At 71.4% G+C, this 112744-nt stretch carries 107 protein-coding genes (1 of these 107 cut by a window edge); 51 read left to right on the forward strand and 56 right to left on the reverse strand.

What is annotated here, in order from left to right:
* Positions 1-290: 290 nt before the first annotated feature.
* Together ACIBD9_RS13025 and ACIBD9_RS13030 are read left to right on the forward strand one after the other, a co-directional pair.
* Entirely contained in the window at positions 291-1403 is a 1113-nt protein-coding gene (locus tag ACIBD9_RS13025) for a TOMM precursor leader peptide-binding protein (protein ID WP_396717201.1), read from the forward strand.
* Positions 1400-2746: an ABC1 kinase family protein gene (locus ACIBD9_RS13030; protein WP_396717203.1), complete on the forward strand. Its 1347-nt coding sequence runs from the start codon at positions 1400-1402 to the stop codon at positions 2744-2746. The genes ACIBD9_RS13025 and ACIBD9_RS13030 overlap by 4 nt, the downstream gene beginning before the upstream one ends.
* A 341-nt stretch (positions 2747-3087) precedes the next feature.
* On the opposite strand, the gene ACIBD9_RS13035 is transcribed toward ACIBD9_RS13030, so the two are convergent.
* The 3 genes from ACIBD9_RS13035 to ACIBD9_RS13045 all read right to left on the reverse strand — a co-directional run bounded on the left by ACIBD9_RS13035 (position 3088) and on the right by ACIBD9_RS13045 (position 6119).
* Positions 3088-3453 carry a WhiB family transcriptional regulator gene (locus ACIBD9_RS13035; protein ID WP_030490434.1) on the reverse strand — a complete coding sequence of 122 codons (366 nt, stop codon included), beginning with the start codon at positions 3451-3453 and terminating at the stop codon, positions 3088-3090.
* 130 nt (positions 3454-3583) lie between these two features.
* Positions 3584-3799: a hypothetical protein gene (locus ACIBD9_RS13040; RefSeq protein ID WP_387169522.1), complete on the reverse strand. Its 216-nt coding sequence runs from the start codon at positions 3797-3799 to the stop codon at positions 3584-3586.
* 154 nt (positions 3800-3953) lie between these two features.
* A complete protein-coding gene (locus ACIBD9_RS13045; RefSeq protein WP_396717205.1) occupies positions 3954-6119 on the reverse strand; it encodes an ATP-dependent DNA helicase UvrD2 in 2166 nt (721 codons plus the stop codon).
* 92 nt (positions 6120-6211) lie between these two features.
* Here ACIBD9_RS13045 and ACIBD9_RS13050 point away from each other — a divergent pair, with 92 nt between their 5' ends.
* The gene (locus ACIBD9_RS13050) at positions 6212-6454 is read left to right on the forward strand and encodes a mycoredoxin (RefSeq protein ID WP_112681335.1); all 243 of its coding nucleotides are present in this window, start codon (positions 6212-6214) and stop codon (positions 6452-6454) included.
* Positions 6455-6463: 9 nt separating this feature from the next.
* On the opposite strand, the gene ACIBD9_RS13055 is transcribed toward ACIBD9_RS13050, so the two are convergent.
* Complete coding sequence (locus ACIBD9_RS13055) at positions 6464-7816, reverse strand: MFS transporter (protein ID WP_396717208.1); 1353 nt, start codon at positions 7814-7816, stop codon at positions 6464-6466.
* Between the two features lie 213 nt (positions 7817-8029).
* On the opposite strand from ACIBD9_RS13055, the gene ACIBD9_RS13060 reads away from it, so the two are divergent.
* From ACIBD9_RS13060 to ACIBD9_RS13070, 3 genes are all read left to right on the forward strand, one after another.
* Positions 8030-9010, forward strand: coding sequence for a helix-turn-helix domain-containing protein (locus ACIBD9_RS13060; RefSeq protein ID WP_396717210.1), 981 nt, complete (start codon positions 8030-8032; stop codon positions 9008-9010).
* 74 nt (positions 9011-9084) lie between these two features.
* Positions 9085-9324 carry a DUF397 domain-containing protein gene (locus ACIBD9_RS13065; protein WP_030337575.1) on the forward strand — a complete coding sequence of 80 codons (240 nt, stop codon included), beginning with the start codon at positions 9085-9087 and terminating at the stop codon, positions 9322-9324.
* A 228-nt stretch (positions 9325-9552) separates the two neighbouring features.
* A complete protein-coding gene (locus ACIBD9_RS13070; RefSeq protein WP_396717212.1) occupies positions 9553-9828 on the forward strand; it encodes a hypothetical protein in 276 nt (91 codons plus the stop codon).
* Between the two features lie 127 nt (positions 9829-9955).
* Here ACIBD9_RS13070 and nudC read toward each other — a convergent pair whose 3' ends face one another.
* Genes nudC through ACIBD9_RS13090 form a run of 4 tightly spaced genes read right to left on the reverse strand, consistent with a single transcriptional unit; the run spans position 9956 to position 14747 of the window.
* A complete protein-coding gene (nudC, locus tag ACIBD9_RS13075) occupies positions 9956-10915 on the reverse strand; it encodes an NAD(+) diphosphatase (RefSeq protein WP_396717214.1) in 960 nt (319 codons plus the stop codon).
* Positions 10912-12255, reverse strand: a complete 1344-nt coding sequence (locus ACIBD9_RS13080) for a M16 family metallopeptidase (RefSeq protein WP_396717216.1) — start codon at positions 12253-12255, stop codon at positions 10912-10914. Before ACIBD9_RS13080 ends, nudC begins: the two co-directional genes overlap by 4 nt.
* 55 nt (positions 12256-12310) lie before the next feature.
* Positions 12311-13621, reverse strand: coding sequence for a M16 family metallopeptidase (locus ACIBD9_RS13085; protein WP_396717218.1), 1311 nt, complete (start codon positions 13619-13621; stop codon positions 12311-12313).
* 10 nt (positions 13622-13631) lie between these two features.
* A complete protein-coding gene (locus ACIBD9_RS13090; RefSeq protein ID WP_396717220.1) occupies positions 13632-14747 on the reverse strand; it encodes an LLM class flavin-dependent oxidoreductase in 1116 nt (371 codons plus the stop codon).
* Between the two features lie 173 nt (positions 14748-14920).
* Here ACIBD9_RS13090 and ACIBD9_RS13095 point away from each other — a divergent pair, with 173 nt between their 5' ends.
* Genes ACIBD9_RS13095 through ACIBD9_RS13110 form a run of 4 tightly spaced genes read left to right on the forward strand, consistent with a single transcriptional unit; the run spans position 14921 to position 18095 of the window.
* Positions 14921-15985, forward strand: coding sequence for an ABC transporter substrate-binding protein (locus ACIBD9_RS13095; RefSeq protein ID WP_387168990.1), 1065 nt, complete (start codon positions 14921-14923; stop codon positions 15983-15985).
* Entirely contained in the window at positions 15982-16761 is a 780-nt protein-coding gene (locus tag ACIBD9_RS13100) for an ABC transporter ATP-binding protein (RefSeq protein WP_030490447.1), read from the forward strand. The genes ACIBD9_RS13095 and ACIBD9_RS13100 overlap by 4 nt, the downstream gene beginning before the upstream one ends.
* A complete protein-coding gene (locus tag ACIBD9_RS13105; RefSeq protein WP_396717223.1) occupies positions 16751-17635 on the forward strand; it encodes an ABC transporter permease in 885 nt (294 codons plus the stop codon). The genes ACIBD9_RS13100 and ACIBD9_RS13105 overlap by 11 nt, the downstream gene beginning before the upstream one ends.
* A gap of 1 nt (position 17636) precedes the next feature.
* Positions 17637-18095, forward strand: a complete 459-nt coding sequence (locus tag ACIBD9_RS13110) for an RrF2 family transcriptional regulator (protein WP_396717225.1) — start codon at positions 17637-17639, stop codon at positions 18093-18095.
* A gap of 356 nt (positions 18096-18451) precedes the next feature.
* On the opposite strand, the gene ACIBD9_RS13115 is transcribed toward ACIBD9_RS13110, so the two are convergent.
* The 7 genes from ACIBD9_RS13115 to ACIBD9_RS13145 form a co-directional block, all read right to left on the reverse strand.
* Positions 18452-18652, reverse strand: coding sequence for a hypothetical protein (locus tag ACIBD9_RS13115; protein WP_091406170.1), 201 nt, complete (start codon positions 18650-18652; stop codon positions 18452-18454).
* A 343-nt stretch (positions 18653-18995) separates the two neighbouring features.
* Complete coding sequence (locus ACIBD9_RS13120) at positions 18996-20309, reverse strand: DEAD/DEAH box helicase (RefSeq protein WP_396717227.1); 1314 nt, start codon at positions 20307-20309, stop codon at positions 18996-18998.
* 223 nt (positions 20310-20532) lie between these two features.
* Entirely contained in the window at positions 20533-20736 is a 204-nt protein-coding gene (locus ACIBD9_RS13125; protein WP_007464836.1) for a cold-shock protein, read from the reverse strand.
* Between the two features lie 226 nt (positions 20737-20962).
* The gene (locus tag ACIBD9_RS13130; RefSeq protein ID WP_396717229.1) at positions 20963-24460 is read right to left on the reverse strand and encodes an ATP-dependent helicase; all 3498 of its coding nucleotides are present in this window, start codon (positions 24458-24460) and stop codon (positions 20963-20965) included.
* 79 nt (positions 24461-24539) lie between these two features.
* Positions 24540-28199 (reverse strand): ATP-dependent helicase, encoded by a 3660-nt coding sequence (locus ACIBD9_RS13135; protein WP_396717231.1) that lies wholly within the window; start codon positions 28197-28199, stop codon positions 24540-24542.
* A gap of 169 nt (positions 28200-28368) precedes the next feature.
* On the reverse strand, positions 28369-28914 hold the full coding sequence (locus tag ACIBD9_RS13140) for a TIGR00730 family Rossman fold protein (RefSeq protein ID WP_387169012.1): 546 nt from the start codon (positions 28912-28914) through the stop codon (positions 28369-28371).
* Positions 28914-29768: a TIGR00730 family Rossman fold protein gene (locus tag ACIBD9_RS13145; protein WP_396717233.1), complete on the reverse strand. Its 855-nt coding sequence runs from the start codon at positions 29766-29768 to the stop codon at positions 28914-28916. The genes ACIBD9_RS13140 and ACIBD9_RS13145 overlap by 1 nt, the downstream gene beginning before the upstream one ends.
* A 154-nt stretch (positions 29769-29922) precedes the next feature.
* Here ACIBD9_RS13145 and ACIBD9_RS13150 point away from each other — a divergent pair, with 154 nt between their 5' ends.
* Positions 29923-30090: a hypothetical protein gene (locus ACIBD9_RS13150; RefSeq protein WP_396717235.1), complete on the forward strand. Its 168-nt coding sequence runs from the start codon at positions 29923-29925 to the stop codon at positions 30088-30090.
* A gap of 50 nt (positions 30091-30140) precedes the next feature.
* On the opposite strand, the gene dapE is transcribed toward ACIBD9_RS13150, so the two are convergent.
* Entirely contained in the window at positions 30141-31214 is a 1074-nt protein-coding gene (gene dapE / locus ACIBD9_RS13155) for a succinyl-diaminopimelate desuccinylase (RefSeq protein ID WP_387169021.1), read from the reverse strand.
* A 78-nt stretch (positions 31215-31292) separates the two neighbouring features.
* Here dapE and dapD point away from each other — a divergent pair, with 78 nt between their 5' ends.
* The gene (gene dapD / locus ACIBD9_RS13160) at positions 31293-32252 is read left to right on the forward strand and encodes a 2,3,4,5-tetrahydropyridine-2,6-dicarboxylate N-succinyltransferase (protein ID WP_112675716.1); all 960 of its coding nucleotides are present in this window, start codon (positions 31293-31295) and stop codon (positions 32250-32252) included.
* A gap of 51 nt (positions 32253-32303) precedes the next feature.
* Here the strand turns inward: dapD and ACIBD9_RS13165 are convergent, their stop codons facing one another.
* Entirely contained in the window at positions 32304-35723 is a 3420-nt protein-coding gene (locus tag ACIBD9_RS13165) for a S8 family serine peptidase (protein WP_396717238.1), read from the reverse strand.
* 76 nt (positions 35724-35799) lie between these two features.
* Here ACIBD9_RS13165 and ACIBD9_RS13170 point away from each other — a divergent pair, with 76 nt between their 5' ends.
* Positions 35800-36357: a sugar O-acetyltransferase gene (locus tag ACIBD9_RS13170; protein WP_396717240.1), complete on the forward strand. Its 558-nt coding sequence runs from the start codon at positions 35800-35802 to the stop codon at positions 36355-36357.
* A gap of 45 nt (positions 36358-36402) precedes the next feature.
* Complete coding sequence (locus tag ACIBD9_RS13175; protein WP_396717242.1) at positions 36403-37041, forward strand: dihydrofolate reductase family protein; 639 nt, start codon at positions 36403-36405, stop codon at positions 37039-37041.
* 34 nt (positions 37042-37075) lie between these two features.
* Here the strand turns inward: ACIBD9_RS13175 and ACIBD9_RS13180 are convergent, their stop codons facing one another.
* Genes ACIBD9_RS13180 through fdxA form a run of 5 tightly spaced genes read right to left on the reverse strand, consistent with a single transcriptional unit; the run spans position 37076 to position 40859 of the window.
* Positions 37076-37723 (reverse strand): nucleoside/nucleotide kinase family protein, encoded by a 648-nt coding sequence (locus ACIBD9_RS13180; protein ID WP_396717244.1) that lies wholly within the window; start codon positions 37721-37723, stop codon positions 37076-37078.
* Positions 37723-38373 carry an SIMPL domain-containing protein gene (locus ACIBD9_RS13185; protein WP_396717246.1) on the reverse strand — a complete coding sequence of 217 codons (651 nt, stop codon included), beginning with the start codon at positions 38371-38373 and terminating at the stop codon, positions 37723-37725. The genes ACIBD9_RS13180 and ACIBD9_RS13185 overlap by 1 nt, the downstream gene beginning before the upstream one ends.
* A 10-nt stretch (positions 38374-38383) precedes the next feature.
* Positions 38384-39412 (reverse strand): prephenate dehydrogenase, encoded by a 1029-nt coding sequence (locus ACIBD9_RS13190; protein WP_396717248.1) that lies wholly within the window; start codon positions 39410-39412, stop codon positions 38384-38386.
* Positions 39413-39429: 17 nt separating this feature from the next.
* The gene (dapC, locus tag ACIBD9_RS13195; RefSeq protein WP_396717553.1) at positions 39430-40536 is read right to left on the reverse strand and encodes a succinyldiaminopimelate transaminase; all 1107 of its coding nucleotides are present in this window, start codon (positions 40534-40536) and stop codon (positions 39430-39432) included.
* Complete coding sequence (fdxA, locus tag ACIBD9_RS13200) at positions 40533-40859, reverse strand: ferredoxin (RefSeq protein WP_030490464.1); 327 nt, start codon at positions 40857-40859, stop codon at positions 40533-40535. The genes dapC and fdxA overlap by 4 nt, the downstream gene beginning before the upstream one ends.
* A 79-nt stretch (positions 40860-40938) precedes the next feature.
* Here fdxA and ACIBD9_RS13205 point away from each other — a divergent pair, with 79 nt between their 5' ends.
* Positions 40939-41898 (forward strand): GNAT family N-acetyltransferase, encoded by a 960-nt coding sequence (locus ACIBD9_RS13205; RefSeq protein WP_396717250.1) that lies wholly within the window; start codon positions 40939-40941, stop codon positions 41896-41898.
* A gap of 53 nt (positions 41899-41951) precedes the next feature.
* Here ACIBD9_RS13205 and ACIBD9_RS13210 read toward each other — a convergent pair whose 3' ends face one another.
* The 3 genes from ACIBD9_RS13210 to mshB form a co-directional block, all read right to left on the reverse strand.
* On the reverse strand, positions 41952-42416 hold the full coding sequence (locus tag ACIBD9_RS13210; RefSeq protein WP_091406199.1) for a hypothetical protein: 465 nt from the start codon (positions 42414-42416) through the stop codon (positions 41952-41954).
* 125 nt (positions 42417-42541) lie between these two features.
* Complete coding sequence (locus ACIBD9_RS13215) at positions 42542-42979, reverse strand: hypothetical protein (protein WP_396717252.1); 438 nt, start codon at positions 42977-42979, stop codon at positions 42542-42544.
* A gap of 17 nt (positions 42980-42996) precedes the next feature.
* A complete protein-coding gene (mshB, locus tag ACIBD9_RS13220) occupies positions 42997-43923 on the reverse strand; it encodes an N-acetyl-1-D-myo-inositol-2-amino-2-deoxy-alpha-D-glucopyranoside deacetylase (protein WP_396717253.1) in 927 nt (308 codons plus the stop codon).
* Between the two features lie 86 nt (positions 43924-44009).
* Between mshB and ACIBD9_RS13225 the strand changes: the two genes are divergently transcribed.
* Positions 44010-46154 (forward strand): prolyl oligopeptidase family serine peptidase, encoded by a 2145-nt coding sequence (locus tag ACIBD9_RS13225; RefSeq protein WP_396717255.1) that lies wholly within the window; start codon positions 44010-44012, stop codon positions 46152-46154.
* A 35-nt stretch (positions 46155-46189) separates the two neighbouring features.
* Here the strand turns inward: ACIBD9_RS13225 and ACIBD9_RS13230 are convergent, their stop codons facing one another.
* The 3 genes from ACIBD9_RS13230 to ACIBD9_RS13240 form a co-directional block, all read right to left on the reverse strand.
* Positions 46190-46972, reverse strand: coding sequence for a hypothetical protein (locus ACIBD9_RS13230; RefSeq protein WP_396717257.1), 783 nt, complete (start codon positions 46970-46972; stop codon positions 46190-46192).
* A 199-nt stretch (positions 46973-47171) separates the two neighbouring features.
* Positions 47172-47834 (reverse strand): dihydrofolate reductase family protein, encoded by a 663-nt coding sequence (locus ACIBD9_RS13235; protein ID WP_396717259.1) that lies wholly within the window; start codon positions 47832-47834, stop codon positions 47172-47174.
* 57 nt (positions 47835-47891) lie between these two features.
* Positions 47892-48614, reverse strand: coding sequence for a helix-turn-helix domain-containing protein (locus ACIBD9_RS13240; RefSeq protein ID WP_396717261.1), 723 nt, complete (start codon positions 48612-48614; stop codon positions 47892-47894).
* 31 nt (positions 48615-48645) lie between these two features.
* On the opposite strand from ACIBD9_RS13240, the gene ACIBD9_RS13245 reads away from it, so the two are divergent.
* Positions 48646-48921 (forward strand): DUF1737 domain-containing protein, encoded by a 276-nt coding sequence (locus ACIBD9_RS13245; RefSeq protein WP_396717263.1) that lies wholly within the window; start codon positions 48646-48648, stop codon positions 48919-48921.
* A gap of 4 nt (positions 48922-48925) precedes the next feature.
* Here the strand turns inward: ACIBD9_RS13245 and ACIBD9_RS13250 are convergent, their stop codons facing one another.
* Positions 48926-49324 (reverse strand): winged helix-turn-helix transcriptional regulator, encoded by a 399-nt coding sequence (locus ACIBD9_RS13250; RefSeq protein ID WP_396717265.1) that lies wholly within the window; start codon positions 49322-49324, stop codon positions 48926-48928.
* Positions 49325-49429: 105 nt separating this feature from the next.
* Between ACIBD9_RS13250 and ACIBD9_RS13255 the strand changes: the two genes are divergently transcribed.
* Complete coding sequence (locus ACIBD9_RS13255) at positions 49430-50332, forward strand: NADP-dependent oxidoreductase (RefSeq protein WP_396717267.1); 903 nt, start codon at positions 49430-49432, stop codon at positions 50330-50332.
* Positions 50333-50522: 190 nt separating this feature from the next.
* Here ACIBD9_RS13255 and pip read toward each other — a convergent pair whose 3' ends face one another.
* The 9 genes from pip to ACIBD9_RS13300 all read right to left on the reverse strand — a co-directional run bounded on the left by pip (position 50523) and on the right by ACIBD9_RS13300 (position 59164).
* Positions 50523-51512 carry a prolyl aminopeptidase gene (gene pip, locus ACIBD9_RS13260; protein WP_396717269.1) on the reverse strand — a complete coding sequence of 330 codons (990 nt, stop codon included), beginning with the start codon at positions 51510-51512 and terminating at the stop codon, positions 50523-50525.
* Between the two features lie 194 nt (positions 51513-51706).
* Positions 51707-52087, reverse strand: coding sequence for a VOC family protein (locus tag ACIBD9_RS13265; protein WP_396717271.1), 381 nt, complete (start codon positions 52085-52087; stop codon positions 51707-51709).
* Positions 52084-52611 carry an SRPBCC domain-containing protein gene (locus ACIBD9_RS13270; RefSeq protein ID WP_396717273.1) on the reverse strand — a complete coding sequence of 176 codons (528 nt, stop codon included), beginning with the start codon at positions 52609-52611 and terminating at the stop codon, positions 52084-52086. Before ACIBD9_RS13270 ends, ACIBD9_RS13265 begins: the two co-directional genes overlap by 4 nt.
* The gene (locus tag ACIBD9_RS13275; protein ID WP_396717275.1) at positions 52608-52925 is read right to left on the reverse strand and encodes an ArsR/SmtB family transcription factor; all 318 of its coding nucleotides are present in this window, start codon (positions 52923-52925) and stop codon (positions 52608-52610) included. The genes ACIBD9_RS13270 and ACIBD9_RS13275 overlap by 4 nt, the downstream gene beginning before the upstream one ends.
* A 143-nt stretch (positions 52926-53068) precedes the next feature.
* On the reverse strand, positions 53069-54811 hold the full coding sequence (locus ACIBD9_RS13280; protein ID WP_396717277.1) for an ABC transporter substrate-binding protein: 1743 nt from the start codon (positions 54809-54811) through the stop codon (positions 53069-53071).
* 157 nt (positions 54812-54968) lie between these two features.
* The gene (locus ACIBD9_RS13285) at positions 54969-55955 is read right to left on the reverse strand and encodes an ABC transporter permease (protein WP_396717279.1); all 987 of its coding nucleotides are present in this window, start codon (positions 55953-55955) and stop codon (positions 54969-54971) included.
* A gap of 11 nt (positions 55956-55966) precedes the next feature.
* A complete protein-coding gene (locus tag ACIBD9_RS13290; protein ID WP_396717281.1) occupies positions 55967-56974 on the reverse strand; it encodes an ABC transporter permease in 1008 nt (335 codons plus the stop codon).
* The gene (locus tag ACIBD9_RS13295) at positions 56971-58053 is read right to left on the reverse strand and encodes an ABC transporter ATP-binding protein (protein WP_396717283.1); all 1083 of its coding nucleotides are present in this window, start codon (positions 58051-58053) and stop codon (positions 56971-56973) included. Before ACIBD9_RS13295 ends, ACIBD9_RS13290 begins: the two co-directional genes overlap by 4 nt.
* A 55-nt stretch (positions 58054-58108) precedes the next feature.
* Positions 58109-59164 (reverse strand): ABC transporter ATP-binding protein, encoded by a 1056-nt coding sequence (locus ACIBD9_RS13300; protein WP_396717555.1) that lies wholly within the window; start codon positions 59162-59164, stop codon positions 58109-58111.
* Between the two features lie 277 nt (positions 59165-59441).
* Here ACIBD9_RS13300 and ACIBD9_RS13305 point away from each other — a divergent pair, with 277 nt between their 5' ends.
* The 6 genes from ACIBD9_RS13305 to ACIBD9_RS13330 all read left to right on the forward strand — a co-directional run bounded on the left by ACIBD9_RS13305 (position 59442) and on the right by ACIBD9_RS13330 (position 66916).
* Positions 59442-59990, forward strand: coding sequence for a Uma2 family endonuclease (locus ACIBD9_RS13305; RefSeq protein WP_396717285.1), 549 nt, complete (start codon positions 59442-59444; stop codon positions 59988-59990).
* Positions 59991-60022: 32 nt separating this feature from the next.
* A complete protein-coding gene (locus ACIBD9_RS13310) occupies positions 60023-61459 on the forward strand; it encodes a TldD/PmbA family protein (RefSeq protein ID WP_396717287.1) in 1437 nt (478 codons plus the stop codon).
* A complete protein-coding gene (locus ACIBD9_RS13315) occupies positions 61456-62862 on the forward strand; it encodes a TldD/PmbA family protein (protein ID WP_396717289.1) in 1407 nt (468 codons plus the stop codon). Before ACIBD9_RS13310 ends, ACIBD9_RS13315 begins: the two co-directional genes overlap by 4 nt.
* 245 nt (positions 62863-63107) lie before the next feature.
* Positions 63108-63914 (forward strand): hypothetical protein, encoded by an 807-nt coding sequence (locus tag ACIBD9_RS13320; RefSeq protein ID WP_396717290.1) that lies wholly within the window; start codon positions 63108-63110, stop codon positions 63912-63914.
* A gap of 12 nt (positions 63915-63926) precedes the next feature.
* Positions 63927-65855, forward strand: a complete 1929-nt coding sequence (locus tag ACIBD9_RS13325; RefSeq protein WP_396717292.1) for a fumarate reductase/succinate dehydrogenase flavoprotein subunit — start codon at positions 63927-63929, stop codon at positions 65853-65855.
* A complete protein-coding gene (locus tag ACIBD9_RS13330) occupies positions 65852-66916 on the forward strand; it encodes a succinate dehydrogenase/fumarate reductase iron-sulfur subunit (protein ID WP_387169129.1) in 1065 nt (354 codons plus the stop codon). Before ACIBD9_RS13325 ends, ACIBD9_RS13330 begins: the two co-directional genes overlap by 4 nt.
* A gap of 130 nt (positions 66917-67046) precedes the next feature.
* Here ACIBD9_RS13330 and ACIBD9_RS13335 read toward each other — a convergent pair whose 3' ends face one another.
* A complete protein-coding gene (locus ACIBD9_RS13335) occupies positions 67047-67490 on the reverse strand; it encodes a (deoxy)nucleoside triphosphate pyrophosphohydrolase (RefSeq protein ID WP_396717294.1) in 444 nt (147 codons plus the stop codon).
* A gap of 183 nt (positions 67491-67673) precedes the next feature.
* Between ACIBD9_RS13335 and ACIBD9_RS13340 the strand changes: the two genes are divergently transcribed.
* Entirely contained in the window at positions 67674-67982 is a 309-nt protein-coding gene (locus ACIBD9_RS13340; RefSeq protein ID WP_334503650.1) for a 4a-hydroxytetrahydrobiopterin dehydratase, read from the forward strand.
* Here the strand turns inward: ACIBD9_RS13340 and ACIBD9_RS13345 are convergent.
* Positions 67969-68391, reverse strand: a complete 423-nt coding sequence (locus ACIBD9_RS13345; RefSeq protein ID WP_396717297.1) for a VOC family protein — start codon at positions 68389-68391, stop codon at positions 67969-67971. The genes ACIBD9_RS13340 and ACIBD9_RS13345 overlap by 14 nt on opposite strands.
* Entirely contained in the window at positions 68388-68741 is a 354-nt protein-coding gene (locus ACIBD9_RS13350) for a DUF1801 domain-containing protein (RefSeq protein ID WP_396717299.1), read from the reverse strand. The genes ACIBD9_RS13345 and ACIBD9_RS13350 overlap by 4 nt, the downstream gene beginning before the upstream one ends.
* A gap of 114 nt (positions 68742-68855) precedes the next feature.
* Here ACIBD9_RS13350 and ACIBD9_RS13355 point away from each other — a divergent pair, with 114 nt between their 5' ends.
* From ACIBD9_RS13355 to ACIBD9_RS13375, 5 genes are all read left to right on the forward strand, one after another.
* Entirely contained in the window at positions 68856-69740 is an 885-nt protein-coding gene (locus ACIBD9_RS13355; protein WP_396717301.1) for a LysR family transcriptional regulator, read from the forward strand.
* 70 nt (positions 69741-69810) lie between these two features.
* Positions 69811-70173 (forward strand): PH domain-containing protein, encoded by a 363-nt coding sequence (locus ACIBD9_RS13360; RefSeq protein ID WP_030337500.1) that lies wholly within the window; start codon positions 69811-69813, stop codon positions 70171-70173.
* Positions 70174-70393: 220 nt separating this feature from the next.
* A complete protein-coding gene (locus tag ACIBD9_RS13365) occupies positions 70394-71128 on the forward strand; it encodes a class I SAM-dependent methyltransferase (protein ID WP_396717303.1) in 735 nt (244 codons plus the stop codon).
* Positions 71129-71237: 109 nt separating this feature from the next.
* Complete coding sequence (locus ACIBD9_RS13370) at positions 71238-71438, forward strand: hypothetical protein (protein ID WP_396717305.1); 201 nt, start codon at positions 71238-71240, stop codon at positions 71436-71438.
* 81 nt (positions 71439-71519) lie between these two features.
* Positions 71520-72854 (forward strand): MFS transporter, encoded by a 1335-nt coding sequence (locus tag ACIBD9_RS13375; protein WP_396717307.1) that lies wholly within the window; start codon positions 71520-71522, stop codon positions 72852-72854.
* Here ACIBD9_RS13375 and ACIBD9_RS13380 read toward each other — a convergent pair.
* The 3 genes from ACIBD9_RS13380 to ACIBD9_RS13390 are packed head-to-tail and all read right to left on the reverse strand — an operon-like array spanning position 72784 to position 74035.
* Positions 72784-73227, reverse strand: coding sequence for an SRPBCC domain-containing protein (locus ACIBD9_RS13380; RefSeq protein WP_396717309.1), 444 nt, complete (start codon positions 73225-73227; stop codon positions 72784-72786). The genes ACIBD9_RS13375 and ACIBD9_RS13380 overlap by 71 nt on opposite strands.
* Positions 73228-73229: 2 nt before the next feature.
* Positions 73230-73580 (reverse strand): ArsR/SmtB family transcription factor, encoded by a 351-nt coding sequence (locus ACIBD9_RS13385; RefSeq protein WP_387169147.1) that lies wholly within the window; start codon positions 73578-73580, stop codon positions 73230-73232.
* The gene (locus ACIBD9_RS13390) at positions 73577-74035 is read right to left on the reverse strand and encodes an SRPBCC family protein (protein ID WP_396717311.1); all 459 of its coding nucleotides are present in this window, start codon (positions 74033-74035) and stop codon (positions 73577-73579) included. Before ACIBD9_RS13390 ends, ACIBD9_RS13385 begins: the two co-directional genes overlap by 4 nt.
* Before the next feature lie 114 nt (positions 74036-74149).
* On the opposite strand from ACIBD9_RS13390, the gene ACIBD9_RS13395 reads away from it, so the two are divergent.
* Positions 74150-74524: a VOC family protein gene (locus ACIBD9_RS13395; RefSeq protein ID WP_396717312.1), complete on the forward strand. Its 375-nt coding sequence runs from the start codon at positions 74150-74152 to the stop codon at positions 74522-74524.
* Between the two features lie 16 nt (positions 74525-74540).
* Here the strand turns inward: ACIBD9_RS13395 and ACIBD9_RS13400 are convergent, their stop codons facing one another.
* Positions 74541-75308, reverse strand: coding sequence for a class I SAM-dependent methyltransferase (locus ACIBD9_RS13400; RefSeq protein WP_396717314.1), 768 nt, complete (start codon positions 75306-75308; stop codon positions 74541-74543).
* Positions 75309-75533: 225 nt separating this feature from the next.
* On the opposite strand from ACIBD9_RS13400, the gene ACIBD9_RS13405 reads away from it, so the two are divergent.
* Entirely contained in the window at positions 75534-77189 is a 1656-nt protein-coding gene (locus ACIBD9_RS13405) for a YncE family protein (RefSeq protein WP_396717316.1), read from the forward strand.
* 138 nt (positions 77190-77327) lie between these two features.
* On the opposite strand, the gene ychF is transcribed toward ACIBD9_RS13405, so the two are convergent.
* Complete coding sequence (gene ychF, locus ACIBD9_RS13410) at positions 77328-78413, reverse strand: redox-regulated ATPase YchF (RefSeq protein ID WP_238657491.1); 1086 nt, start codon at positions 78411-78413, stop codon at positions 77328-77330.
* A gap of 143 nt (positions 78414-78556) precedes the next feature.
* Here ychF and ACIBD9_RS13415 point away from each other — a divergent pair, with 143 nt between their 5' ends.
* The gene (locus ACIBD9_RS13415) at positions 78557-79126 is read left to right on the forward strand and encodes an exonuclease (protein ID WP_396717318.1); all 570 of its coding nucleotides are present in this window, start codon (positions 78557-78559) and stop codon (positions 79124-79126) included.
* Between the two features lie 3 nt (positions 79127-79129).
* On the opposite strand, the gene ACIBD9_RS13420 is transcribed toward ACIBD9_RS13415, so the two are convergent.
* Positions 79130-79864 (reverse strand): Type 1 glutamine amidotransferase-like domain-containing protein, encoded by a 735-nt coding sequence (locus tag ACIBD9_RS13420; RefSeq protein ID WP_396717320.1) that lies wholly within the window; start codon positions 79862-79864, stop codon positions 79130-79132.
* 123 nt (positions 79865-79987) lie between these two features.
* A complete protein-coding gene (locus ACIBD9_RS13425) occupies positions 79988-80491 on the reverse strand; it encodes a hypothetical protein (RefSeq protein ID WP_387169167.1) in 504 nt (167 codons plus the stop codon).
* A gap of 139 nt (positions 80492-80630) precedes the next feature.
* Here ACIBD9_RS13425 and ACIBD9_RS13430 point away from each other — a divergent pair, with 139 nt between their 5' ends.
* From ACIBD9_RS13430 to valS, 8 genes are all read left to right on the forward strand, one after another.
* On the forward strand, positions 80631-81140 hold the full coding sequence (locus ACIBD9_RS13430; protein ID WP_396717322.1) for a SigE family RNA polymerase sigma factor: 510 nt from the start codon (positions 80631-80633) through the stop codon (positions 81138-81140).
* On the forward strand, positions 81137-81646 hold the full coding sequence (locus tag ACIBD9_RS13435; RefSeq protein ID WP_396717324.1) for a hypothetical protein: 510 nt from the start codon (positions 81137-81139) through the stop codon (positions 81644-81646). Before ACIBD9_RS13430 ends, ACIBD9_RS13435 begins: the two co-directional genes overlap by 4 nt.
* A gap of 273 nt (positions 81647-81919) precedes the next feature.
* Positions 81920-83353: an FAD-binding oxidoreductase gene (locus tag ACIBD9_RS13440; protein WP_396717326.1), complete on the forward strand. Its 1434-nt coding sequence runs from the start codon at positions 81920-81922 to the stop codon at positions 83351-83353.
* Between the two features lie 87 nt (positions 83354-83440).
* Positions 83441-84925, forward strand: a complete 1485-nt coding sequence (locus tag ACIBD9_RS13445) for a DNA-3-methyladenine glycosylase 2 family protein (RefSeq protein WP_396717328.1) — start codon at positions 83441-83443, stop codon at positions 84923-84925.
* Positions 84922-85431, forward strand: coding sequence for a methylated-DNA--[protein]-cysteine S-methyltransferase (locus ACIBD9_RS13450; protein WP_396717330.1), 510 nt, complete (start codon positions 84922-84924; stop codon positions 85429-85431). Before ACIBD9_RS13445 ends, ACIBD9_RS13450 begins: the two co-directional genes overlap by 4 nt.
* A gap of 38 nt (positions 85432-85469) precedes the next feature.
* Positions 85470-87326, forward strand: a complete 1857-nt coding sequence (locus ACIBD9_RS13455) for an ABC transporter ATP-binding protein (protein ID WP_396717332.1) — start codon at positions 85470-85472, stop codon at positions 87324-87326.
* On the forward strand, positions 87323-89203 hold the full coding sequence (locus ACIBD9_RS13460) for an ABC transporter ATP-binding protein (protein WP_396717334.1): 1881 nt from the start codon (positions 87323-87325) through the stop codon (positions 89201-89203). The genes ACIBD9_RS13455 and ACIBD9_RS13460 overlap by 4 nt, the downstream gene beginning before the upstream one ends.
* A 93-nt stretch (positions 89204-89296) precedes the next feature.
* The gene (valS, locus tag ACIBD9_RS13465; protein ID WP_396717336.1) at positions 89297-91861 is read left to right on the forward strand and encodes a valine--tRNA ligase; all 2565 of its coding nucleotides are present in this window, start codon (positions 89297-89299) and stop codon (positions 91859-91861) included.
* Between the two features lie 43 nt (positions 91862-91904).
* Here the strand turns inward: valS and ACIBD9_RS13470 are convergent, their stop codons facing one another.
* The 5 genes from ACIBD9_RS13470 to ACIBD9_RS13490 form a co-directional block, all read right to left on the reverse strand.
* On the reverse strand, positions 91905-92549 hold the full coding sequence (locus ACIBD9_RS13470) for a hypothetical protein (protein ID WP_238662754.1): 645 nt from the start codon (positions 92547-92549) through the stop codon (positions 91905-91907).
* A gap of 93 nt (positions 92550-92642) precedes the next feature.
* On the reverse strand, positions 92643-93353 hold the full coding sequence (locus ACIBD9_RS13475) for an ABC transporter permease (protein WP_387169193.1): 711 nt from the start codon (positions 93351-93353) through the stop codon (positions 92643-92645).
* A 1-nt stretch (position 93354) separates the two neighbouring features.
* Positions 93355-94266, reverse strand: a complete 912-nt coding sequence (locus tag ACIBD9_RS13480) for an ABC transporter ATP-binding protein (protein ID WP_091406310.1) — start codon at positions 94264-94266, stop codon at positions 93355-93357.
* Entirely contained in the window at positions 94266-95171 is a 906-nt protein-coding gene (locus ACIBD9_RS13485) for an ABC transporter permease (RefSeq protein ID WP_238662751.1), read from the reverse strand. The genes ACIBD9_RS13480 and ACIBD9_RS13485 overlap by 1 nt, the downstream gene beginning before the upstream one ends.
* Positions 95164-96078 carry an ABC transporter ATP-binding protein gene (locus tag ACIBD9_RS13490; RefSeq protein WP_091406315.1) on the reverse strand — a complete coding sequence of 305 codons (915 nt, stop codon included), beginning with the start codon at positions 96076-96078 and terminating at the stop codon, positions 95164-95166. The genes ACIBD9_RS13485 and ACIBD9_RS13490 overlap by 8 nt, the downstream gene beginning before the upstream one ends.
* Before the next feature lie 239 nt (positions 96079-96317).
* Here ACIBD9_RS13490 and ACIBD9_RS13495 point away from each other — a divergent pair, with 239 nt between their 5' ends.
* The 4 genes from ACIBD9_RS13495 (at position 96318) to galT (ending at position 101458) form a co-directional block, all read left to right on the forward strand.
* Positions 96318-97832 carry a glycosyltransferase family 2 protein gene (locus ACIBD9_RS13495; RefSeq protein ID WP_396717339.1) on the forward strand — a complete coding sequence of 505 codons (1515 nt, stop codon included), beginning with the start codon at positions 96318-96320 and terminating at the stop codon, positions 97830-97832.
* Positions 97833-97920: 88 nt separating this feature from the next.
* Positions 97921-99450 (forward strand): adenylyl-sulfate kinase, encoded by a 1530-nt coding sequence (gene cysC, locus ACIBD9_RS13500; protein ID WP_396717341.1) that lies wholly within the window; start codon positions 97921-97923, stop codon positions 99448-99450.
* A gap of 110 nt (positions 99451-99560) precedes the next feature.
* Positions 99561-100385 carry a DeoR/GlpR family DNA-binding transcription regulator gene (locus tag ACIBD9_RS13505; protein ID WP_396717343.1) on the forward strand — a complete coding sequence of 275 codons (825 nt, stop codon included), beginning with the start codon at positions 99561-99563 and terminating at the stop codon, positions 100383-100385.
* Complete coding sequence (galT, locus tag ACIBD9_RS13510; protein WP_396717345.1) at positions 100382-101458, forward strand: galactose-1-phosphate uridylyltransferase; 1077 nt, start codon at positions 100382-100384, stop codon at positions 101456-101458. Before ACIBD9_RS13505 ends, galT begins: the two co-directional genes overlap by 4 nt.
* 384 nt (positions 101459-101842) lie before the next feature.
* On the opposite strand, the gene ACIBD9_RS13515 is transcribed toward galT, so the two are convergent.
* Complete coding sequence (locus tag ACIBD9_RS13515; RefSeq protein ID WP_355428202.1) at positions 101843-103060, reverse strand: NADP-dependent isocitrate dehydrogenase; 1218 nt, start codon at positions 103058-103060, stop codon at positions 101843-101845.
* Between the two features lie 137 nt (positions 103061-103197).
* On the opposite strand from ACIBD9_RS13515, the gene ACIBD9_RS13520 reads away from it, so the two are divergent.
* Complete coding sequence (locus ACIBD9_RS13520) at positions 103198-104004, forward strand: MBL fold metallo-hydrolase (protein WP_396717347.1); 807 nt, start codon at positions 103198-103200, stop codon at positions 104002-104004.
* A 613-nt stretch (positions 104005-104617) separates the two neighbouring features.
* Here ACIBD9_RS13520 and ACIBD9_RS13525 read toward each other — a convergent pair.
* Together ACIBD9_RS13525 and ACIBD9_RS13530 are read right to left on the reverse strand one after the other, a co-directional pair.
* The gene (locus tag ACIBD9_RS13525; RefSeq protein WP_112583765.1) at positions 104618-105568 is read right to left on the reverse strand and encodes a malate dehydrogenase; all 951 of its coding nucleotides are present in this window, start codon (positions 105566-105568) and stop codon (positions 104618-104620) included.
* A 139-nt stretch (positions 105569-105707) separates the two neighbouring features.
* A complete protein-coding gene (locus ACIBD9_RS13530) occupies positions 105708-106568 on the reverse strand; it encodes a bifunctional methylenetetrahydrofolate dehydrogenase/methenyltetrahydrofolate cyclohydrolase (protein ID WP_396717349.1) in 861 nt (286 codons plus the stop codon).
* A 476-nt stretch (positions 106569-107044) separates the two neighbouring features.
* Between ACIBD9_RS13530 and ACIBD9_RS13535 the strand changes: the two genes are divergently transcribed.
* The 5 genes from ACIBD9_RS13535 to ACIBD9_RS13555 form a co-directional block, all read left to right on the forward strand.
* Positions 107045-108646 carry an ABC transporter substrate-binding protein gene (locus tag ACIBD9_RS13535; RefSeq protein WP_396717351.1) on the forward strand — a complete coding sequence of 534 codons (1602 nt, stop codon included), beginning with the start codon at positions 107045-107047 and terminating at the stop codon, positions 108644-108646.
* A 197-nt stretch (positions 108647-108843) separates the two neighbouring features.
* Positions 108844-109782, forward strand: a complete 939-nt coding sequence (locus ACIBD9_RS13540; protein WP_396717354.1) for an ABC transporter permease — start codon at positions 108844-108846, stop codon at positions 109780-109782.
* 18 nt (positions 109783-109800) lie between these two features.
* Positions 109801-110757 (forward strand): ABC transporter permease, encoded by a 957-nt coding sequence (locus ACIBD9_RS13545; RefSeq protein WP_387169218.1) that lies wholly within the window; start codon positions 109801-109803, stop codon positions 110755-110757.
* A 70-nt stretch (positions 110758-110827) separates the two neighbouring features.
* Positions 110828-111859: an ABC transporter ATP-binding protein gene (locus tag ACIBD9_RS13550; RefSeq protein ID WP_396717356.1), complete on the forward strand. Its 1032-nt coding sequence runs from the start codon at positions 110828-110830 to the stop codon at positions 111857-111859.
* Positions 111840-112744 carry the 5' portion of an ABC transporter ATP-binding protein gene (locus ACIBD9_RS13555; RefSeq protein ID WP_396717358.1) on the forward strand. It continues 133 nt past the right edge of the window, so the window shows 905 of its 1038 coding nt (coding positions 1-905); its start codon is at positions 111840-111842; its stop codon lies beyond the right edge, outside the window. The genes ACIBD9_RS13550 and ACIBD9_RS13555 overlap by 20 nt, the downstream gene beginning before the upstream one ends.

The raw sequence follows: 112744 nt of genomic DNA on the forward strand, positions 1-112744 counted from the left end.
CCCCTCCCCCCTAAACCCCCCCGCCCCGGGCCCGCGCGGCTAAAGTACCAACACCCCCCCGCGCCCCCCCGGCCGCCGCCCCCGCCGGCGCCTTGGGGGGGGGGGGGGGGGGGGGCCCCCCCCCCCCCCCCACCCCCGTTGCCGCCGTCGGTACCCCTGTCGGGTGACCGACACCACTGACGGCGGGCTGTGGAAAACCCGTCAAACCCTGTGGATAGCGCTGGACAGCGGCGTGACCACCTGTGGACAACGATCGACTTAACGCGAAGACGCGGTCACGATTCGTGACCATGAGCCGCACCGTACTGCCCCGCCCGACCCTGCTGCCCGGCCTCAACCGGCTCTGGCGGGACCGGCACACCCTCCAGCTCGGCGTCGGCCCCGGGCCGGCTGTCCTGCTGGAATTGGCCAACCCGCGCGCCGCCCACCTGCTCGACCTACTCGACGGCACCCGCAGCGAGCGCGTCGTGCTGGCCCACGCGGCGACCGCCCAGGTCAGCGCCGAGGACGCGCGTACCCTGCTCGACACCCTGCGGACCGCCGGCCTGTTGGTGCCCGCGCACAGCCTGCTGCCCCGCGACCTGACCGGCCCGGTCCGTGCCCGGCTCGCGGCGGAGGCCGGCGCGCTGGCCCTGGCCGCCGCCCGACTGCCCGGCACGCCCGCGCAGGTCCTGCGCCGGCGGCGGGCGGCCCGAGTCCTGCTCACCGGCGCCGGGGCGCTCGGCGCGCCGCTGACGGTGGCGTTGGCCCAGTCCGGCGTGGGGCAGGTGGTGCCGCAGCTCACCGGCCCGGTACGCCCCGTCGACCTGATCGGCACGGGCATCCCCGCCACCGAACTGGGTCGCCCGCTGGCACCGGCGGTGCGGGCCGCGGTCGACCGCGTCGCACCGGGCACCGGCACCCACCCGAGCCGCACCGGGCAGATCGACCTGGTGATCCAGCTCGGCACGGACCGGCCTCCCGCGCTGCTCGCCGCCGGTCTCGCCCAGCGTCGGCAGCCGCACCTGCTGGTCACGCTCCGCGAGGGCGTACCGGTGATCGGGCCGTTGGTCCGTCCACCCGCCGGGCCCTGCCTGCACTGCGTCGAGCTGCACCGGGCCGACCGCGACCCGGACTGGCCGCGGCTCGCCGCGCAGCTCGCCGCCGCCGACCCGGTGGCCGCCGGAACGACCGGTACGCTGCTCGTCGCCTGCGGGTACGCGCTGGCCGAGGCGCTGACGCAGCTGGACGGCGGTCAGCCGGAGACGCTGGGCAGCGCCATGGAGATCACCGGTGCCGGCCGTTTCCGTCGTCGGGGATGGCCGCCACACCCGGCGTGTGGGTGCTCGCGAGGCCGAGTGTCCGCACCAGCCCGGCCGCAGAGCAGCAGCGGGGCCCTCCGGTCGGTAACAATGACCGGGTGACCGACATCCCGCGCCGCGCCGTGTCCCGCACCGCCAAGCTCGCCGCCCTGCCGCTCGGCTTCGCCGGCCGGACCGTTCTCGGGATGGGTAAGCGCGTCACCGGGCTGGCCTCCGACGTGATCTCCGCGGAGATTCAGCAGCGCACCGCCGAGCAGCTGTTCAGCGTGTTGGGCCAGCTCAAGGGCGGGGCGATGAAGTTCGGCCAAGCGCTGTCGGTCTTCGAGGCGGCGTTGCCGGAGGAGATCGCCGCGCCCTACCGGCAGGCGCTGACGAAGCTGCAGGAGGCGGCGCCACCGCTGCCGGTCGCCAGCGTGCACAAGGTGCTGGCCGAGCAGCTCGGCCCCGACTGGCGGGACCTGTTCGTCGAGTTCAACGACGTCCCGGCCGCCGCCGCGAGCATCGGCCAGGTGCACCGGGCGCGCTGGCGCGAGCCAGGCTTCGACGAGTCGGGCGCTCCGCACAGCCGCGACGTGGCGGTCAAGATCCAGTATCCGGGGGCCGGCGACGCCCTGCTCGCCGACCTCAAGCAGCTCTCCCGACTGGGCGGAATGTTCCGGGCCATCCAACCCGGCCTGGACGTCAAGCCGCTCCTGGCCGAGCTGCGCGAACGGATCACCGAGGAGTTGGACTACGAGTTGGAGGCCGAGTCGCAGCGCACCTTCGCGGCCGCGTACGCCGACGACCCCGAGATCTACATCCCGGAGGTGGTCAACGCCTCGCCCCGGGTACTGGTCACCGAATGGGTGACGGGCACCCCGCTGGCCGACATCATCCGCGAGGGCACCGAGGAGGAGCGGGACGAGGCGGGCCGGTTGATGGCCACCCTGCACCTCTCCGCGCCGCAGCGGGCCGGGCTGCTGCACGCCGACCCGCACCCGGGAAACTTCCGGCTGCTGCCCGACGGCCGGCTCGGGGTGATCGACTTCGGTGCGGTGGCCCGGATGCCGGAGGGCACCCCGGAGCCGATCGGCCGTATCGCCGCCATGGCCCTGCGCGGCGACGCCGACGAGGTCGTGGCGGGGCTGCGGTCGGAGGGGTTTATCGGCTCGACCGAGGAGATCGACGCCGAGGGGGTGCTCGACTTCATCCGCCCCATGCTGGAGCCCATCGCGGCGGACGGCTTCCGGTTCACCCGGGCCTGGCTACGGGGCGAGGCGGGGCGACTGGCCAGCCCCCGCTCCCCCACGTACCAGCTGAGCAAGCGGCTCAACCTGCCACCGTCGTACCTGCTGATCCACCGGGTGACGCTCGGTTCGATCGGGGTGCTCTGCCAGTTGGAGGCGAAGGCCCCCTACCGCAGCATCCTGGAGCGCTGGCTGCCCGGCTTCGCCCCGGTCGCCTGACGACGTCGAGGCCAGGTCGCCGCACGACGTCGAGGCCCGGGTGCCTGACCACATGGGGAAGGGCGGGTGCCGGTCGGCACCCGCCCTTCTGCGTGGGGTGGTACTAGAGAACGCCCAGGTCGCGAGCCGCCTGGTTGCGGCCGGTCATGGCGACGGTACGGGCGGATCGGGTTGCCTCAGTGCTCGTGGTGGTACGACCGGCCTGAGGCCGGCGCATTCGAGCCCGGGTCAACGCTTCGTGGAGTAGTTGCATCTCGAAGGCTCCACTCGGAACGTTCAACATCGTTTTCTCACTCACTGCCGGTGTGCCACCGGCGTAGTTGGTACGGGTCGGGAACATGTCAGGCTGCCAGCCGGACCGCGCCGCGCACCTCGGACAGCCCACTGGCTGCCAGGCGCGCCTCGGCCTCGACCCGAAGCTCGGCGTCACGGGCGACGTCCTCCTTACGCGGACGGCCACGGGGCCGCTTACGCGGGACAACCGCGCCACGCTCGAAGATCTCGCCGCCCCAGACGCCCCACGGCTCCGCTCGCTCAACGGCTCCGGCCAGGCACTCGACGCGCAGCGGGCAGTCCCCGCAGAGCGACTTGGCCAGCTCGAGCTCGGTGGGCGAGTCGGAGAACCACAGGTCGGGGTCGAACTTCCGGCAGGGCAGGTTCGCCTCCATCTCGACGCTCATGTCGAGGGGGGCCAACGCCAGACTCATCTCCCGGTCACCTCTCTCTCACTTCGATCTCGTGGATCGCATTCCGACGTACTTACGGCGGGCAAAAAACTGAGGCCGCGGATCCCGGTAAGCGGGTTCCGCGGCCTCGAGGTGAGCCGGAGTCTGAGAGTCAGACCGGTTTACCTCGAGGTGGAACGCCGCGGACATCCATGCGCTTCTTGGCGACCTGGATGCCATTGCCCGTGAAGCCACTGGTCCCCTCGACTCCAGCGGGCGCGACGGTCAGGATCAGCTCGGCCTGAACCTGGTGCACCTGTGGAACCGACGGTCGTGCAGCCGCGAGGGCCACCCGGACAGCCGACAGCGGAGCGTGGACAGACGGCATCGCCGTCAGACGCTCATAGGTGAAGATCTTCACGGGTGCCACCTCCCTCACGTTCCTCGAATCGACTGGACCGACCCCGTGAGCAGCCGGAATGGCGCCGCTCGCGTGGTGTGTTCTGAGGCTATTCCTCGCCCCGGGGCGAGGGCAAACGAATTTACGACGAGATTTCGAAAGTTTTCTCCGGGCAGACATCGTCCACCCCGGCACCCGCCACGAGGGCGAGCACCGACTCCCCGTAGAGGCCCAGCTTCCGAGGGCCGATACCGGCGATGGCGATCAGTTCCTCCGACCGGCCCGGCCGCCGCTCGGCCAACGCGACAAGCGTCGCGTCGGTGAAGACCACGTACGCCGGGACCTTCTGCGCACCGGCCACCCGCTGCCGCCACTCGCGCAGCCGTTCGTGCAGCTCATCGTCGATGTCGGACGGGCAGGTGGGGCAGCGGCCGAGCTTGCGGTCCGGGCCGGCGAGCAGGGTGGCGCCGCAGATCCGGCAGGACACGATCTGGGTTCGCCGCCGCTCGGGACGCCGGGCCGGACCGGCGCTGCCGGTCGCCCGTTCGGTGCCACCGGAGCGGTCCAGTTGGGGCAGGAACCGCGACGGCCGCCGGGCCCGTCCGCCCGGCGAGCGCGCGGCGGCGTACGACAGCCAGAGCCACTCGCGGGCGCGGGTGATCCCGACGTAGAGCAGCCGGCGCTCCTCCTCGACCTGCTCGACGGTCTTGGCGTACGTGGTGGGCAGGGTGCCCTCGGCGAGGCCGACCAGGAAGACCGCGTCCCACTCCAACCCCTTGGCCGAGTGCAGGGACGCCAGCGTCACACCGTCCACCGTCGGCACGTGCTGTTGGGCGGCCCGGCGCGCCAACTCCTCGGTGAAATCGGTGAGGGTGACTGGGCGCTCCACCGAGGCGGCCTCGCCGATCGGCACGACCTCGGGGGTGGCCGCGTACTCCTCGGAGAGCTGGACCAGCGCGGACAGCGCCTCCCACCGCTCACGGGCCGCGCCGCCGGCCGGGGGCGCGTCAGGGGCCCAGCCGACGGCGGTGAGCGCCTCGACGACGGCGGCCGGCAGCGGTGTCTCCCCCGGGATCGAGCGGGTGGCGGCCCGCAGCGCGACCATCGCCTGGCGCACCTCGGTCCGTTCGAAGAACCGCTCCGCGCCCTGCACGACGTACGGCACCGCGGCCTCAGTGAGCGCCTTCTCGTACGCCTCGGACTGCGCGTTGACGCGGAACAGCACGGCGATCTCCTTCGCCGGTGTGCCCGCGTCGATCAGCGAACGGCAGCGCGCGGCCACCGCGTTCGCCTCCGCCGGCTCGTCGGTGAAGATCCGTAGGTCCGGCTCAGGGCCGGGCGGGCGCTGCCCGCTCAACTCCAGCCGCAGGCGCGCCTCGGTGCCCCGCGCCTGGGAGATCACCGCGTTGGCCAGCCCGACCACCTGCGGAGTGGAGCGGTAGTCGCGGACCAGCCGGACCACGGTGGCGTTGCGGTGTCGGCGGGGGAAGTCGACCAGGTACGCGGAGGTCGCCCCGGTGAACGAGTAGATCGTCTGGCTGGCGTCCCCGACCACGGTCAGGTCGTCGCGGCCGGCCAACCAGGCCTCCAGCAGCCGCTGCTGGAGCGGGTTGACGTCCTGGTACTCGTCGACCACGAAGTGCCGGTACTGGGTGCGGATCTGCTCGCCGACGTCCGGGTGCTCCTCGATGCCCCACACCGCGGCCCGCAGCATGTCCTCGAAGTCGATCACGCCGTTCGAGCGCTTGAGCTGCTCGTACGCGGTGAACACGTCGGCCACCTTGGCCGGCTCGTGCGGTGTGTCGCGCAGCGCTCGGGCCGCGGCCACCACGTAGTCAGTGGGCTCGACCAGTGACGACTTCGCCCACTCGATCTCGCCGGCCAGGTCGCGGGCGGCGGCCCGGTCGGTACGCAGGCCGACCCGGGCGGCGGCGAGGGTGACCAGTCGTACCTTGCTGTCCAGCAGTTCGGGCATGGCGCGGCCGGCCAGCAGCCGGGGCGCGAAGTACCGCACCTGACGCAGCGCGGCCGCGTGAAATGTCCGCGCCTGCACCCCGCCCACCCCGAGGACGGTGAGCCGGCTTCGCATCTCGGCGGCGGCGCGGGCGGTGAAGGTGACCGCGAGCACGTGCCGGGGGGAGATCTCGCCGGAAAGCGCCCGGTGGGCGATCCGGGACGTGATCGCCCGGGTCTTGCCGGTGCCGGCGCCGGCCAGGATGCAGACCGGGCCGGCGGGTGCGGTCACGGCGGAGCGTTGCTCCGGGTCCAGCCCGGCGAGCACCTGTTCCGACGCTGAGTGAACCACCACAACCAGGAATCATCTCAGCTCGTCCCAGCGTTGTAGCGAACAGCCTCGGCTTGATCCGCAAGCCGCGGCCGGAGGAGTTGGAGGATCCGACCATGCTGACGATGTATTCCACCCCCTGGTGCGGCTACTGCCACCGGCTGAAGTCGCAGCTCGACCGGGAGGGCATCGGTTACGAGGTGGTCGACATCGAGCAGGACCCGAAGGCCGCGGATTTCGTGATGAGCGTCAACGGCGGCAACCAGACGGTGCCGACGCTGCGCTTCGCCGACGGCAGTGCCCTGACGAATCCCTCGATCACCCAGGTCAAGCAACACCTGGAGACGCTCAACGCCTGATCTGCCGGTTCATTTTCGACGAGCGGTCGCCTCATTCGGGGCGGCCGCTCGTCGTGTTCCGGAGGGGTCACGGCGGCGGCGGTCGGCGGGTGCCGGAAGCTCGGGTCGATCGGTGTCCTCGGCCGGTCGACGGGGCGCCGGGAGGATCGGGCGGGTGGGCGACGTCGGCGGCCGGGCCCCGGTCGGCGCGCTCAGGTGCCGGCCCCGCCACAGGTAGCTGCCGGCGGCCAGGGTGGCCACCCCGACCAGCGCGAACAGCAGCCGGTAGTCCAGGAACCCCACCAGCAGGGCACCCGCCCCGATGGAGAACGCCTGCGGCCCGCTGACCACCGCCTGGGTGGCGGCGGCGACGCGGCCGACCAGCGAGGGCGGGGTGCGGCGCTGGATCAGCGTGTGCAGCCCCACCATCGTCAGCGGGAGCGAGACCCCGGCCAGCAGCACCGCCACGAACCCGAGCCGCAGATCAGGGTACGCGAGCGCGAGCGCGGCCGGCGAGAAGAAGGCGACCCCGGCCGCCAGTGTGCCGACCTCCCCGAGCCGACGGACCAGCGTCGGTGAGCAGAGCCCACCGAGCAACCCGCCCACGCCCTGCACGGTGACCAGCACGCCAACGAACGCGGCATCCCGGTTCAGCCCCTGGTCGACGTACGCGAAGATGAGCGACTCGCTGAAGCCCATCACCAGTGACCCGAGCCCGTAGCCGAGCAGGGCCCGCCGCAGGGCCGGCTCGCCGGCCAGGTGCCGTAGGCCGGCGCCCAGCTCGGCCGGCCACCGCAGCCGTACGGCTGGAGGCACCTGTTGCGGGGTGGGCAGCGCGGTCACCACCGTCGCCGCGGTCAGAAATCCGACCATGCCGATTCCGGCCAGCGCCCACCCGCCGAGCGCCGCGTAGAGCGCCGCGCCCACCAGCGGGCCGACCAGTCGTATCCCCTGACGTACGGTCTGGAGCACGCCGTTCGCCTCGGCCAGCAGCTCGATCGGCACCATCTCGCGGATGAGCCCGCTGAGCGCCGCGCCCAGCGTGATGGACGAGAGTCCGTACAGGGCGGCCACCAGATAGACGATCCAGACGTCGCCCGCGTCGCGGACGGTGAACAACGGGGCGAGCAGGGCCGCGGTCAGCACGTTCGCGGCCAGGAAGAACGGCCGGCGCGGGTAACGGTCGACGACCCAGCCGACCAGCGGTGCCAGCGTCATCGGCGCGATGACCGCGAAGATGGTGGCACCGGCCAACCCGTTCGAGCCAGTCAGATCCTTGACCCAGATGGCGAGTGCGAGCAGCAGGATCGACTCGGCCGTCATGCTGGCCAGCAGGCCGCCGAAGAGCAGGCGGAAGTCGGGTCGGCGCAGGATCGTGCGCATGGGGTCCCTCCGGCGGGATGCTGCCCAGATGGGCGAGGTCGACGGGCCGCGACCGCGGGTCCGTCGTCAGCCGGCATTCCCGTGGTCCGATTTTCGCAAGACACGCCCTCGCCGGAACCTCCGACACCGGTCGCGCCGTCCATACTGACCGTGGGGGGCGAATTTCATACAGTTACCGTCGCGTCTGCGGCGGTCGACGGGAAAGAGGACACTGTGCCTCCTGCCGCACCCAGCCCGATCCTGCGTCGTCGCCGGTTGGGCATCGAGCTGCGCCGCCTGCGTGAGGCCGCGGGCCTCACCGGCGATCAGGTCATCGAGCGTATCGGTTGGGCCTCCGCGTCCAAACTGTCCCGCTTGGAGAACGGCCGCAGCCGACCGGACCCGCAGGACGTCAGCGATCTGCTCGACCTCTACGGCGCCGACCAGGTGCTGCACGACGAACTACTGGGCATCACCAACGAGGCCGGCGACATGCGCGGCTGGTTGAAGAACTTTCCGGTGATGACGCAGCAACAGCGCAGCTGGGCCGAGTTGGAAGCGGGTTGCGCGGAGATCTCCGAGTACAACCCGGTGCTGGTGCCGGGCCTGTTGCAGACCCCCGGGTACGCCCAGCTCCGCATCGTGTCGGCCCGGCAGGTGAGCGCGGGCGCGGGCGAGCCGGAGCCCGGCGACGAGCCGGACACCGAGGTGCAGGCGCGGCTGGCCCGCCAATCGCTGCTGACCCGGGAGCCGCACGCTCCCCGCTACACCGCAGTGCTGGAGGAGGCGGCTCTCGGCCGCCGGGCCGGGCCGCCGGAGGTGCTGCACGAGCAACTGCTCCAACTCTGTGAGCTGGCACTGCTGCCCAACGTGACCCTGCACGTGCTGCTCCGGGACACCCAGATCGGCAATTGGTACCTTCCGCCGACCGCCTTCTCCGTCTATCGGTTCGCCGATCCCCTCGATCCGGAGACATTGGCCATCGAAGGTGGCTTCACCGACGTCATGTCGACCGAGTCAATCACGCTAAATCGCTATAAAGTGGTGTTCGAGTGGCTATGCACGGCGGCACTTGACGCCTCGGACACCCTCTCCTGGCTGATCGAGGCGACGGGACGGCTGACCGAGGCGGCGCCCCCATCCACTGTGGCGTTCGGGCCGGCAACGGCGCCGACCCAACGCCGCCGGGACTCGGGGCGGCTGACGGACCGGTGATCCACGGGGGACCCTCCGTCGGGACGTGCGGCACCACTCGTCCCATTGGATCGCTGCACATCAGGAGCAGAACCATGAACGACATCCGCAACACGCCGTCCGTCTCCGCCCACTCGTTGGCGGACGCCCCGTGGCGTACCAGCACACGCAGCCAGACCTCCAACTGTGTGGAGGTCGCCCCGCTCGCCACCGGCCCGTCGGCCGTCGCCCTGCGCGATAGCAAGGACCGGGGCGGCCCGGTGCTGCTGTTCAACCGCGCGGGGTGGCTCGGCTTCATCACCGGAGCGAAGAAGGGCCAGTTCGATCTGAACTGATTCGGTGACCGGGTACGGGGCCGTCGGCGCATCGCCGGCGGCCTCGTCGCGTCGCACCCGCCGCTCTACGACCCGGCGACCCCGCTGAGCAGCCATCCGCTGATCGGACGAGGCTCGAAACCGATAGGCGCGTTTCAGTTGCTGAGATGAACACGCGGCGTAACATGACCCTCGAGTACGTGGAACTTCCATACTGGCTCATCCGTCGCGGTTCATCCGGAGACCCTCATGCGGTTCCTGATCGTTCGCACCGAAATCCGCGCCGTCGCAGACGGGGACATCGCCGCCGCCTGGGCGGACGGCCACCGACTTCGCGACGAGACGACCACGCCCGAGCCACGCCGGCAGATCGTGCACGCCGAGGACCGGGACGCCGCACTGCTGTTGGCCCGCGCCCTGGCCACCGTCGGCGCGGTCCGCGCCGGCAAGCAACGGGTCAAGGTCCTGCCGCTGATCGAGCCGCGGCCCGCCTTCCGACGCAGACCGGGCCGCACCGGCCCCTGATTCCACAGGTCGTCCGTCGTGGTCGGACCGGCTCCCCCGCCGCGTTTCTCGCACCCACCGACCACGACGGCCCGTGTTCCCGGCCCGTGACCGCCGCGGCAACGGCGGCCACGGGCCGGGACCGTGCTCAGCGGTCGGCGTCCACCCAGCCGTCCAGCCAGCGGTGAATGAGGAACAGCGCGATCGACGACGGTGGCGGCAGGATCAGTCGGGCCCCATCGCCCACGTCCACCGTCTGCCCGGCCAACGCCGCACCGATCTCCCGGCGGGAGAACCACCGGGCGTACGCGATCTCGGTCGGGTCGACCCGCACCGGCTCGGTCGGGTTCGCGGTGGCCAGGAAGCCCAACATCAGCGAGCCGGGGAACGGCCAGGCCTGGCTGCCCACGTACCCGATGCGCTCGACCCCGATGCCCACCTCCTCGCGGACCTCGCGCAGCACGGCCGCCTCCGCCGACTCACCCGGCTCCACGTAGCCGGCCAGGCAGGAGTAGCGCCGACCGCCCGGGGTGCCCTGCCAGCTGACGTTGTTGCCGAGCAGGCAGCGGCCGTCCGGGCCGTCCACACCATCGTGCACGAGCACGATCATCGCCGGATCGGTGCGCGGCCAGATCCGCCCACCGTTGCGGTCCACCCGGGACCAACCGGCCTCGTCCATCGCGGTCGGCGCGCCGGTGCTCGCCGAGTAACCGTGTCGGGTGTGCCAGTTGACCAGCGCCAGCGCGGTGGTGAAGATGCCGGCCTCCCGGTCGGCGAGCAGGTGACCCACCTCCCGGAGGTGGACCGCCCTGGTGCCCGGGATCGCCGGCAGCGGCGCGTCGACCGCGAAGACCGGCACCCCGTCCGGCTCGACACCCAGGAACATCGCCGTCGACTCGGACCCGGCGGGCACATCGCCCGCCCCGAACAGCACCAACGTCGGAGGCGACGTCTCGGTGCGGGCCAGCGTCCGGCCCTCGTCGGTCGAGTCGAGCAACAGCACCCGGGCGCGCAACCACGCCTCGGTCAACCACTGCGAGTCACCCCGCCGGTGCGCGGCCCGGTCCAGCGTGGACCGCGCCAACGGCGGCGCCGCCTCCCCACTCACGCGCGTGGCTCGGTGTGAACCGTGGTCAGCGCGGCCAGCCCCGGGGTGATCCGCTCCGCGTCGCCGAGCACCACGATCGCCGCCCGAGCCGGGGCCAGGTACCGGGCCGCCGCCTGCGCGACGTCGTCGATGCTCGCCTTCGCCAACCGCGCCGCGTACTCCGCGAGGAATTCCAGGCGCAGACCGTTGCCCGCGTACGCGCTGGTCAGGGCCGCCAGCCCGGCCTGGGTGGACATGCCGAGCTGGAGGGTGCCCAGGGCGTACTGCCGGGCCTGTTCCAACTCCTCGGGCTTCGGCGGCAGCGACGCCAACCGACCCAGCTCGTACGTCGTCTCCAGCAGCGCCGGACCGGTGACCTCGGTGGCCACGTCGGCGGCGGCCACCAGCACCGACCCGGCGACCGAGTGCTCGATCAGCGAGTGCGGGCCGTACGTGTAGCCCTTGTCCTCGCGGATGTTCTCCACCCACCGGGAGGAGAAGTAGCCGCCGAAGATCAGGTTAGCCAGTTGCAGCGGGGCGTGGTCCGGGTCGGTGCGGGACACCGCCGGCAGCGCGATCCGCAGTGAGGACTGCACCGAGCCCGGCCGGTCGACCAGCAGCAGTGGCCCCGGCTCCAGGGGCGGGGTCGCCGGCAGTTCGGCCGTACGCCCGGCACCCGACCAGCCGCCGAGGGCCCGCTCGGCCGCGTCCAGTGCCTTCTCCGGCTGGACGTCACCGACCAGCACCAGCTGCGCGCCGGTCGGATGGACCCGCTCCGAGTGCAGGGTGCGCAGCGCCGCCGGTCGGACGGCGCGGATCTGGCCGGGCTCCGGCGTCTGGGTCGCGTACGGGTGCCGGCCGTAGATCCGCTTGAGCAGCGCCTCCCGGGCCAGGTGCGACGGTTGGCTCTGCGCCACCTGGATCCGGTCGACCAGCCGGTCCCGTTCGGTGGCCACCTCGTCGCCGGGGTAGCTGGCGCCGGTCAGCACCTCGGCCAGCAGCTCCAGCATCCGGTCCAGACCGGTGACCAGGCCGGCGCCGGAGAGCATCAGCCGGTCCGGGTCGACGCCCGCGGAGAGCCCGCCGCCCACCTTCTGCAACTCGGCGGCGAGCTGCACGCTGGTCATCGACTCGGTGCCGGAGAGCATGGTCTGCGAGAGCATCGCGCCGCGAGCCAGGTGGACCCGGCCGAACGGCACCCAGAGCCGCAGTTCGACCAGGGGTACGGCGGGCCGGCGTACCGCGATCACGGTGAGCCCGTTGCGCAGCGTGCGCTCGGCCTGCTTGGGCACCTTGAGCTTGCGGGTCGGACCGAGCGGCGGCAGCGTACGCGGCCCGACCGGAGCAGTAGCGATACTCACTGTGTCACCTTCGTTCGCGACTGCGGGGCTCGCAAAACCGGCTCACTCCTCGCGCTCACCGAACACCTCCGGCAATGACCTCGATGGCGGCCCGACGTTCCGGGCGCAGGGTGGCCGCAGCGGCCCGGACCTGCTCCTCGGTGACCTCGCCGACCAGCCGGGGCAACTCGTTGAGCAGGCCCGGTTCGCCGCGTTGCTGCTCCAGCACGGCCATCCGCAGCGCCCGACCGAGCACCGCGTCAGTGTCCCGCAGCAGGTGGGTCGCCATCCGGGCCTGGGTGCGGGCCAACTCACCGTCGGTCAGCCCGTCGGTGGCCAGCCGGTCCAACTCCTCGTCGATGGTGCGCAGCACCTTGTCCACATCGCCGCCGGGCGGCAGGTGCGCTTGCAACAGCAGGGCGGTGGGATCGCGGACGTCGAACGGGTCGCCCATGAATCCGAGGTATCCGCCGAGGGTGGTCACCATGCGGTCCCGCTGCACCAGCCGCTCGACCAGCCGCGACGCGTCGCCGTCGGTGAGCACCTCGGCCAGCACCACGTACGGCAGGTAGCCGGCGAAGTCGGTGACCGGGTCGGGCACGCGCCAGGCGCCGGCCACCGCCGGCAGCGGTGCCAGGGCATCGGTGTACGAGGTGCGCCGCTCGGCGGTCAGGTCGGGCTCGGTGAAGTCGGGTCGTTTCGGTGCCGGCCGGGCCGGCACGTCGCCGAAGTGCCGGGTGACCAGCTCGGTCGCCTCGGCCACATCGATGTCGCCGCTGACGGCCAGCACGGCGTTGCCGCTGGCGTAGTAGCGGCGGAAGAAGTCGGCGGCGTCGGCGACGGTCGCCGACTCCAGGTCGTCGAAGGAGCCGTAGCCGTCGTGGGCGTTCGGGAAGGTGTCGAACATGACCGGTGGCAGGGTCAACCAGGGGAAGCCGCCGTACGGCCGGTTAAGGACGTTGACCCGGATCTCCTCCTTGACCACGTCGACCTGGTTGCGCAGGTTCTCCTCGGTCAGCCGGGGGCCGCGCATCCGGTCCGCCTCCAGGAACAGCGCGCGTTCCAGCGCGTTGCTCGGCAGCGTCTCGAAGTAGTCGGTGTAGTCCAGGTGGGTGGAGCCGTTGAACGTGCCACCCGCGCCCTGCACGTGCCGGAAGTGGGCAAGCTTCTCCAGGTTCTCCGAGCCCTGGAACATCAGGTGCTCGAAGAGGTGGGCGAAGCCTGTGCGCCCCTCCGGCTCCGAACGGATGCCGACGTCGTAGACCACCGCCACCCCGATCACCGGCGCACTGCGATCGGGGGTGAGCACCACCCGCAGGCCGTTGTCGAGGGTGAACCGCTCGACCGGATACTTCGTCGCTGGAATTCTGGATCTCCGCGCCGCCACGGAGTCGACCCTAGCGCGTCGACACCTCCGCCACCCGCGACCTTCCCGGAGCCGCCGCGACCGGGGCGGTCACCAGGGGCAGCACCTCGGCGCCGACCCGCTCGGCCTCCTCGCGGTGCGGCCAGCCGGAGAGGATGAACTCGTCGACGCCGAGCGCGGCGTACTCGTCGATCCGGGCCGCGACCTCGGCGTAGCTGCCGACCAGCGCGGTGCCGGCGCCCTCGCGGACCAGGCCGACGCCGGCCCAGAGGTTCGGTGCGACGGTGAGCCCGTCGGTGCGGCCGGCGTTCAGCGCGGCCATCCGGGCCTGACCCACCGAGTCCATCCGGCGGAACCGGGCCTGGGCGGCGGCGATCCGCTCCGGGCTCATCCCGGCCAGCAGCCGGTCGGCCTCCGCCCACGCCTCGGCGCTTGTCGAACGGGCGATGACGTGCAGCCGGAGGCCCGTGCGCAGGGTGCGGCCCTGCTCCGCGGCAAGCGCCCGGACCCGGGCGACCCGGGCCGCGATCGACGCCGGCGGTTCACCCCACATCAGGTACACGTCGGCCTGTCGGGCGGCCACCGTCTCGGCGGCCGGGGACGCGCCGCCGAAGTAGACCGGCGGCGGCGCGGCGAGCGGGGTGGCCAGGCCCCCGCCGTCGACCCGGTAGTGCTTTCCGGCGTAGTCGAACGGCCCGCCGGCCCAGGCGCGGCGAAGCACCTCGACGAACTCGCCGGTGCGCGCGTAGCGGTCGTCGTGCCCGAGGAAGTCGCCGTACGCCCGCTGCTCGGCGGGGTCGCCCCCGGTGACGATGTTGAGCGACAGCCGGTCACCCGAGATGGCCTGGAACGCCTCGGCCTGCTGGGCGATCAGGGTGGGCAGCGCGAAACCGGCCCGGACCGCGACCAGCATGCCGAGCCGCTCGGTGTGCTGGGCGACCGCCGCGCAGACGATCCACGGGTCGGGGCAGCCGGCACCCACCGGTGTGAGAACGGCGGTGAACCCGTTCGCCTCGGCGGCCCGGCCGACCTCGGCCAGGTAGGCCACCGTCGCGGCCCGGTCGTGCCTCGCGGCCCCCGCGGTGACGGTGGCGGCACCGACCTGGTCGCCGTCGCCGGAGGTGGGCAGGAACCAGTGGAAGGTCATCGCGAAGTCGCCTCTCTGCCGGTGACCGAATGCCGATTACCCTAGCAAGCTGGTAGGAAATACCGACATAACTGAGACGCGCCATCCCGCCATGTGGATGGGCCTTGACGCTGAACGCAGCCTGGCCCACTCTTCCTACCAACTAAGTAGGAATACTGCGGATTGGATGGACGATGAGACGGCTCCCCCTGCGCCGGTTGGTCACCCTGGCCACCCTCGCCGTGGTCGGCGCGGCGACCCTGGGCAGCACCGCCGCGTGCGGCGACGACAGCGAGGGCGCGGGCGGCAGCTCCGGCCCGGTGACGCTGCGCCTCGGCTACTTCCCCAACATCACCCACGCGCCGGCGGTCGTCGGCGTGGAGAAGGGCATCTTCGCGGAGAAGCTCGGCACCAACGTCAAGCTGGACCCGAAGACCTTCAACGCCGGCCCGGCCGCCATCGAGGCGGTCTTCTCCGGCGCGCTGGACGCCACCTACATCGGTCCGAACCCGACCGTGAACGCCTTCTCCAAGTCCAAGGGCGAGGCCGTCCGGGTCATCTCCGGCGCGGCCTCCGGCGGCGTGGCGCTCGTGGTCAAGCCCGCCATCACCGGTGTGCAGGACCTGAAGGGCAAGAAGATCGCCACCCCGCAGCTGGGCAACACCCAGGACGTGGCGATCCGTTACTGGCTCAAGCAGCAGGGCCTCACCACCACCAAGGAGGGTGGTGGTGACGTCAAGATCGTGCCCCAGGAGAACGCCCAGACCGTCGAGACGTTCAACAGCGGCGCGATCGACGGCGCCTGGGTGCCCGAGCCGTTCGTCTCCCGCCTGGTCAACGCCGGCGGCAAGGTGCTGGTCGACGAGCGCGACCTGTGGCCGGACAAGAAGTTCGTCATCACCAACCTGCTGGTGAGCACCAAGTTCCTCAAGGCGCACCCGGACGTGGTGCAGAAGCTGGTCGACGGCCAGGTGGCCGCCAACGAGTTCGTCAACACCAAACCGGAGGAAGCGCAGCAGGCCATCTCCGACGCGATCGGCAAGATCACCGGCAAGCCGCTGGACCTGAAGCTGATCAAGCAGGCGTGGCCGACGTTGGAGTTCACCAACGACCCGATCTCGTCCTCGCTCAAGGCCGGGCTCGACCACGCCGTCGACGTAGACCTGACCGAGCCGGTGGACCTCAAGGGCCTGTACGACCTGAAGTACCTCAACAACGCGCTGAAGGCGCAGGGCAAGCCCGAGGTCGTCCAGCCATGACGTCGACCACGACGACGCCGCAGAGCGCGACCACCGCGGTCGCGCTCTCCGGCGTGACCAAGGTGTACGGGCGCGGGGCGAACGCCGTCCTGGCTTTGGACGGTGTGTCGCTGGACGTCGCGCCCGGCGAGTTCGTCTGTCTGGTCGGCGCGTCCGGCTGCGGCAAGAGCACGCTGCTCAACCTCGTGGCCGGGCTGGACCGGGTCAGCGGTGGGCAGATCACCCTGGCCGGCGACGCCAACCCGGGCCTGATGTTCCAGGAGCCGGCGCTCTTCCCGTGGCTGACCGTCGACGCCAACGTGGAGGTGCCCCTCAAGCTGCGCCGGCTCCCCCGGGCCCAGCGCCGCGAGCGGGTGGCCGAGCTGCTGCGGACCGTGCACCTGGCCGACTTCGGCCGCAAGCGCCCGCACGAGCTCTCCGGCGGAATGCGGCAGCGTGTCGCGCTGGCCCGCACGCTGGCCCTGGACACTCCGGTGCTGCTGATGGACGAGCCATTCGGCGCGCTGGACGCGATGACCCGGGACATCCTGCACGACGAGCTGGAGCGGATCTGGTCCGAGCGCAAACTCTCGGTCCTCTTCGTGACGCACAACGTCCGCGAGGCGGCCCGACTGGCCGACCGGATCATCCTGCTCTCCAGCCGACCCGGCCGGATCATCTACTCCACCGAGGTGAACATCCCGCGCCCTCGTCGGATCGACTCCCCCGAGGTCGCCGCCATCGCCGCCGAGGTCACCGAGCGACTCCGTACGGAGGTGGGCCGCCATGGCCAGTGACACCCTCACCAGTTCGGCGCGTACCGACGCGGAGATCTCCGGGCTCGACGCGTTGGAGATCGCCGGCCGGGACAAGGAGGTCTCCCGGGGCGCCCGGATCTGGGCGGCCACCTGGCCCAAGCTCGCCGCGCTGGCCATCACCATCGCCGCCTGGCAGTTCGTGGTCTGGACGGGTTGGAAGCCGCCGTACTCGTTGCCGGGGCCGCTGGAGGTCGGCCGCGAGCTGATGACCCAGGTCCAGGGCCCGCAGCTCTGGGAAGGCATAGCCACCACGTTGCGTCGGGCCGCCGTCGGGTACGTCTTCTCGGTCGCCGTCGGCCTGCTGCTCGGCCTCGCGGTGGCCCGGTCCACGGTGCTGCGCGCCGCCATCGGATCGATGATCACCGCGTTGCAGACCATGCCGTCGATCGCCTGGTTCCCGCTGGCCATCCTGCTCTTCGAGCTGAGCGAGAAGGCGATCTTCTTCGTGGTGGTGCTCGGCGCGGCACCGTCCATCGCCAACGGCGTGATCTCCGGGGTGGACTACGTGCCGCCGCTGCTGCTGCGCGCCGGCCGCAACCTGGGCGCCCGAGGTCTCAACCTCTACCGGTACGTCATCGCACCGGCCGCCCTGCCGGCCATCGTCGCCGGCCTCAAGCAGGGCTGGGCGTTCTCCTGGCGCAGCCTGATGGCCGGTGAGCTGCTCGTGGTCGGCATCTCGCAGACCTCACTCGGCGCTCAGCTCACCTACTCCCGCGAGTTGTCCGACTCGCCCTGGCTGCTCTCCACGATGATCGTCATCCTGGTCGTCGGCCTGGTCGTGGACGCCGCGTTCGGCGCGGCGGACAAGGCGATCCGGCGTCGCTGGGGCGTACTGGACCAGGCTGGTCAGTGACGTGTTCGTCTCCGCGCGCAGCGACTACGCGCTCCGGGCGATGCTCGCCGTCGCCGCCGCCGCTGGTGGCGGCGACGGCGACAGGGTCGGCGAGTTGGTGAAGGCGGCCAGCCTGGCCGAGGTGCAGGACATCCCGCTCAGCTTCCTGCAGGGGATCCTGCTCGACCTGCGCCGGGCCGGCCTGCTGCACAGCCATCGCGGCGCCGACGGCGGGTACGCGCTGACCCGCCCAGCCGACGAGATCACCGTCGGCGACGTGCTGCGCGCGGTCGGCGGCTCGCTCACGACGGTGCGCGGTCTGCCGGCCGAGCGGGCCGGCTATCACGGAGTGGCCGCCGGGCTCACCGACGTCTGGCTGGCGGTGCACGGTGCGATCGCCACGGTCGTCGACAGCACCACCCTGGCCGACCTGCTCACCCAAGCCCCGAGTCCGGTCAGCACCGACGCACCGCTCTCATGATCGCGCTCGATCATTGATGTAGTGGCCTCGCCCGCGCGGCGAGGGGCCTACTTCCTGGATCGAGCACGATCGTGAACGGGGGCGCCGCGCTCGGGCGGCGGCGTTCGCGCTCGGGCGGCGGCGTTCGCGCACGGGCGGCGGCGTTCGCGCACGGGCGGCGGCGTTCGCGCACGGGCGGCGGCGTTCGCGCACGGGCGGCGGCGTTCGCGCACGGGCGGCGGCGTTAGCGCACGGGGCGCGACCGAGGAGGACGTGTTGGTGATGTGGTCGGGTCGGTGCCCCGCCGACCCGACCACATCTCGTACCGATCCTGACCGGGCCTGCCCCTCCTCCGGCACCGGTAGGCCGGTCGCCGCTCAGCCCACGTGTGCGGTCGCCGGGCCGAGGCCCGGGTCGCCAGGACTGTGCAGCTCCACCAGACCGGCGGGAGCATTACCCGCCGGGGTGGCATGCCAGGGTGCGAAGGCCGCGACCATGGCGAGCAACAACCCGGCGAGCGCGACCGCGACCACCAGGATCAGTTCGCGCAGTGCGCCCGAGCCGGCTTCGCCCGCCATGGTCACCCCTCCCGTGCCGGGCCCCCCGCCCGGCTTCCCCCGAGGGTCAGCCTCGACCACGACCGGCCGGGGCGCAGTCGGCCAGCCGACCCAGCGGAGGCTGATTACCGACTCAGCAGAGCGGGCCGCCCGGCGCCGCCGGCTGACCGGTCGGGCGGCACGGGACAGCCGACCGGCCCGGCGGCACGGCCCGCTGAGCGGCCGGCGGCACGGCCCGCTGACCGGCCGGCGGCACGGCCCGCTGAGCGGCCGGCGGCACGGCCCGCTGAGCGGCCCGGAACACCGCGCAGACAGAACCGACCCGCCCCGCCGAAGCGGAACGGGTCGGTCGACGCGCAGAAGATCAGACGGTACGGGGGCGGCGCGGGCGACGGGACCGGCCCGACGCGCGGTGCACCGGCCGGGCGCCACCGTCGGTGGTCGCGCCGCCGGAGGTGCGGACCCGAGCGGCGGGCGCCGGCGGAGCGACGATGGTCACCGGCACGCCGGACGGCTCGCGGGCACCGGTCACCCGGGCCAGCGCGCCGTCACCCGGGCGCACCTGGACCGACTCGGGCCGGATGCCGGCGGTGGCCATCAGTCGGGACACGTCCCGACGCTGCTCCGGCAGGACCAGGGTGACCACGGAACCGGACTCGCCGGCCCGGGCGGTACGGCCGCCCCGGTGCAGGTAGTCCTTCGCCTCGGTCGGCGGGTCCACGTTGACCACCATGTCCAGGCCGTCCACGTGGATGCCACGGGCCGCCACGTCGGTGGCGACCAGGGCGGTCACCTGACCGTTGCGGAACTGCTCCAGGATCCGGGTGCGCTGCGGCTGGGACTTGCCGCCGTGCAGCGCGGCCGCGCGTACGCCCTTGGAGAGCAGTTGGCGGGCCAGCCGGTCGGCGCGGTGCTTGGTGCCCATGAACAGGATGGTGCGGCCCTCACGGGCGGCGATCCGGGTCAGCGCGTCGGGCTTGTCCGCGGCGTCGACGTGCAGCACGTGGTGGGTCATCGCGGTAACCGTCGCGGTGCCCGGGTCCACCGAGTGGGTGACCGGGTTGCTCAGGAAGCGACGGACCAGCCGGTCCACGCCGCCGTCCAGGGTCGCGGAGAAGAGCATCCGCTGCCCCTGCGGTGCGACCTGCTCCAGCAGCTTGGTGACCTGCGGCAGGAAGCCCATGTCGGCCATCTGGTCGGCCTCGTCGAGCACGGTGATCTCGACCTGGTCGAGCCGGGCGTCGCCACGGTTGATCAGGTCGTGCAGCCGGCCGGGGGTGGCGACGACAACCTCGGTGCCGGCACGCAGGGCGTCCGCCTGCCGCTGCAACGACAGCCCGCCAACGACGGTGGCGCAGCGCAGCCCGACAGCGCGGGCGTACGGGGCCAGGGCGGTGGTGACCTGCTGAGCCAGTTCGCGGGTCGGCACCAGCACCAGGGCCAGCGGGCGACCCGGCCGGGCCTTACGGCCGGCGGTGCGGGACAGCAGCGGAAGCCCGAAGGCGAGGGTCTTGCCGGAGCCGGTACGACCCCGGCCCAGCACGTCCCGGCCGGCGAGCGAGTCGGGCAGCGTCGCCGACTGGATCGGGAACGGCTCGGTGATGCCCTGCGCGGTCAGCGCGGTGAGCAGCGCCGGCGCCAGACCGGTATGAGCGAACGAAGGAATAACTGTGGTCATGCGGAAGCCTTCCTCGACGCGGCACGTGTCGAGGGAGGGCGCCGAAGTCGGCGCTGTCACCGGCGGAAAAAGGCCGCCAGGACTCACAAGCACGAACCGAAAGGGAGTACAGGCCGGCCCGCCGCCGGGCTGCCGCCTGCGTACGCAGGCGGCAGCGGGGCGGGCCGGTCCCGTCACCGTCACACCCGGAGGGCACGACAGGTAATGCTGACCGATCCGAAGATCAGAGCGGGCGGATGTTCTCCGCCTGCGGGCCCTTCTGGCCCTGGGTCACCTCGAACTCGACCCGCTGGTTCTCGTCCAGGCTCCGGTAGCCGGAGGACTGGATCGCCGAGAAGTGGGCGAAGACGTCAGCGCCGCCGCCGTCCGGGGTGATGAAGCCGAAGCCCTTGTCAGCGTTGAACCACTTCACGGTGCCAATAGCCATGTGTTTCGTCTCCTTGACGGAACGTCGGACACGCACTTGTTGCGTGCCCGAAGAGGAGCGCTCCGCGCGGGGATGCGCGAATCGCCTGTCGCTTCTGGTCGCCCCGCCCGGAGAACTCCGGACACAACAAAGAGCGCCTGGGGCCACAATCCCGCCAGGCGCACACAGAGTCTCTGGTAACCAAAACTGCAACCCGGTCAACCTACCACGGTTTTCCCCGCAGTAGTCAATGTTGGGCAGAATCCTCGGGCAACTGGGCGATCATGGCGGTGAGGCCCGTCACATCCAGCAGGTCGGCGGGCCGGACGGTCACCCCGTGCCGGACGTAGTGGAACGCCGCGCCCACCCGGTCGACCGGCACGCCGGCCAACTCCGCCCAGGCCAACCGATACACGGCCAGCTGTACGGCGGCCACGTCGGCCGCCGTACCGGTGGGCTGCGCGCCGGTCTTCCAGTCGACCACGTCGAACCGGCCACCCGGCCGGGCGAAGACCGCGTCCATCCGGCCCCGCACCACCACTCCGGCGATCACCGTGGCGAACGGCACCTCCACCTCCACCGGTGACCGGTCGGCCCACTCGCTGGCCAGGAACCGCTCCTGGAGCTCGACCAGCGCCTCGTCGGGTGCGGCATCGGCGTCGGCGGCGCCGGGCAGCTCGTCCAGGTCCAGCAGGCGGTCGGCGCCGAAGCGCTGCTCCAACCAGGCATGGAAGGCGGTGCCTCGACGGGCGTACGGGTTGGGCTCGGCCGGCACCGGACGGCGCAGCGTACGGGCCAGCGCCGCCGGATCCCGCCGCAACGCGACCAGCTGGGTGACGCTCAGCGCCCCGGGCAGCGCCACCTCGACCGCACCGGAGAGCCGGGTCAGCTCGGCGCGCTCCGCCAACAGCAGGTCCGCCTCACGCTGCCAGCGCGCCACCTCCGGATCCACCTCCGGCTCAGCCTCCGACCCGACCGGAGCCACCGGCCCGGCGAGCGCCGACCCGACCGGCGCCACCGACCCGGGAGGCACCGGCCCGACCGGCGCCACCGGCCCGACCGCCGCCGGCCCGGGAAGCACCGGCCCGACCGGCCCGGGAAGCACCGCCGCCGGACCGTCGGCCATCAGGCGACGCACCAGCCCGGCGGCCTCGGCCAACGCCGGCCGGCGACCGCCCAGCGGGTCGGCCGGCCACTCCGCGCGGAGCACCACCTCGGCCGTGGGGTTCGTCGCGTCGGGGGTCGGCTCCGGCGCCCACGCGTCGATCAGGTGCCCCGGCCCGCCGTCGAGGCAGGCGTCGTACACCTCACGCAGGAAGACCGACGGACCTCGCGGTCGCTTCGTGCCCTCCCCCCACCAGTAACCGGAGCAGAGCAGCAGCCGGCGCGGCCGGGTCACCGCCACGTACGTCAGCCGGCGTTCCTCCCGCTCGTCGTGGGCCCGCCACGCGTCGGTGAAGTCGGTCACCGCCCGCGCCACGGCCCGCTGGTCCCCCGCCTCGTCGAGCGCCAACTCGGGCAGCCCGTCGGCGTCGCCGCGCAGCGGGAACGGCAGCACGCCCAGCCCACCCAGCCAGTGGTCGGAGTTGCGGACCGGCCCCGGCCACAGCCCACGACTGAGCCCGGCCACCGCCACCACGTCCCACTCCAGGCCCTTGGCCGCGTGCGCGGTGACCACCTGCACCGCGCCTTCCACCACCTCGACCTCGCCCGGCGCCAGACCGCGCTCCTCGTCCTCGGCGGCGGCCAGGTAGGACAGGAAGCCGGACAGGGTCGCGCCGGGCGTCTCCCCGCTGAACCGGGCCGCCACGTCGCCGAGCGCGTCCAGGTGCCCCCGGGCCAGACCCGCGTCGCCGGCGCCGTCCCGGCCGGCCCGCACCGCGACCTCCACGTCCAGGCCGATGGTCCGCTCGATGTCCGCGATCAGGTCCGGCAGCGCCTGGTCCAGTCGGTAGCGCAGCAGCGCCAACTCCCGGCCGTACGCGCGCAGCCGCGCGAACCCCTCCGCCGAGTACGCCTGCGCCGGCCCCAGGTCGGCCAACGCCTCCACCAGGGTCGCCTCGTCCAACAGGTCGGGGCTGATCTCCGAGGCCTCGTCGGCGGCCACCTGTCGCCGGGCGTTCGCGATGGCCCGAGCCCGTCGGTGCAACGCCACCAGGTCACGCGGCCCGATCCGCCAACGGGCGCCGGTGAGCAACCGCAGCAGCGCGGCGCCGTCGGTCGGGTCGGCCAGTACCCGCAGCGTGCAGACCACGTCGCGTACCTCGGGGGTGTCCAGCAGGCCACCCAGACCGACCACCTCGACCGGAAGGCCCCGCTCACGTAGCGCCGACTCGATCGCCGGGATCTGGCTGCGTACCCGGACCAGCACGGCGGTCGTCGGGCGCCGCGCCACCGGGATGTGCTCCGGGGCGGCGCCCGGCATCCCGGCCGCTCCGCGCCAGGCGGCGAGCACGCTGTCGGCGATCCAGTCGGCCTCGTCGGCGTACGTGGGCAGCATCGCGCAGTGCACGGTGCCGCCGGCCGCACCGCCCGGGCTGCGGTGCGGGATCGGGTCCCGGACGGTCAGCGCGGAGCGCAGCTCCGGCACCCGGGCGCCCGCAGCCCGCAGCGGGGTGGAGAGCGCGTTCGCCACCCGGAGGATCTCCGGCCGGTTGCGCCAACTCGTGGTGAGCCCCAGCGCCGGGGCCGGCTCACCGTTGGCGCGGGCGAACTCGGTGGGGAACCGGTCCAGGGTGCCCGCGCTGGCCCCCCGCCAGCCGTAGATCGACTGGCACGGGTCGCCCACCGCGGTCACCGGGTGCCCGCCACCGAACAGCGCGTTGAGCAACACCACCTGGGCGTGGCTGGTGTCCTGGTACTCGTCGAGCAGCACCACCCGGAAGCGGTCCCGCTCGATCACACCGACCCCCGGGTGGTCCCGGGCCACCCGGGCCGCCCGGGCGAGCTGGTCGGCGAAGTCCATCGCCTCGAAGTCCTCCTTGCGCCGGGCGTACGCCCGCACCAGCGGCAGCAGACGCAACCGGGTCTGCTGGAGGGTGAGCGCCTTGCGCACGTCGGCGTACACCCGGCCCGGCCGGGACTGCACCTCGGCGAAGAACCGACCGGTCCAGGCCGCCAGGTCGTCCGGCGCGACCAGATGCTCGTCCAGCTCCCCGGCGAGCGCCAGCACCGCGTCGGTGATGGTGCTCGGCATCCGGTCCACCTCGGACATGTCGCCGTCGTAGTTGCGCACCAGCAGGTCGACCAACTGCCAGCGGGACGCCTCGGTGAGCAGCCGGGTGGACGGCTCGTAGCCGGCCCGCAGCCCGTGCTCGGTGACGATCCGCCCGGCGTACGAGTGGTAGGTGGAGACGGTGGGCTCGCCCGCGAGCGGATCGTCGAGTGGGTCCCGTCCCTGCCGGCCGAGGCGGCGGATGAGCTGGTCGAGCCGGGTTCGTACCCGATGGGCCAGCTCGCCGGCCGCCTTGCGGGTGAAGGTCAGCCCGAGGATCTGCTCCGGGCGCACGTACGAGTTGGCCACCAGCCAGACCACCCGCGCGGCCATCGTCTCGGTCTTGCCCGACCCGGCGCCCGCGACCACCAGCAGCGGCTCCACCGGAGCGGCGATGATCGCGGCCTGCTCCCGGGTGGGCGCCGGCAACCGCAGCAGCTTGGCCAGCTCCACCGGGGTGTACCGGGGGCCGGAGTCCGCGAGCCGGGGCGTCGGCGCGGGACCCGCGCCGAACAGGGTGGGCTGACTCACCGTGCCGTCTCAGTTCCCAACACCGGCGCACTCCTCGCCCTCACGGGTGCCGTCCCAGGTCGCGACTGGGCTCGCACGCTCACTCCTCACCCTCACGGGTGCGCCGGACGGTGGGCGGCTCGACGACCTGGCGCCCCTGCCCGGAGACCGGGCAGCTGGTGCGCACCGGGCAGACCCGGCACTTCGAGTTGGCCACCGCCGCGAACGTGGCGGCTGCCATCGTATCGGCGGTCCGCCGGACCAGCGCGGTCGCCCAACCGGCCGCCGGCCCCTCGCTGGCCGCCGGCTGATTCTGCTCCCTGGCGTCCTTGGCGGAGGTGCCGAGCTGCACCAGCGCGGCACCCCCGGACTCGTCACCGAACTCGGCGAACGCCCCCGCCTCCACCGCCGCCTGGTACGCGCCGAGCTGCGGGTGCTCCGCCAGGTCGGTGCCGGTGACAGCGGTGGACTTGCCGGTCTTCAGGTCGATCACCACGAGCCGCCCGGCCTCGTCGACCTCCAGCCGGTCGACCCGACCGGTCAGGTCGACGGGCCGGTTCGGGTCGTCCAGGCGGACGGCGAACTCGTGCTCGATAGCGAGCAACCGACGCGGGTTGGTGGCCAGCCAGCGCAGCAACTTGTCGACCATCGCCTCGGCGCGTTCCCGCTCCGGCTCGGCCATCCACCGGGCCGCCAACTCGATCGCGTCGAACCGGGCGGCCACGTAGTCGAGCAGCGCACCCCGGTCGGCACTGGCGTCCTCGGCGAGCATCGCGGCGGCGTGCACCAGGTTGCCCACCCCCTGCGCGGTGCTGGTCGGGCCGCTGCCGCCGTGCCGTTCCAGCAGCCACCGCAGGCTGCACCGCAGCGCGCTCTCCATGGCCGACGGGGTGACCCGCACCGGCTCGCCGTCGTCGACGAGCGGCCGGTCGTCGGAGAGCACCCGCAGCCCCCACCAGTCGTCGGGGTGCGCACCGGGCACCCCGGCGGCGGCGAGCCGGGCCAGTTCGACCGCCGCGGCGCGCCGCCGGGCCGCCGGGGCCGCCGGGTCGGTGATGGCGGTACGCAGTTCCGCGACCAACGCCGGCAGGGTGAGCGCCCGGGGTGGACGGGTCACCGGCAGTGCCCCGGGGCGGTCCGGCTCCTCGTCGGTCTCGCCCGCCGCGGCGCCGCCCCCGGTGCCGCCCGGGGACCGCTCGGTGCGGGGACCGGGCGGCGGGGTCGTCGTCGGGCTCGCCGTCGGCGGCAGACCCTGCGGGGTCGGCGTTGGGGGCAGGCCCTGCGGGGTCGGCGTTGGCGGCGGGGTCGGCGTTGGCGGGGTCGGCGTTGGCGGGGTCGGCGTTGGCGGCGGGGTCGGCGTTGGCGGGGTCGGCGTGGGCGGCGTTGGCGGCGGGGTGCTCGGGCCCAGCTCGTGCAGGAACCGGCTGGGCTGCTCCTCGTGGTCGTCACCGCCGACGGCGGCCGACGCCACGGCGCTGACCAGCAACCGGTGCCGGGCCCGGCTGATGGCGACGTGGAAGAGCCGGCGCTCCTCGTCCAGCAACGCCGAGGTCTGACCCACCACGTTCGCCGCGGTCGCGCCGTCGACCGACCGGCCGGCCAGCACGTCGACCAGCCGCTCGGAGCCGAGCAGGCTGCCGCGCAGCCGCAGGTCCGGCCAGATGCCCTCCTGCACGCCGGCCACCGCGACCAGATCCCATTCCAGGCCCTTCGCGGCGTGCGCGGTGAGCAGGCGTACCGCCGCACCCCGGTCGGCGGTCGGGGCGATGGTGTCGGCCGGCAGGTCCTGGGCGAGCACGTGGTCGAGGAAGACCTCGGTGCGTGCGCCGGGCAGCCGGTCGGTGAACCGGGCCGCCGCGTCGAAGAGGACCAGCACGGCGTCCAGGTCGCGGTCGGCCGCCTCGGCCCGCCGGCGCCGGGCCAGGTCGCCCTCGCCGGCCTCCGGACGCCCCTGGTTGATCGCGCCGGCCCACCGCTCGGCGAGGCCACTGGCGTGCCAGACGGCCCAGAGCACGTCCTCGGCCGTCGCACCCGGCCGACCGGCGGCTTCGCGTGCGATGGCCAGCAGCCCGGCCACCGCCTGTGCCGGCTCCGCCCAGCGGCGCTCGATGCCGGCCAACTCCTCCGGGTCCTGCAACGCCTCGACGATCAGCTCCCCGGAGGGGCGTCGGTCACCGCCGGCCAACGCGAGCGCACGCAGGCCCTGCCGCAGCCGCCGCTCGGCCAGCGGGTCGGCCCCACCCAGCGGCGAGTGCAGCAGCGCGACGGCCGCCTCCTCGTCGAGTCGTTCCGGCTCCAGCGCGCAGCGCAGCAGGAGCAGCAGCGGCGCGACCGCCGGTTGCAGGTGCAGGGGCAGGTCTTCGCCGTGCACCACGGTGGGTACGCCGGCAGCGTGCAGCGCCCGTCGCAGGGTGGGCAGCTGCAACGCGGTCGACCGCACCAGCACCGCCATCCGTGACCAGGGCACGCCGTCGAGCAGGTGGGCCGAGCGCAGCGCGTGGGCCAGCCAGGCGGCCTCGCTGGTCGCCGAACGGAACGTGTGCACCTCGACCACGCCGGGCGGCGCGTCCGGCAGCGGGTGCAGCCGACGGTGCGCGGCCGGACCCCGCAGCCGGCGACCCAGCCGGGCGATCGCCGCGAGCAGACCTGGCCCGGCCCGGTACGACGTGGTCAGCAGCACCTGTGCGGCCGGCGCGCCGGAAGCCGTCCGGAAGCGGTGCGGGAACGTCGCCACCCCGGCCGGGTCGGCGCCCCGGAAGGCGTACGTGGACGAGTCCGGGTCGGCGAACGCGACAAGCGACTTGCCGCCCCCGGCGATGACCGAGAGCAACTCCTGTTGGGCGGGGTCGGTGTCGGCCAGCTCGTCCAGGTAGACGTGGGCGAGCCGACGGCGCTCGGCGGCCAGCAACTCCTCGTCGTCGCGCAGCAGCCCGGTGGCCGCGCGGACCAGCTCCGCCGGGTCGTACGCGATGGAGCCCCGGTTGCTGACGTCGCGCAGCGCGAGCACGGCGACGTACTCCCGGAGGAAGCGGGCGGCGGCCGGCCAGTCGGCGCGGCCGAGCTTCTCACCCAGCCGGGCCAGGTCCATCGGGCCCACGCCGCGCTCGGCGGCGCGCATGAGCAGGTCGCGCAGCTGGCCAGCGAACGCTCGGGTCCGCAGGGCGGGACGCAGGTCGGTCGGCCAGCCGACCGGGTCGTCCTCGGGCTCCTCGCCCACCACGTCGAGCAGCTCACGGATGATCAGATCCTGCTCGGGGCCGGTGAGCAGCCGGGGTGACGGTTCGCCCCGCTCGGCGGCGGCGCGGCGGAGCAACCCGAAGGCGTACGCCGGGAAGGTGCGCACCAGCGGCTCGCGCAGCACGCGGTGGCCGTCCTGCGCGATCCGGGCCTCGATGCGCTGCCGCAGGGCGGTGGCGCCTCGGCGGCCGAAGGTCAGCACGAGGATTCGTTCGGGGTCGACCCCCTCGGCCACCCGAGCGGCGACCGCCTCGACCAGGGTGCTGGTCTTGCCGGTGCCCGGGCCACCGAGGACGAGCATCGGCCCGTCGGTGTGCCCGACCACCTCGGCCTGCACCGGATCGGCCCGCCAGCCACCGTCACCGACGGCCAGCCCAGGCCCGGCCACGCCATCGGGCCCACCCGACGCGCCGACACCGCTCCCGGATGTGCCGCCGCTGGCGGGCACGGAAGCGCTGTCAGGCGTCGCCCCGTCCCCCCGCGACGGCCCTCCGGGCCGCCGCACCAACCGGTACGCCTGCATCAGCTCATCCCATCAGACCCATACGACACCCACCCACCCAAACCCCACCCCACCACCGCACCCCATCCACCCCCGTCGATCATGGAGTTAGCGACGCGACACGCCGACAACGACGTCGCTAACTTCATGATCGACGCGGACGAGGCGGGGGTGGGGGCGGGCAGGCGGGTCAGGTTAGGTGGGATTCCAGGACGTTGAGGGCCTCGGTGACTGTGGTGGTGACCGTCAGGAGGTCGCGGCCGGCGGGCTTGAGGAAGGTCTGGTCGGCCAAGCCGTCCAGCCAGTCCAGCAGGGGGCGGTAGAAGCCGTCGGTGTCGATCAGCACCATCGGCTTGGTGTGCAGGGCGAGGGTGGCGGTGGTCCAGACCTCGAACAACTCGTCCAGGGTGCCCAGCCCGCCGGGCAGGGTGAGGAAGGCGTCCGACTTGTCGATCATCAGGGTTTTGCGGCTGGCCATCGAGTCGGTCACCAGCAGCTCGTCCGAGGCCAGGTCGGCGACTTCCAGATCGACCAGCGACTGCGGGATCACGCCGAGGGTGCGTCCACCGGCGGATCGGGCGCCGTCCGCCAGCGCGCCCATCATGCCGACGCAGCCACCACCGCTGACCAGCGTGTGCCCGCGCCGGGCCAGCTCCGCGCCGGTCTCGGCGGCCAGGTCCAACCAGCGCTGATCGAGGGTACGGGAGGAGGCGCAGAAGACGCAGATCGCCGCCATCAGTCCTGGTCCCGAGCCTGAACGGCTGCGGCCTGCTGGTCTGCCCCGGTGCGGGCGACGGCCTCCTCGCGGACCGCCTCCTGCTCGGCGGAGAGCGCGGCCTCCGACGCGACGATGTAGCGGACCGCTTCGTTGACGTCGTCGGTGAGACAGATCAGGTCCAGGTCGACCGGCCCGATCTTGCCGGTGGCGGCCATCGTGTCGCGCAGCCAGTCAAGCAGACCCTGCCAGTAGGCGACGCCCATGAGCACCACCGGGAACCGGGTGACCTTGCCGGTCTGCACCAGCGTGAGCGCCTCGAACAACTCGTCCATGGTGCCGAACCCGCCGGGCAGTACGACGAACGCCTGGGCGTACTTGACGAACATCGTCTTGCGGGCGAAGAAGTAGCGGAAGTCGATGGCCAGGTCGACCCAGTCGTTGATGCCCTGCTCGAACGGAAGCTCGATGCCGAGCCCCACGGAGAGACCGCCGGCCTCGCTGGCACCGCGGTTGGCGGCCTCCATCACTCCGGGCCCACCTCCGGTGATCACCGCGTAGCCGGCTCGGGCCAGTGCGCCGCCCAACCGCTCGGCCAACTGGCACTCGGCGCTGTCCGGCGCGCTGCGCGCGGAGCCGAAGACGCTGACCGCCGATGGCACGTCGGCGAGGGTGTCGAAACCCTCGACGAACTCGGCGAGGATGCGCAGCGCGCGCCAGGCGTCCTTGGTCTTCCAGTCGCCCCGCCCCCGTGAATCCAGCAACCGCTGGTCGGCGGTGCTGCTCGGGATCGCCCCTCTACGCAGGGTGACCGCGCCGCGATGCCGCTCCTGTCCTGGACCGCGACCGGCCTCCCGCCCGTTGTTCTGGCTCATGGAGCAACCGTAGTGGAGCAGCACCGGCCGGGTGCGCGGGGCGGGGACGCCGAGAAATTGTTCGGGATCATGGGCAACTATTCGGCGCTCCCGTACGTCTTACTATTCACATACCGGGTATGCCCGGGCGCGCGCCTTCGGGGGAGGAGACAGCGTGATCAGCAACAACGAGATGATCCGGATCCGTCGCCAGATGCAGCGACGGATCCAAGACGTGGTGGCCGAGCGCCGCCGCACCCGGCAGCAGGACGCAACCCCCACCTCCCCCACCCCATCCGGAACCGATCAAGAGGTTTGCGTCGCCGACAACGGGCCCGGCTGACGCAAACCTCTTGATCACCGGGGCGACCGGACGCGACGGGGCGACCAGGGTCAGGCCGGGGCTAGCCAGCGGTGCAGGGTTGCCGCGCCGTCGCGGATCTTGCTGATCTCGACGTGCTCGTCGGGGTGGTGGGCGAGGTTCGGGTCGCCCGGGCCGAAGTTCAGCGCGGGGATGCCCATCGCCGCGAACCGGGCCACATCCGTCCAGCCCAGCTTGCCGATCGGCGCGGCGCCGACCGCCGCCAGGAACTCCTTCGCCGGGGCCGCCTCCAGCCCGGGCGCGGCGCCGGCAGCCGTGTCGGTGACGGTCACCTCGAAGCCGGCGAACACCTCACGCAGGTGCGCCTCGGCCTCGGCCGGGGTGCGATCCGGGGCGAACCGGTAGTTGACCTCGACCTCACAGTGATCGGGGACCACGTTGCCGGCCACCCCACCGTTGATCCGCACCGCGTTCATGCCCTCGCGGTAGTCGCAGCCGTCGATGGTGACCCGGCGCGCCTCGTACGTCTGGAGGCGGCGCAGCACCTCACCGGCGGCGTGGATGGCGTTCACCCCGTGCCAGGAGCGCGCCGAGTGGGCGCGTACGCCGGTCGTGGTGACCACCGAGCGCATGGTGCCCTGGCAGCCGGCCTCGACGATGCCGTACGTCGGCTCCAGCAGCACCGCGAAGTCCGCCTGCAGCCACTCCGGGAAGGCTTGGGCGACGAGGTTGAGCCCGTTGTACCGGGACTCGATCTCCTCGGCCTCGTAGAAGAAGTACGTCACGTCGTAGCGCGGATCGGGCAGGGTCACCGCCAGGTGCAGCGCGTACGCGGTGCCGGACTTCATGTCGGAGGTGCCACAGCCGTACATCAGGTCGCCGCGCATGGTCGACGGGAAGTTGTTGTTCAACGGCACCGTGTCGAGGTGCCCGGCCAGCACGACACGTTGGGACCGACCGAGGTCGGTACGGGCCATCACCGTGTTGCCGTGCCGGTGGGTGGTCAGGTGCGGTACGCCCCGCAGCACCTCTTCGACACAGTCGGCGATCGCCTTCTCGTTGAGGGACACGGACTCTATGTCGACCAGAGCGCGGGTCAGCTGCACCGGATCGGCGAGGACCTCGGGGGTAAGCGGGTTCTCCATGGTTCGCACGGTACCTTCAGGTCTGTCAGCGCGAGGAGCGAGCCGAGGTCAGCCCGGCCGTGACCGAGAGGTGTAACAGTGACGTCCGCAGATTCCGCCTGGGGCATCGGCCTGGCTACGGTCACCGCCGACGAGCAGGTGCTCGATACCTGGTACCCGACCGGCAAGCTGGGCCTGGGCGAGCTGCCGCTGGTCGCCGGCGAGGACAAGGCGGACGTGCTCGACCTGCCGCCGGCCGCGCTCGGTGACCGGCCCCTGCCTGGTCTGCGTACCGTGCAGGTGGTCACCGTGATCGGCTCGCTGGACGACCCGATCAAGGACGCGTCCGACGCGTACCTCCGGTTGCACCTGCTCTCGCACCGCCTGGTGCGACCCAACCAGCTCAACCTGGACGGCATCTTCGGCAAGTTGGCGAACGTGGCCTGGACGTCCGCCGGGCCGTGCCCCCCGGAGCGGGTGGACGAGTTGCGGGTGATCGAGCGGGCCGCCGGCCGGCACCTGGCGGTGTACGGGGTCGACAAGTTCCCCCGGATGACCGACTACGTGGTGCCCTCCGGGGTGCGGATCGCCGACGCCGACCGGGTCCGCCTCGGCGCCCACCTGGCCGCCGGCACCACTGTGATGCACGAGGGCTTCGTGAACTTCAACGCCGGCACCGTCGGCACCTCGATGGTCGAGGGGCGGATCGTGCAGGGCGTGCTGGTCGGCGACGGTTCCGACATCGGCGGTGGGGCCTCCATCATGGGCACCCTCTCCGGCGGCGGCACCGACAAGATCAGCATCGGTGAGCGGAGCCTGGTCGGCGCGAACGCCGGCGTCGGCATCTCGCTCGGCGACGACTGTGTGGTCGAGGCCGGCTGCTACATCACCGCCGCGTCGAAGATCACGCTTCCCGACGGCCGGGTGGTCAAGGCCCGCGAGCTGTCCGGCGTCGACGGCCTGCTGTTCTGGCGCAACTCGGTCACCGGCGGGCTGGAGGCCCGGCCGCGCACCGGCCGGGGCATCGAGCTGAACGCCGCCCTGCACGCCAACGACTGACGGACCCGCCGGGTCCGCGGCACTCGGCCGCGGACCCGGACGGGGTACGCCTCAGCGCAACCGGTACGCCTGGATGATCCGTTGGGTCACCGTGTTACCGGCGGTGTCCCGGGCGGTGGCCCGCAGCGACGCGTAGCCGGGGCCGGCCGGATGCCGCAACAGGGCCGCCCAGCCGTCCGCCGAGGTGCGGACCAGCTTCGCCTTGCTCCAGGTCTTCCCACCGTCGTAGGAGACGTCGACGGTGAGCTTTTCCACCCGGTTGGCCGGCGCACCGGGCTGCCGCTGCACCCGAACCGGGACGATGAAGCCCTGCCCGGCCGGAGCGCTGTTGTCCACCCGCAGTGGCGGCGCGAAGCGGATCGCCGACAGGGGCAGTCGAACCGGCGTCTCACCGGCGACGTGCCGCGACCGGAAGGTCCAGCTGGACTCCACCTCGGTGCTCAGGTCGGTGAAGCTTCGCTTGGACGACGTGACGAGCCGGTAGTCCGCCGCACCCGGTGGCACGGTGAACTGTCCGTAGCCGGCGTACTCGCTCTCGCCGACCAGCTTGCCGTCGCGCCAGAGCTTGGTGTGCTCACTGTCGCTCAGCGAGCCGCCCGGGTGCCCGGCCGCGTCGCTGAAGATCGGCACGTCGACCAGGATGGTGTCGCCGACCCGGGTGACGCTCTGCTCGGGCCAGCGCGGGTTCGGGAAGGACGGTGCGTACGGCGCCTGGTTCCAGACCTCCTGCACCGTCCGCCCGGCCCGGTACGCGGTGGGGACGGAGAAGAGCACAGCCTTCGGGTTCAACCACCCATCCTCGTCCCGCGTTCCGAAGTAGATGTCGGATTCCCACTTCACGCCCTTTGTGTTGTAGTACTCGACCCGCTGGCCGGGCACGGCGGTGGGCAGGACCACGGCGGAGCCGCCGACGTTGTACTCCAGCACGGGGTACACGGTCCGCTCGGCCTCGATGCCCGGGTCGCCACCGCGGAACTTGTGCACGACGGTGGCCAGGTCCCGTCGGGCGTAGTCGCGGACGAACCCGGTGGGCATCCGGCCGGGGATCGCTTCGGCCAGCGCGTACAGGTACGGGCTGTCGGCCGTGTCCGGCTTGGTCCACTGGCTGCTCACGGTGCCGACGAACCGGTCCGCGGAGACCGGCTTGCCGAGCTGACCGCTGGTCAGGCCGGTGAACGTCTCCGCCCAGAGCCCGATGCCGTACCCGCTGCCGTCGGCGGCCGTGAAGTTGCCGCTGACGTCGATCAACTCCGGGGTGACGTTGCGGTCCGGAACGGTCATGCGTACCGGCTTGGCCCGGCGGGCGTCCACCACGATCCGGGTGTCCCGCTCGACGGTCACTTCGGGCTGCATCAACAGGGACATCCCCCGCTGCTCATCCTCGGGACCGGGCTCGAAGACGAGGCCGCTCAGGCCGTAGTGCCCCTTGGGCACCCGCACGGTGGCCACCCCGTCGGAACTGACGAGGTCCCAGGAGCCGTAGGTGTCCATCCCGACCAGCAGGGTCCAGTGGTCCGCCGTACGCGCACCGGCGCGGTTCAGGTGCTCCACGGTGAGCGTGTAGCTCTCCACCTCCCGGTTCACGGCCAGCGGGGTGACCGCGACCGCTGCCCCGGACCGGGCCACGATCCGCCCGGTCCAGTAACCGTCGGCGTCGCCGAGCCGGGTGTCCGTGGTGACGGTCGTGGCGGCCGTGCCGCCCGCCGGCACGGTGAGTTGGTTGGCGCCCAGCTGGAACAGGCCGGCCGGCAGTGCCCGACCGCCGGGGCCGGCACCCTCGATGCTCAGGTCCACGGTGACCGGGGCCGGACCGTCGTTGCGCCAGGTCACCGTGCGGGTGATCGGGGCGTCGTCATTGTGCGGCCAGAGCGTACGCCCGAACGAGACGCTCACCGGGTCGGTGGTGATCTGCTGGGTGATCGCGTGTGCGACGTCGATCCGCCCGGCACCCTGCTGGTAGGCGGTCTGGTCCGGGTGCGGCTTGGCGGCGGCCATCAGGGTGGCCTTGAGCCGGTCGGCCCGCCATCCCGGGTGCTGCTGGGCCAGCAGCGCGGCCGACCCGGCCACGTGCGGGGTGGCCATCGAGGTGCCGGAGAGCGTGACGTAGCGGTCCCCCACGGGATCGCCGATGGAGCCGTTGGCGGACCGCGCGGCGACGATGTCGACGCCGGGCGCGGTGATGTCCGGCTTCAACGCGTCGTCGCCGACCCGCGGGCCCCGGCTGGAGAAGTCGGCCAGCTCGTCGTCGCGGTCCACCGCACCCACGGCGAGCCCGGCGTCGGCGCTGGCCGGGGAGCCGACCGAGCCGTCCGAGCCGTCGTTGCCGGCGGCGAGGACGAAGAGCGTGCCGGTCTGGGCGGTCAGGGTCTGCACGGCCTCCTCGATCGGGTCGACCTCCGGGGTGTCCCAGCCGCTGAGGCTCATGTTGACCACGGCGGCCTTCTTCTCCACCGCGGCCCACTGCATGCCGGCGAGGATCGCCGAGTCGGTGCAGCCCACGTCCTCACAGACCTTGCCGTCGAGCAGCGTCGCGTCCGGCGCCACGCCCCGGTACTTGCCGCCGGAGGCCGCGCCGGTGCCCGCGATGGTCGAGGCCACGTGGGTGCCGTGGCCGACCGTGTCCCGAGCGTCGGCGACCTCGGTGAAGTTGCGCGCCTCGGCCACCTTGCCGGCCAGGTCCGGGTGGGTCGCGTCGACGCCGGTGTCCAGCACCGCGACGGAAACTCCCGCGCCGGTGAACCCGGCCGCCCAGGCCGCGGGCGCGCCGATCTGCGGCACGCTGTGGTCCAGCGTCACCCGTCGATAGCCGTCCAGCCAGATCCGCTCGACGCCCCCCGCCGCGTCGAGCCGGGCCCCAGCGGGACCAGTGGTGACCTTCGCCCACACCGCGCCGAGGGAAGACTTGTCGCTGTTCAGGGCGGCACCGCGAATCACCGGCAGGTCGCGGGTCAGCTGCGTGCCGGGCAGAGCGGCCTGGGCACGCCGGGCGGTACCCGTCGAGCCGTACGCCACCAGCAGCGGCAGGGTGTTGCGGTGGGCGTCGTCGTAACCCGCCTCAACCAACCCGGTGACGTCGAAGAGTCGCCGGTCCACTTTGCCGGAGCGCAGCAACGGCACCGCGTCCGTCGGCGTCACGGAGAGGCGCCCGCGCTCGCGCTGGATCAGGAACTGCACGTCCTCGCGGCCGGCGCCGGGCCGGACCGAGGCGCCGGAGGCGGTGACGGTGACCCGGTCACCGGTGATCAGCGTGACGGTGGTCGAACGGTTGGCGATGGGTCCACCCGGAGTGGACTGTGGACCGGTGCCGCCCGGTGGGGCGGGTGCGGCGGTTGCGGCTGAGACCGGAGCCGGCGCGGAGAGCGCCAGCGCGAACACGAGGCCGAGAGCGGCCAATCTTCTTCCCTGGTGCAACGGATCCTCCTCGTCAAGCGTCTTGATGGATGGAGTCACATTGACAACCCAGAATTGCATACTCGGTATGTAAAATGAAGGCCGAAATATGACGGACCCGCCACGAGCCGACGAACCGGGCCGGCATGATCGGGCGGTGACCTCCATGAAGGACAAGATGCTCGCCGGTGAGCCATACATCGCCGACGATCCCGAGATCATCGCCGACCTCGACCGGGCCGCCCGGCTGATGGAGCGCTTCAACACCAGTCCCGCGGCCGATCCGCAGGCCCGAATCGCGGCACTGCGGGAACTCCTCGCCGAACTGGGCGAGGACACCTGGATCCGCCCACCGTTCTACTGCGACTACGGCTGGCAGATCCGGATCGGCCCGCGCAGCTTCGTCAACTACAACGCCGTCTTCCTCGACGTCGCTCGGATCACCCTCGGCGCGGACGTCCAGGTCGGCCCGAACGTGCAGCTACTCACCCCGACGCACCCGGTCGAGCCGGGCCCGCGACGGGACAAGTGGGAGGCGGCCAAGCCGATCACCATTGGCGACAACGTGTGGCTCGGCGGTGGCGCGATCGTGCTGGCCGGCGTGACGATCGGCGCGAACACCGTCGTCGGCGCGGGCGCGGTGGTCACCCGGGACCTGCCCGCCAACGTGGTGGCGGTCGGCAACCCGGCCCGGCCGGTCCGTCAACTCGACTAGGGTGCGCCATCAGGACGTTGTTCAAGCGGGAACACGGAGGACAGCATGGGCACCATCCACATCGACCTCTTCGCGACACTCGACCTGGTCGCCCAGGCGCCGGGTGGTCCCGAGGAGGACCCCGAAGGCTTCCCGTACGGAGGGTGGCAGGCACCCCTGTTCGACGAGACGGGCGGCCGCCAGGTCATGGACGGCATGCGGGGCATGGACGCGCTGCTCCTGGGCCGCCGTACCTACGACATCTTCGCCGCGTACTGGCCCAACCAGACCGACGGCGTCGACGGAGGGATAGCCACCCTGTTCAACAGCATCCCGAAGTACGTCGCCTCGCGTGGCAACCCGGATCTGGACTGGACGGGCTCGACACACCTCGGACCCGACCTGGCCAGCGCCGTTCGCGCGGTGCGGGACAAGCACGAGAAGGTCCACGTGATCGGCAGCCTGAACCTGGTGCAGACCCTCCTGCACGAGCGACTCTTCGACCAGCTCAACCTGTGGATCTTCCCCATCGTGCTGGGCGTCGGCAAGAAGGTGTTCGACGGAGGCGAGGTGCCGGCCAACCTGACACTCCTCGAACCACCCGCCACGACCGACACGGGCGCGGTGCTCCTGCGGTACGGCCTCGCCGCCGGAACGCCCGGCACCGGCGACATGAGCCGCCCGAACCGCGGAGTAGCGGAGTAGCGGAGTAGCGGAGTGGCGTCCCGACGGTCCGCGGTCAGGCCGCCGGGGGCTCCGACAGTCGGACCACCAGGTCAGCCCGGTCGGCGGTGGGGGTGATCAGGGCGGCGTTCGACTCGTCGCTGCCCAGCGCCCACGCCCGCGCCTGCTCCGGAGACCGACCGAACGCCTCGTGCCGGGCGGTCAGCCGGCGGTGCCGCACCTCGGCGTCCAGGTCGAGAAACCACGCCTCGTGCAACAACGGCCGGATCTCCTGCCAGGGGAGATCCGGCAACAGCAGGTAGTTGCCCTCGGTCACCACCAGCCGGACCGACGGTGGCACTTCGATCGCTCCGGCCACCGGCTCCTCCAGCTCCCGGCGGAACTCCGGCGCGTAGACCGACGTCGGCTCCAACCGGTGCAGCCGGCGCAGCAGCGAGACGTACCCGTTGGCGTCGAAGGTGTCCACCGCGCCCTTACGGTCGGCGCGGCCCAGACGGACCAGCTGCGACTGCGCCAGGTGGAAGCCGTCCATCGGCACCAGGCGGGCCGCCGACCCGACCTCGGCGACGATCCGCTCGGCCAGGGTGGACTTCCCGGCGCCCGGCGCACCGGCGATGCCGAGCAGTTGTCGCGGGCCGGCCTCGGCAAGCACCAATGCCCGCGCCACCAACTCGTCGGCGGACAGCACCCGGGCCGGCGGCATCAGCCCAGAACCGGGTCGCTGATGGTGAACCGCGCCTGCACCGCCGCCTGCACAGTCTGCGGCTGCGGGTCCAGCTCGAGCTCCGGCGGGCCACCACCCGCCCCGGCGCCCCCGGCGAAGGCCGCACGGGCGAACATGGGCCGGTCGGCGGGGCCCGCGTCGGCCAGCTCGATCAACGAGGTGACCCGGGCGCCCAGCGCCTCCGCGTACTCCCGGGCCCGCAGCAACGCGTCGCTGATCGCGGCGTGCCGGGCCGCACGGTGGGCGGGGCTGTCCGGACGAAGCTCCCACCACGGGCCGGCCACCTCGACCTGGTCCTGGTCGGCGAGCCGGAGCATCAGCTCACCCAGCGCGGTGAAGTCGGTGACGGTGACGGTGGTGGTGACACTGCCGTGCCAGGCGACCACCCGCTCACCCGAACGCCGGGTCTCCGGCCGCACGCGCAGGTCGCCGGTCTCCCGCCGCGCCACCGCCGACCCGGAGCCGTCCAGCAGCACCCGGACCGCCGCGGCCCGCTCGGCCAACCGGGTCAGCGTCGCCTCCCGGTCCCGGTCACGGGCCGTCGCGGTGACCGCGAACCGGGCCAGCTCGGGCGGCACCTCCCGGTACGCCTCGCCGCGCACCTGCACCACCGGACTGTCCACCGCCATGCCCCTCAGCCTAGTCAGCCACGGGAAGCCACGCGGCGTAGGAAACCGCGCCCGGATCGACCTGACACCCGCTCAGGTGCCCACCGGCGCCGCCCAACTCGCGCAGCCAGGTCACCTCGGCGCCGTGGTCGCCGTCGGCCGCGAACCGCCGGGACTGACCGGTGAACCGCCGGTCCAGCAGCGCCGACCGGGCCGCCCTGGCCTCGGCGTAGCGGGCGATGAGCGCCGGCGCGTCGTCGGCCCGCAGGGCGGCGGCAAGCCCGTCCAGGAACGCGGAGACCTCGGCCAACTCGTGCAGTACCCGGTCCCGGTTGCCGAGCAGCATGTTCGCGGTCCGTTCCGCCGGAGTGCCGGCGACCCGCGTACCGTCGGAGAAGCTTCCCGCGGCCAGCGCCAGCACCGCGTCCCGCAGCGGCGCCCGCTGCGTCGCCCCGGCCAGCGCACCCGCCAGCAGGTGCGGCACGTGCGAGGCGAGCGCGGCCACCGAGTCGTGTGCCGGCGCGGCCATCGGCACGACCCGGGCGCCGAACAACTCCACCAGCAGCCCGGTCAACCAGCGGAAGGCAACAATCGCGGCACCGGGGGCTGGGCAGAGCACCCAGGCCGCACCGGCCAGCAGGGTCGGCGAGGCGGCGGTCAGGCCGGCGGACTCCGCGCCGGCCATCGGATGCCCGGGAACGAACCGTTGGGTGAGCCCGAGCCGATCGGCCGTCTCGGTCACCTCCACCTTGGTGCTGCCGACATCGGTGAGCACGCAGTCCGGCCCGGTCAGCTGGGCGACGCGGGCCAGCGTGTGCGGCAGGGTGGGCAGCGGGCCGCAGAGGAAGACCACGTCCCGGTCGGCCACGGCCTGCTCGATCGTGGCCGGGGCGACCACACCCCGGAGCTGGGCGCGCTCCCGGGTAGCCGGGTCCGGATCCCATCCGACGACGTCCAGGCCGGCGTCGGCCAGGCGCAGCAGCAGCGAGCCGCCGATCAGCCCGGTGCCGATCACGGCCGCGCGCACCCTGGCGTACCGCCCGGTCGTGCCGTCGGTCATCGCCGGGCCGCCCGGGGTCAGGCCCGGAGCCGGCCGGCGACAGCCGCGACGTGCTCGTCGGACTCGGTCAACGCAACCCGGACGTACTGCCCAGCGGTCGGGCCGTAGAAGACGCCGGCGGCGACCAGGATGCCGCGACGGGCCAGCCAGTCGACCGTCTGCCAGCAGTCCTCGCCTCTGGTCAGCCAGAGGTAGAGGCCCGCCTCGGAGTGCTCGACGGTGAACCCGGCACCGGTGAACGCCGCGGTGAGCACCTCCCGCCGGGCGCGGTAACGCTCCCGCTGCTCCTCGGCGTGTCGCTCGTCGTCCAGAGCCGCCACCATGGCCGCCTGCACCGGTGCGGGCACGATCATGCCCGCGTGCTTGCGGACCTTGAGCAGCTCGGCGACGAGCGCCGGGTCGCCGGCGACGAAGCCGGCCCGGTAGCCGGCGAGGTTGGACCGCTTGGAGAGCGAGTGCACGGCGAGCACCCCGGCATAGCTGCCCCCGCTGACCTGCGGAGACAGCACCGAAACCGGCTCGGCCGACCAGCCCAGTGGCAGGTAGCACTCGTCACTCGCGACCACCGCGCCACGTTCGCGGCCCCAGTCGACCACCTTGCGCAGGTGCGCCGCGGGCAGCACCCGGCCGGTCGGGTTGCCGGGCGAGTTGACCCAGACCAACCGGACCCGCGAGGTCGGCCCGACCGACGTGAGCGAGTCGGTACGGACGACGGTGGCGCCGGCCAGCCGGGCGCCGTCCTCGTACGTCGGGTACGCGACCGACGGCACCACCACAACGTCACCCGGGCCGATGCCGAGCAGGGTGGGCAGCCAGGCCACCAGCTCCTTCGAGCCGATGGTCGGCAGCACACCGAGACCGTCGACGCCAGCGCCACAGGCTCGGGACACCCACGCCGCGATCGCTGCCCGCAACGCCGGCGTGCCGGCGGTCAGCGGGTAACCGGGAGCGTCGGACGCGTCAGCCAACGCCCGCCTGATCACCTCGGGCACCGGGTCGACAGGCGTACCCATGGAGAGGTTGATCAGGCCCTCCGGATGCGCCGCGGCCAGCGTGGCCGCGGCGTCAAGGGTGTCCCAGGTGAACTCGGGCAGCCGCGACGAGACCGGCGCGGGCCGGTTCAGTGGCCCTCGCCGCGCGGCGGCTGCGCGGCGACGAAGGTGGCGTCCTTCTCCACCTTGCCGACCTTCGAGGCGCCACCGGGCGAGCCCAGGTCCTCGAAGAACTCGTAGTTCGCGCCGGTGTAGTCCTTCCACTGCTCCGGGACGTCGTCCTCGTAGAAGATCGCCTCCACGGGGCAGACGGGCTCACAGGCACCACAGTCGACGCACTCGTCGGGGTGGATGTAGAGCATCCGATTGCCCTCGTAAATGCAGTCGACCGGGCACTCCTCGATGCATGCCTTGTCGAGCACATCTACGCACGGCTCGGCGATGATGTAGGTCACCGGTCTTCTCCTCCGCAAGACTCGCCGCGATCTCCCGCGACGGTAAGAGCCTAGTATCTCGCCGGGGAGGGGGTCGATCGTGCTCCGACAGCAGGATGTGGGACACCGAATCGTGGTCCGCCGGATTGTGGGGATTCGCGAAGGCCGCCCGCAATTCTCCGATGCCCTTGGCGAGCTGGTCGAGCTGAGCGAGACTCATCTCACGCTGGCCACCGCGCAGGGGCCGCTACGGGTCCCGGTGGCGCAGGTCCACCGCGCCAAGCGCGTACCGCCGACCCGTCGGCCGACCGCCGCCGCGGTCGTGGCGCTGGAGCGGGCCGCCGACGAGGCCTGGCCGGCACCGACCCGGGGCCGGCTCGGTGACTGGCTGCTCCGATCGGCCGAGGGCTGGACCGGTCGCGCCAACTCGGCGCTGCCGATCGGCGACCCGGACCGTCCACTGGCCGCTGCGGTCGACGCGGTGGAGCGCTGGTACGCCGATCTGGGCCAACCTGCCTTGATCAACACGCCGCTGCCCCTCGCCGCACCGGTCGGCGCCGAACTGGACGCCCGCGGCTGGACCGCCCGCCCGCCGACGCTGGTGCAGACCGCGCCGCTCCCCCTCCTGGCCTCGACGCCGGCCGACGGGTCGGGCAGTGCGGTCGTCGAGCTGGCCACCGCGCCCAGCGACGAGTGGCTGGCCGTCGCCGCCGGCCGCAAGGGCGGCCTGCCGGACTCCGCCCGACACATCCTCACCGCCGTGAACCAGGTCCGCTTCGCCCACGTGTACGCCGACGACACCCTGGTGGCAGTCGGCCGCGGCACGGTGACCGGCCAGGGGCGCTGGCTGGGCCTCAGCCTGATCGAGGTCCTACCGGCGGCCCGCCGACAGGGGTTGGCCCGCCGCGTGATCCACGAACTGGCCGGCTGGGGCGCGTCCGCCGGCGCGACACACGCGTTCCTCCAGGTCGAGCAGCGCAACGAGGCGGCGGTCGCGCTCTACCAGCGGCTCGGCTTCGTCACCCACCACACCTACCTGACCCGAGTCGCCCCAAACTGACCCGCGGCGGCCGGGCGCCGAGGGTGGACCGGCGGGCCGGGCCGGGCGGGTGGTCAGCGGCGGACGACTCGGCGGGGCTTGGCCGCCTTGACCTCGGCGTACCGCTTGAGCTGCTGAGAGCGGTAGTCACGGCCGAGCGCGGTAAGCACCAGATAACCGATCAGCAACCCGGCGCCGGTGGCGAGCAGGTAGAGCCAGATCTGGGCGAAGAACGTCGCCGCACCGCCGGCGAACGGGTTGTGACCGACCAGCAGGGGCCCGACCAGCACGGTCAGCAGCATCGCCACCGGCACCACGAGGGCCATGTCGGCGGCCCAGCCCGCCAGCGGCCGGCGACGACCCCAACGGAAGGCGACCACGGCGAGGATCAGACCGATCACCGTGAACATCGCCAGCGACACCCGGTCGGCGGCGGTGTCGTCACCGTCGAAGCCGAACCGGGTGATCAGTCGGGCGACCACGTTGACCGCGAACAGCGCTGCTACCAGCACCCCGAGGTCACGCCACCGCTTGTCCATCGCCGGACCCTCCTGCCGTACGCCCCGTCGCGGGGTTCGCATCCCTGGCAGGAATATCTACCACCCTTACCTGGGAGACGTCATCACCCAGAGGCAACCGGCAGCAACCCAGGAGCAACCCGGCGTCAGCCGCGGAGCGTGGGCGGCTGCGGGGCGAGAATCTGCCGGAAGCCCATCACCGCGAAGGTCATCGCGCCGGCCACGATCATGGCGAGCCCGACCCAGTTGTCGCCGGCCAGGAGCAGGTCGCCCTCGTTGGTCCGGATGGCGGCGACCGCCATCAACGCGAACCACGGCACCGCCGGCAGCGCCACCGCCCAGCGACGGCCGACCGCCTCGTACGCGAACCAGCTCAGCACGATGTTGGCGCCGATGGCGAGGAGTACCGACACGCCGATCAGTTGCCCGCCGACGCGGACCGTGGCGAGCAGCAGCTCCAGCACGCCGGTCAGCACTCCGGCGAGGACCACGACGATCGCACCGACCAGCCGGACGCCCAGGTCCAGCAGTCGCGGCGGTGGCCCCGCCGGGGGCGGGGCTTCCTGGTCGTCCACGACCGTCATCGGTGCGGCCGGCAGCGTCACCGGAGACCCGCCGCCGCGACCGGGGACCGGTCCGGGGCGGTCTCCGCGGGTAGGCCGGCGAAGAGGTCGTTCTCCCAGCCGTACGGGCCGGTGCCCGGGCCCTTCTCCCCGACCGCGAGAGTGAAGAACTCCACGCCCATGAACTCGCCGCCGAAGTTGCCGGCGATCGAGTAGAGCCAGGAGTTGGCCGGGATCTGGGTGGCGTGCGCCCGCATCGCGGCCTCCTTGGCCGTGTGCTGGTCGGTGCCGTCGATCCGGGCGGCGATCTGCGCGTCCGGGGTGCCGAAGGGCAGGTCGGCGATGTCCTCGATGCCGCCGAACGGGTTGTCGGAGGACTCGGCGAAGTGCGTCATGCCGGCCTCCAGGACGCTGAGCGGCATGGCCGTCCAGTAGACCTTCAGCGGGGCGCAGCCCTCGGCCTCGGCCAGCTCGACGGCGCGCATGGCCACCCGGTGCGCCTGGATGTGGTCGGGGTGGCCGTAGAAGCCGTTCGGGTCGTACGTGACCAGCACCTGCGGGCGTACCTCTCGCATGATCTCCACGAGGTGCCCGGCGGCCTCGTCGAGGTCGGCCTGCCAGAACGCGCGGGGGTGCTCGTTGGTAGCGAGCCCCATCATCCCGGAGTCGCGGTAGCGGCCGGCGCCGCCGAGAAAGCGGTGGTCGCTGACGCCGAGCGCGGCGCACGCGGCGGCCAGCTCGGCGACGCGGTACCCACCGAGCTGGTCGGCCTCGGCGGCGGCGAGCTGCGCCAGCGCGGGCACGTGGATCTCGCCCTCCTCGCCGAGCGTGCAGGTCACCAGCGTGACGTGCGCGCCGTCGGCGGCGTAGTGGGCCATCGTCGAGCCGGTGCCGATCGACTCGTCGTCGGGGTGCGCGTGGACCAGCAGCAGGCGGCGGTCGGGCAGCATCGTCACGACGGTCACTCTAACTGGCGGTCCGGCCTGGCCAACGTCGACGCGTCCACCCAGGTCGGCCACATCACCCCCGCTCCGGCTCTACGATTTGGCGTGTGGACTTTCCGGAGCTGGCCGCCCGCACCCACCGGTTCAGCCACGGCGCGCCACGCGCTGTCTCGGTGGCTGAGGACGGCTCCCGGGTGATCTTCCTGCGCTCCGCCGGCCCCGAGGATCCGGCGGACGCGCTCTGGCTGCTGGACGTGGCCACCGGCGAGGAGCGGCTGGTCGCCGACCCGGCGACCCTGCTGGGCGAGGGTGGGGACGTCCGGTCCCTCTCCCCCGGTGAACGCGCGCTGCGCGAGCGGCTGCGGCTCAGCGCCGCCGGCATCGGCTCGTACGCCTTGGACGCGGCTGGCCGGGTTGCGGTGTTCGCGCTGGCCGGGCGGTTGTTCCGGGCCGATCTGGTGCACGGCGACGTGGTGGAGGTGGCGGCCGTCGGCCCGGTGCTCGACCCTCGTCCGGACCCGAGCGGGCAGTGCCTGGCGTACGTGACGGACGCGGCCGAGGGTGTGCGCCGGGGTGAGCTGCGGGTGATCGACCCGGACGGCACCGACACCCTGCTGGCCGGCGAGGACGCCGGGGTGAGCTGGGGGTTGGCCGAGCACATCGCGGCCGAGGAGTTCGGCCGGTTCCGGGGGTACTGGTGGGCGCCGGACGGCCGCTCGGTGCTCGCCGCCCGGGTCGACGAGTCCCGGCTGGAGCGGTGGCACCTGCACGACCCGGCGGAGCCGGCCAGCGCGCCGACCGCCGTCGCGTACCCCCGGGCCGGTGGGCCGAACGCCGAGGTCAGCCTGCACCTGCTGGACCTCAACGACGGCTGGGTCGACGTGCACTGGGACCGGGAGACCTACCCGTACCTGACCGGGGTCAGCTGGGGTGAGGGCAGCCCGTTGATCACCGTGCTGCGCCGCTCGCAGCAGCACGGGCTGGTGCTGGCGGTGGACCCGCGGACGGGTGAGACGCAGGTGCACGCCGAGCTGGCCGATCCGCGCTGGGTCGAACCGATCGCCGGCACCCCGGCCCACCTGCCGGACGGCCGGGTGCTGGTGGGTGGCGAGCTGGCTCACGACGGGTACGACGCCCGGTGCCTGTTCGCGGACGGCACCCTGCTCACCCCACCGTCGCTGTACGTCCGGCGGGTGGTGGGCCGGCTGCCGGCCGCCGCCGGCCCGGCCGACCTGCTGGTGGAGGCGAGCGACGGCGAGCCAAGCGAGCGGCACCTCTTCCGGGTCCGCACCACCATCGGCGGAGGGGTGGACGCGCGTCGGCTCACCACCGACTCCGGTTGGTACACCGCCGCGGTGGGCGGGGACGTGCTGGCCGTCGGCGTCGCGTCCCTGGACCATGCGGGGGTGCGCTGGACGGTGCGCCGCGGCGATCAGGAGATCGCCGAGCTGCGCTCGTTCGCCGCCACCCCGCCGTACTCTCCGCTGCCCCTGCTGGAACGGGTGACCGATCGGCGACTGCCGGCGGCGGTGCTCTACCCGGACAACCACGTGACGGGCCGGCGGCTGCCGGTGCTGCTGGACATCTACGGCGGCCCGGGGCACCAGGAGGTCGTGGCGGCGCGGGCCGCGTGGTTGGAGCGGCAGTGGTGGGCCGACGCCGGGTTCGCGGTGGTCACCATCGACAACCGGGGTACGCCGGGCGTGGCGCCGTCGTTCGAGAAGGCGATCCACCGGCGGGTCGCCGACGTGATCCTGAGCGACCAGATCGACGCGCTGACCGCGCTCGCCGGTAAGCACCCGGACCTGGATCTGGGCCGGGTGGGGGTACGCGGTTGGTCGTTCGGCGGGTGGCTGGCCGGGTTGGCGGTGCTGCGCCACCCGGAGCTGTTCAAGTGCGGGATCGCGGGCGCCCCGGTGACCGACTGGGCGCTGTACGACACCGCGTACACCGAGCGTTATCTGGGGTTGCCGGAAGACGGCCTGGACATCTACGCGCACCACTCGCTGGTCGAGTTGGCCGCCGAACCGGTCACCGCGCCGGACCAGGCCCGCCCGTTGCTGCTGGTGCACGGGATGGCCGACGACAACGTGGTGGCCGCGCACACGCTCCGACTCTCCGCGGCCCTGCTGAGCAGCGGCCGGCCGCACGCCGTGCTGCCGTTGACCGGGGCCACCCATCTGGCCGCGAACGGCACCGCCGAGCGGCTGCTCCCTCTGGAACTGGATTTTCTCCGCACCCACCTACGGTGACTGCCGTCGCGGGGCCTTGTCCGAGTGATCGGGAGTCAAGGGCGGGTCAGGGACCTCAGCTTGTCGCTGATGTCGATCTGGAAAGTGGTCTGCATGTCTTTGTACGGCGTGAGTGAGACAGATTCCACCAGTCCACCCCTCACGTCGTAGCTGTGGCCGTCCGCGACCAACTGGCAGGGCAGGTCGCCCTTCTCCAGGTCGGCGAGGAACACGTCGGCCCGCACATTGTCCTGCCCCTCGGCGTCGGGGAAGGCGAAGGTCGTCACGCGGTACAGCAGCATGTAGCGCTTGTGCAGCCCGAGGTCGAGGAGCTTCCGCAGCCTCTGGACCGGGTCCTTCTCGACCCCGCGGTATGGCTCGTCGCCGTACTGGCTGGTCACCTTGAATTCGTTGGTGCCGAGTGGTCCCTGCGGGCCGGTGATCCACAGGCCGCGGACGAGCCAGCCCGGCGGCACGGCGAACGTGTTGAGGGTCGATCCGGGATCGTCCACGATCCGCTCCGGCGTTCCGGCCTCGGTTGTCGCCGCGATGTCGACGTTTCCGCCCTTGTCCGGGCTGTTGTAGCTGTTCGAGGCTCGGCTGGTGGGGTCGAACCAGACGAACTCCGGCCGCGGGTCCAGCCTTCGGGCACACGATGCCTTGCTGACGCCCTTCGCTGGCACCTTCGCCGCCGCGGCGGCGAGCGCCGCACGCCGTTGATCGAAGCGGGGCTGGTACTCCTTGAGCACCTCTCTCATCGGCCCGTCGGGCCGCTGCGGCTCGCTCTGCCGGCCGCCGGCGTCGCAGCCGGTGAACAGCATCGCGGCCAGGACCGCCACCGTGCTCAGGACGGCGCCGTTCCACCTGTCACATCGCATCGAAGCCCCCTTGACGCCCTCGCATCCCGCCAGTGTGCCCGCTCGACGACTTCGGCGCCGATGTGCCGTCGCTGAGCCTGCCGCATGCGGTCACGGCCCCGAGGTGTAGCAGTGACCTGTCCAGCAGAAACGGAAAGGTCCCCTACCGGCCGCGTTGCCGCTACGGAGAGAGGACTGGCGTCGAGCTCCCATCTTTTACGGCGTACGCGCCCGCCGAAATCACTCCGAGGGTCGTGGGGGTCAGAGTCAGCGAGACAACGCCGTCGGGCAGCATCCGCGCGCTCCCCTCGGGGGTTGCGAAGGTCGCGGGCGTCGCTCCGTCCGGGAACAGGCGCTTTCCGGCTCCGACGACGACCGGGTACTGGAGCAGCCGGTAGAGGTCGACAAGTCCGGCCTGGTGCAGCGCCTGCACGAGCTTCCAACTGCCGTGAACCTGGAGCTCCTTGCCGGGAAGCTCCTTGAGCCGGCGCACGTCGTCGACGACGCCAGTGCGGAGGATCTTCGTCGGGCTCCAGTCGGCATCCCTGTCCGTCAACGTCTCGCTGACGACATACTTTGGCAGTGCGTTCAGCTTGGTAGCGATCAGATCGCCAGGTGCGGTGACCTTCGGCCAGTACCCACCGAGCAGGCCGTAGCTCGTGCGGCCGAAGAGGAATGCGTCCGCCTCACGGAACCAGCCCTCGACGACCTCGTTGGTGTGCGCAGATGCATACGGGACCAGCCACCCGCCACGGTCGAAGCCGCCCGAGCGGTCCTCGTCGGGAGCTCCCGGCCCTTGCATGACTCCGTCGAGACTGACGAAGACGTTGACGCTGAGCAGCACGATTCTCCTCCGAATTACGCATCGCGGACAGCCGCCGGGGCGACCTGCGATCGGAGGTTAGCTGCCTGCCCACGGGCCGATCTTGTACAAGAACGACATCCTCGCGTCGTCGCCCGCCTGCAGCCCCCGCGCGGTGCGCCCGACGTAGCGCCGCAACGCATGTGCCAGGTGAGCCTGGTCGAAGTACCCCAGCGCCTCGACGACCGTGCGCCAGTCGCGCCCATCGCGCAACATCGTGGCTGCGGCGTTCACGCGGTCGATCTGCGTCACGGCGGTTTGCGAAAGGCCAGTAGTCGCGCGGTATCGCCGCTGAAGGGTTCGTTTGGACGGATGGCCCTCGATGTGCCCGGTGAAGTCCTCCTCAACCTTCAGACGTGATCGCACCAGCAGACCCGCGTCCCGCAGGCGCCGGATGAACTGCTCGACGTTCTCGTACGTCGGCGCTTCCCAGTCCGCGCCGCCGATGACCACCCGGCCTGAGTCCGTCACCGGCAAGGGCACGTACCCGTCGACGATTGCGGCCGCGGGATGCGGCCGAAAGACGGTGCCGAGCGCGAGCCGGATACCGAGAAACTCGGCGTTCGGCGGGACCGGCGCAGTGGTCGCCCTGGTCTCCGGCCCGCGCAGGCTCGCGAGTAGCTGCCCCTGTATCCGCGTGAGTATCAGTTGACAGCACGTACGCGCCGCGGAAGTCATCGTGTCTTCGGCATCGCTACAGGTGCGCCACACGCGGTCGACGACGCTCGCGTCCGTCTCGGTGTCACGGTGCTCGAATCGCAAGCCCAAGGCCTCCTCCACACGATCCGGCGGCATGGACAATGCAGCGGTGTCGGATTCCACGAACCCGCTCGGCTACCGCCTCATCACCGGGCCCGATGATGCCGAATTCTGCGCCCGCGTCAGCGCGCTTGTCGATCAGGGCTATCAGCTGCACGGGTCGCCGGCGCTGACCTTCGACGGCGAACGCGTCATCGCCGGTCAAGCGTTGGTGCTGTCGCACTCTGTCGGCTCCGAGGCGCCCGAGGAAGCGCCAGGTAGAGATGGCGAGCCCGCGACGGGCTCAACACCGGCCGAGACGACTTCCTAAGTTCTCAGCGGCGTTCGTCGTATTGGGTCCGGGCTTCGAAGACGCGGTCCATATGCGTCTCCGCCCAGTCCTTGATCGCGATCATGACCGGGAACAGTTCATGGCCGAGCGGGGTGAGCTCGTAGTCGACGCGGACCGGCACCGAGGCGGTGACCGTGCGGGTGACCAGACCGTCGCGCTCCAGCGTCCGCAGGGTCTGGGTGAGCATCTTCTGGCTGACGCCGGCGATGCGGTGGGCGAGCTCGCCGTGCCGCTGCGGGCCGTTGACAAGTGCCGGGATCACCAGAGCGACCCACTTGTCGGTGAGCCTGCTCAGCAGCTCGCGGGTCGGGCACTGTTCCAGGAATGCGTCGTAGTCGCGTTTGGCCTGTTCGCGGCGTTGCGCTGCGATCGACGTCGCCATCTTGCCTCCCTTTGGTGCCCTAGGCACTTTACGGTACCTACTTTCTCATAGTGCCGACGCTTCGTACGGTCGTGGTGATCACGAAATCCCACGAAGGAGACGACGATGCGCGCAGTCAGCTATGACAAGTTCGGCGGGCCGGAGGTCCTGCACGTGGCCGAGGTGCCGGTGCCCGAGCCCGGGCCGGGGCAGGTGCGGGTGCGGGTCGCGGCGTCGGTCGTACACCCGGTTGATCTGATGATCCGCTCCGGTCGGTTCCCGGCCCCGTTGCCGACCGCCCTGCCGTACACGCCCGGTTGGGACGTTGCCGGCAGCGTCGATGCGGTCGGCCCATCGGTCGACGGGTTCACGATCGGCGACGAGGTCATCGGCTTCTCGCCGTGGCTACAGACCACGGTCGGCGCCCACGCGGAGTACGTGGTCCTCGACGCCGCCTGGCTGACCTCCGCGCCCACCGGCGTCCCGGCCACCGAGGCGGCGACCCTGCCGACCAATGGCCTCACCGCCGTTCAGGCACTCGACCTGCTCGCGCTTCCGGCGGGTTCGACACTGCTCGTCACCGGCGCCGCCGGGCAGGTCGGTGGGTTCGTCCTGGCGCTGGCGCGGGCAAACGGCCTGCACGCCACGGGACTCGCCCGAGCCGGCGACCGCGAGTTCGTCGAGTCGCTGGGCGCGGCGTTCCTGTCGCGCACCGACGATCCGACGGGGACGTTCGACGCGGTCATCGACCTGGCGGTGATCGGCTCCTCGCTGCTGGACCTCGTCCGGGACGGCGGCGGCTACGTGGCCGCGTCACCCCCGCTTCGCCCGGAGCCGGTGCGGGGAATCCGGACCTTCGCCCTGGAGGTGCTACCGGACGGAACGCGGCTGGGCGAACTGGTCAAGCTGGTCGCCAGCGGCGACATCCCGCTCCGGGTCGCCGACGTGTTCCCCTTCGCCGACGCGGCGACCGCCCACGAGCGGCTGGCCCAGGGCGGCGTCCGCGGCGGTGTGGTGATCGTCCCCTGATCCGCGCCGAAAACAAGCGCGACCTCCAGCGTGCGCCTTGGCTGGCCCCGCACGTCGATGTGCTGTTGAGGGGTATACCTCAGAGGTATGAATATGACTCTGAGGTATACCGCTCAACGCCGCGTCCGCCCGGATGGAGGTGACGGACGGTCACCGCCGATGGTCGGCTGCGCCCACAGCCTGGCCAGGGTCAGGGCCTACCCGTATCACCTTGGCGCGAAGAACCGGGGGGCGAGAGGAACTGGGTGGTGGCTTCGATGAGCAGGCTGCGGGTGCCAGGTTCGGAGCCGCTGTGGCCCGCGTCCTCCACGATGTGGAACTTCGCCTCAGGCCAGACTCGATGCAGGTCCCAGGCTTGGCTCGGCGGCGTCTTGATGTCGTAACGGCCGTTCACGATGACCGTCGGGATGTGTCGAATGCGGTCGACGCCCGCGAGGAGACCTTCCGGCGGGAGGAAGCCGCCGTTGCTGATGTAGTGGTGTGTGATGCGGGCGAACGCCAGCAGGCTGGTGTCGTCGATGTCGGGCGGCGTCATCGGCAGCAGGGTGTTGGCCGAGAGCTCCCAGCTCATCCAGGCGCGGGCCGCCGGAACGTGGATCGCGGGGTCGGGGTCGAAAATGCGGCGGCCATAGGCGCCGACAAGGTCGTCCTGTTCCGTCAGGGGGATCGCAGCACGAAACGCCGCCCACTCGGCGGGGAACAGGTGCGCTGCGCCCGCCGGGGTGAACGCCCATGCCTCGTCTGACCTGCGAATCAGCCACACGCCACGGAGCACGAGTTCGGTGACCCGCTCGGGATGGGCCTGCGCGTAGGCCAGGCCGAGGGTGCTGCCCCAACTGCCGCCAAAGACGAGCCAACGGTCGATCCCCAGGTGCTCGCGAAGCCGCTCGATGTCCGCCACCAGGTGTGGGGTGGTGTTGTGTTCCAGTGACGTCTTCGGGTCGCCCGCGAAGGGCCGACTGCGACCGCAGTTCCGCTGGTCGAACAACACGACCCGGTAGCCGGACGGGTCGAAGTACCGCCGATTGTCCGGGAGCAGGCCACCGCCGGGGCCGCCGTGCAGGAACACCGCGGGTTTGCCGTCGGGATTTCCGCAGAGTTCCCAGTAGAGCTCATTACCGTGGCCGACGCCGAGCATCCCGGAGTCGTACGGCTCGATGGGCGGATACCAGTCCATCATTCATTCAACCCCAACCGATCAACCGACATCACCCTCCAGGCCCGTCGGGCGACCAAAGCCATTGGGTACGCAGACAGCACCGCCCGGATCCACGTTGCCAACGCCGTCGTCGTGCCGTACCGGTAGTGGCGCTCGGCCCTTCGGGCACCGGCACGGTGGTCGCGCCCGAACAACAGATCCCCGAACGAGCTGACTCAGTCGCCGACTCTCGGGACCCCCCACAGGGACAGGCAGAACGGATGCCCGGCCGGGTCGGCGTACACGAAGCAGTGGTCCGCGTTGGGCTGATGCTCGAATCGGGTAGCGCCGGCCGCCAGCACGCGCGCTCCGGTCGCCTCCAGGTCGTCGACGAAGAACTCGAGGTGCATCTGCATCCCCACCTCGCCGTCCGGCCAGGTGGGGGGCCGGTAGTCGTCGATCTGCTGGAAACCGATGTCACCGTTCGGGCCTGCTACGAGCGCCCAGCTCTCGTCACCCTTCGCGACCCCGCCGGTGATCGCGGCGTAGAACCGCGCGAGCGCGATCGCGTCGGGCGCATTGACCGTCGTCAAGCTGAGCCTGATCAGGTCCGTCATCGAAGAATCTCCATCCGCTGGTATGTCGGCGTGAGCTCTTCCCAGCGTTCCTTCCAGCCGGGCGCTCTGGCATCGGAACTCCAGCCCTCCGAATGGACCGGGCCGTCGACCGCCAGCGACCGACCGAGATCCTCGAGGTGGGCCCGCCAACCAGAGGCGTGGAACGGGAGATGCCCGATCGGCAGGCCGCGCTCCTCGACCACCAGCCGGGTCTTGGAGCCCTCCTCGGTCAGCCACGCCTCGATCTGCCCCTCGTGGTCCGTACCGGGCTGCGTCGTCAGCAGCAGGTGGTGGGGCGCATCGCACACCTCGATGCGCGCCGGCCCGGTCCAACTGCTCGTGAAGACGGCCTGGATGGTGCCGCCGACCCGCATGTCGCCGTCGACCCGGGCGATCCAGCGGGCCAGCCGCTCGGGCGTCGTACACGCCTGCCAGAGGTCGCGGATGTCCGTGTCGTAGAGGTCCTCGACCCGGGCTGCTCCGCGACCCTCGTCGATCGTTCGCATCGTGGCGATCGTGGTCATCGTCGCGCCTTCTTTCCTCGTGCGATCTCGGTATGAAGAGCGCCGAGTCGGTTCTCCCAGAGCCGGCGGTACTCCCCCAGCCACTCGTCGACCTCGACGAGCGCCTCCGGGCGAAGGGTGTAGATCCGGCGCTGCGCGTCCTGGCGTACGTCGACCAGTCCGGCTTCCCGCAGCACGCGGAGATGCCGGGACACGCCCGGGCGAGCGATCGGGAGAGCCTCGGCCAGCTCTCCCGCACTCGCCGGGTGGTCGCGGAGAATATCGAGAACCGCGCGCCGGCTCTCGTCTGCCAGCGCGTGCAACACGGCATCCATGGCAGCTAATGTAACCATGCGGGTACGTATCCGCAAGGTTACATTCAGCCCTCTCATGCCGCAGGTCGTGGCCGATCGACAGAAACAGCAGGGCCCCTCCCGACGACGCTGTCGGAAGGGACCCTGCTGGTCTGCGGTGCGGCTTACGGCTTGACGTGCGCGTTCACGAACGACGGGTAGCCGAAGACGCTGGAGATGAAGATCCCGCCGGCCTTGGACCCGTGCACGTTGTAGGCCACGTCGACGAACAGCGGCACCACCGGCGCGTGCTCCTTCATGATCCGCTCGTCGAGCTTGGCCCACTCCGGGCCCTGGTCGGCTGCGGGCATGGCCTGGATGCGGTCCATCTCGGCGTTGACCGCGGGGTCGTTGAAGTAGGCCTGGTTGCTGTTGCCCTCGGCCTTGATCGAGCGGCCGTCGTAGAGCACCGGCAGGATCGAGGCCCCGCTCGGCCAGTCCGCCGCCCAGTTACCGATGTACAGGTCCCAGGGGTTGTTCTTCTTCTTGATCTCGTCGAGCTTCGCGTCGTCCGAGATGTTCCGCAGCGTGATCTTGAAGCCGGCCCGCTCCAGGTTGGCCTTGAGCTGGGCGCCCTGCTGCTGCTCGACCGAGTTGTCGGCGACACCGAGGACCAGCTCCGGCGTCTTTCCGCCAAGCAGTTCCTTGACCTTGTCGACGTTGCCATTGGCGCCCGCCGGGTACGCGTCGTACGCCTTGTAGCCGATGGTTGCCGGCGGCATCAGCGTGGTCAGCGGCGCGGCAACGGTCTGCCCGCCCATCGCCTTGATGAGGCCCTCGCGGTCGATGGCGTAGTTGAGCGCCTGACGGACCTTCAGGTCGGTGACCCGCTGGTTGTTGATGACCAGCTGGTTGGCGCTCGGGGTCGGGGAGAGGATGGTGCGCGACTTGAGGGTGGCGTCGCCGGCCACCTTGGCGACCAGCGAGGCGGGCACGGTGTTGAAGGCGAGCGCGCTCTGGTCGGCGCCGTTGTCGGCGATCACCCGGTTGTTGGCGGCGTCCGCGGTCGGGCCGAAGCTCCAGACGAACTGGTCCGGGTACTGGTGCCGGACCGGGTCGGTCTTCGGGTCCCAGTTGGGGTTGCGGTCCAGGGTCAGCTGCACCCCGACCTGGTTCTTGGCGACCTTGTACGGGCCGGACGAGAACGGCTGCTTGTCCAGGTCGACGCCGGTGTCCTTGTCGGCGGGCAGCGGCGCGGTGGTCGGCAGCGAGACCGCGAACGGCAGGTCACAGCGGGGCTTGGCGAACTCGAAGCGCAGCGTCTTGGCGTCCGGCGTGCTCAGGCCGGGAGGCAACGACGTCTTGTTCTTCTTGAAGTCCCACTTGGTGTCGAACTGCGCGGTGTCGGCCAGCCATTCCTGGATGTAGGTCGGGCCGCCGGAGAGGTCCGGGTCGAAGGACCGGGCGATGCCGTACGCGATCTCCTTGGAGGTGATCGGACGGCCGTCCTCGAACTTCACCCCGTCCTTGATCGTGAATTCCCAGACCTTGCAGTCGTTGTTGACGTTCTTGCCCGGCGTCTCGGCCAGGTCGCCGACCAGGACCAGGCCGCCCTTGCCGTCGTCCTTCCAGGTGGTCAGGTAGCGCGACCACAGGGGGTTGGCCATCAGACCGGCGAACGAGTACGTCCGCTGCGGGTCGAGGTGGGAGATCGGCGACTCCCGGATGACGCTGAAGACGCCGCCCTTCGCAGCACCGCTCACCTCGGCCGCCGGCCCCTGCGAATCCTTGGGGTCGGTCGCGATGACCCCGGTCTGCTTCCGGTCGGTGTCCACCGTGGTGCCCTCGCCCGTGTTCTTCGAGCACGCACCCAATGCCACAACCAGAGCGATCGCGCCGCCTGCGGCAACCGCCACGCGTGGTCGCATGAAGTACCTCCTTCACCCATGTGCCGTGCGGTTTCGTCGGGGCGAGAACCGCCGACGTCCCGAGGATCGTAAGGAAGAAAACCTACGAGTTGTGTAACAGTTGTCGATAACTTTCGCCACCAGCCCAGCCCCGGTCACCCGCTGGCCAGCTATCGGGTCAACGCAGCCGCACCCGTGGGTCGATGGCCGCGTAGAGCAGGTCCACCAGCACGTTCGCCAGCACCACGAAGACCGCGGCGATCAGCACGGTGGCCATGATGGTGGGCAGATCACCCGAGCGCACCGCGTCCACCGCCGTGCGCCCCAACCCCTGGATGCCGAACGTCGTCTCGGTGATCACCGTTCCGCCCAGCGCCCCGCCCACGTCCAGCCCGGCGATCGTCACCACCGGTGTGATCGCCGCGCGCAGCGCGTGTCGCCCGTACACCTTGGGTTTGGCCAGGCCCTTGGCCCGCGCGGTCCGGACGAAGTCCTCCGACAGCGTCTCCAACATCTGCGCCCGCGACAACCGGGCGTAGATGGCCGAGAAGAGGAAGGCCAGCGCCACCCAGGCCAGCACCAACCCGCTGGCCCACTTCGCCGGGTTGTCGAGGATGGAGGTGTAGCTCGGCACCGGCAACAGCCGCAGGTTGTAGACGAACACCAGCAGCAGCACCGCACCCACGAAGTACAGCTGCAACGAGGCGCCGGTCAGCGAGAAGCCGATCGCCAGCCGGTCCAGCCAGGTGCCCCGACGCAGTGCGGACACCATGCCGAGCCCCACGCCGAGCAGCAACCAGAGGATGGCCGCGGGGATCACGATGCTCAGCGTCACCGGCAGCACCCGGGCGATGGTGTCCGAGACCGCCTCGTTGGTGACGTACGACCAGCCCAGGCACGGCGCGTCGCACCGGCCACCCTGGGCGCTGCCCAGGTCCCGACCGGTCACGATGCCCTTCATGTAACCGGCGTACTGGCTGATGAGGGGGTCGTTGAGGCCCAGGTCGTCGCGGACCCGCTCCAGCCGTTCCGGGTTGCAGTTCTTCGAGCAGATGCTGCTGACCGGGTCACGCGGCAGGGCGAAGAACATCAGGAACGTCAAAACGCTCACCGCGAAGAGGGTCAGCGTGGCGGAGAAGAGTCGCTTGAGCAGAAATCGCGCCATGATTTTGACCCCTACCGGGACGACTTCGGGTCGAGCGCGTCCCGCAACGCGTCGCCGAAGAGGTTGAAGGCGAACACCAGCGCGAAGATCATGATGCCCGGGAAGAACACGTACGCCGGGTCGGTCTGGAGGAAGTCCAGACTGCGGTAGATCATTCGGCCGAAGCTGGGCGTTTCGTCGCTGAGGCCGACGCCGATGAACGACAGCGCCGCCTCGCTGGTGATGAACTGCGGCACCGCCAGGGAGAACGACACCAGGATCGGCGCCCAGATGTTCGGCAGCAACTGCCGGAAGAGCATGTGCCCCAGCCCGGCGCCGCTGGCCCGGGCCGCCTCCACGAACTCCCGCTCGCGCAACGCGATGACCTGCCCGCGAACCAGCCGGGCCGTACTGGTCCAGCCGAAGATGGCGAAGACGGCGATCAGCACCCCCACCCCGAAGGCGGACGACACCTGCCCCCGCTCACCGTAGAAGCGCAGCGTGATGGTGGGCGTGAGCGCCAGCGCGATGATCAGGAAGGGCATGGCCAGGGTCAGGTCGGTGATCCAGTTGATCACCGCGTCGAGCCAGCCGCCGAGGTAGCCGGCGAGCGCGCCCAGCACGATCCCGATCGTCGCGGTGATCAGTGCCGCCGCGAACGCGATGAACAGCGAGGTCCGCAGCCCGTAGATCAGCCGGATGAAGATGTCCCGGCCCAGCCCCGGCTCCAGACCGAACCAGTGCTCGCCGCTGACCCCGCCGGCGTAACCCAGGGGCATGCCGAAGCCGTCCAGCAGGTTCTGGAACTGCTCCCGCGGGCCGATCCCGTAAACCATCTCGATCAGCGGGGCGGCCAACCCCAACAACAGGAAGAACACCAGGAGTACGCCGCTGACCACCGCCGTCCGGTCGCGGCGCAGCCGCAGCCAGGCGAGCTGACCGGGTGAGCGGCCGACGACGCCCTTCACGGCGGGCCCACCCGGGTCGGTGCCGGACTCGATCTCGGCCAGCGCCACACCCTCCACCGGGGAGAGACTCACGACGACACCTCCTCGATGATCGGGGCCGCCACCTCGGGGGTCGTGCGCCCTGCTTCCCCTTCCGGGCTCGTGGGGGCTGCTTCCCCTTCCGGGCTCGTGCTGGCCGCTTCCCCTTCCGGGAAGTGACACGCGGTGGCCTGCCGGCCGCCGTCGCGCGGGACCAGCGCCGGTTCCTCGGTGGCGCAGATGTCCTGCGCCTTCCAGCACCGGGTACGGAACCGGCAGCCCGACGGCGGGTCCAGCGGGGTTGGCACGTCACCGGTCAGCCGGATCCGACCCGCCGGGCCGAGCTGGGTGACGTCCGGGATCGCCGAGAGCAACGCCCGGGTGTACGGGTGCTGCGGGCGCTCGTAGATGTCCGCCCGGTCGCCGATCTCCACGATCCGACCGAGGTACATCACCGCGACCCGCTGGCAGAAGTGCCGAACCACGGCCAGGTCGTGCGCGATGAACACGAAGGCCAAGCCGAGCTCCCGTTGCAGGTCGCGCAGCAGGTTGACGACCTGCGCCTGGATCGAGACGTCCAGCGCGCTCACCGGCTCGTCCGCGACGATCAGCTTCGGCCGCAGGGCCAACGCGCGGGCGATGCCGATGCGCTGACGCTGACCGCCCGAGAACTCGTGCGGATAGCGGTTGTAGTGCTCCGGGTTCAGCCCGACCAGCTCCAGCAACTCCTGCACCCGGGCCTTGATCCCGCCCGGCGGCTTGATGCCGTTGACCTGCAGGGGCATCGCCACGATCCGGCCCACGGTGTGCCGAGGGTTCAGCGAGGCGTACGGGTCCTGGAAGATGATCTGGAGTTCCTGCCGCAGGGGGCGCAACTCGCGGCGACCGGCGTGCGTGATGTCCCGCCCGTCGAACTCGATGCTGCCGCTCGTCGGCTCCAGCAGCCGCACCAGCATCCGGCCGGTGGTGGTCTTGCCGCAGCCCGACTCCCCCACCAGGCCGAGCGTCTCGCCCGGGCGCACGTCGAAGTCGAGCCCGTCCACCGCCCGCACCAGACCGGTGGCGCGCAGCCCCTGGCGTACCGGAAAGTGCTTGCTCAGGCCGCGTACCCGCAGCAGTGGTTCGTCGGTCATCTCCCCAGTCCTCCGTTCGGGACTGCGGTACTCCGCTGCGCTGCGTTCCTCGCCCTCACAAAGCCACCCCCACTCGTGCGATGTCCTCGGCGTAGAACGTGGCGCGCTCCTCGGCGCTGAGGTGGCAGGCGACCAGATGGCCGTCGGCCCCGGCTGGGCGCAGCTCCGGGACCTCGGTGCGGGACCGGCTGCCGGCGCGGTCCGCGTACCGGCAGCGCGGGTGGAACGCGCACCCCGACGGAAGGTTGATCAGGCTGGGCGGGTTGCCGGGAATGGGCACCAGGTCCGCGTCCGCGTCGCCGTGCAGGGACGGCACGCTGGAGAGCAACCCCCAGGTGTACGGATGCTGCGGCGCTCGAAGCACCTGCTCGACGCTGCCCCGCTCGACGGCACGCCCGCCGTACATGACCAGCACGTCGTCGGCGACCTGGCCGACCACGCCGAGGTCGTGGGTGATCAGGATGATCGCGGAGTGGAACTCGGCCTGGAGGTCGGCGAGCAGGTCCAGGATCTGCGCCTGCACGGTGACGTCCAGCGCGGTGGTCGGCTCGTCGGCGATCAGCAGCGCCGGGTCGTTGACCAGGGACATCGCGATCATCGCCCGCTGGCGCATTCCGCCGGAGAACTCGTGCGGGTACTGGTCGAAGCGGCGCGCCGGCTGCGGGATGCCGACCCGGTCCAACATGTCGACCGCCCGCTGGCGGGCCTCCCGCCGGTTGGCCTTCGGATGGTGCACCCGGTACGCCTCGGCGATCTGCCGGCCCACCGTGTAGTACGGGTGCAGCGCCGACAGTGGATCCTGGAAGATCATCGCCATGTCCCGGCCGCGCAGCCGGCGTACCTCCTCGTCGCCGAGGCCGACCACCTGCCGGCCACCGACGGAGATCTCACCCGTGATGGTGGTCCGTTTCGGGTCGTGCAGGCCGAGGATGGCCAGCGAGGTGACGCTCTTGCCGGAGCCCGACTCACCGACGATGCCGAGGGTGCGGCCCCGCTCGACGGCGAACGACACCCCGTCGACCGCGCGCACCACGCCGTCCTCGGTGTCGAAGCGAACCCGAAGGTCATCCACCCGCAGGTAGGCGTCCTGGTCGGAGCGCTGTGCCGGCACGGCGGGACGGTCGTCCGGCTCGCCGGACGGCGAGGGTTCCGAGCTGTCCACGGCCACCTCCCTCAGTGACGAAGGGAACTTACATGAAAGTCCCGAGGGTGAAAATAAGCTACAAAGTCGGCACGTGTCAGCGGGCCCGAGCGTAACGAGTCGGCATCGGCGCCGCACCCCCGTCACCTCGCCATCCACGCCCGTTCATGGCCGTACTCGCACGTCGGGTGCGACCATTGAGGGAGCAACCAGCAGAGGATGCCAGTGGCACGAGGTGGAGGTGACGATGACCGCGGCGGTGTTCAACCACGAAGGCCCGTGGACCGAAGAGCAGTACCTCGCCCTCGGCGAGACGCAGCAACGCGTCGAACTCTTCGACGGGAGCCTCCACGTGACCCCAGCCCCCACCCCCCGGCACCAACGCATTTCCCGCAGGCTCGGCAACATCCTCGAAACAGCTTCCAAGGCCGCCGGCCTCGAACTACTGGAGGCGGTGAACGTCCGGCTCCGACCCGGTCGGATACCGATCCCCGATCTCGTTCTCACCAACCCGATCGATATCGACGAGCTCACCATCGAGGCGACCGACGTCCAACTGGTCTGTGAAACTATTTCGCCGAGCAACGCATCCACGGACAAGGTGCTCAAAATGCACTACTACGCGGCTGCCGGCATCGGGTGGTACCTGTTGGTGGAACAGGAGACTGGCATGCTGCGCCTCTACCGACGTCAGGGCGGCCACTACGTTGAAGCGGCGGCCGCAAAGCGCGGCGAGGTGTTGGAGTTGGCGGAGCCGGTGCGGGCCACCATCCGGCCGGAGGATCTGCTGGCCTGACGGGTGTCGGTCGGCTGGCCTAGGGTCGGTCCATGACCGAGTTCGACGCGGCCACCGCCGCCGTTCAGGCAGCCCTCGACGCGGGTGCCCGGTACGCCGACGCCCGGGTGATGCACCGCCGCTACGAGTCGATGACCGCGCGCAACGGTGACGTGGAGGAGCTGACCCAGGACGAGAGCATCGGGCTCGGGGTCCGAGCGTTGGTCGGGGCGAGTTGGGGCTTCCACGCCGTACCCGATCTGTCGGACGCCGCGGCCCGCGACGCCGGGCGGCGTGCGACGCGGACCGCCATGGCGAGCGCGCGGGTGCCGGGCCCTCCGGTCGACCTGGTGCCGGTCGAGGCGGTCACCGCGAGTTGGGCCTCCGGCTGCCAGATCGACCCGCTCGGCGTGCCCCTGTCGGCCAAGGGCGATCTGCTGGTCGACGCGACCCGCACAATGGCCGAGCACGGCGCGGACCTGGCCGAGGGCCTGTACCAGATCTGGGACACCGCGAAGTGGTTCGTCTCCAGCGAGGGCCACCGGATCGACCAGCGGATCCGCGAGTGCGGCGGGGGCATCTCGGCCACCTCGATCGGTGACGGCGAGACGCAGCGCCGGTCCTGGCCGAGCTATCGGGGGCAGTACGGCACCACCGGGTGGGAGCTGGTCGAGTCGCTCGATCTGGCCGCGCACGCCGCGCAGATCGCCGAGGAGTCGAGGGCGCTGCTCACCGCGCCGCCCTGCCCGGCCGGCGAGACGGACCTGATCCTCGGCGGCGAGCAGTTGGCCCTGCAGATCCACGAGTCGGTCGGGCACGCCATCGAGTTGGACCGGATCCTCGGCTGGGAGGCGGCGTTCGCCGGCACGTCCTGGCTGGACCTGGCCCAGCTCGGCTCGCTGCGTTACGGCTCCGAGCTGATGAACATCACCATCGACCCGACGATCCCGGGCGCGCTCGGCAGCTTCGGTTTCGACGACGAGGGCTCCCCGGCGGTCAAGCGGGACGCGGTCCGGGACGGTCGCTGGGTGGGTGTGCTCGCCGGCCGGGATTCCGCCGCCATGGCCAGCCTCGACTACGGCGGCAGCGTACGGGCCGACGGGTGGGCCCGACTGCCGATGGTGCGGATGACCAATGTCGGCCTGGAACCCGGCCCGCACACGCTGGAGGAGATCATCGCGGCCACCGACGACGGCGTGTTGATGGACCTCAACCGGTCCTGGTCGATCGACGACAAGCGGCTCAACTTCCAGTTCGGCTGCGAGGTCGGCTGGGAGATCAAGAAGGGGCGGCGGGGGCGGATGTTGCGCAACCCCACGTACACCGGGATCGGCCCCCTGTTCTGGCGCTCGATGGACATGCTCTCCGGCGAGACGGTCTCCTGGGGGACGCCGAACTGCGGCAAGGGCCAGCCCGGCCAGATCGGGCACACCGGCCACCCGGCCGCGCCGGCCCGGTTCCGCAACGTCCGCGTGGGAGTTTCGGCATGAGTGGGCAGACGGAGGTCGAGCTGGCGGGGCAGGTTGTGGAGCTGGTTCGGCGTCTTGGCGGGCCGGCCGCGCAAGCCGAGGCGGTGGTGACGCGTGCGGACCTGGCGTTGACCCGGTTCGCCAACTCGGGCATCCATCAAAACGTCTCCGAGTCGACGGTCGGGGTCCGACTGCGGGTGCACGTGGACGGTCGGACGGCCGCCGGTGGTGGCAGCGTGGTCACCGCCGACGGGTTGTCCGCCCTGGTGGAGCGCACCCTGACCGCGGCGCGACTCTGCCCGCCCGACCCGGGCTGGCCGGGGCTGACCCCGCCCATGCCCATGCCGGACGCCCCGCCCGTAGACGAGGCCACCGCGCACGCCGAGCCGGATCAGCGGGCCGACCGGGTGGGGGCGTTCGTGGCCGCCGCCGCGGGCCTCAGCACCGCCGGTTACTGCCGCACCGCGCACCGTTCGTCGGCGTTCGCAAACTCGGCCGGGCACTCGGCGTACGGCCGCTCGGTGGAGGCGGCGATGGACGGCATCGCCCGCCGCGACGGCGCGGACGGGGTGGCCCGGCGCAGCGCCGACCGGCTGGCCGACCTCGACGGCGCCGAGTTGGGCGCGCAGGCGGCGGAAAAGGCGCGGGCGGCGGCCGACCCGGTCGAGCTGCCGCCGGGGCACTACGAGGTGGTCTTCGAGCCGGCCGCGGTGGCGGACCTCCTGCAGAACCTGTCCTTCTACGGCTTCAACGGCAAGCGGTACGCCGAGCGGCAGTCGTTCGCCGATCCGGGCGCGGCCCAGTTCGACCGGGCGGTGACCCTGGTGGACGACCCGCTGGGCGGGTCCGGGTTGCCGTTCGACGCGGAGGGCACCGGTCGGCGGGCGTTGACGCTTGTCGAGGCGGGCACCACCCGGGCGGTGGCGCACGACCGCCGGACCGCCGCCGAGGCTGGCGCGCAGTCCACCGGGCACGCGGTGGCGGGGGGCGCCACCTGGGGCCCGATGCCCCGCAACCTGCGGCTGACCGGCGCTGCGGCGGGCCCGGCCAGTGCGGTGGGCCGAAGCACGACCGGCGCGGCGGCCGGAGCGGTCGTCGACGCGGACACCGCCGCGTTGGTGGCCGGCGTACGCCGAGGGCTGCTGGTCACCGACCTCTGGTACACGCGGGTACTCGGCCCGAAGAGCCTCGTCGTCACCGGGTTGACCCGCAACGGCGTCTGGCTGATCGAGGACGGCACGGTCGTCCGGGCGGTCCGTGACCTGCGGTTCACCGAGTCGTACCCACGGGCGCTCGGGCCGGGGGCGGTGCTCGGGCTGGGTGCGCGGGCGGTGCGCCAACCGGAGCGGGTGGACGGTGCCTGGTGGGCGGCACCCTCGCTGCGGCTCGCGTCCTGGCACTTCACCGGAGGCGCCTCCGGCTGACGTTCTCGACGACGCGCGACAAACCGGCGCGTCGAGGGCATTTCCGCAGGCCAGACACACGGGACACTCCCTTGCGCGGACGGCTCGCAGAGATCGGCGTAACGTGTGTCACTTAGCTGCGTCGGTCGATCCGGCGTGGTCGTTGGTGTGCGCATGACGTGGCAGCGGGTGCGGGTTCGCCGGTCCGCGTGCCGACCGGAGAGAGACCAGCCCGCCCGTACGGGCCCGTCGAGGAGACGACTCGAATGACTTCAACGGCAACGAGGCCGAGGGGGGCGCGGGCGCGCGCCGCCATCGCGGCGAAGACGTTGCGTACCGACCGATGGTGGTTCGCCCCGCTGATCACCGTGATCGGGCTCAGCGCCTGGGTGGCGTACGCGACGGTCCGGGTCTTCATGCACAAGTGGTACTGGGTGGACCAGTTCCACTACCTGACCCCGTTCTACTCCCCGTGCGTGACCGACCGGTGTGTCGAGCAAGCCTCGCACTTCGGCCGGTTCCTGCCCGGCTGGTGGATCATCCCGGACGCCGCGCTGACCCTGCCGTTCCTGCTGCTGTTCCGGCTCACCTGCTACTACTACCGCAAGGCGTACTACCGGTCGTTCTGGCTGTCGCCGCCGGCCTGCGCGGTCCCGGACGGGCACAAGGAGTACGGCGGTGAGACACGTTTCCCGCTGCTCGGGCAGAACCTGCACCGCTACTTCTTCTACGCCGCCGCGATCATCTCGCTGATCAACACCTGGGACGCGATCCTCGCCTTCCACTCGCCGAAGGGCTTCGGCTTCGGGCTGGGCAACATCATCCTGCTGCTCAACGTGGTGATGCTGTGGGCGTACACGATCTCCTGCCACTCCTGCCGGCACATCATCGGCGGCCGGCTCAAGCACTTCTCCAAGCACCCGGTGCGGTACAAGGCCTGGACGTTCGTCTCGGCGTTGAACGTCCGGCACATGCAGCTCGCCTGGATCACCCTCGGCACCCTGGCGCTGGCCGACTTCTACATCATGGCGCTGTCGGCCGAGTGGTTCTCCGACCTGCGGTTCATCAACTAAAGGGCCCCTGACATGACCACAACCACTCGCATCGAACGACACCACTACGACGTCGTCGTCATCGGGGCCGGCGGCGCCGGTCTGCGCGCGGCGATCGAGGCCCGGCTGGCCGGCAAGAAGACCGCGATCATCTCCAAGTCGCTGTTCGGCAAGGCGCACACGGTGATGGCCGAGGGCGGCGCGGCCGCCGCGATGGGCAACGTGAACAGCCGGGACAACTGGCAGGTCCACTTCCGCGACACCATGCGCGGCGGCAAGTTCCTCAACAACTTCCGGATGGCCGAGCTGCACGCGAAGGAGTCGCCGCAGCGGATCTGGGAGCTGGAGACGTACGGGGCGCTCTTCGACCGCACCAAGGACGGCAAGATCTCGCAGCGCAACTTCGGCGGCCACGAGTACCCCCGCCTGGCGCACGTGGGCGACCGGACCGGCCTGGAGCTGATCCGCACCCTCCAGCAGAAGATCGTGTCGCTCCAGCAGGAGGACCAGCGGGAGTTCGGCTCGTACGACGCCCGGATCAGGGTGTTCTCCGAGACGACCATCACCGAGCTGCTGCTCGACGGTGACCGGGTGGCCGGCGCGTTCGGCTACTACCGGGAGTCGGGCGAGTTCATCCTCTTCGAGGCGCCGGCGGTCGTGCTGGCCACCGGTGGGGTCGGGCGCTCCTACAAGGTCACCTCGAACTCCTGGGAGTACACCGGGGACGGGCACGCGCTGGCGCTGCGCGCCGGGGCGACGCTGATCAACATGGAGTTCCTCCAGTTCCACCCGACCGGCATGGTCTGGCCGCCCTCGGTGAAGGGCATCCTGGTCACCGAGTCGGTGCGTGGTGACGGCGGCGTCCTGAAGAACTCCGAGGGCAAGCGGTTCATGTTCGACTACGTCCCCGACGTCTTCCGCAAGCAGTACGCGGAGACCGAGGAGGAGGCGGACCGCTGGTACACCGACCCGGACAACAACCGGCGTCCGCCGGAGCTGCTGCCCCGCGACGAGGTGGCCCGCGCCATCAACAGCGAGGTCAAGGCCGGCCGGGGCTCTCCCGCCGGTGGGGTCTTCCTGGACATCGCGAGCCGGCGTTCGGCTGACGAGATCCGCCGCCGGCTGCCGTCGATGTACCACCAGTTCAAGGAGCTGGCCGACGTCGACATCACGGCCGAGCCGATGGAGGTCGGGCCGACCTGCCACTACGTGATGGGCGGCGTCGAGGTGGACCCGGATTCGGGTGCCGCCTTCGGCCACGTACGCGGGCTGTTCGCCGCCGGTGAGGTCTCCGGCGGCATGCACGGCTCCAACCGACTCGGTGGCAATTCCCTGTCCGACCTGCTGGTCTTCGGCAAGCGGGCGGGCGGGCACGCCGCCAGCTACGCCGACGGTCTGACCGCCCGGCCGAAGGTGGCCGTACACGAGGTCGAGGCGGCCGTGGAGACCGCCCTCGCACCGCTGCAACGGGACACCGGCGAGAGCCCGTACACCCTGCAGCAGGACCTCCAGGCGGTCATGGGTGACCTGGTGGGCATCATCCGCCGGGAGGGTGAGCTGGCCGACGCGCTGGTCCGACTCGCCGAGCTGCGGGAGCGGGTGGCCAAGGTGAGCGCGGCCGGCGGCCGACGCTACAACCCGGGCTGGCACCTGGCCCTGGACCTGCGCAACATGCTGGTGGTCTCGGAGTGCACCGCGAAGGCGGCGCTGGAGCGGCAGGAGTCGCGCGGTGGGCACACCCGGGAGGACTACCCGGCGATGGAGCCGAAGTGGCGGCAGGTCAACCTGGTCTGCGCGCTGGACGGGGACACCGTGCAGCTGACCCGCAAGCCGCTGCCGAAGATGCGGCCGGAGCTGATCGGCCTCTTCGACCGGGCCGAGCTGGCCAAGTACCTCACCGACGAGGAGCTCGCCGACTTCGACGCCCTCGTTGCCGACGCTGGAGAGGCGGACAACCGATGAGCGCGAAGCGTCAGTTCCGGATCTGGCGGGGCGACGAGACCGGCGGTGACCTCCAGGACTACATGGTGGAGGTGAACGAGGGCGAGGTCGTCCTCGACGTCATCCACCGACTGCAGGCCACCGACGCGCCCGACCTGGCCTGCCGGTGGAACTGCAAGGCCGGCAAGTGCGGCTCCTGCTCCATGGAGATCAACGGCAAGCCGCGGCTGGGTTGCATGACGCGGATGTCGACCTTCGGCGACGACGAGACCGTCACGGTCACCCCGCTGCGCACCTTCCCGGTCATCCGGGACCTGGTCACCGACGTCTCGTTCAACTACGAGAAGGCACGGGAGACCCCGGCGTTCGCCCCACCGGCGGACGTGGCCCCGGGTGACTACCGGATGCAGCAGGTCGACGTCGAGCGCTCGCAGGAGTTCCGCAAGTGCATCGAGTGCTTCCTGTGCCAGACGGTCTGCCACGTGATCCGCGATCACGAGGAGAACAAGCAGGCGTTCTCCGGCCCGCGGTACTTCATCCGGGCGGCCGAGCTGGACATGCACCCGCTGGACGCCCGGACCGACCGCAAGGAGTACGCGCAGGCCGAACAGGGCCTCGGCTTCTGCAACATCACCAAGTGCTGCACCGAGGTCTGCCCCGAGCACATCAAGATCACTGACAACGGGATCATCCCCATGAAGGAACGGGTCGTCGACCGCAGGTACGATCCCCTTGTGTGGCTTGGTAGCAAGATCTTCCGTCGGGGCGAGACGCCCCAGACCAGCGTGACCACCGCCCGTCAGGGCTCGGCGACGCCGGGCTCCGCCCGGAGTGGGGTGCACTCGCACGCGGGTGGCTCCCACGATTCGCGGGCTGAGGCGCAGGCGCAGAGCGGCGTCAACTGGCACCGGGAGGTGCCCCACCCGACCGCTCCGGCGGTCGACGACCGGGGCAAGCTGCCGCTGACCGAGCTCACCTTCGACCGGGCCGCCGCGCCGTCGCCGTTCGGCGACGACGTGACCTTCCCGCTGCCTCCGGAGCACCTCAACTTCGCCCACCCGGAGCAGGACAACAAGCACTAACCACCCGAACAACGACGGGGGCCGTGGCTGACAGCCACGGCCCCCGTCCCACTTCCCGCCCCCGCCCCCGCCTCGGTGATCATGAAGTTATTGCCACCGCGCGCGGCGTGTCATGGCAATAACTTCATGATCAACGGGGACTGAGGAGGAGGGGGCGGAGGGCCGCCACGATGGGGGCGTCGGCGGGGAGCCAGGTGACCGAGTCCAGCTCGTCGGCGGTGAGCCAACGGAGCGCCTCGTGCTCCAGCGCCTGTGGCTGGTCACCGCCGAGCAGCCGGGCCGCGTACACCTTGAGCACCGAGCGGCCGTGCGCCATCCGTACGTTGCGGCCGACCCGGTCGCCGATCTCGACGCGTACGGCCAACTCTTCGGCGCACTCCCGGATCAACGCGTCGGTCTCGGCCTCCCCCGGCTCGACCTTTCCGCCCGGAAACTCCCACATGCCCGCTACCTCGGGTGGGGCGGAACGCGCACAGGCGAGCACCCGCCCATCCCGGATGATCGCCGCACCGACGATCACCTTCAGGTCCCGTCGTTCGGCCTGCCCGCCACCATTCGCCCGTTCGGTCCGCACGGGCGTCCAGGGTGCCAGATCAATCGGCGGTTTGGGTACCGTAGCCGTCCGCTAGGCCAATAGAACACGGAAGTGTGGGCGTGGACACCCCCTCCGGGCAGCGAGAGACTAGGGGACACCGACAAGACACGGGATGGCGACGATTTGGCCACAAGCCGGCAACGGCGCTTGGGGGGTGCGGTGATGCGCGCGCTGTTCAACAGCAGGGCCAAGCACGACTACCTTTCCGACGCGTTGACCTTGCTATCTGGTTGGACACGCGAGGGCGAGCAGATCCGACGGACGCTCGTGATCGACGATACCCAACACGCCGCTCTAACTGAACGGGTCAAGGTCGTCGCGGATGCGCTGCATCTGCGACCCGAGATCAGCCGCCGGGCCGACAGCACCCAGATCCGGGTCGGGCACGGCAGCGGCGAGCCCTTGACCGAGGGCGAGGTGCTGTTGGCCGCCCGCATCGAGGACGCGTACCGGGCGGTCACCGAAGCCTGACCACCGTCTCCGCATCCGACCCGGCGTCCTGCGGGTACCAGCGCAGCTCCACCGAGTTGCCGTCCGGGTCCCGCACGTAGATCGAGGTCGCCGAGCCGCGGGCGCCGAAACGGCTGACCGGGCCGGTCAGCACCGTGAAGACCCCCGATTCGATCACCTGCGCCCAGTCCAGTGGTGCCACCACCAGGCAGAAGTGGTCCACGTTCGCGCCCTGCGGCTCACCTCGGACGAGGTCGATGATGCTGTCGGGGCTGATCCGCACCGACGGGAACGGAACGGTGCCGGCACGCCACTCGTCGACCCGTACCGGCGCGAGCCCGAGCCGGCCGCAGTAGAAGTCCAGGGACCGTTCCACGTCGGCGACGGTCAGCACCAGGTGGTCGAAACCGGTTACCCGCACGGCGCTCACGCCTCCTCCAGATGGGCCGCCGCGCGCAGCCAGCCGCTGAACAGCGCCGGGTCGACGTCAGCGAGGTCGTGCAACTTCACCGCCGCCATCGCCCGCGCGCCGGGGATCAGCCGCCCGCACCGGTCGTCGATCTCCTGCCCGCGCCACAGCCCGAAGGTCACGTACGACCCGTACGCCTTGACCAGGCAGACCGGGCGCTGGCCGGGCCGGTCGCCCAGTCCCCAGACCGGGTGGCCGTGCCACATCGCCCCCGTCGCTCCGGGCAGGGCGGCCCCGATGATCGGCGTCAGCTTCTCGCCGATCTCGCGCAGTGGGCCGGCCAGGCCGGCCAGGTAGTCGTCGATGCTCACGTCGAAGCCTTTCGCTCGGTGTTTCCTGCCCCGTTCACGATCCCCGGACGAGGGACGACGACCAAGACCTGATGCCGCTACGATCGTTGCCCACAGGTCAACGATGGGAACGATGTGCTGGAGCGGTACGAGGTCGAGACGTTCCTGACGCTCGCGGAGGAACTGCACTTCGGCCGGACCGCCGAGCGGTTGACCGTCAGCACCGGTCGGGTCAGCCACATCGTGAAGAAGCTGGAGCGCCAGATCGGCGCACCGCTGTTCGCCCGTACCAGTCGGGTCGTCCGGCTCACTCCGATCGGCCGGCAGCTCGCCGACGAGCTGGCCCCGCTGGTGGCCGGGATGGACGAGGCCGTGCGCCGCGCGATCGACGCCGCCCGCGGCGTGACCGGGACGCTACGGGTGGCGTTCCTCGGCGAGTGGACCGCGCCGGTGCTGCTCCGGGCGGTGGCCCTGTTCGGTGAACGGCACCCCGACTGCCGGGTGGAGGTGCACGAGGCGCAGTTGGCCACCACCCGATCCGGGTTGCTCGACGGCTCGACGGACGTGTTGATCGCCTCGTACCCGTTCGACGGGATGGCCACCGGCCCGGCGCTGCTCTCCGAGGATCGGGTGCTGGCGGTGGCGGCGGGTCACCCGCTCACCCGGGAGCGGTCGGTGTCGTTGGAGGTGCTCGCCGACCACCCGGTGGTGCAGTACCCGACCGTGACCTCGTTGGAGTTCAAGCGGGACCGCACCCCGGAGCGCACCCCGGCCGGCCGGTTGGTGCCGAAGGGACCCGCCGGGAACACCTTCTCCGAGATGCTGTCCCTGGTCGCGCTGGGCCGGGGTGTCCTGCCGGTGGGCGAGCACACGCGGCGCTACTACCCGCGCCCCGATGTGGCGTACGTGCCCATCCACGACGCGCCACCGATCGAACGAGGGCCGGTCTGGCTGCCCAGCAACACCACCACCCGGGTACGCGAGTTCGTCCGCGCCGCGACCGACGCGAGCCCGCGATGAGACACGCCGAGTTTCGCCGTGGTCGTCGCCCGGGTGGGCGCGTTGGCACCGGTTTTCTAGCCTGGATCGTATGGCGAACATCGCGTACGACCGCAAAGAGCAGGTCCAGCAGATTGAGAGCGGCCTCCTCGAAGGCGAGCAGATCATCGCCGTCTACGACGCCGTCGGCACCGGCACCGGGTTCATCGGGCTGACCGACCGCCGCGTGATCATCCAGGACCGCTCCTTCGTCGGGAAGCGGTTCGCGATCACCAGCATCCCGTACTCGAAGATCACCAGCGTGAGCGTGGTCAGCAACAAGTCGTGGGGTGGTTCGTTCTTCTCCACCGGCGCCATCGCCATCCACGTCGGCACGCACACCTACGAGGTGGAGTTCCGTGGCGCGCAGAAGAGCCACCACGTGCACAACGTGATCCTGCACCACATCTCCTGACGGCACGTCCCGTCGTGGGCCCGGCTGGCGTAATTGCCTTGCCGGGCCCGCCGCGTCTCTGGTCTCCTCGTTCGACAGCCGCGCGAAGGGAGCAGCCACCATGCCAAACACGACGAGGTCCCCCGAACCCACCGTCATCCGACCTGAGGAATCGAGACTTCGTGAGCAGGACCGTTCCCCTGGCGCTGAGCGCCACTGACTCCAACCCCGGAGGCCGCTGATGTCGGTCTTCGACGATCCCGGCCTCTTCGGCCGGCTGTGGGCCGCCGGATACGACGACGGTGGCACCAACCCCGACCCGGCCCCCGCCGTGGACTTCCTGGCCGACCTAGCCGACGGCGGCCCGGTTCTCGAACTGGCGATCGGCACCGGCCGGGTCGCACTTCCGCTGACCGAGCGCGGCCTCGCCGTGCACGGCGTCGAGGCGTCCGAGGAGATGCTCGCGCAGCTGCGGGCGAAACCCGGCGGCGACCAGATCCCGGTGGTCGTCGCCGACATGGCGGACGTACCCGTGCAGGGTGAGTTCCGGCTCGCGTACCTGGTCTTCAACACACTGTTCAACCTGGTGGACGCCGAGCGGCAGGCGGACTGTTTCCGCAACGTCGCCCGGGTGCTGTCGCCCGGCGGCGCGTTCGTCATCGAGACGTTCGTGCCCGACCCGCGCAGCTTCGACTCGGACGAGCAGGTGCAGGTACGTGACGTCACCGAGGACTCCGCGACGATCCGCCTGCACCGGTACGACCGGCCGGCGCAACGGTTCATCCGGCAGACCATCACGTTCGACGGCGACGGTGTGCACCTGAAGCCGTTCGCCATGCGGTACGCCTGGCCGCACCAGATCGACGAGATGGCTCAGCGGGCCGGTTTCCGGCTCACCGAGCGGTACGCCGACTGGCACCGGCGGCCGTTCCAGGCCGACAGCCCGTCGCACATCTCCGTCTACCGGGTGGAGTAGCGGTTTGGTCGACTCGGGTTCCGGAAAGTCGGGGTGTCATCGCCGCGACGACACCCCAACTTCAAGGAACCCGAGTCGATCTCCCGCCGCCCGAAAGTGAGATGCCACCATGAGCAGACGAGCCGTCCAGGTAGTCCTGGCCCTGTCGGTCGTCCTGATGGCCGCCGGCATCATCCTCAAGGTGACCGGGGACGGCGGTGCCGACACCGCCGGAACGGTGGCGGTGTCGCTCGCCTCGGTGGGTTCGATCGTGGCGGCCATCGGTTCGTCCTTCCGAGCCGCCGGCAAGAACGACGGACCTGGCCGGTAGTTCGAGCCTTTCGCGCTCGGCTGATTCTGCTGCCAGCAGTCTCACTTGATGCGCAGGTCCCGCGCGGGGTGAGCTGGCAGCATGCCAACGGACGCCGCCCGTTTCCCGCGCTCCTCGCCGTACTGGCCCGTGCTCAGTCGCCCTCAGCTCCGGCGCGTCCTGCCCGGGCTGGCCGTCTCCGCGTTGGGCGACGGCATGGCGGTGGTCGCGGTGACCTGGCTCGCCATCCAACTCGCCCCGCACGATCAGCGGGGCACCTGGATCGCGCTGGCCATGGCGGCGTACACCCTGCCCAGCGCGGCCGGGACGGTCATCTTCGGCCGGCTGCTGCGTGGGCGCGGCGGCGCGCAGCTCGCCGGGTGGGACGCCATCCTGCGGGCGAGCGCGCTCGCGGCGATCCCCCTCGCCCATCTCGCCGGCGTGCTCACCATCGGGCTGTACGTGGTCCTGCTGGCCGCGTCGGCGTTACTGCACTCGTGGGGTTCCGCCGGCCGGTTCACCCTGATCGCCGAACTGCTGCCGCAGCGACACCACCTGCCAGCCAACGCGGTACTCACCACCATCGGTGGGTTCGCCACCATCGTCGGCCCGCCACTGGCGGGCATCCTGATCAGCTGGGCGGGGCCGGTGTGGGTCATCGCCATCGACGCCGCCACCTTCGCGGCGCTGGCCCTCACGTACCGTCTCGCCCTTCCCGCCCACGGCGGACCTGCACGGTCCGAGCGCGGCGCTTCGCGAACGGCCGGCTTCGCGGTCATCCGCCAGAACCCCGCCCTGTTGGGCCTGCTGGCGCTGAGCCTCGGGTTCTTCTTCCTCTTCGGACCGGTGTACGTGGCGATGCCGATCCACATCACCGACGACCTGCACGCCTCCGCGACGCTGCTCGGCGCGTACTACACCGCGTTCGGCATCGGCGGTCTCGCCGGAGGTCTGCTCGCCGGTTACCTCCGCCGCTGGCCACTGCGAACCACCACCATCGGCATCGTCGTCGCGTTCGGCGTCGCCATGCTGCCGCTCGGCCTGGGCGCACCCATCAGCGTGTCGTTGCCGGCGTTCGCCCTGGCGGGCCTCATCTGGGCGCCGTACATGTCCACCTCGATGGCGCTGTTCCAGCGCAGCACGTCGACCGCCCAACTGCCCGCGGTGCTCGCCGCGAACGGTGCCATCCTCGTGCTGGCGGTGCCACTGGGCACCATGCTGGGTGGGCCACTTGTCGGTGCCATCGGCCCCCGACCGACGCTGCTGCTCTGCGCCGTGGCGATCGTGGCCCTCGGCCTGATCACCGGGGGGTTCGCGCTCTCGCGACGGAGCCCGCGAACCCCCGGCGATCCGGCCGTCACCGAGATCAGTGCCCGTCGCCGATCTGGACGTCGTTCGGCGCCGGCCGGCCGCTCCCCGTCTCCACCAGTTCCTTGAGACTCATCAGGAAGATCGCCCACTTGGTGCTGCACTCGTGCATGAGTTCGGTCGGCTCGCGCCAACCCGCGTGCGTGAAGTCGACGACGGTGTACCGGCCTCGCTGGTCGAGCCGCCAGCTGATCTCGGTGCCGGTCCACTCCTCCGGGCCACCGACGACCCGCCAGCGGACCCGGCCGGCCGGGTCCAGCTCAAGGATCTCCAGGTCGAACCCGCCCTGGTCACCGAAGTGGACGGCCAACTGCCCGCCGACCTCGCTCTTGCCGGTCGTGTCGACCGACCACCAGCCGGCGACACCCTCGGGGGTTGCCACCGCTCGGTAGACGTCGGCGAGCGGAGCGACGACGCCGACCTGGTGCAGGATGTCGACCATTTTCAGCCTCCCTGGTTGTTGGTGCGGTGGCGTTCGATCGTCTCGGCGATGCGCTTGATCCGGCGGAGGCGGGCGTCCCAGGTGGAGCCCACCGCCGACAACTGGGCGACCGCGCGGGCGAGTTGCGCCTCGTCCACCTGGTAGTGACGCTCGCGACCGGCCGGCTCCGCGTGGATCAGCCCAACCCGGTCGAGGACCGCCAGGTGCTTCGAGACGGCCTGACGGGTGACGGGTAGCCGCCTGCTCAACGAGGTGGCCGTACCCGGCCCGTCAGAGAGAAGAAGGTCGATCATCGTACGCCGGATGGGGTCGCCGATCGCCGACCACAACTCGTCGTCGACCACCGCGCTCACGGGGTCGCGACCAGCCGCGCAACGTACGCGCCCAGCCGGGGCATGTAGTGGTCCCAACCGTTCTCGTGGTCGCGGTACTGCTCTTCCAGGACGGCGACCTCCCACCCCAGCTCGCGGAACCCGGTCTCGGTCATCCGAATCAGCGTCCCCGCGCCGCTGGGCACCAGGTCGAAGGTGACGAAGAGCGACTGCCCGTTCCGGTCCGGCTCGGTGAAGCACCACCGGAAGGAGAACCGCTTCGGCGGGTCGACCTCGACGACGGCGAGCGCGACGGTCTTCGTCTCGCCGGTGTCGGAGTCGCGCCACACCAGCTCTCCGGGCGCGCCGGCGACCGAGTCGAACCGCGCGTCGTCGGGCCACCACTCCCGCATGTGCTCGGGCTGGCTGACCACCTCGAAGACGACCTCGGGGGACGCGTTGACGTGGATGTCGCGTTCGATCGTTCCCTGTTCCATGCTCACAACCTTTCGCAACCTTTGGTTGCACTCAACCTACGACAACCCACCCCGCTCGTGCAACCTTTCGTTGCATGTCGCGATTCCGTCGTACCCGGGGTGCACGATCGGCGCATGTCTGAGCCAGCGCCGCACCGCCACCACGCCATCGACTACGTCGAGCTCACGGTGACCGACCTCGCCGTGGCCAAGCGCTTCTACGCCGACGCGTTCGGTTGGCAGTTCAACGACTACGGGCCGGAGTACGCCGGCATCCGCAGCCCGCACGGCGACGACGCACCCGAGGTCGGCGGTCTCCGGCTGGACAGCGAAGTCCGGGCGGGCGGCCCGCTCGTGCTGCTCTACTCCGCCGACCTGGACCGGTCCGTGCAGGCCGTGAAGGAGGCCGGCGGCCAGGTGGTGAACGGGCCGTACGAGTTCCCCGGCGGCCGACGGTTCCACTTCACCGACCCCAGCGGCAACGAGCTGGGCGCCTGGGCCGAGCAGTAGGGCTTGGACCCGACCGTCAGCGTCGTTGGGCGCGCAGCACGCCGGTCAGCATCGGCAGCGTGAACTCGCCGTGGGCGGTTTCGGGTCGGCTCCCGAGGAAGGAGCGGATCCGGCCGAGGGTGGCCTCTCGCTCCTCGTCCGGCATGACCAGCATCCCGGCCCGCGTCGCGAGCGTCGCGACGAGCGAGTCGGCGGTACGGCGCTGACCGTGCGGGAAATCGACCTGCTCCGCCGACCCGAACCGGGCGACCAGGCCGCTGCCCGGAACGAGCATGCCCTCCGTCGCCGCGCGCCAGCTGCTCAACGTGTCACGCGGGCCGATGGCCGCACTCCCGCTGACCCGTTCGAGCCCGGCAACCCAGTCGATCCGGTCGTCCATGACGTTCCACAGACCGGCCAGGACACCGCCGGGTGCGAGGACCCGGGCGATCTCCGCCCCCGCGACAGCCATGTCGAACCAGTGCAGGGCGTTGCCGGCGAGCACGGCATCGACGGACCCGTCCGGCAACGGGATGGCCTCGGCGCTGCCCGGCAGGGCACGGACGGTCGGCACCGCACGGCGTAGCTCGGCGAGCATCGCCGGGTCGGGTTCGACCGCCACGACGTCCGCGCCCACCGCCACCAGCGTCGCGGACAGCTTGCCGGTGCCGGCTCCCAGGTCGAGCACCCGCAGGCCGGGCGCGGGCTCCAGCGCCCACCGCACCGCGGCCTGCGCGTAGTCCGGGCGGTGCTCGGCGTACGCGGCAGCAGCCGCGCCGAACGACGATCGGAGCTGTTCCGTCATGCGGTCAACCTACCGCCGTCTGTCGACATCGACCGTCGCCGTGCGGACCCTTCAGCGGCTCGGCGTACACCTCTCCGCAGGCCCGGGGAACCTAGATCCACTGTGTAACGCCGCGCGCCGGACGGCCGCCTAATCCCATGACGCGACGATCTTGTCGCAGGCCCGCACCGGCTTCGCCGGCAACCGCGCGGGCATCACGGGGTTACCACCGAAAGGGGACCGCACGTGCGATTCCGCACAGTGATCGGCTCAGTCCTGGCATCGACGATTGCCGCAGCAGTCGGCCTCGTCGCCACCACCGCACCCGCCGCGGCCAGGGACACCATCACCCTGATCCAAGGCGTCACCGGCGTCGTCGACACGGCCGCCGCCGGCGGCCGTGTCTTCGTCTCCGCGAACGACCGCATCGTGATCGCCGACACCCATGGCACGCTCACCGGCAGCATCACCGGCCTGGCCAGCCCGACCGGTCTGGCCGTCACGCCCGACGGCAACCGGGTCTACGTAGCGCTGTCCGGCTCGAACGAGATCGCCGAAATCGATGCGGCTGCCCTCACCGTCGTCCGACGGATCAACCTGGCCGGGTATCCGTCCCCGACAAACCTGTCCCTCGACGGTGACCAACTCTGGGTGGGCTACGGCATCAAGAACGACTTTGTTGGTGGAATTCTCGGCCTGGACCTGTCCCTGGCGGCGCCCACGCCCGTCCAGGTCGCCAACCGGATGTACGGCGCGCCCCTGGTCGCCGGCGCCGGCAACACGGTCTTCACCGCCGAGGCGGGGATTAACCCCGCCAGCCCTCGGGTGTACGACGTCAGCACGATCCCGGCGACGCTGCGTGGGGTGATCGACGGTGCCGACAACGACCTGTCGAACCTGACCGACCTCACCATCACGCCCGATGGCACCCGCGCCGTCTCGGTCTTCGCCACCGCCGGCTTCGATGTCTGGGACACCGCGACCCTAGCCAAGGTCCGAAGCTACGGGTCGAGGGCCGACGCCCCGGGCGCACCGGGTGCGATCGCCCTCAGTCCCGACGGGGCACACGTCGCCACCGCCTTCTACGGCACGAGCTACGGCCCCTACGCCGAGGTGTACAACGCCGACACCGGAGTGAAGACCATGCAGGCCCAGATGATCCACAAGGGCGACCTGGTCACCGGCAGCCTCTCCGTGCTCGGCGACGACCTCTACGCCCTGCTCAACGACTGGCCGTACAACCGGTACTACCTGTGGCGGGTGGAAGGCGCCGTCCTGCCGACGTCCACGCTGAGCCTGTCGGCCAGCACCTCGCCGACGGCGCTGGACCCGTTCACCATCACCGGTCAGCTCGCCGTCCCAGACGGTTCCGCTCCGGGCGCCCAGCCGATCGAGATCACCCGCACCCTGCCCAGCGGCGCCACCGCGACGCTGTCTGGGGTGACCACCGCCGCCGATGGCAGCTTCGTCGTCACCGACACGCCGCCGGTCGGTGGCAGCGTCAGTTACACCGCCGTCTGGGACGGCAGCGCCGCGTTCCGCTGGTCACAGACCACGACCACGGTCAACGTCGCCCAGCATCCCACCTCGCTGGTCGTGACCGGCCCAACGACGGCAAACGCCGGGAAGCCGCTCACGCTCACCGGCCGGATGAGCACCGCCGGCAACGTTCCCACGCCGGCCCCCGGGTCGATCGTGGTCTACCGGGTCTACACCAACAAGAGCGGTTCCGTCGGGGCCGAACTGCCGCTGGTGCCACTCGCCGCCGACGGCTCATTCACCATCACCGACACGCCCCCAGTGGGCGGCCAGTACACGTACCACGTCCGCTTCGATGGCGACGCCACCTACGGGTACGCCTACACCAGCCGGGATGTCACGATCCGGGGCGCGGGCAGCTGAACCACTCGCCTCGGCAACGGCGACGGTGCCGGTCCCGGTCAATCCAGACGGGCGCCGTCGCCCCGAGCACCGAGCTGCGGATCGAGTGCCGCAGCCGAGTGGCCGGTTGTGGACCTGCGTGGCGGAGCGATGACAGCGTCAGACGTTGAAACGGAACTCCACCACGTCGCCGTCCTGCATGACGTACTCCTTGCCCTCGATGCGGACCTTGCCCGCCGCCTTGGCAGCCGCCATCGAACCGTGCTCGACCAGGTCGTGGTACGAGACCACCTCGGCCTTGATGAAGCCGCGCTGGAAGTCGCTGTGGATGACACCCGCGGCCTCGGGCGCGGTGGCGCCGACCGGGACGGTCCAGGCGCGTGCTTCCTTGGGGCCGGCCGTGAGGTACGTCTGGAGGCCGAGGGTGCGGAAGCCGACCCGGACGAGCTGGTTGAGGCCGGGCTCGTTCTGCCCGATCGACTCCAGCAGCTCGCGGGCCTCCTCCTCGGGCAGGTCCACCAGCTCAGATTCAATCTTCGCGTCCATGAAGATCGCCTCGGCAGGGGCGACCAGGGCGCGCAGCTCGTCGAGGAACGTCTCGTTGGCCAGCTCGGCCTCGTCGACGTTGAAGACGTACAGGAAGGGCTTGGTGGTGAGCAGGTGCAGCTCGCGCAGGTGCTCCAGCTCGATCTTGGCGGCGGCGGCCCCGGAGTAGAGGGTGGTGCCGCCGTCGAGCACCTCGATCGCGGCCTTCGCGGCGGCGACCGCGGCCAAGCGGTCCTTGCGGAGCTTGGCCTCCTTCTCCAACCGGGGCAGCGCCTTGTCCAGGGTCTGCAGGTCGGCGAGGATCAGCTCGGTGTTGATCGTCTCGATGTCGTCGGCCGGGGAGATCTTGCCGTCGACGTGCACCACGTTCGGGTCGGAGAAGGCCCGGACGACCTGGCAGATCGCCGAGGCGTCGCGGATGTTGGCCAGGAAGGCGTTGCCCCGGCCCTGCCCCTTCGACGCGCCGCGGACCAGGCCGGCGATGTCGACGAACGACACCGGTGCCGGCAGCACCTTCTGCGAGGAGAAGATCTCGGCCAGCTTGCCCAGCCGCTCGTCGGGCAGCCCGACCACGCCGACGTTGGGCTCGATGGTGGCGAACGGGTAGTTCGCCGCCAGCACGTCGTTCTTGGTCAACGCGTTGAAAAGCGTGCTCTTGCCGACGTTGGGCAGGCCGACGATGCCGATGGTGAGACTCACGACGGGCCAGCTTACGCCGGTCCCGGCCGGGCCGGTCCAGGCGGCTCCGATTCGGCGCCGCGCCGGTGGTCGATCGTCACTCCCACCGGACCCTGTCAGGCGTTGCTAATCTCCCGGTTCGATGGTCCGCTGCTGGAGGTGGGATGACCTCGACGTTGCCCGAGCTGTACATCGCCGTCGACGTGGAGGCGGACGGGCCGATCCCCGGGCCGTACAGCATGATCTCGCTGGGCATGGCCGTGGCCGGCCGCCCGGACCTCACCTTTTACACCGAGCTGCGTCCCATCTCCGACGAGTTCGTCCCGGCGGCGCTCGCCGTCTCCGGCCTGGACCGGGACCGGCTGCTGCGGGAGGCGCCCACGGCGCAGGAGGGGATGTCGGCCGCGGCGGCCTGGGTCGACGGGCTGCGCCGGGTCGGCCGTCCGGTCTTCCTCGCCGCCCCGGCCGTCTGGGACGGCATGTTCGTGCACTGGTACTTCGTCCGCTTCGTCGGGCACAGCCCGTTCGGTGCGACCGGCTCCGGCGTCGACCTCCGCAGCTACTGGATGGGGTTGACCGGCAGCGAGTGGGCCCGGACCCGCCAGGGCACGATCAAGCACGAGCTGGGCCTGCACCACATGCCGCACACGCACCACGCCGGGGAGGACGCCGCCGAGCTGGCCCAGGTCTTCGACGCGGTGCTCCGCCGCCGGAAGCCTGCCGACGAGGCGTGACGCTCAGCTGAGCAGGCGGGGGGCGATCACCGCCTCCCGGACGCTGCCGTCCGCGCCCCGGCTGACCTCGTACGCGGAGACGCCCTCGCGGTCCGCGATTGCCTCGACCAACCGGGTGCCCCGGTAGACCAGGCCGACGCCGTCATCGGTGCAGTGGCTGGTGGGGAGCGTGCCGTCGCCGACCAGCTCGTGCATGAGCGGGCGGCGCTGGCCCTCGCTGTCGTAGTGCACCCCGTTGCCGTACGGCAGCCAGGCCAGGCCCTCCGTGAAACCGCGCAGCCGGGGGCCGAAACTGTCGGTGGCACCGCCGACATGCCAGCAGATCGAGCCGGCGGAGACGCCTGCCAGCACCACGCCGGCCTGCCAGCACTCGTGCAGGATCTCGTCGAGCCCGTGCACCCGCCACACGGCGACCAGGTTGGCCACGCTGCCGCCGCCGACCCAGATCACGTCCTGGGCGAGCAGGTGGGCGCGGACGTCCTCGACGTTCGGCATCGGGAACAGGGCGAGGTGCGACAGCCGGAACCGGGTGTCGGCGAACGCGCCGTAGACGGCGGTCAGCGAGGTGGGCTGGTCGCCGACAGCCTGCCCGAGGTAGCAGACCCGCGGCTGCGGGCCGGCCTCGGCCAGCTCGGCGGCCAGCTCGAACACCGGGCTGGGACGCAGGTCGTAGGGCCCGCGGTCGCCCCGGAAGAAGCCCATGCTGGTGGCGATGATGGTCGGGTCGCTGGCGGGCATCGGAGCGTCCTTCCGTCGGCGGCGGTGCGGCGTCCATCCTGCCGCAGCCGGCATCCCGCCCGCTCGGCGCGGGGCCCGTCCTCCACCCGCGGGTGGAGGACGAACACCCCGCCGACCCGATGATCAACAAGACTGGTCGGGCCGCCGTTGGCGGGGCACCTCGACCTCAGGCCAATGACCCAGGGCCCGACGGTCGGCCGGGGGCAGTTGCGCGGCGGCGGCGCGGGGCAGGGTGAACCGGTCGGCGGCGGCCGGCCCGGCCGAGACCGACTCGCGCAGCATCCACCGCACCTCGTCGGCCGTCCAGCCGAGCCCCGGCCGCGCGGCGATCTCGCGGATCAACCGCCGGCCGACCCTCGTGTCGTCGTCGTAGAAGCGCATGCACCAGTGGTGCGTCCACATCCCGAGCGCCCGCAGACCCGCGTCGTCCAGTGAGCCGGCCAACCGGCCGCAGGCGGTGTCGGGGAAACTCTGCTCGGGGTCGCCCGCCCGGTCGCGTTCGATGGCGCCCACGGCGGCCGGCGCGACGGCCCGCATCCGGCGGTAGAAGGACTGCGCCACCGCGCGGGGCAACGGCGGGAACGCACCCGGTGTAGACGCCGCCGCCCAACCCGCCACGCTCGTCATTCGCCGCACCCCTTCTTCAGTTGGTGGCCGGACGGTACTCGGCACGACCGACACTTTCGGGCCGAAAAACCCCACCGATCGTGGATAGCGACGATGACCTGCGGCGTCTGTATCTGTGACAACGAAACGGGGGTGGCGGGTGGACGAGGACGAACGCGCGCGGCTGGCCGAGTTCGTCGGCAGCCGGACTCCGGCGCTGATGCGGGTCGCGTACCTGCTGACCGGGGACCGTAACGCCGCCGAGGACCTGTTCCAGTCGGCGTTGGCGCGGACCATCCCGAAGTGGGGAACCATTCGGCACTCCGATCCCGAGGGCTACCTGCGGGTGGTGATGTACCGCGAGCAGATCAGCTGGTGGCGGCGACTGCGCCGGTGGCGGGAGACACCGCTCAACCCGGCGGACGAACCGGTCGGCGGCGACCCGAGCGGCGGCTCCGACGTGCGGCTGGCGATGCGTGCCGCGCTACGTCACCTGCCCCCGACACAGCGGGCGGTGGTGGTCCTCCGCTACTACGAGGACCTGCCCGAAGCCCGGGTGGCCGAGTTGCTGGGCTGCTCGGTGGGCACCGTACGCAGCCGTACCCACCGAGCGGTGCAGCGACTGCGCGACCTGCTGCCGGACGTCGACAGGCTGGAGGTACGGCGATGACCGAACCCTTCGAGCACCTCATCCGCTCCACCCTCACCGACCTGGCCGAGGAGGCACCGATCGTGCATGACCAGTTGAGCCGAGCGGAACGGCGGGTGCGCAACCGACGCCGCGCCACAGTGACGGTGGGGGCGGTGAGCACCCTGGCGGCGATCCTGATCGCCACCCCGCTCGCCCTGGCCGCGACCGGCTCGGACGCGCCTCCCCCGGCCGTGCCCAGCCCGGCCGGCCCGGCGGACGTGCCCAGCCCGCCCGTACCCACCCCGTCCCCGCCCACCACGGTGCCGACTGTCGAGCCGAGCCCCGGGGGCGCGCCTGCGGACCCGTCGACGACACCGGGCCCGCCCGGCGTACCGGGCCGGCCGACGGTCAAGCCGAGCCCGACGACCCCACCGGGCGACCCTGGTGCGCCCGGTGCGCCCGGTGCGCCCGGTGCGCCCGGTGCGCCCGGTGTCGTTCCGAGCCCGTCGGGCCCGCCCGGCGTGCCGGGTCGACCGAAGGGTTGAGCAGGACCGGTCAGGCCGGCGGTCGTCCCACGCCGGCCTGACCGGCCAACCCACGATCACCCCGTCAGCGGCGGTGCCGGAACGATGGGCGACCCCGGTCCCCGGGCGGAGATCCCGGTCACCTCCGCGCGGCACTCCCCCGTACCGGCGAGCGTTGCGCGCCGCGGCGACCAGCGGGCACCGGTCCGCCGAATTTGTCGAGGCCGGTGTGCCCGCTCATCCTTGGCTCATGACCGATCCCGGACACCCGAGGTGCGAGCTGCGGGGGCGACGATGAGCACCGCCATGGCCCGGGTGCCCGACTCCCTGCGGGGGCAGATCGTCACACCCGGCGACCGCCGGTACGCGCACCTGCGCTCGACGTACACCCGGTCGGCGTCGCCGGCCGCCGTCCTGCTGCCAAAGACCACCGCGCAGGTGGTCGACGCGCTCCGCTACGCGCGGGAGCAGCGGCTGCCCATCGCGGTCCGCAGCGGCGGGCACGGCCTCTCCGGAGCCTCGTCCAACAACGGTGGGATGGTCATCGACCTCTCCATGCTCAACCGGGTTCAGGTGATCGACGAGCGGGCCGGGCTGGTCCGGGTCGAGGCCGGTGCCCGCTGGGCGAACGTCGCGAAGGCGCTGGCCCCGTACGGCCTGGTGATCAGCTCGGGTGACTACGGCGGCGTCGGCGTCGGCGGGCTGGCCACCGGCGGTGGCGTCGGCTGGCTGGTCCGCGCCCACGGCCTCACCATCGACCGGGTCCGCGCCGTCGAGGTGGTGCTGGCGGACGGGACGCTGGTACGCGCGGACGCCGACCACGAGCCGGAGCTGTTCTGGCTGGTCCGCGGGGCCGGGGCCGGCGCGGGAATCGTGGTGGCCTTCGAGATCGAGGCGGCCGAGCAGCGCAACGTCGGTGTCGCGCAGCTGGTCGTCGAGGCGCACCCGGACGGCCGCACCGTCCGGGAGTGGACGAGCTACCTCGCGCAGGCGCCACGGGAGCTGTCCGCCGCCGCCGTGGTGTTCGCGGAGGGTCGATCGGTCCTCATGTCCATCACGGCCGTGGTCGCCGCCGAGAGCCTGCGCCGGGCCCGGCCTGCGGTGGAACCCCTGCTCGCCATCGGCAAGGTGCTCGAACACCGGACCGACCTGCTGCCGTACCCGACGCTGGTGCCGACCGCGCACCTCAACCCCAACGTCGGGCAGCAGCGTGGCACGACCACCAACGGTCTGTTCACCGCGCTGGACGACGCCGGGGCGCGGGCCGTGACGCGGGCGGTGACCGGGCCGGGGCGGGCGGTGGTCCAGCTCCGCTCGCTGGGCGGGGCGGTCAACGACGTCGCTTCCGACGCGACCGCTTACCCGCACCGTCACCAGGACACGCTGATTGTGGCCTCGGTGTTTCCGCCGCAGGCCGACGCCGCGTTGAACGCCGCCTGGCGGGCCGCCGGGGCGCGCGCCGACGGCGCGTACGTCAACTTCGAGAGCCGGCCGGACCCGGCCGCGTTCGCCCGGATCTACCCGGGCGAGACCGGGGCCCGGGTCCGACGACTGTGGAAGCGGTACGACCCGGACGGCGTGTTCCGATCGGCCCTGCTGACCGGCCAGGCCAACCGCGCCAGCCAGGGCAACCGGTCCAGCCAGGGCGCCGGTGCCGGCCAGGCCGGCCGGACCGGGCAGGCGACCCGGACCGGTCGGTCCGGTCAGCCGCACCGACGCCGCCGCTGACGCCGTCGCGGGTCCCGCACCGGACGCGCACACCCAGGTCCGATTCCCGCCAGCCGACGACCCGTCGAGCGGGGCATCATCGGTGACATGGAGATGGACTTCGAGCGGTGTTACCGGGCCGTGGACAGCCGTGACCAGCGGTTCGACGGCTGGTTCTACACCGGCGTGACGTCCACCGGCATCTACTGCCGGCCGTCCTGCCCGGCGATCACGCCCAAGCGGCAGAACGTCCGGTTCTTCCCGTCCGCAGCCGCCGCGCAGGGTGCCGGGCTGCGCGCCTGCCGCCGCTGCCGGCCGGACGCCGCGCCCGGCTCCCCGCTCTGGGACGTCCGCGCGGACGTGGTGGGCCGGGCGATGCGGCTGATCGCCGACGGGGTCGTCGACCGCGACGGCGTACCGGGGTTGGCCTCCCGGCTGGGCTACACCGAGCGGCACCTGCACCGGATGCTGAGCGCCGAGATGGGCGCCGGGCCGCTCGCGCTGGCCCGGGCCCAGCGCGCCCAGACCGCCCGGATCCTGATCGAGACGACCGACCTCGCGATGGCCGAGATCGCGTTCGCCGCCGGCTTCGGCAGCGTGCGGCAGTTCAACGACACGCTTCGCGAGGTGTACGCGAGCGCCCCGTCGGACCTGCGCACGGCCCGTGGCCGCCAGCAGGCGCCGGCCGGGGCGGGGACCATCGCGCTCCGGCTGGCGTACCGCCCACCGCTGCACGCCCGGGCGCTGCTGGACTTCCTCGCGGTGCGGGCGTTGCCCGGTGTTGAGGAGGTCCGCGACGGGACGTACCACCGGGGTCTGCGGTTGCCGCACGGCACCGGCCAGGTGGCGCTGACCCCGGCGGACGGGCACGTGGGGGCGACGTTGCGCCTCGCCGACCTGCGCGACCTGGCGCCGGCGGTGGCCCGCTGCCGGCGGTTGCTCGACCTGGACGCGGACCCGGCGGCCATCGACGCCACGCTGGCCGACGACCCGGCGCTGGCCCCGACGATCACCGCCGAACCCGGCATCCGCGTCCCTCGCGCCGTCGACGGCTTCGAGCAGGCCGTCCGCGCCATCATCGGCCAACAGGTCTCGGTGACGTCCGCACGAACAACCCTCATCCGCCTCCTCTCCGCCCACACTCGCGTTGATCATGAGGTTGACGAGGCCGATGGAGATCGAACACCAGGCCAACCTCATGATCAACGCGGTGGGCTGCGGGGGTTCTTGAGCGCGGAGGAGCTTTTGTCGCTGCCGGACTCGGGGTTTGGGATGCCTGTGGGGCGGCGGGAGGCTCTGCGGGGGCTGGCTCGGGCCGTCGTGGACGGATCCGTTGACCTGGCGGCGGGGGTGGATCGGGGGGAGGCCGTTCGGCGGCTGATCGCGCTGCCCGGCATCGGTCCTTGGACCGCCAACTACCTGGCCATGCGCGCCTTCGGCGACCCGGACGTCCTGCTCAGCTCAGACCTCGCGGTCCGGCGCGGCGCCGCCGCGCTCGGCCTACCCGACACCCCGACAACCCTCGACCGGTACGCCGAACGTTGGCGTCCCTGGCGGTCCTACGCCACGATCAGACTCTGGAGAGCGGCATGAACATCGACAGCACCGTACTGAGCACACCGGCCGGCCCGCTGAGCATCCTCGCCGGCCCCGACGGTGACGTACGGGCGGCCGGCTTCACCCCGGACCCGACGGCGCTGCTGCCCCTGGTCCACCCGACCCTGCGGGCACCGCTACGGGAGCGGGCCGATCTCGGGCCGGTCAGCGCGGCGGTCCGCTCCTACCTGGACGGTGACCTCGCCGCCATCGACACGGTGCCGGTGCGGCAACGCACCGGTGGAGAGTTCATGGCGTACGCCTGGCAGGTGCTGCGCGACGTGCCGCCGGGCACCCCGGTCACCTACACCGGGTACGCCGCGCTGGCCGGTCGACCACCGGCGGTGCGGGCCGCCGCGGCCGCCTGCGCCCGGAACGCGGCAGCCCTGTTCGTGCCCTGTCACCGGGTCCTCCGCACCGACGGGACGCTCGGCGGCTACCGCTGGGGGCTGGACGTGAAGAGGTGGCTTCTCGGTCATGAGCGGCGCTTGACAACAAGCTGACAGAGGCATCGACACCTGTTAGACGCTACCGTCTGGTAGTGCCTGTGGAGAGCGACGGCGACCCGGCCGCCCGGGCCGCCGCGGGCACCCACCCCGCGCACAACCTCTGGCGGCTTCGCCCCTACCTGCGCCCGTACGCCGCCGAGTTCGCCTGGCTGCTGGTCGCGGGGCTCGCCGGCACGGCGGCCGGGATCGCCGTACCGCTGGTGGTGCAGCGGGTCGTGGACGGGCCGGTGGCCCGACACGAACCGGCCGGGCTGCTCCAACTCGGCGGCCTGGCGCTGCTGCTCGGCGTCGTCGAGGCGGTGCTCATCTTCATCCGCCGCTGGGTGCAGTCGTCCTCGGCGGTGGGCATGGAGGCGGCGCTACGCGCCGACGTCTACGCCCACCTGCAACGGCTGCCGACGAGCTTCCACGACCGCTGGCAGTCCGGCCAGTTGCTCTCCCGGATCACCAGCGACCTGTCGGTGATCCGCCGGTTCCTCTCCTTCGGCGTGTTCTTCCTGGTGCTCAACCTGACCACGTACGTGGTCGTGGTGGTGCTGCTGATCAACCTGCACGCGGCGCTCGGGATGCTGGTCGCGGCCAGCGCGGTGCCGCTGCTGCTGATCAGTCGTCGGTTCGGGCGGCACTACCACGCCGCGTCCCGCCGGATGCAGGACCAGCAGGGCGACGTGGCCACGCTGGTCGAGGAGACCGCGCAGGGCCTGCGCACCATGAAGGCGTACGGGCGGGGGCCCGAGCTGGCCGCCCGCTTCGCCGGTGCGGCCCGGCGGCTGCACGACACCGGCGTCGGCAAGGGGCGGCTGCTGGCCAACACCTCGGCGCTGCTCGACCTGGTGCCCAACGTGACCCTGGGGGTGGTACTGGCGGCGGGGGCGGTCGCCGCCGCCCAGGGCACGCTCACCATCGGCGAACTGGTCGCGTTCGTCAGCCTCCAACTAATGCTGATCTGGCCGGTGCAGTCGCTGGGTTGGATCATCGCCAACGGTCAGGAGGCGGCAACCGCGGCCGACCGGATCCAGGAGGTGCTGGACACTCCACCCCAGATCGTGGATTCCCCCGGTGCGGTCGCGCTGGCCCGCGACGCGGTGCACGGTCGGCTGCGCTTCGAGCGGGTCGGGTTCAGCTACCCGGGTGCCACCACGGCGGTGCTGCGTGAGATCGACCTGAGCATCGAGCCGGGCGAGACGCTGGCCCTGGTCGGGGCCACCGGCTCCGGCAAGAGCACGCTGCTCTCCCTGGTGCCCCGGCTGCACGAGGTGACCGCCGGCCGGGTCACCCTGGACGGGCACGACCTGCGCGAGCTGCGGCTGGCCTCGCTGCGCCGGCTGGTCGGGGTGGCGTTCGAGGAGCCCACACTCTTCTCCATGTCGGTGCGGGAGAACCTCACCCTGGGTCGCCCGGACGCCGGTGACGACGAGATCCGCGTGGCCCTCGCACTGGCCCAGGCCGACTTCGCGTACGACCTGCCCTGGGGGTTGGCCACCCGGGTGGGCGAGCAGGGGTTGTCCCTCTCCGGCGGGCAACGGCAACGGCTCGCGTTGGCACGGGCCGTGCTCGGCCGACCGGCGGTGCTGGTGCTGGACGACCCACTCTCCGCTCTCGACGTGCACACCGAGGCCCTGGTCGAAGCGGCGCTGCGGCGGGTCCTGCGCGACAGCACCGCGCTGCTGGTGGTGCACCGGCCGTCGACGATCGCCTTGGCCGACCGGGTCGCCCTGCTGGAGGACGGGCGGATCACCGCGACCGGCCGGCACTCCGACCTGCTGGCCACCGTCCCGGCGTACCGGGCGCTGCTCGCCGCCGAGCCGCCCGCCGGGCCCCTACCGCCGGCCGGCGCCAGCGGGCCGAGCCCGTCCCCTTCGGACGGGTGGGGGCTGGTGCGCTCGTGAGCGTGCCGGAGCAGGCCGACCCAGCTCCCGAGGAGGAGCCGGAGCTCACCCGCTGGCGGGGCACCGCCACCGATCCGGAGGCCGACCGCAGTCGAGCCGAGGACACCAGCCCCGAGGCGGTGACCCGGCTGCGCCGGCTCAGTCGGACCCTGCTGGGCGACCTGCTCCGCCCACACCGGCGACGACTCGTCACGGCGGTCGGCCTGCTGCTGGCCCAGAACGCCGCCGCGATGGCCGGCCCGTACCTGGTCATGATCGGCATCGACCGGGCCATCCCGCCGTTGCGCGCCGGTGACCCCGGCCCGCTGATCACCGTCGCCGGGGCGTTCGCGGTGGCCTCGGTGACCGAGTACGCGGCCCGCCGCGGCTTCCTCACCCTCTCCGCCCGGATCGGCCAGTCCGTCCTGCTCGACCTGCGGCAGCGGGTGTTCGGGCACTTCCTGCGGCTGTCGGTGGGATTCCACGAGCGGTACACGTCCGGCCGGATGGTCTCCCGGCTCACCAGCGACCTGGACTCGATCGCCGAACTGGTCGACGGTGGGATCGACAGCCTGGTGCTGGCCGGCCTCTCGATCCTGTCGGTGGCCGCCATCCTGCTCTGGCTGGACCTGCCGCTGGCCGCGGTGACGCTGTTCGCCTTTCCGTTCCTGTTCTGGCTCTCCCGCTGGTTCGCCCGGTCGTCGGCGAGCGCGTACCGACGGACCCGGGACGCGGTCGCGCTGGTCATCGTGCACTTCGTCGAGTCGATGCGGGGCATCCGGGCGGTGCAGGCGTTCCGCCGGGAGCCCCGCAACCAACGGATCTTCGTGGCGCTCGGCGACGACTACCGACGAACCAGCCTGCACGCGTTCCGGCTGATCGCCACGTACTCGCCCGCGATCAAGCTGATCGGCAACGTCACCGTGGCGGTGGTGCTCTGCTACGGCGGTTGGCGGGTGCTCGGCGGGCAGACCGAGATCGGCGTACTCGCCGCGTTCCTGCTCTACCTGCGCCGCTTCTTCGAGCCGATGCAGGAGCTGAGCCAGTTCTACAACTCGTTGCAGTCGGCCACCGCCGCACTGGAGAAGCTGGCCGGGGTGCTCGACGAACGACCGGCCGTCGCCGAACCGGCCCGGCCCACGCCGCTGCCCACCGGGCCCGGCCATGGTGAGCTGATCTTCCGGGCGGTCAGCTTCGGCTACCGGGCCGACACCCCGATCCTCTGCGGGCTGGAGCTGACCGTGCCGGCCGGGCAGACCGTGGCGCTGATCGGGCCCACCGGGGCCGGCAAGTCGACGATCGCCAAGCTGGTCGCCCGGTTCCACGACCCCGACGCCGGCACGGTCCGGTTGGACGGGATCGACCTGCGCGACGTACGCGACGCCGACCTGCGCCGCGCGGTGGTGCTGGTGACGCAGGAGAACCACCTGTTCAGCGGGACCGTTGCCGAGAACATCCGGTTCGGTTGCCCGGGGGCCGACGACGACGCCGTCCAGACCGCCGCGCGGGCGATCGGCGCGCACGACTTCATCGCCGCCCTACCCGAGGGGTACGCCACTCAGGTGCACCGACGCGGCGGCCGGCTCTCCGCCGGGCAACGCCAACTGGTCGCGTTCGCCCGCGCGTTCCTGGCCGACCCGACCGTGCTCATCCTGGACGAGGCGACGTCGTCGCTGGACGTGCCGACGGAACGTCTCGTGCAGCGGGCACTCGGCACCATCCTGCGCGACCGCACCGCACTGGTTATCGCCCACCGACTCTCCACCGTGGAGACCGCCGACCGGGTGCTCGTCCTCGACGGCGGAAAGGTCGTCGAGGACGGCCCACCCGCCGTGCTGGCCGAGGCCGACGGCCGGTACGCCGCCCTGCACCGCCAGTGGCGCGACTCGCTGGTCTAGCGGGGCCGCCCCGGTCGTGGCCGTTCCCCGTCGGCCGGTGGGTTCGGCCGCAACTACGTCGCCCCGCACCCGGTAGGTGCCTACGATCGCAGGATGACCGATACGGCGAGGACGGCCCGCGCCGGCGTTCCCGAGCGTCCGACCCTGGACGGGCTCGAGGAGAGCTGGGCACGCCGCTGGCAGGAGGAAGGCACGTACGCGTTCGACCGCTCGAAGGAGCGCAAGGACGTGTACGCCATCGACACCCCGCCGCCGACCGTATCGGGCGAGTTGCACATGGGGCACGTCTTCTCGTACACGCACACCGACACCACCGCGCGGTACCAGCGGATGCGCGGCAAGGCCGTCTTCTACCCGATGGGCTGGGACGACAACGGCCTGCCCACCGAACGTCGGGCGCAGAACGTGTACGGGGTGCGCTGCGATCCGTCGCTGCCGTACGACCCGGTGTGGCGACCACCGGCGGCTCCGGTCGACGACGCGGCCCGCCGCGACCCCACCCCGATCTCCCGACGCAACTTCATCGAGCTGTGCGAACGGTTGACGGTCACCGACGAGCAGGCCTTCGAGGCGCTGTGGCGGCGGCTCGGGCTCTCGGTGGACTGGTCCCTGACGTACACGACGATCGGCCGGATGGCCCGGACCACCAGTCAACGGGCGTTCGTGCGCAACCTGCGCCGCGGCGAGGCGTACCAGTCGGAGGCGCCGACGCTCTGGGACGTCGGCTTCGCCACCGCGGTCGCCCAGGCGGAGTTGGAGGACCGGGAGCGCCCCGGCGCCTACCACCGGCTGCGGTTCGCCGCGGCCGACGGCCGGGAGGTGCTCATCGACACCACCCGGCCCGAGCTGTTGCCGGCCTGTGTGGCGCTGGTCTGTCACCCCGACGACGAGCGGTACGCCGACCTGGTGGGCGGCACGGTGCGCAGCCCGCTGTTCGACGTCGAGGTGCCGGTGTACGCCCACCCACTCGCCGAGCCCGGCAAGGGCACAGGTGTCGCGATGGTCTGCACGTTCGGTGACCTGACCGACGTGACCTGGTGGCGTGAGCTGGGGTTGGACACCCGGGTGGTGATCGGCCGGGACGGCCGGCTGCTCCCCGAGCCGCCGCACGGGGTGCCGGCACAGCCGTACGCGGCGCTGGCCGGGCAGACCGTCAACGGCGCCCGCCGGGAGATCGTCGGGATGTTGGCCGACGCCGGTGACCTGATCGGCGAGCCGCGCCCGATCACCCACCCGGTGAAGTTCTACGAACGCGGCGACCGGCCACTGGAGATCGTCTCGACTCGACAGTGGTATCTGCGCAACGGCGGCCGGGACGAGGCGCTGCGTGCCACCCTGCTGGCCCTGGGCGAGCAGTTGCACTGGGTGCCGGCGCACATGAAACACCGCTACGACAACTGGGTGGGCGGCCTGAACGGGGACTGGCTGGTCAGCCGCCAACGCTTCTTCGGGGTGCCGGTGCCGGTGTGGTACCGGCTCGACGACACTGGCGAGCCGGACTGGTCCCACCCTCTCACGCCGGACGAGTCCGCGCTGCCGGTCGATCCATCCACCGACGCGGCACCCGGTTACGACGAGTCGCAGCGCGGCCGGCCGGGCGGCTTCATCGGCGATCCGGACGTGCTCGACACCTGGGCCACGTCCTCGCTGACCCCGCAGATCGTCGGTGGCTGGGAGACCGACCCGGACCTGTTCGCCCGGGTGTTCCCGATGGACCTCCGACCGCAGGGGCAGGAGATCATCCGGACCTGGCTCTTCGACACCGTGGTCCGCTCGCACTTCGAGCACGGGGTGCTGCCCTGGCGGGACACCGTGCTCTCCGGCTGGATCCTCGACCCCGACCACAAGAAGATGGCCAAGTCCAAGGGGAACGTGGTCACCCCGCTGGCCCTGTTGGAGCAGCACGGCTCGGACGCGGTGCGCTACTGGGCGGCCAGCGGCAAACCCGGCATGGACCTGGCCTTCGACCCGGCGCAGATCAAGGTCGGCCGGCGGCTGGCCACCAAACTGCTCAACGCGTCCAAGTTCGCGCTCGGGCTGGGCGCGGCGGACGCGCTGCGCGCCCCGGCGACCACACCACTGGACCGGGCCATGCTCGCCGAGCTCGCCACCGTGGTCACCGCCGCGAGCACCGCCTTCGACTCGTACGACCACACGGCGGCGTTGCAGGTGACCGAGGCGTTCTTCTGGCGGTTCTGCGACGACTACATCGAGCTGGTCAAGGAGCGCGCCTACGGCACCGGCGCGGCGGCCGACTCCGCACGGGCGGCGCTGGCCTCGGCGCTCTCGGTGCAGCTGCGGTTGTTCGCCCCGGTGCTGCCGTACGTGACCGAGGAGGTCTGGTCGTGGTGGCGGTACGGCTCGGTGCACCTGGCGACGTGGCCGACCACCTACGAGGTGACCCGGACGATCGAGGGGTCGGGTGAGCCGGCGCTGCTGCGGCTCGCCGGTGACGCGTTGAGTCAGGTGCGACGGGCCAAGTCGGAGCGAAAGCTGTCGATGAAGGCGGAGGTGCCGTTGGCGGAGGCGCTCGGCCCGGCGGCGCTGCTGGAGCAGCTCACGCTTGTCGCCGACGACCTTCGGGCAGCGGGTCGGATCGGCAAACTCGACCTGCTCCCGGACCGTACCCCGGAGTTGGTCATCGCCTGCGCATTCTGACCCGTGTCCGCCGCCGCCCGCGCGGGCGGCGGCGGCCGGCGGGTCACCAGCCGCGCAGGAAGCGCAGCCCGAGCAGGAACGCGACCACGGCGGGCCCCACCAGCAGGGTGATCGCCTGGAGGCGGTACGGCATCCGGTGCCGGGTCAGCTCCCCCGCGTTGCCCAGCACGATGGCCCCGGCCAGCATCAGGAACGCACCCCACCAACCGGTCTCCAGGTGGATCAACTCCACCCGGATCAGTTGCAGGGTCAGGCCGAGCAGCGCACCGGTCAGCGCGAGCAGGGCCACCGCCCGGTGCAGGCCGCGGGCCAGCGGGTGGGCCGCCCGCCAGCCGTAGGTGCCGGCGACCGCCAGGCAGGGCAGCACCACCAGGAGCGGCCAGCCCCGCCCCATCACACCGAACATCAGTAGCGCGCCGACCGCGAAGACGATCGTGCCGACGCAGGCGAGCATGTACCCGGCGAACGCCCGGCCACCGCCGCGGGCCAGCAACGGCCCACCGCTGGCCGCGATCAACGCGGCCGGGATCAGGATGAACACCGCCCACCAGTGGAACTGGCCGCTGCCCTGGGCCGCCGTGGCGACCGTGGCACAGGCCAGCCCGGCGACGGCCAGGCTGGTCAGCCACGGCCGGCTGCTCCGGGAGTATGGCTCAGCCAACGACGTCCGCTCCGCTTCGACGCTCACGCCCTTCAGCCTGGCCCGATGGGGCCCGACCGGTCCATCCGGCCAGCCCTACCGCCACGCGGGGGCTGGCCGGAACAGCGCCTCGCACCGCGGTCAGCTCGTCTCGCCAGCCACGCTGAACGAGCGCAGGCGGTCGATGGCGAGCACGGTGAAGCCGACACTGACCAGCGCGGTCATCACCGACGCCACCGGCACCGACACGGTCGTCTCCAACAGCCCGGTGGGGGCGATCCGGTCGGCGAGGGCGATCACGTACTGCTGGATGGAGAGCACCTTCGTGCCGCTGACGAAGTTGCCCAGCAGCCCCTCCCAGATCAACACGTAGACCAGGCCGAGCAGCACCGGTCGCCTGGTGACCAGGCTGAGCGCGAGGAACAGCGCCGAGTACGCCAGCGCGCCGAGCGCCGCCGCGACCGCGAGCGCCAGACCGAGGCGTACCGAATCGGCGAGCACGCCCGCGACGTAGAGCGGCACCGCGACGGTGGCCGCGCTGACCCCGGCGGCGACCGCGAGCTTCGGCAGCACGATCTGCCAGCGCGGCAGCGGCTTGGTCAGGATGTGCACGACAGTGCCGTCGTCGATCTCGGCGCCCAACACGCCCGTGCCGACGATCAGCGCGACCACCGGCAGCACCACGGCCAGCCCGAGGCCGACCAGCACCGGCGGCCCCCACTCGCCCGGGTCCACCCCCAGCGACCGGCAGAGCACGGCCAGCCCGAGCAGCACCAACGGCAGCGGAAGCAGCAGCAGGAACCGACGCCGGCCGAACAGCCCGCGTGCGGTGATCCAGGTGATTGTCGACATGTCAGGCCTCCACCAGGTAGGAGAAGACGCTCTCCAGGGACTCGTCGGACGGCACCAGCTGGCGCACCCGGATGCCTTTGTTCAGTGCGATCCGGGGTAGCGCCCGGGTGAACGCGCCGTAGTCACCGGCCCGCACGGTCAGGCCGGTCGGGTCCAACTCGACCCCGCTCACCGACGCCTCGGCGATCAGCGCGACGGCCAGCGCCCGGTCGTCGGTGGAGCGCACCGCGAAGACGTGCGGGCGGTTGGTCATCAACCGGCGGATGGTCCGGAAGTCGCCGGAGGCGGCCAACCGGCCGGCCACCATCACCTGCACAGTCCCGGAGACCTGCTCGACCTCCTCCAGGATGTGCGAGCTGAACAGGATCGTCCGGCCGGCGTCACCCAGGGTGTGCAGCAGCTGCATCATGTGCAGCCGCTGGCGGGGGTCCATGCCGTTGAACGGCTCGTCGAGCAGCAGCACCTGCGGGTCGTGCACCAACGCGGCGGCCACCCGGGCCCGCTGACGCATGCCCTTGGAGTACGTGCCGATCCGGCGGTCCTGCGCCGACTCCAGCTCCACCAGGTCGATCGCCCGCCGGGCCGCGGCCGCGGGATCGGGCAGCCGGTGCAGCTTCGCGCTGGCCAGCACGAACTCGTACGCTGTGAGGAAACCCTGCACCGCCTCCCGTTCACTGACCAGCCCCAGCCGCCGGTAGACGTCGGGGTTACGCCAGGTCGGCTCGTCGTCGAGGGTGACCGTGCCGCGCGACGGGGCGAGGAACCCGGCCATCATGTGCAGCAGCGTGGTCTTGCCGGCGCCGTTCGGGCCGAGCAGGCCCGTCACGCCCGGCCCCAGGGCCATGCTGATGTCGTTGACCGCGACCACGTTGCCGTACCACCGGGACACCCCGGTCAGGCTCAGCGTGCTCATCAGGAGGCGACCTTCCGGTAGCGGGCCAGCAGGAGGGCGGTCGCGCCGGCGACCAACAGCACCGCGGCCAGGGCGTAGACCGGGCCGAACCCGCCGATCATCATTTCGCCCGGATCGCCCTCGACCAGCAGGTCACCCAGCGACCAGATGCCCACCCCCTGCACCAGCGTGGAGGGCGAGGCGAGCCCGGCCAGCTCGTTGGCGGCGCGCGACGGCAGGATGCTCAGCACCCCGACGATCGGGGTGGTCATCAGGAAGACCGCGACCACCCCACCGGCGGCGAAGGCGCGCTTGCCGGTCAGCGACGCGACCAGCAGGCCGACCGAGGCGAAGACCACCGCCCACAGCCCGGCGTAGAGCAGCCCGGGCAGCAGGTCGAGCAGCTCGTTCCACACTCCGCGCATGCCCTGCTTGGTGGTGAACGCGGCACCCAGGAACATCAGCAGCTGCGGCCCGCCGAGCAGCAGCCAGAGGGCGGTGACCAGCGCCAGCAGCTTGGCCAGCGCGTAGTCGGCGCGCGGCAGCGGCCGGGAGAAGTACAGCGGCAGCACACCGCTGCGCAGGTCCCGGGAGACCAGCTCCGGTGCGACGACCGCGACGAAGAAGATGACCAGCCAGCTCATCGCGTCGGCGAACTGGGCGTACGTGGCGACCGGCTCGCCGATCTGGCTGCGTACCGCGGCCAGGGCCACCGCGACCAGGGAGACGATGCCGACCACCAGCCACGGGAAGATCTTGGCCTTGGCGCTGCGCCCGAAGCCGAACGCGGTGCGCAGACCGTGCAGGTAGAGGGCGCCGAAGACCTGTCGGCGGCCCAGCCGTGGGCCCTGGTAGCGCTGGTAGCCGATGTCGTGGATGACACCAGTCGGCGTGGGGCGTACGGCGGTGGTGGACGACTCAGGCATGAGTGAGCTCCCTCGTGGCGAAGAGTTCGGCCACCCGGTGCCGGCGCTGGTCCAGTCGGTGCAGTGGCAGGTCCAGTTCGGCGACCGCACCGAGGATCAGGTCGTAGGTGCCGTCGTCGGCGAGCGGCACGAGCAGCAGTCGCCCGTCCCGGGCGACCGGCAGCTTCAGCTCGGCGAGTCGGGCGGCGAGCTCCTCGGTGCCCTCGCTGACCTCCACGGCGAGCACGTCGGTGGCCGAGGTCATCGCGGAGATGTTGTCGGCGCGCAGCAACCGGCCGCCGTCGATGGCGATCAGCGTGTCGCAGATCCGCTCCACCTCGCCGAGCAGGTGCGAGCAGACCAGCACGGAGATGCCGAACTCGGTGCCGATCCGGTGTACCAGGGCCAGCATGGCGTCGCGTCCGGCCGGGTCCAGGCCGTTGGTCGGCTCGTCCAGAAGCAGCAGGTCGGGGTCGTGCACCAGCGCCTGGGCCAGCTTGACGCGCTGCTTCATGCCGGTCGAGTAGCCACCGACCGGGCGGTAGCGCTCCTCGTAGAGCCCCACGTGCCGCAGCGCCTCCGAGGCCCGCTCACGAGCCGCGGTGCGGGGCAGGCCGCTCATCCGGCCGAGGTGGGTGACCAACTCGGCGGCGGACAGGTCCGGTGGGAGGCAGTCGTGCTCCGGCATGTAGCCGACCCGGTTGCGGACGGCCGCCGGGTCCGCGGTCGGGTCGATGCCGAGCACCGAGACCTGACCACTGGTTGGTGCGATCAGGCCGAGCAGAATCTTGATCAAGGTGGATTTTCCGGCGCCGTTCGCGCCCACCAGGCCGATGATCCCGGGCTCGACGGCGACGGTGAGGTCGGCCAGCGCGGTGACCCGACCTCCGTACGTCTTGGTGAGCGACTGGGTCGCGATCAGTGTCACGCGCCCAGCGTAGGGAGTCGATGCCCAGCATGGACACCGGCACGCCCCCTGTGCTCCCCTGATCCTTTCCCGGCCGGACCCCTAAGGTCCCCGGCGCGGCTCTGGCGACGTTTCCGCCGGTCCCGCGTCCGGCCCGACCCCGCCTCGGGAAAGACACACCAAAGGTGACACCATTCACCTCCCGTTCACCAGACATCGACCCGTCTGGTGATCGACCGACGACGCGGGAAGGGGTCCTGATGGCCGAGGCGGGCGTCCCCAAGGTGAGCGTCGTGGTGCCGGCGTACAACTCCGGCCAGCACATCGAAAAACTCATCGCCTCACTGCTGCGCCAGTCACTGCCCGCCGACGAGTTCGAAGCGATCTTCGTCGACGACGGCTCGACCGACGACACCGCCGAGCGCCTGGACCGGCTGGCCGCACAGCACGCCCACATGAGGGTGCTGCACATCGAGAACTCCGGCTGGCCGTCGCGCCCGCGGAATCTCGGCGTCGACCACGCCCGCGGCGAGTACGTCTTCTTCGCCGACGACGACGACTGGTTCGCCGACGAGGCCCTCGAACGGCTCTACGCGTACGCGAAGGCGAACGACGCGGACATCGTCATCGGCAAGATGGCCGGGTACGGGCGCTTCGTGCCGCGGGAGCTGTTCCGGAAGAACCGCCCCGCCGCCACCCTGGCGAATTCGCCGCTGATCGACAGCCTGACCTGCCACAAGCTGTTCCGACGCGCATTCCTCGTCGAGCACGACCTGCGATTTCCGGAGGGCGGCAAGCGTCGGCTGGAGGACCACTCGCTTGTCGTTCGGGCCTACTTCAAGTCCCGACACACCTCGGTGCTGTCCGACTACACCTGCTACCACCACATCCTCCGGCGCGACGCGCGCAACGTCACCGCGGCCCTGCTGGAGCCGTCGAGCTACTACGCGGCCGTGCGCGACGCACTGGACATCGTCGACGCCAACACCGAGCCGGGCCAGCTGCGCGACCGACTGCACCGGCGCTGGCTGCGCAACGAGATGCTCAGCCGACTGCGGGGTAAGCGGCTACTGGACGCCCCGGAGGACTGGGCGCAGCAGGTCGCGCTGGAGAGCCAGCGAATCATCCAGGAACGGTTCGCTCCGGGCGTCGCCGGCGGGCTGCCGCCCCTGCTCCGGGCCGTGGCGTACCTGACGGAACGGGGTCGTTTCGCCGACCTGCGGCGCCTTGCCCGCTGGGAGGCGGGGATCGCGGCACACGGCAGGGTCGACGAACTCCAGCACGTCGACAACTCCATCACGGTGACCGTCGCCGCCGAGCTGCGTTCCGCGAACCAGCCGGTCGGCTTCCGCTCCGACGACGGCCGCGACGTGCTGGTCCTTCCGATGGAGGAGATCGCGCCCGAGGTGCTCGACTCCACCGCGCAGGTCCGCAAGGCCCGCCTGGATCTGGTCGCCCGTCGCCGCGAGACCGGCGACGAGATCTTCATCCCGACGACCTTCGAGACCGAGCGGATCACCGGTACGACGCCGGCGGACACCGTCCACCTGGTGCACCGGGGCACCGCCACGATCGACTTCGGTGCTCTCAACGGGGGCCGGACCCGGGGCAGCTGGATGCTCAAGGCCCGGATCACCAACGTGGGCTGGACCGAGGACGCGCGACTGCCGCTGCTGTTCATCTGCCGGGCCGACGGGTCGCGACCCCGGATCCGCGACGAGCGGAAGGTGTGGAACCGGGTGCGGTCGGCGGTAGGCCGACGGATCAAGCGCTGATCCGCCCGCGCGGGTCGTGGAGTGGCGCCCTCGACCGATCGGCGGTCGGCTGCGAAACTGTGTGCCGGTCAGCGAGTGGGGGGTGTGGATGAGCAACGGCTGGGTGCTGCCCGACGAGGTGCTACGGGACGCACCGGCGTACACGCCACGTCCCGGTGAGCTCGCGGATCTGGAGCTGCTGCTGACCGGCGCGTACGCCCCTCTGACTGGTTTCATGACCCGCGCCGACCTGGTCTCGGTCAGCCGACGCGGCCGGCTGGCCGACGGCACGCCGTGGCAGGTCGCGGTCGTCCTCCAGGTGCCGGCCGCACTGGCGCAGAGCTTCGATCCGCGCGACCCGGCTCGCCGGGCGCTCGTGTTGACCGACGGGGAGGGCGCCCCGGCGGCCGCCCTGGACGTGGCCGACGTCTGGCCGGTGCGCGACGGCGTGGCGGGGGTGGGCGGTCAGGTCCGGCGACTGGGCGACGGTGGGCACGGTCCGTTCCAGCGACTGCGCCGTAACCCGGAGGAGGTCCGCGCGCTGCTGCCCCCGGGCCGGGTGCTCGGCGTGATCGCCGATCGGCCGTTGCACCGTCCGCAGCTCGCCCAGATCGCCCATGCCGCCCGCACCCTGGCCGCTCATCTGCTCGTGATGATCCCGGTCGGTGAGGGCGGCGCCGACGGGCTCCCGCCGGAGGCGCTGGTCCGTGCGATCTTCGCCGCCCGGGACCGGATGCCGCCCGCCACCCTGGTCGCGGTGCCGCTGTCGCACCGACGCGAGGAGATCAGTGACGCGTTGCTGCGCGCCCGGGTCTCCGCCGCGTACGGGGTCACCCACCTGCTCTCTACCGGGGAGATGCTCTCCGGTGCCGGGCTGCGGGTGCTGGTGCCGCGCGAACTCGCCTACGACAACCGGGACGGGCAGTGGCGTTGGCGGGAGGACATCCCACCGCGCAACCGCCGGCTCGCGCTGACCCAGCCGGAGATCGACGACCTGCTCGACCGGGGTTTCCCGCTACCGGAGTGGCACACCCCGCCCGCCGTGGCGCGGGAGTTGGCCCGGGCCCGGCCGCCGCGTCGGCAACGAGGGCTGGTGGTCTTCCTGACCGGCCTCTCCGGCTCCGGCAAGTCGACGATCGCCCGAGGGCTGGCGGACGCGCTGCGGGAGAACGGCGACCGCACGGTGACCCTGCTCGACGGGGACGTGGTGCGCCGGGAACTCTCCGCCGGGCTGGGCTTCAGCAAGGCCGACCGGGATCTCAACGTCCGGCGGATCGGCTGGGTGGCCGCCGAGATCGCCCGGCACCGTGGGGTGGGCATCTGCTGCCCGATCGCCCCGTACGCGGCGGCCCGCGCCACCGCCCGGGAGATGGCCCTCGCCGCCGGGGCGGGTTTCGTGCTGGTGCACGTGGCCACCCCGCTGGAGGTGTGCGAGCGGCGGGACCGTAAGGGCCTGTACGCGCGGGCGCGGGCCGGCCTGCTCACCGGGATGACCGGCATCGACGACCCGTACGAGGAGCCGACCGACGCCGATCTGGTGCTCGACACCACCGACCTGAGCGTGCCGGACGCGGTGCAGGCGGTGCTGCACCACCTGACCGAGACCGGCTGGGTGGAGTTGAAGATCGCCACCGCCTGAGTCGTCGCCGTACCCGTTCCTTCCACCGCTGACCGCTACGCGCTAGTGTTCATCTTTGTTGGAACACGTTTGACCGCGTGAGGTCGTGGACGTCCGGGGAGGCACGGCTGATGCTCGCTCAGCAGCGGCAGGCGGCCATCCTGGAGTGGGTCCGCTCCACCGGCGGCGTCCGGGTCAGCGAGTTGGCAGGCGAGTTCGGCGTGTCCGACATGACCATCCGGCGTGACCTGGATGCGCTGCACGAGCGCGGCCTGCTGGCCAAGGTGCACGGCGGTGCCACGACCACCGGGCCGAGCTCGACCGACGAGCCGGGCTTCCACGCCAAGTCGGTCCGCCAACTGCCGGAGAAGGCCGCCATCGCCGACCGGGCGGCCCAGCTGGTCCGGCCGGGAGCGGCGGTCGCGCTCTCCGCCGGCACCACCACGGCCGAGCTGGCCCGCCGGCTGGTGGACGTGCCCGAGCTGACCGTCGTGACCAACTCGCTGCCGGTGGCCGAGATCATGCACGCCGGTGGCCGCCCGGACCAGACGGTGGTGCTCACCGGCGGCGTACGCACACCGTCGGACGCGCTGGTCGGTCCACTCGCGGTCGGGGCCGTCCGGTCACTGCACCTGGACCTGCTCTTCCTGGGCGTCCACGGCATCACCGAGCGGGCCGGCTTCACCACCCCGAACCTGATGGAGGCGGAGACCGATCGGGCGCTCGTGGCCGCGGCCGACCGGCTGGTGGTGCTCGCCGACCACACCAAGTGGGGCACGGTGGGCATCTCCTCGATCGTCGAGTTGGCGGCGGCCCACGTACTGGTCAGCGACGACCGGTTGCCTCCACCCGCACGACGGGTACTCGGCGAACAGGTGGGCGAACTGATCATGGTGAAGGCGACAGGGGCGGGCCGCGTGACGCGCACGCCGACAACTGAGGGGACGGCGCCGTGAAGCGCACCGCGATCGACCTGGCCGACGGCCGGGAGCTGATCTACTTCGACGAGCGCGACGACGCGGTCCGCGACCAGCCGGACCGCCGGGACCTGCCCCCGCCTCCCCCCGCGTCGCAGCTGCGCTACGACCCGTTGACCGACGAGTGGGTGGCGGTAGCCGTACACCGGCAGACCCGCACCTTCCTCCCACCGGCGAACGAGTGCCCCCTCGACCCGTCGGCGGGCGACCGGCTGACCGAGATCCCCGCCCCCGACTACGACGTGGTGGTCTTCGAGAACCGGTTCCCGTCGCTGAGCGGCCGGGTCGCCGAGGAGCCCGGGGAGATCACCCCGTTCACGCCGGTCCGGCCGGGCCTCGGCCGGTGCGAGGTGGTCTGCTTCACGTCCGACCACAACGCCTCCTTCGCCAGCCTGCCTCCGCGCCGGGTCCGCACCGTGCTGGACGCGCTCGCCGACCGCACCCAGGTGCTCGGCGAACTGCCCGGTGTCGAACAGGTCTTCTGTTTCGAGAACCGCGGCGTCGAGATCGGTGTCACGCTGCACCACCCGCACGGGCAGATTTACGCGTACCCCTTCGTGACGCCGCGCACCCGCGCGCTGCTGGCCGCGGCGCGCCGGCACGCCGAGCGGACCGGCGGGGGCAACCTGTACGCGGACGTGCTGGCCGCCGAGCGCGCCACCGGCGACCGGGTGGTCACCGAGAACGAACACTGGACGGCGTTCGTCCCGGCGGCCGCGCGCTGGCCGTTCGAGGTGCACATCGCGCCGCACCGCGTGGTGCCGGACATCTCGGCGCTCAGCGACAGCGAGCGGGACGCCTTCGGGCCGCTCTACCTGGATCTGCTGCGCCGCTTCGACGGCCTGTTCGACATGCCGATGCCGTACATCTCGGCCTGGCACCAGGCGCCCGTGCGGGCCGACCGCGAGCTGGGCCACCTGCACCTACAGCTGTTCAGCATCCGGCGGGCCAAGGACAAGCTGAAGTACCTGGCGGGCTCCGAGTCCGGGATGGGCGTCTTCATCAACGACATCGCCCCGGAACGCGCCGCCGACCTGCTGCGCGCCGCCTGAGCGGCCCGCCGTGCGCGGTGCCTGAGCTTGGCGCGACCCCGCCGTGCGCGGTGCCTGAGCTTGGCGCGACCCCGCCGTGCGCGGTGCCTGAGCTTGGCGCGGCATGAGCTTGGCGGGAAACAGGGCGCGGGGGGCCCGGGACAGGGCCCCCCGCAGGGAAGGGACGGCTGGCTGTGCACGGCACAGCCGGGAAGGCTGGCTGATCGGCGCACGGGTGCCGCGGGTCGACCGTGGTCAACCTTCCTTGGACGCGACTGGCATCTCGTCCATCCTGGTCAACGAGGCGCGCCGGCCTTAGTGACGCCGACCGGCGCGGCGACGCCAGACACGCCGAAGCCCGCCGGCAGGAGTGCCGGCGGGCTCCGATGACGCGGTACGCCTGGATCAGGCGGCGATCTTGCGGGCCAGGTTCTCGTCGAGCGCGTTCATGAACTCGTCGGTGGTCAGCCACGGGGCGTCGCGCGAGATGAGCAGCGCGAGGTCCTTGGTCATCTGGCCACCCTCGACGGTGTCGACGATGACCTGCTCCAGGGTGTTGGCGAACTCGGTGACCGCCGGGGTGCCGTCCAGCTTGCCCCGGTGGGCCAGGCCCCGGGTCCACGCGTAGATCGACGCGATCGGGTTGGTCGAGGTCTTCTCGCCCTTCTGGTACTGCCGGTAGTGCCGGGTGACCGTGCCGTGCGCGGCCTCGGCCTCGACGGTCCGGCCGTCCGGGGAGAGCAGGACGGAGGTCATCAGGCCCAGCGAGCCGAAGCCCTGCGCGACGGTGTCGGACTGCACGTCACCGTCGTAGTTCTTGCAGGCCCAGACGTAGCCGCCCTCCCACTTGAGCGCGGCGGCGACCATGTCGTCGATGAGCCGGTGCTCGTAGGTGATACCGGCGGCGTCGAACTCGGCCTTGAACTCGGTCTCGAACACCTCGGCGAAGATGTCCTTGAACCGGCCGTCGTACGCCTTGAGGATGGTGTTCTTGGTGGACAGGTAGACCGGGTAGTTGCGGTCCAGCCCGTACCGGAACGACGCCCGGGCGAAGTCCCGGATCGACTCGTCGTAGTTGTACATGCCCATGGCGATGCCGCCGCCGGGGAAGTTGGCGACCTCCATCTCCATCGGCGCGCCGCCGTCGGCCGGGGTGTAGGTGATGGTCACCGTGCCCGGGCCGGGGACGACGAAGTCGGTGGCCTTGTACTGGTCACCGTGGGCGTGCCGGCCGATGATGATCGGCTTGGTCCAGCCGGGGACCAGCCGCGGCACGTTGGACATGATGATCGGCTCACGGAAGACGACGCCGCCGAGGATGTTGCGGATGGTGCCGTTGGGCGACCGCCACATCTTCTTCAGGCCGAACTCCTCGACCCGGGCCTCGTCCGGGGTGATGGTCGCGCACTTGACGCCGACGCCGTGCTCCTTGATGGCGTTGGCGGCGTCGATCGTGACCTGGTCGTCGGTCTCGTCGCGGTGCTGGATCGACAGGTCGTAGTAGTGCAGGTCGACGTCGAGGTAGGGCAGGATCAGCTGCTCCCGGATCTGCTTCCAGATGATCCGGGTCATCTCGTCGCCGTCGAGTTCTACGACCGGGTTGTTTACCTTGATCTTCGCCATCGGCCGGCGCTCCTCTCGGGGGACACGTGCTCAAGCAGTACGAGCGTACTGCAATTGGGCCGGCAGCCCCCAGCCGGCCTCGACCGGCCGGCGGAACCGGGCTGCACGGAACAGGAATGCCCTGGAATCATCGTCCGATGCCACTGAACCGCACCCTCGGGTCTATCACGGTCACCGCACTCACCGACGGTGAGGGTGCCTTCTTCCAGCCCCGCGCGGAGGCGTTTCCGCAGGCCACGGCTGCGCACTGGGTGGAGGCCGACCGGCGCGACCCCGGCTCGGTGACCGCCGACGGGCAGTGGTGGCTGCCGTTCCGCAGCTTCGCGATCCGCGCCGGCGACGGGCCGGTCACCCTGGTCGACACCGGCATCGGCCCGACCGACGCACCCGCCGCGAGCTGGGCACCCGTGCCCGGCCGGATGCCCGCCGAGCTGGCCGCCGCGGGCATCGACCCGGCCGACGTCGACACCGTCGTCCTGACCCACCTGCACAGCGACCACATCGGCTGGGCGGTCACCGGCGCGCCGGGGCGGCCGTACTTTCCGAACGCGAGCTACCTCCTGCAACGCGCCGAACTCGACGCGGCGGAGACGCTCAACCCCGGGCTGCCGGCCGGCCTGATCGCGCCCTTGCGCGCCGCCGGCCAGCTCCGGGTGGTCGACGGCGAGACCGCCCTCACCCCAGCGGTACGTCTGCTGCCCACCCCCGGCCACACCCCCGGTCACCAGTCGGTGCTCCTGACCTCGGCCGACGAACGGATGCTGCTCACCGGCGACCTGCTGGTGCACATGGTGCAGCTCGTCGACCCCGACCTGGCGTACGCCCACGAGGAGGACCCGGAACTCGCCCGCACCTCCCGGCTGGCCGCCCTCCACACCCACTCCCCCACTGTCCTGGCCACCCCCCACCTGTCCGCCCCCTTCACCCCCCACCCGTCCCCGTAGATCACCCGCCGAGCCGGCCAAGATCCCCCTCGATCCCGGATATAGGCGCAACCCAAGCCCCCAGAGACCACTACAACCAGGATCAAGCACGATCTCGACTGGAAATCCGCGCAACATCAGCGAAAGTGCTGCCTCCCCAGCCCCCGAGGCAGCAACATCCCCGAAGTTGCGCGCCTCCCGACCGCCGCCCCACCCACCCACCCCACCCCCACCCCGTCCCCGTCCCACCCCGCCCACCCCTCCTGGTTGATCCCGCCGCCGCCCACCCCTCCTGGTTGATCCCGCCGCCGCCCACCCCTCCTGGTTGATCAAGAGGTTTGCGTCAGGAATCGCCGCTGTGGTGACGCAAACCTCTTGATCAACCGGGGCGAGCCGGGCCGGGCGGGGCCGGGGCGAGCCGGGCCGGGCGGGGCCGGGGCGAGCCGGGCCGGGCGGGGCCGGGGCGAGCCGGGCCGGGCGGGGCCGGGCGGGGCCGGGCGGGGCCGGGCGGGGCCGGGCCGGGGCCGGGCGGGCCGGGCCGGGTGGGGCCGGGCCGGGGCCGGGCGGGGCGCACGCAGTGAGGGCGCGCCGGCTTTGCCGGCGCGCCCTTCGGTGGTGCGGTGGTTCGGGGGAACTACATGCTGGAGATGTCGCCCTGCTTGGCGCGGACGGCCTCGGCGGCCTCCAGGAGGCTGGCGCGCTCGTCGGCGTCCAGGTCGGTCTCGACGACCCGCTTGACGCCCTCGGCGCCGATCTCGGCCTCGACACCCAGGTAGACACCGGAGATGCCGTACTCGCCGTCGACCCAGGCGCAGACCGGCATGACCTCGCCGGAGTCCTCCGCGACGGCCTTCGCCATCCGGGCCGCGGCGGCGGACGGGGCGTAGTAGGCCGAACCGGTCTTGAGTAGCGCGACCACCTCGGCGCCACCGTTGCGGGTCTTGACGACCAGCTCCTCGATCTGCTCGGCCGGCATCGCGTCACGCAGCGGCTTGCCGTTGACGGTGCTCTTCGACGGCACCGGGACCATGGTGTCGCCGTGCGAGCCCAGGGTCAGCGTGCGTACCGACGCCACCGGCACGTTCAGCGCCTCGGCGACGAAGTTGCTGAACCGGGCGGTGTCGAGCATGCCGGCCTGGCCGAGCACCCGGTTCTTCGGGAACTGGGTGGCGAGCTGGGCCAGCGCGGTCATCTCGTCCAGCGGGTTGGAGACCACGATGACGACGGCGTTCGGGGCGTACTTGGCGACGTTCTCGGCGACCTGACGGACGATCTTGGCGTTGGTCTCCAGCAGGTCCATCCGGCTCATGCCCGGCTTGCGCGGCAGACCAGCGGTGATCACGACGACGTCGGAGCCCTCGATGCTCTCGTAGCCCTCACCGTTCGGGCCGGTGGTCACGCCGACGACCTTGGTCTCGAAGCCCTCGATGGCCCGGGACTGGTTGAGGTCGAGCGCGAGGCCCGCGGGCTTGCCCTCCACGATGTCGGTGATCACTACGGTGTCGAAGACGTCGTACTCGGCCAGGCGCTGTGCGGTGGTGGAGCCGTAGAAGCCAGCCCCGACGACAGTGACCTTCTTACCCATGGTCGTCCCACTCCCTGATACCAGTCGGTTTTCCGGACCGTATCAGTCATCCTGGCACCGATCGGGCCAGGGGCGGCGGCCATCGCCGGGATGGGGTGAACGTCACCGCCGTCCTGGTTCGGCACTGCTTACGTGCGGGTCAGCCGCGCTCTGCGCGCTCCACGACGTTGCTGAGCAGCATGGCCCGGGTCATCGGGCCCACGCCGCCGGGCATGGGGACGAGGGCGCCGGCCGTCTCGGCGACCTCCGGGGCCACGTCACCGGTGTAGCGGCCCTTGCCGTCCGCGCCGATCACGCGCGTGATGCCGACGTCCACCACCACGGCGCCCGGGTTGATCATGTCGGCGGTGAGCAGACCCGGTACGCCGGCCGCGACGATGACGATGTCGGCGGCGCGGGTGTGCGAGGCGAGGTCGAGGGTGCCGGTGTGGCACAGGGTGACCGTGGCGTTCTCACTGCGCCTGGTGAGCAGCAGGCCGAGCGGTCGGCCGACGGTGTTGCCGCGACCGACCACCGCGACGGTGGCACCGCGCAGCGCCACGTCGTGCCGGCGGAGCAACTCGACGATGCCGCGCGGGGTGCACGGCAGCGGACCGTCGTAGCCGAGCACGAGGCGGCCCAGGTTGACCGGGTGCAGGCCGTCGGCGTCCTTGTCCGGGTCGATCAACTCGAGCACCCGCTGGGTGTCGAGGTGGGCCGGCAGCGGCAGTTGGACGATGTAGCCGTGGCACGCCGGGTCGGCGTTCAGCTCGGCCAGCACGTCGTCGACCTGCTGCTGGGTGGCGTCGGCCGGCAGTTCGCGACGGATCGAGGCGATGCCCACCTCGGCGCAGTCGCGGTGCTTTCCGTTGACGTACGCCTGGCTGCCCGGGTCCGCACCGACCAGGACCGTGCCGAGCCCGGGGATGATGCCGCGTTCCGCGAGTGCCTTCACCCGTATGCGCAGCTCGTCCTTGATCTCCGTTGCGGTTGCCTTGCCGTCGAGAAGCGTCGCCGTCACGACCAGATCGTCTCACGGCCGACACCTGCGGTTCCGACGACCTCGGCCTCGGGTCGTCCGCCGCCACGGCGAGGTGCCGGCGATCGGGTCAGGTTGAGCGGGCTCCCGTCCAGATAACCGTGTGTGACGTGTTCCTAGTCACTCTCGGTCACAATCTGTGGATTCGATCACGATCGAACCAGACAGGTCGGCAGTCCGCCGACGAAGGCCGGACCCCCACCCCAGAAGCCGTTGGCCCGACCCAGGTAGACCCAACGGACCCGTCAACCCTTCGAATTTCCGCAGGCTGCCCCCGCTAGACACGGTTTCGTCTAGCAGACTCGCTCGCTCCCGACAAGGGAGGCAACCCCGGACCGTTACCCACCCGCAACCGCGTCGTTGTCGAAGGCCCACCACCGACCTACCGTTACCGCTTGTTGCGCAGCGTAACCCAGCGTCGGGCCTGACTGCGCAGCGTGAGGAGATGAGGAGGCTCAATGCGAGTTCGTAGACTCGCCGCCTGGACCGCCCTCCCGCTCGCGGTGACGCTGGGCCTCGCGGCCTGCGGCAGCGGCGGAGACGGTGGATCCGGTGGCAGCGACAGTTCGGCGGTCAGCATCCAGATCGCCGAGCCGAAGCACCTGGTTCCCACCAACACCACCGAGACGTCCGGGTCGCAGGTGCTCGCCGGCCTGTTCAGCCCGCTCGTCGACTACGACGCCCAGAACAAGCCGTACGAGGTCGCCGCGCAGTCGATCACCTCGACCGACAACAAGGTCTGGACGATCAAGCTCAAGGACGGCTTCACCTTCCACAACGGTGAGAAGGTGACGTCCGAGGACTACATCAACGCGTGGAACTACGGCGCGTACGCCCCGAACGGCCAGGACAGCAACTTCTTCTTCGAGAAGATCGCTGGTTACGCCGACCTGCAGGGCAAGGCGCCGAAGGCCAAGGAGATGTCCGGTCTGAAGAAGGTCGACGACCTCACCTTCACCGCGACGCTCTCCGAGCCGTACATCGACTTCAAGACGACGCTTGGCTACAACGCGTTCTACCCGATGCCGGACGCCGCGTTCTCGGCTCCGGGCGTGCTCAAGGACTCCTACGAGCAGGCGCCGATCGGGCAGGGCCCCTTCAAGATGAAGGGCGCCTGGCAGCACGACAGCAAGATCGACGTCGAGCGCTACGACGCGTACCCGGGCGAGAAGCCCAAGGTCAAGAACATCGAGTTCCGGATCTACCAGCAGCTCACCGCGGCCTACGCGGACGTCCTGGCGGACAACCTGGACGTGCTGCCCACGATCCCGACCGAGAGCCTGAGCACCGCCCCGACCGACCTGGGTGACCGGTACAAGACCAGCCCGATGTCGTCGTTCCAGTTCCTGGCGTTCCCGACGTTCGACAAGGACTACAGCAACCCGGACGTGCGCAAGGCCATCTCGATGGCGATCGACCGTGACGAGATCACCAAGTCGGTCTTCAAGGGCTCGCAGACGCCGGCGCGTTCCTTCGTCTCGCCGGTCCTGCCGGGCTACCGGGAGAACACCGCTGGCAAGGCCGGCGAGTTCAACCCGACCGAGGCCAAGAAGCTCTACCAGGCCGCCGGCGGTCCGTCGAAGATCGTCATCTCGTACAACGGCGACGGCGGGCACAAGGACTGGGTCGACGCCACCGTCAACCAGCTCAAGGCCAACCTGGGCGTGGACGCGGTCGGCTCGGCCGAGCCGAAGTTCGCCGACCTGCTGACCAAGGTCGAAAAGAAGACGCCGGTGGGTGCGTTCCGGATGGGCTGGGTCATGGACTACCCGACCATGGAGGACTACCTCGGCCCGCTGTACAGCACGAACGGCTCGTCGAACTACTACGGCTACAGCAACCCGGAGTTCGACAAGCTGGTCAAGGAGGGTTCCGCCGCCAAGACGCAGGACGAGGCGATCGCCAAGTACCAGCAGGCGGAGGACATCCTGGCCAAGGAGATGCCGGTGATCCCGCTCCGCTTCGGCGAGAACGTGTTCGGCCACTCGTCCAAGGTCAAGAACGTGGAGATGGACCTGTTCCAGCGGGTCAACCTCGTCAAGATCGAAGCAGCCAGCTGAGCTGACCATGGTGCGGGCCACCCGGGCGACGAAGCCCGGGTGGCCCGGACCGCGCCACCGGGGCCGGGCCGCAGCAGCGGACCCGGCGTCGGTGGTGCCGGCTCCCCCGGGCCGGACGGCATGTATCAGATATTTCGGGTACGACCAGAGATGCCGTCCTGCGACCCTTTCGCACATTTCCGGAGAGACTGCTAAGCATGTTCCGCTACATCCTGCGGCGCCTACTGCAGATGGTCCTGGCGTTCTTCGGGACCACCCTGATCGTCTACGCGCTGACATTCGCCGGGCAGGGCGACCCGATCCAGGCGCTCGCCGGCGAACGGCCGGTGACGCCCGCGCAACGGGCCTACCTGACCGAGAGGTACCACCTGGACGCCACGGGCGTCGGCGGGTTCTTCTACCGCTACTTCGACTACGTGAAGAACCTGCTCCAGGGCAACCTGGGCGAGTCGCTCACCGGTCGGAACATCGGTGACATCCTCCAGTCGGCCTGGCCGGTCACCGTGCGGCTCGCGCTCATCGCCCTCGCTGTGGCGATCATCTTCGGCGTCACCGCCGGGGTGCTCGCCGGCATACGTCGGGCCAGCATCTTCGACAACTCGACGCTGGTGCTGACCCTGCTGGTGCTGGGCATCCCGACCATCGTGCTGGCGCCGCTGGCGCAGTACTTCCTGGGCGTCAAGTGGCAGCTGTTCCCACCCACCGCCGGCTCCGACCCGACGTTCTACGCGCTCCTGCTGCCGGGCATCGTGCTCGGCTCGCTGTCGCTGGCCACCGCCCTGCGACTCACCCGGGCCTCGGTGGCGGAGAACCTGCGCGCGGACTACGTCCGGACCGCCCGGTCCAAGGGCCTGGTAAAGCGGCGCATCGTCATCGTCCACGTGCTGCGCAACTCGCTGATCCCGGTGGTCACCTTCCTCGGTGTGGAACTGGGCAACCTGATGAGCGGCGCGATCATCACCGAGGGCGTCTTCAACATCCCCGGCGTGGGCTTCAACCTGTTCCGCGGCATCCGCACCGAGGACGGCCCCCTGGTGGTGGGCATCGTCAGCGTGCTCGTCGTGGTCTACCTGGTCTCGAACCTGGTGGTGGACGTCCTGTACGCCGTACTCGACCCGAGGATCCGCTATGAGTAAGCGCAGCGAGGTGGCGGCATGAGTGACTTTGAGACTGTGGCGGCCACCGAGAACCAGGCCGCGCGACGTGGCCCCTCGGGGGAGCCGGGCGCACCCAACCAGGTCGGCGCCCCACAGAAGCCTCGCAGCCTGGCCGGGGACGCCTGGCGCGACCTGCGCCGCAATCCGATCTTCTGGATCTCGCTGGCGCTGGTCGTCATCTTCACCCTGATGGCGCTCCTCCCCGGGGTGTTCACCGCCAACAGCCCGAACGACTGCCTGCTCTCCCGGCAGCACGCCGGGCCGTCCGGCGGGGCCATCTTCGGGTACGACTTCCAGGGCTGCGACACGTTCTCCCGGGCGGTCTACGGCACCCGCGCGTCGCTGCTGGTCGGCGCGCTCGCCGCGCTCGGCACCGGGATCATCGCGCTGGTGATCGGCATGCTGGCCGGTTACTTCGGCCGCTGGGTCGACGCGGTGCTCTCCCGGGTGATCGACGTGGTGCTCGGCATCCCGCTGCTGCTGGCCGCGATCGTGCTGCTCAAGCGGGTGTCCAGTGACAGCCAGTGGGCTCGGATCGGCGCGGTGGTCTTCGTGCTGGCCCTGCTCGGCTGGACCACCGCCGCCCGCGTGGTCCGGTCCTCGGTGATCACCGCGAAGGAGCAGGACTACGTCGCGGCGGCCCGGATGCTCGGCGCCGGCAACAGCCGGATCATGTGGCGGCACATCCTGCCGAACTCGCTGGCCCCGGCGATCGTCGTGCTGACCATCGCGCTCGGCTCGTTCATCGCGGCCGAGGCGACGCTCTCCTTCCTGGGCATCGGCCTGAAGGCGCCCACCATCTCGTGGGGCCAGGACATCGACACCGGCCGGATCCACATGCGGGAGGCGGCCACCCCGTTGATCGTCCCGTCGGCCTTCCTGGCGCTGACCGTGCTGGCGTTCATCATGCTCGGCGACGCGATCCGTGACGCCTTCGACCCGAAGCTGCGGTGATCCCTCACATGCGAGCGCGAGGAGTGAGCGAAGCGAGCCCCGCAGTCGCGAGCGAAAGGCAGGCACAGTCATGACCATCAATCCCACGCCCGCCTCCGCCACACCTGAGGGGGGTCACCTGCTGGAGTTGCGGGACCTGCACGTCGAGTTCCGCACCAACGAGGGTGTCGCCCGGGTGATCAACGGCGTGTCGTACCACCTGGACGCCGGCGAGACGCTTGCCGTGCTCGGCGAATCCGGCTCGGGTAAGTCGGTCACCGCCCAGGCGATCATGGGCATCCTGGACACCCCGCCCGCGTTCGTCCGCTCCGGCCAGATCCTCTACCAGGGTCAGGACCTGCTCACCCAGTCCGAGGAGCAGCGCCGGCAGGTACGCGGCAAGGAGATCGCGATGATCTTCCAGGACGCGCTCTCCGCCCTCAACCCGGTCTTCCCGGTCGGATGGCAGATCGGCGAGACGCTGCGCCAGCGCGCCGGCATGTCCCGAGCCGACGCTCGACGTCGTGCCATCGAACTGATGGATCTGGTCAAGATCCCGGGTGCCGCGAAGCGGATCGGTGACTACCCGCACCAGTTCTCCGGCGGTATGCGGCAGCGCGTCATGATCGCCATGGCGTTGGCGCTGGACCCGAAGGTGCTGATCGCCGACGAGCCCACCACGGCACTCGACGTGACAGTGCAGGCCCAGATCATGGACCTGCTGGCCGACCTGCGTCGGGAACTCAACATGGCGATGATCCTGATTACCCACGACCTGGGCGTGGTCGCCGGTGTCGCGGACCGGATCGCGGTCATGTACGCCGGCCGGATCGTCGAGCACGCCGACGTCCGCTCGCTCTACAAGGCGCCCGCCCACCCGTACACCAAGGGGTTGTTGGAGTCGATCCCGCGCCTGGACGTCCGCGGCCAGGAGCTGTCGACGATCAAGGGGTTGCCACCGAACCTGATGCGCATCCCGTCCGGCTGCCCGTTCCACCCCCGGTGCCCGTACGTCCAGCAGGTCTGCGTGGACGAGGTGCCGCACGACCTGGTCCTCGGCGACGGCCGGACCAGCGCTTGCCACTTCGCGCAGGAGGTCCGTGATGACAGCGTCGCCCGCTAACCCCACCAAGGTCCGCGGCGAGACCATCCTCTCCGTCGACAATCTGGTGAAGCACTTCCCGATCACTCAGGGCGTGCTGTTCCAGCGGCAGATCGGGGCGGTGAAGGCCGTCGACGGAGTGAGCTTCGAGCTGCGTCGGGGCGAGACGCTCGGCGTGGTCGGCGAGTCCGGCTGCGGCAAGTCCACCCTCGCCCGGCTGCTGATGCGGCTGGAGACGCCCACCTCCGGAGGTGCCACCCTGGAGGGCAAGGACCTGTTCAAGGCTTCCGGGGGCGAGCTGCGCCGGCTGCGCCGCAACATGCAGATGGTGATGCAGGACCCGTACACCTCGCTGAACCCGCGGATGACCGTCGGCGACATCATCGGCGAGCCGTTCGAGATCCACCCGGACGCCGCGCCGAAGGGCAGCAAGGCCAAGCGGGTCCAGGAGCTGTTGGACCTGGTCGGGCTCAACCCCGAGCACATCAACCGGTACCCGCACCAGTTCTCCGGCGGTCAGCGTCAGCGCATCGGCATCGCCCGCGCCCTCGCGCTGAAGCCCGAGGTGATCGTTTGCGACGAGCCGGTGTCGGCGCTGGACGTCTCCATCCAGGCCCAGGTGATCAACCTGCTCAAGCAGCTCCAGGGCGAGCTGGGGCTCTCGTACATCTTCATCGCGCACGACCTGTCCGTGGTGCGGCACATCGCCGACCGCGTCGCGGTGATGTACCTCGGCCGGATCGTCGAGATCGGCACCGAGGACGAGATCTACGAGCGGGCCACCCACCCGTACACCCAGGCTCTGCTCTCGGCCGTGCCGGTGCCGGACCCGGAGGCCCGGGACCAGCGCAACATGATCCGGCTGGTCGGCGACGTGCCCAGCCCGGCCGACCCGCCGAGCGGGTG

The sequence above is a fragment of the Micromonospora sp. NPDC050784 genome, assembly GCF_044456765.1.
Taxonomy (GTDB): Bacteria; Actinomycetota; Actinomycetes; order Mycobacteriales; family Micromonosporaceae; genus Micromonospora; species Micromonospora foliorum.

Excerpts from the sequence above, each read along its gene's own strand:
- ACIBD9_RS13305 (WP_396717285.1), top strand. The coding sequence starts at position 59,442 with ATGACCGCGGCGGTGTTCAACCACGAAGGCCCGTGGACCGAAGAGCAG.
- ACIBD9_RS13145 (WP_396717233.1), bottom strand. The coding sequence starts at position 29,768 with ATGAGCCAGAACAACGGGCGGGAGGCCGGTCGCGGTCCAGGACAGGAG.
- ACIBD9_RS13125 (WP_007464836.1), bottom strand. The coding sequence starts at position 20,736 with ATGGCTATTGGCACCGTGAAGTGGTTCAACGCTGACAAGGGCTTCGGC.
- ACIBD9_RS13315 (WP_396717289.1), top strand. The coding sequence starts at position 61,456 with ATGAGTGGGCAGACGGAGGTCGAGCTGGCGGGGCAGGTTGTGGAGCTG.
- ACIBD9_RS13380 (WP_396717309.1), bottom strand. The coding sequence starts at position 73,227 with ATGGTCGACATCCTGCACCAGGTCGGCGTCGTCGCTCCGCTCGCCGAC.
- ACIBD9_RS13420 (WP_396717320.1), bottom strand. The coding sequence starts at position 79,864 with ATGCCCGCCAGCGACCCGACCATCATCGCCACCAGCATGGGCTTCTTC.
- ACIBD9_RS13415 (WP_396717318.1), top strand. The coding sequence starts at position 78,557 with ATGACCTCGACGTTGCCCGAGCTGTACATCGCCGTCGACGTGGAGGCG.
- ACIBD9_RS13520 (WP_396717347.1), top strand. The coding sequence starts at position 103,198 with ATGCCACTGAACCGCACCCTCGGGTCTATCACGGTCACCGCACTCACC.
- ACIBD9_RS13495 (WP_396717339.1), top strand. The coding sequence starts at position 96,318 with ATGGCCGAGGCGGGCGTCCCCAAGGTGAGCGTCGTGGTGCCGGCGTAC.
- ACIBD9_RS13320 (WP_396717290.1), top strand. The coding sequence starts at position 63,108 with ATGACTTCAACGGCAACGAGGCCGAGGGGGGCGCGGGCGCGCGCCGCC.
- ACIBD9_RS13275 (WP_396717275.1), bottom strand. The coding sequence starts at position 52,925 with ATGGATGCCGTGTTGCACGCGCTGGCAGACGAGAGCCGGCGCGCGGTT.
- ACIBD9_RS13395 (WP_396717312.1), top strand. The coding sequence starts at position 74,150 with ATGTCTGAGCCAGCGCCGCACCGCCACCACGCCATCGACTACGTCGAG.
- ACIBD9_RS13210 (WP_091406199.1), bottom strand. The coding sequence starts at position 42,416 with ATGGACAAGCGGTGGCGTGACCTCGGGGTGCTGGTAGCAGCGCTGTTC.
- ACIBD9_RS13040 (WP_387169522.1), bottom strand. The coding sequence starts at position 3,799 with ATGCCGTCTGTCCACGCTCCGCTGTCGGCTGTCCGGGTGGCCCTCGCG.
- ACIBD9_RS13250 (WP_396717265.1), bottom strand. The coding sequence starts at position 49,324 with ATGGCGACGTCGATCGCAGCGCAACGCCGCGAACAGGCCAAACGCGAC.
- ACIBD9_RS13365 (WP_396717303.1), top strand. The coding sequence starts at position 70,394 with ATGTCGGTCTTCGACGATCCCGGCCTCTTCGGCCGGCTGTGGGCCGCC.
- ACIBD9_RS13115 (WP_091406170.1), bottom strand. The coding sequence starts at position 18,652 with ATGGCGGGCGAAGCCGGCTCGGGCGCACTGCGCGAACTGATCCTGGTG.
- ACIBD9_RS13390 (WP_396717311.1), bottom strand. The coding sequence starts at position 74,035 with ATGGAACAGGGAACGATCGAACGCGACATCCACGTCAACGCGTCCCCC.
- ACIBD9_RS13270 (WP_396717273.1), bottom strand. The coding sequence starts at position 52,611 with ATGACCACGATCGCCACGATGCGAACGATCGACGAGGGTCGCGGAGCA.
- ACIBD9_RS13135 (WP_396717231.1), bottom strand. The coding sequence starts at position 28,199 with ATGCAGGCGTACCGGTTGGTGCGGCGGCCCGGAGGGCCGTCGCGGGGG.
- ACIBD9_RS13370 (WP_396717305.1), top strand. The coding sequence starts at position 71,238 with ATGAGCAGACGAGCCGTCCAGGTAGTCCTGGCCCTGTCGGTCGTCCTG.
- ACIBD9_RS13485 (WP_238662751.1), bottom strand. The coding sequence starts at position 95,171 with ATGCCTGAGTCGTCCACCACCGCCGTACGCCCCACGCCGACTGGTGTC.
- ACIBD9_RS13065 (WP_030337575.1), top strand. The coding sequence starts at position 9,085 with ATGAACGACATCCGCAACACGCCGTCCGTCTCCGCCCACTCGTTGGCG.
- ACIBD9_RS13375 (WP_396717307.1), top strand. The coding sequence starts at position 71,520 with ATGCCAACGGACGCCGCCCGTTTCCCGCGCTCCTCGCCGTACTGGCCC.
- ACIBD9_RS13525 (WP_112583765.1), bottom strand. The coding sequence starts at position 105,568 with ATGGGTAAGAAGGTCACTGTCGTCGGGGCTGGCTTCTACGGCTCCACC.
- ACIBD9_RS13255 (WP_396717267.1), top strand. The coding sequence starts at position 49,430 with ATGCGCGCAGTCAGCTATGACAAGTTCGGCGGGCCGGAGGTCCTGCAC.
- ACIBD9_RS13090 (WP_396717220.1), bottom strand. The coding sequence starts at position 14,747 with ATGACCTTCCACTGGTTCCTGCCCACCTCCGGCGACGGCGACCAGGTC.
- ACIBD9_RS13550 (WP_396717356.1), top strand. The coding sequence starts at position 110,828 with ATGACCATCAATCCCACGCCCGCCTCCGCCACACCTGAGGGGGGTCAC.
- ACIBD9_RS13175 (WP_396717242.1), top strand. The coding sequence starts at position 36,403 with ATGGGCACCATCCACATCGACCTCTTCGCGACACTCGACCTGGTCGCC.
- ACIBD9_RS13120 (WP_396717227.1), bottom strand. The coding sequence starts at position 20,309 with ATGACCACAGTTATTCCTTCGTTCGCTCATACCGGTCTGGCGCCGGCG.
- ACIBD9_RS13095 (WP_387168990.1), top strand. The coding sequence starts at position 14,921 with ATGAGACGGCTCCCCCTGCGCCGGTTGGTCACCCTGGCCACCCTCGCC.
- ACIBD9_RS13165 (WP_396717238.1), bottom strand. The coding sequence starts at position 35,723 with ATGCAATTCTGGGTTGTCAATGTGACTCCATCCATCAAGACGCTTGAC.
- valS (WP_396717336.1), top strand. The coding sequence starts at position 89,297 with ATGACCGATACGGCGAGGACGGCCCGCGCCGGCGTTCCCGAGCGTCCG.
- ACIBD9_RS13435 (WP_396717324.1), top strand. The coding sequence starts at position 81,137 with ATGACCGAACCCTTCGAGCACCTCATCCGCTCCACCCTCACCGACCTG.
- ACIBD9_RS13515 (WP_355428202.1), bottom strand. The coding sequence starts at position 103,060 with ATGGCGAAGATCAAGGTAAACAACCCGGTCGTAGAACTCGACGGCGAC.
- ACIBD9_RS13050 (WP_112681335.1), top strand. The coding sequence starts at position 6,212 with ATGCTGACGATGTATTCCACCCCCTGGTGCGGCTACTGCCACCGGCTG.
- ACIBD9_RS13445 (WP_396717328.1), top strand. The coding sequence starts at position 83,441 with ATGGAGATGGACTTCGAGCGGTGTTACCGGGCCGTGGACAGCCGTGAC.
- ACIBD9_RS13100 (WP_030490447.1), top strand. The coding sequence starts at position 15,982 with ATGACGTCGACCACGACGACGCCGCAGAGCGCGACCACCGCGGTCGCG.
- ACIBD9_RS13245 (WP_396717263.1), top strand. The coding sequence starts at position 48,646 with ATGGACAATGCAGCGGTGTCGGATTCCACGAACCCGCTCGGCTACCGC.
- ACIBD9_RS13475 (WP_387169193.1), bottom strand. The coding sequence starts at position 93,353 with ATGTCGACAATCACCTGGATCACCGCACGCGGGCTGTTCGGCCGGCGT.
- ACIBD9_RS13540 (WP_396717354.1), top strand. The coding sequence starts at position 108,844 with ATGTTCCGCTACATCCTGCGGCGCCTACTGCAGATGGTCCTGGCGTTC.
- ACIBD9_RS13325 (WP_396717292.1), top strand. The coding sequence starts at position 63,927 with ATGACCACAACCACTCGCATCGAACGACACCACTACGACGTCGTCGTC.
- ACIBD9_RS13310 (WP_396717287.1), top strand. The coding sequence starts at position 60,023 with ATGACCGAGTTCGACGCGGCCACCGCCGCCGTTCAGGCAGCCCTCGAC.
- ACIBD9_RS13190 (WP_396717248.1), bottom strand. The coding sequence starts at position 39,412 with ATGACCGACGGCACGACCGGGCGGTACGCCAGGGTGCGCGCGGCCGTG.
- ACIBD9_RS13505 (WP_396717343.1), top strand. The coding sequence starts at position 99,561 with ATGCTCGCTCAGCAGCGGCAGGCGGCCATCCTGGAGTGGGTCCGCTCC.
- ACIBD9_RS13185 (WP_396717246.1), bottom strand. The coding sequence starts at position 38,373 with ATGGCGGTGGACAGTCCGGTGGTGCAGGTGCGCGGCGAGGCGTACCGG.
- ACIBD9_RS13480 (WP_091406310.1), bottom strand. The coding sequence starts at position 94,266 with ATGAGCACGCTGAGCCTGACCGGGGTGTCCCGGTGGTACGGCAACGTG.
- ACIBD9_RS13215 (WP_396717252.1), bottom strand. The coding sequence starts at position 42,979 with ATGACGGTCGTGGACGACCAGGAAGCCCCGCCCCCGGCGGGGCCACCG.
- ACIBD9_RS13035 (WP_030490434.1), bottom strand. The coding sequence starts at position 3,453 with ATGAGTCTGGCGTTGGCCCCCCTCGACATGAGCGTCGAGATGGAGGCG.
- ACIBD9_RS13425 (WP_387169167.1), bottom strand. The coding sequence starts at position 80,491 with ATGACGAGCGTGGCGGGTTGGGCGGCGGCGTCTACACCGGGTGCGTTC.
- ACIBD9_RS13340 (WP_334503650.1), top strand. The coding sequence starts at position 67,674 with ATGCGCGCGCTGTTCAACAGCAGGGCCAAGCACGACTACCTTTCCGAC.
- dapE (WP_387169021.1), bottom strand. The coding sequence starts at position 31,214 with ATGGAGAACCCGCTTACCCCCGAGGTCCTCGCCGATCCGGTGCAGCTG.
- ACIBD9_RS13265 (WP_396717271.1), bottom strand. The coding sequence starts at position 52,087 with ATGACGGACCTGATCAGGCTCAGCTTGACGACGGTCAATGCGCCCGAC.
- ACIBD9_RS13450 (WP_396717330.1), top strand. The coding sequence starts at position 84,922 with ATGAACATCGACAGCACCGTACTGAGCACACCGGCCGGCCCGCTGAGC.
- ACIBD9_RS13280 (WP_396717277.1), bottom strand. The coding sequence starts at position 54,811 with ATGCGACCACGCGTGGCGGTTGCCGCAGGCGGCGCGATCGCTCTGGTT.
- ACIBD9_RS13295 (WP_396717283.1), bottom strand. The coding sequence starts at position 58,053 with ATGACCGACGAACCACTGCTGCGGGTACGCGGCCTGAGCAAGCACTTT.
- pip (WP_396717269.1), bottom strand. The coding sequence starts at position 51,512 with ATGATGGACTGGTATCCGCCCATCGAGCCGTACGACTCCGGGATGCTC.
- ACIBD9_RS13400 (WP_396717314.1), bottom strand. The coding sequence starts at position 75,308 with ATGACGGAACAGCTCCGATCGTCGTTCGGCGCGGCTGCTGCCGCGTAC.
- ACIBD9_RS13025 (WP_396717201.1), top strand. The coding sequence starts at position 291 with ATGAGCCGCACCGTACTGCCCCGCCCGACCCTGCTGCCCGGCCTCAAC.
- ACIBD9_RS13055 (WP_396717208.1), bottom strand. The coding sequence starts at position 7,816 with ATGCGCACGATCCTGCGCCGACCCGACTTCCGCCTGCTCTTCGGCGGC.
- ACIBD9_RS13330 (WP_387169129.1), top strand. The coding sequence starts at position 65,852 with ATGAGCGCGAAGCGTCAGTTCCGGATCTGGCGGGGCGACGAGACCGGC.
- ACIBD9_RS13140 (WP_387169012.1), bottom strand. The coding sequence starts at position 28,914 with ATGGCGGCGATCTGCGTCTTCTGCGCCTCCTCCCGTACCCTCGATCAG.
- ACIBD9_RS13105 (WP_396717223.1), top strand. The coding sequence starts at position 16,751 with ATGGCCAGTGACACCCTCACCAGTTCGGCGCGTACCGACGCGGAGATC.
- ACIBD9_RS13070 (WP_396717212.1), top strand. The coding sequence starts at position 9,553 with ATGCGGTTCCTGATCGTTCGCACCGAAATCCGCGCCGTCGCAGACGGG.
- ACIBD9_RS13285 (WP_396717279.1), bottom strand. The coding sequence starts at position 55,955 with ATGGCGCGATTTCTGCTCAAGCGACTCTTCTCCGCCACGCTGACCCTC.
- cysC (WP_396717341.1), top strand. The coding sequence starts at position 97,921 with ATGAGCAACGGCTGGGTGCTGCCCGACGAGGTGCTACGGGACGCACCG.
- ACIBD9_RS13535 (WP_396717351.1), top strand. The coding sequence starts at position 107,045 with ATGCGAGTTCGTAGACTCGCCGCCTGGACCGCCCTCCCGCTCGCGGTG.
- ACIBD9_RS13180 (WP_396717244.1), bottom strand. The coding sequence starts at position 37,723 with ATGCCGCCGGCCCGGGTGCTGTCCGCCGACGAGTTGGTGGCGCGGGCA.
- ACIBD9_RS13440 (WP_396717326.1), top strand. The coding sequence starts at position 81,920 with ATGAGCACCGCCATGGCCCGGGTGCCCGACTCCCTGCGGGGGCAGATC.
- ACIBD9_RS13545 (WP_387169218.1), top strand. The coding sequence starts at position 109,801 with ATGAGTGACTTTGAGACTGTGGCGGCCACCGAGAACCAGGCCGCGCGA.
- ACIBD9_RS13360 (WP_030337500.1), top strand. The coding sequence starts at position 69,811 with ATGGCGAACATCGCGTACGACCGCAAAGAGCAGGTCCAGCAGATTGAG.